Here is a 115,343-nt window from a genome sequence, read left to right as displayed (position 1 = left end):
ATAAGATAGATAAAAAAAACAAATACAATATCGATCAATTTTATATTTTTTATTTCATTTAATATGTTTGTCTTATAGAATTTTCCCATAAAAAGTATTACAAATAATCCAATAAAGATTGAAAAGAGAATTCTAATTACGTTTTTTTGATTTTTTTTCATATTTTCTCACCTAATTTGAAAAAATTTAAGTTTTTAAATGTAATAAAAATTTTCATCAAAATTTAACTTGCAAAGAGATAAAATATTTTTTATCTACAAATAAACTTTTAAGTGATAAAAATTTATAATCAATTTCTAGACTAAAAATGTTATAAACTTGATCATAAGTATTTATTACTGAAGATTCTGGTGTGGGGTTAACATTACCACTCCAGCTGTCCCAAAACCATTTCCATCTAATTTTGCTACTCCTATCATCTATTACCATACCCTTTACCAGAAAATTGTATTCTGTTGAAATTTTAAAATCGTTCTTTGAAAAAGAAAAACCTAAACTAAGCATAGTGGCATCAGGCCCATATTTAAAACCAAGAGGATAGTCCATCAAACTTCTTGATGGGAAAGAATTATTATCTATGTAAAAGTGTCTAACATTAACCCTTAAATATGGCAAATAATTTGTTATGTACATCCATTCACTTGTAAAGTCATACTCAATCCATACATTAAATGTCTTATAGTCTAGAGACATTCCAAAATTATATCCGTAAGCATCTGGTTTATAATTTGACCCAACTTCGGTTGGGCCATTAATATCATCAAGACAAAATTCACCGTAAATTGAAATATTACTAACTTTTACATTAAAGTCAATTGAAGATAATACGTTTGAATAACCTTCACCGTAAGTATTATGGAAAAACATTAAAGGATTTATGTCAATTATGTCAGGAAATTTTCCACCAACTACATTTATTTCACCGATTCCAAATCTAAAATTGTCTATAAAAAAATCAAATCTGTGAGCAGCGATAGTTTTTACAGGCTCAAAGAAATTTGTTGATGGGGTATGTTTTTCAAAATAGTTTCTTTGAACTTCTTGTTCATATGATGATAGTAGTGGATAGGAAGATATCAAGTGGTATGTATATTTGAAAAAATTATTTTTTGTTGAAAAAGTAATGTTATCTTGGAAAGTTGTATTTGATATTGAAATTGGAAATTTTGAATCTCCCCAATGCAATGGGAACCTTCCAATTCCAATGAAAATATTATCAGATATATAACCTAAGAGGAAATTTTCTGGACCATTCATATCAAAAGTAGGCTTTCCATCTACCAAGAAAAAATTGGTAGAAGGATCTTTTACTTTTGAAATGATTTCTTTTTGAAACGGAATATTTGTGTACAATACAAGATTTTGGAAATTGTAGAAAAGACTTATTTCTAAAAATGGCTTTACTTTTTCAAACAAATAAAAAACGTTTTCTGATGGATTTGTTGGATATCCATTTCCATCTCCATGGAAAATAACAAAGTCATTACTCCAATTATAAAATGAGTACATGATATTAATTGAAAATTTATTTTCAAAATTATTTTCAAAATTTTTTGAAGAGTAAAATATAAATTCTGAAAAGTAAATGCTTGAAAGGAGCAATAAAAAGATAATAAATTTTTGTTTTAGCATTTATTTCCTCCATATACTATACAACAATGTTTTTCAGCAAAAAGAAGCCTTACGATTTCAGGGTCAAAATACTCAACAATGAAATCATGTGAATTATAATTTTTTATAATTTCTAATATTTTTCCCTTTTCTTCTTTGAAAATGTTGCTTTTAATATTTTGATAGAATTGTCTCATACCAATGTATGAGGTTGTTTTAGCAATAATTTTGACTGATACATTTTCAACTTGGTTTTCAAACTTTTCAAAATATTTTTTTGCGTTTTCTAATTCTTGGTTATTAAAATAATAAAAACCATAAAATAGATTATATTCTGGAGTTTTTTCAAAGATTTTGAGTTTTGATTCGTCAAATTTTCTATTATTAACTATACTCCACGCAGCTTGTGCAAAATTGGCTTTTATACAATATTCCTTTGGATTTGGAATTGTTCCCTCTTTTATACTGTAGTTAACATTTAGACAGTAGCTTTTCGTATTTTCTGTTTCCAAACTTTTCTGCTTTGTTATGTATAACAAAAGTTCGGTAAATTTTTTATGCATTACTGCGCTTTTAACAATGCCAACATCTTCTAAAGTATTTATATAAACTTGATGAATGATTTTGAAAAAATCATCTATTTTTGAAATTAAAGATAATATTTTAGAAAAATTTGAAGAATTACCTTCTATTAGATAGTATTCTAATAATAGAAGATACGGGTATTTTGAATCAGGAAAATTTTTAACAAATTGTATAATTTCTTTTATTACATCCTCTCGATTATACATTCTAGAGAGAAGATGGTTATACTTGAAAATAACATCATTTTGGTTTTCTAGTAAGGTTTTATTTTTTTCAAATTTACCTTCTAGAATATTTAATAATGCCAAGAATAATGTTCTTTTTTCAGGAGATTTTTCATTTATCAGAAATTTTCTTAATGTTTTTATAACATCCATTACTGAAGAATCATAGTCCTGTGAATTAATATCAAATATTGACAAAGTTTTATCAGTGGCAAGATTTGCTTCTTTTGTAATTTTTTCTTTTAGAATTTTTATTTGTTCCAGATCCTGAACTTTTTTTGATTTTTTTTCTGATTTATTTTTTATTTTCCCTTTTTTTATTAAATCTTTTTCCAATTCTTCTTTTAGTTTTAATATATTCTTTAATTTATCATCATTATTATTCATGCATTAACACCTCACAATAGTTTGTTATGTTTAAAGCTATAAAATCCATTGCCAATTATAACATGATCAAGTAGTTTAATTCCAATTATTTCTCCAGCCTTTTTAATTTTTAAAGTAAGTTCTCTATCTTCTTTGCTAGGCCTAACATCACCTGAAGGGTGATTGTGTACAACCACAACATAGCTAGCAGAGTTTTTAATAGCTTCTCGATATATTTCTCTTGGATGTGCAAGGCTTGTATCTGTAAGGCCAATTGTTATATCTTTGGTAGAGATTTCGTGTAGTTTTGAGTTTAAGGATATAACCCTAACAACTTCTTGTTCAAAATGCTTCATGTCAAGACAATGCTCGTATATAAGCTCTGGGGAATTTAGAAATTTCCCTTTTCTATCTTCCAATAGATATCTTTTTGAAAGTTCCATTGCTGCTAGTATGGTAACTGCTTTAACTGTTCCAAGGCCTTTTACCTTACACAGCTCATCAATTGAAGCGGTACTTATTTTTTTCAAGCTCTTGTCAAAAGTTTCAAAAAGATTTTTTGAAAGTTTTAAAACATCTAAGTCTTTTGTCCCTGTTCTTAAAAGTATAGCCAGTAATTCTTCTGTGCTTAGATTTTCAACACCTTCATTTATTAATTTCTCCCTTGGAAGCATCTATTATCCCCCTATCCCATAAGATATCCCAAACTTTTGAAATGGGAAGACCAACTATATTAAAATAATCACCTTCAATTTTTTCTACTAAAACACTTCCAAGTTCTTGAATTCCATACCCGCCAGCTTTATCAAAAGGTTTTGCAGTATTAATATAAAATTCAATTAATCCTTTTGAAAGATTTTTGAATTTTACATTTGTTTTTTCAGAGAAAGTTATAACTTCATCTTTAAATTTAATTGTAACCCCAGTAATTACAGTATGCCATTTTCCTGATAGACTTTTAAGCATTCTAAAGGCTTCTTTATAATCCCTTGGTTTTCCAAATATTTCTTTGTTGAGTGTTACTACAGTATCTGCAGCAAGAACTACACCATCTTTTTTAATACTCATCGCTTTTAAGTATGATAATTTTTCAGCTAAAAGTTTAGGGTCTCTTTCTTTAATATTTTCATCTAGATTTGAAGGTATAACTTCAAAATCTATTTTTAGTAATTTTAATAACTCAATCCTTCTTGGGGATTTTGAGGCCAAAATTATTTTCATCTATTATTTCCTCCATTTTTTTTGCAAGGTATGCATTAATAATTGCCGAAATTAGTCCTAATCCTATCATCAAAGGTAAAAAAGAAAAAATTGCACTACTTTTTATTAAAAAACTTCCAACCAAAACTTGAACAAAATTATTACTAATCATACCAATGATACTTAAAGTTGTGTAACTAAAAATCTTTGTTTTAGAAAATATCCATTCAAAAGCTGCAGCAGAGATTATTCCAAAAAAGCCCATGAAAAAAGGTGGTGTAAATAAAATTCCTGAAAAGAGTGAGCCGATAATTGTTTTAAGTGTTCCTACAAGAATTCCAGCTCTAAACCCGAGATTTACAACGGTGTAAAGAATAACAAAATTTGAAAACCCCCATTTTCCTCCTGGCACTGGATATGGTATAAAACGTTCAACAACAAACATTACCGAAGAAATGGAAATAAGTAGTGAATAGATTACCAGGTTTGTAGTTCTTGAGTTTGTGATTCGATTACTATCTTGTTGGGAACGCAAATTATTTTTCCTCCTCTTTTTATTTTACCAGTTTTTTCACAAATTTTCAGGGGACATGTTGAATCTGTAACCCAAACATTTTCACCATCATAGTGAACTATAGTTAATATTTTTCCTTCTTTATCTTTTACCGGATAGACTCCAGGTGTTTTTAGTTCAGTATATATTTTACCGTCTAATTTTACCAAAAATAATTCATTTTCTCTATTGGTTGTTTTTAAAGTGAAAAAAACGGTTATTAATATAACCGCAAGAATCAAGAAAATATCAATTTTCTTAAATGTTTTCATATATTGTCACCTTGCCGTTAATTATTATTGCACTTAAAAAATTTTGATCAAACATGTATGGAATATCCAAAAGTTCATTTGTATTCCAAATTGCAATGTCACATTTGTAGCCGGGTTCAATTTTTCCATTTTCTATACCCAAAACATATGAAGAATTTAGAGTATATGCAGTTAATATCTCTTCTGGTTCCATTTTTAAAAATCTAAGTGCAAGATGAAAGATAAATGCAGGATTAAATATAGGGCATGAACCTGGATTGAAATCAGAACCAATACTAATTGCAGCACCATTATCTATTAGTTTTCTTGCTGGTGCAAAATCCTCTCCCAGATAAAAACTTGTTCCAGGCATTAATGTAGCGACAGTATTTGAATTTGCAATTTGAGAAATGTCTTCATCACTTATTTTTAGTAAATGATCAGCTGATATTGCACCAAGCTTAATAGCAAGTTTTGCAGCACCTACGTTTTCAATTTCATCTGCGTGAAATCTAATTTTAAAACCTTTATTTTTGGCAAATTCAAAAAATTCTTCAATATCTTGTGGTAAAAAGACTCCTTTATCGCAGAAAACATCTATTGTATCAGTGAATTCTTTGATGTCATCAAGCCATTTTTTTACTTCATCTATGTAATCTTTTTTATTTACATCAATAGGAATTGCGTGCAAGCCCAAAAAAGTAGGAATTACTTTAACATCTTGTATCTCGTTTAAAATTTTCATAGCTTTTAGTTGTTTTAATTCGGAAATTTTTTCAAGCCCATATCCACTTTTTCCTTCAATTGCTGCGATACCGTGTCTTTTAAATAAGCTTAAATATTTAAGATTTTGCTTTACAATTTCATCTGTTGTTGCATTTCTTAGCATTCTAACACTACTATGTATTCCTCCACCATTTGCAAAGATTTCAGAGTAGGATTTTCCTCTTGCTCTTAAATAAAATTCTTTTGCTCTGCTTCCAAAAAATGGAATATGTGTATGAGCATCTACAAAAGCAGGTGTAACAAGTTTTGCTTTTATGGTAAAATCATCAGTTATTTTGTGCTTTTTTATGTCTACTATTTTCCCCTTATTTAATATGATATCTACATCAAATGCTTCAAAAATTTTTTTCATTTCATTTCCTTTTTTTGGTGCTTGCCCAGAAGGGCTAATAAGATGTTCTGCATGGATTCTTAACATTTATTTCACCCCACAAGAAAAGCTATAATAGCAATTAAAATACAGTAATATGAAAATATTTTTAATTTTTTAGATATAGTTAGCTTTTTTAAAATTAACAGACTTAACAACCCAGAAAGAAATGCTACAAGACCAGAGATTAGGATGTAACTATTTAATTCAATTTTGCTAGTTTCAAGTATTCCAGCTCCAAGTATTACAGGAATTCCCATTAAAAAAGAATATTTTAGTGCTTTTTCTCTCTTTAAACCGACGGTTAATGCTCCAAAAAGTGTTATTCCGCTTCTTGAAATTCCTGGGAAAATTGCTATCATTTGAAATAAACCTATTATAAAAGCATCAATGTATGATATATTAAAAAAGTCTTTTTTCCCTTTTAGCTTGTCTGAAACAAACAATGATGCAGCAGTTACCAGAAAAAAGAAAGAAATAATTTTTAGATTTGAAAAAGAATTTTCTATTGTTGAATTAAAAAGAAATCCAAAAATTGCAGCTGGAATAGTTGAAATAATAATTTTTAAAACTAATGAATAATACTCTTTTTTTAGTGTAAACATCCCTTTTAAAATTTCAACTATTTCTTTCCAAACAAACACTATAATTGCAGCCAAGGTTGCAAGGTGTAAAAATGCAAAATTTGAAATATTAGGTTCAATATTAAATAAATAAGAAAATAAAGTTAAATGTCCAGAACTTGAAATAGGTAAAAATTCTGTTAATCCTTGAATTAGCCCTAACACTATTTGATTCATTTTTTTCCTCCTTAAGGTGTAATTTTTCCCGCGTATGGTCCGTAGGTTACAACTAAACTTCTTAATTTTTCTAAATCAAGTGAATTAAAATATTCTTTTGCTGTAGTTATGTCTGGAAATGCTCCAAGACATAGGGTATAGAAGGTTTTGTTATTTCTTTTAAATCTCATTGAATATGATACGTAACCATTTGCTTTTAAAGTCATCATATCCTGAAAAATTTGTTCCGGGTGTTCTCCTGTTTTAAGAAAAATAGTATACACACTTTTTCCAGGGATAAGTCCAGGGATTTTTACATCTTTTATTGGTAAAACTACAAAATAGGTGTTTTCTGAAAGGATATTTATAAGAAAACTTTTGTATTTTTTAACTATTTTAAGAGCGTTTTCTTTGTCAATTACAAAAGTTGATACTTCGGTTCCTTTGTCCAATATTTCAATGCTATGGGCAATTAACTTGTTATAGTCAAATTCTTCAAAACTTATCATAGTTTCAGTTGAAGGCAAAGAAAATTCTGGAAGCTTTTCACTTCCAGAATTTTCTTTATTTAATTCTAAAGGTTTTGGAATGTAAATTACGTCTACTTTAACAGCTGCTTTTTTTACATACAAAAATATTGTTGAAGTTAAAAAAAGCAAAGTGAGCAATGATAAAACTAATATAATACTGCTTATTATTTTAAACTCAAGTGGTGTGAAGTTTTTTCTAGGCAGCTTATAAGCCCTCCTCAGCGTATTTTAATAACAAGTCGATTGTTGCCTCAACATCTTTTTTATGAACCATTTCATTTGGTGTATGTATATATCTAGTTGCAATTGATACTGTTGCACTTGGTATACCGGCCTTTGTATGTTGATATCCTCTTGCGTCTGTACCACCAAATATTAATACTTCCATTTGATATGGTATGTTGTTTTTTTCTGCTAAATCTTTCAGAGTATCTATTATTTTCTTGTCACTTATTGATGCATTATCTTTAACTTTTATACACGCACCATTTCCAAGCTTCATTGGGACTCTTTTATATCCTTTTGGAGTATCTCCGGCTGCAGTAACATCAATTGCAATAGCAACGTCAGGGTCAATATTATAACCTGCAACGGTTGCTCCAACCAATCCCACTTCTTCCTGAACGGCAAATACACCATATACTGAGTTTTTGGGATTTTTAAGTTTTTTAAATAATTCTATGATTACAGCACAACCTATTCTATCATCTATTGATTTTGAGATGTAATAATCACCTTGTTCGATAAAGTATCCATCGAAAGTTCCAAATGTTCCAATTGGACATAATTTTTCTGCTTCCTCTTTACTTTTTGCACCAATGTCTACGTATAATTTATCAAAAGACAAATTTTTAATGTTTGATACCATATCACTACCTGTTTCACCTTCAACTCCTACAATTCCAATGATATTTCCAAATCTAAGTTTAGATTGTAATATGGTATATGGTGAAACTCCACCAACCATGTCAACTCTTAAAAAACCGTTATCATCGATATTTGTAACAACTACACCTATTTCATCCATATGTGCGTCAAAAAGAACCTTTTTATCAGAAGAACCTTTTTTCCAAACAATGAGATTTCCAAGTTTATCAACTTCGTATCCGTCTATGAAACCTTCAAGTTCAGAGAGAATAACTTCTCTTATTTGATGTTCTCTACCACTTGGACTGTGAGTTTCTGTTAATTTTTTAATTAATTCTTTCATCGAAAAACCTCCTTTTATTTTTTTCAATTTTATTATACACTACTAATATGAAAAATGGCAAATGGAAGAAGGTGAAGAATGTTGACACTATTGGAGAAATTCATACAGAAAATTGAGGAATATAATTTAATAGAAGAAAATGACAGAATATTAGTGGCGGTTTCTGGGGGAGTTGATTCATCAGTTCTTTTAAACTTATTAGAGAAGGTACAAGATTATTTTAAATTTAGTATTTTTTGTGCAACAGTTGATCATGGTATTAGAAAAGAGTCAAAAGAAGAAGTAAAATTTGTTTACAATATGGCGCAATCACTTAATGTTGAATGTTTTATAAAAGAGTTTGATGTTCCATTATACGCAAAAGAGAATAAATTATCAATAGAAGAGGCAGCAAGAAAGTTGAGGTATAAATTTTTGAATGAACTTGCAGAGAAAATTAATGCAAATAAAATAGCAACAGCTCATAATTTGAATGATCTAGCTGAAACTGTACTTTTTAGACTTGCGCGTGGTACTGGTCCATTTGGTATATACGGAATGAAACCTAGAAATGGGAATATAATACGTCCCCTTTTGTTTTTTGAAAGAAAAGAAATCGAGCAATTTGCAACTGAAAACAAAATACCGTTTGTGATTGATAAAACAAATTTTGATACAAAATATACAAGAAATTTTATTAGGCATAAGATTATACCTATTTTTAAAGAAATTAATCCCTTATTTGAACAAGCTGTGTTAAGATTTGTAGAAAATGTATGGGAATTGGACAGTTTTGTGGAAGCAAAATTAAATGTTGAAACATTTGAGTTTGAAGGAAGAATATTTTTTAGAGTACCAAAAGATGAATATGTTCTTGTAGAATTTATAAGAAGAAAAACAATGGAGCACTTTGGAAGAGCCCCTGATAAAGAAAAGCTGGATAGATTGAAAAAGAATCTTTATAAGACATCTTTTAAAATAAGTTTTTGGGGGAATTATGGAGTTGAAATTTCATACGGATATGGAGTTTTAGGAAAATTTATGGAACATATGAACTATGAGTATAGTATGGACTGTCAAAATAATGTTAATTTTGGCCCATTTGTGGTTAAATTTGGAAATAATGGTATAATATTTAAGAAAATGGATATAACCATTAGAAATTATAGATTTGGAGATAAAACAAAGGGAGGTAAGAAATTAAAAGAAATATTTGTAGAAAAAAAGGTTCCTTCATTTATTAGAAGAATTATTCCTGTTTTTGTGGATGAAGATGGTTATGTATTTTATATTCCAAATGTGTTTCTTGATAGGGATTATTTAGCAAAAGAAGAGAATGGAATAGCAATTAAGGTGGAAATGAAAGGAGGTTTTTGGTTTTGAATAGAGGAATTGGTTCGATAATAATTGGGTTGTTGATTATTTTAAGCCTATTTTGGATTTTTGAAAGTGTATTTTTTGGCGGAGCATCGTCAGATGTAACGATGCATTATAGCGATTTTCTTAAGAGATTAAATTCAGATTCAGTGGATATTGCAGAGGTAGTTATTAAAGATGATGGAAACGTGTTGTTAAAAACAATTTCAGGAAGACGATACAATGTCTATGCTCCTTGGGTGAAATATGATATTGATTTGATTAATTCAATGGTTAAAAAGGGAATAAGAGTTACTGCTGAAAAAGGTGTGGACAGCTCATTCTGGGTAAATCTTGTGGGAAATTTACTATTTTTTGTTTTAATGCTTGTAATGTTCGGCTTTTTGATAAGAGGACTTGGTGGTAGAAACAATCAGGCATTTACTTTTACAAAAAGTAGAGCAGAAAAAGTAATGCCTGGTAAAAAGAAAATAACTTTTAAAGATGTAGCAGGTGTTGATGAAGCTGTAGAAGAGCTTCAAGAAATAGTAGAATTTCTAAAAAATCCTGGAAAGTTTAACAAAATAGGTGCAAGAATGCCTAAAGGTGTGCTTTTGGTTGGGCCTCCGGGAACTGGAAAAACCTTACTTGCAAGAGCAGTTGCAGGTGAAGCCAACGTTCCATTTTTCCATATAAGCGGTTCTGATTTTGTTGAGTTATTTGTCGGTGTTGGTGCTGCAAGGGTTAGGGATTTATTCAATAAAGCAAAGGAAAGTGCACCTTGTATAGTATTTATAGATGAAATTGATGCGGTAGGAAGACATAGAGGAGCAGGTCTTGGTGGAGGGCATGATGAAAGAGAGCAAACACTAAACCAGCTGCTCGTTGAAATGGATGGATTTGATGTAAGAGAAGGTATTGTTGTAATGGCTGCAACAAACAGACCCGATATACTTGATCCTGCTCTGTTAAGACCTGGTAGATTTGATAAGAAGGTGATAGTTGATCCACCAGATGTAAAAGGAAGAGAAGAAATATTAAAAATTCATTTGAGAGGGAAACCAATAAGTGAAGATGTTGATGTAAAGGTTTTGGCAAAAAGAACAACAGGATTTGTTGGAGCTGATTTAGAAAACCTTGTAAATGAGGCGGCCCTTCTTGCGGCAAGGGATGGAAGAGATAAGATGAATATGACTGACTTTGAAGAGGCTATAGATAGAGTAATAGCTGGACCAGCAAGAAAATCAAGACTTGTTTCAGAAAAACAAAAGAAAATAGTAGCATATCATGAACTTGGGCATGCTATAGTTGGCACGGAACTTCCAAATTCAGATCCAGTTCACAAAATATCAATAATTCCACGTGGTCATAGAGCATTAGGTTTTACTTTACATTTACCAGCGGAAGACAAGTATTTGATCAGTAAAAATGAGCTTTTGGACAATATAACAGCTCTCTTAGGTGGAAGGGCGGCAGAAGAAATTGTCTTTGGTGATGTGACAAGTGGTGCGGCAAATGATATTGAGCGTGCAACTGAGATGGCAAGAAAAATGGTTTGTGAACTTGGAATGAGTGAAAATTTTGGGCCACTTGCTTGGGGAAAAACTGAACAAGAAGTCTTTCTTGGTAAAGAAATTGCTAGAATGAGAAATTATAGTGAAGAAGTTGCAAAAATGATTGATAGTGAGATACAAAATATTGTTGGAAGATGCTACAATAAGGCAAAAGAGATATTGTTGAAGCATAGAAAAAAGATGGATGAACTTGCTGAAATTTTATTGGAAAGGGAAGAAATAAGCGGTGAAGAATTAAGAGAGCTTCTTGTTAAGGGGGATGAAAGATTTGTGGAGGAAGATAGAGGGGATAAGCAAGACGATTGATTTTACTCCTGATGAAAGTTATCTTTGGGATGAAGATGATGAGATGAGAAATTATCATTTTGTTTCTTCTTCTAGTCTTGCTCGTGTGGCTTTTAAACTTGGTGCGGATATGGTTAAAGATTTTTTACCTGAGGATTTGATATCAGTTGTGTCAGAGTTTACTGTAAAACATTATATGCCGGTAGTTATTGGAGCTAAACTTGTTGTTGGTGTGAGAGTAAAGTCGGTTGATGGAAATTTGATAAATTTTTCCGGTTTGATTACCAAAGACAATAAAAAAGTTGCGGAAGTAGAATTTACTCGAGTTATAGTTTCAAGAAATTATCTTAGGAGGAAAGCAGTTGAGGAGACCACGTAAGAGTGATGATTTTAAAGAGTATTCATATGTAAAAAAATTTAGCGATTCTGAGATAAGATTAAACAGTATTAATGGCAACCGTGGGGTTGCCTTAATTTTTCCAAATAATTATACTGTTGCTGCAAGTTCACTATCTTGGAGTTGGGTTCAGCAGCTATTTTGGGAATACAATACCCCAGTGGAAAGATATTTTTATGAAAGATGGTTTAAAAAATTTTATTCAATAGAATCTTTTACTCCACTTGATGAAAATAAGGTTTTTTTATTTTCTTTTCATTTTGAACCTGATATTGAAAATATAGTGGATATATTAAAAAAACAGGGGATACCAATTTTAAAAAATCAAAGAAATGAAAATCATCCTACTATAATCGTAGGTGGAGCAATAACCTTTTTTAATTTAGAACTTGTAAAGCCTATTGCGGACGTTATAGTAATCGGAGATTTAGAGGATAAAGTTGAGCAAATCTCAGAGGGGATTAATATTTTACTAAAGGATAAAGAAAGTGGATTAGAGTTTTTAGAAAAAATTGAAAATGTAATAGTTAATGAGCAAAAAAATTACACGTTAAGTAATTTTGATATATCAAAAAAGCTTCCCGCTTCACACATTATTACTAGATTTTCAGAATTTGGAGAAAAAAGGCTTATAGAAATTGGACGTGGATGCATAAGAAGATGTAAATTCTGTGTTATGGGAAATACAAAAAAGCCTGTAAAGTTTGTAAAAACAGATCTTATAGAAGAATTATTAAAAGATGAAAAATATCCAATTGGTATAATTAGTGCGACTATAACAGATTATCCATGGCTTGATGAATTACTCGATCTTTTGGAGTACTATAAAATTAAATTTTCGGTATCATCTATGAGGGCAGACGGAATTACAAAAAGACTTTTAAGGCTTTTAAAACAAAGTGGTCAAAATACATATACGATAGCACCAGAAGGTATTTCTCAAAAAATTAGAGACGTTATGTTAAAAGATCTTAATGAAGAAGAATTGTTAACTGCTCTTGAGATGGGAAGAATGGAGAAATTTTCAAGTGTTAAATTGTATTATATCGTTGGTTTTGATGAAGAAGATAATGAAGATTTTAATGAACTTAAATCTTTTATTGACAAGGTAAAAAAGCTTGGATATAAATCTATTACTTTAAGTATTAATCCTTTGATTCCAAAGAAAAACACACCATTTTATGGAAGAAAATTTATAAGTGAGAGAAGGTATAATGAAATAAGGAAGTGGATGTATGAAAATTTAAAGGGAGTAAAACTTCACTTTGAAAGTTATAAAATTTCTAAAAAGCAGAATTTATACAATAATATTAGTTTTGAAGAATTAATAAAACTTTTTAGTAAGTAATTAAAGAGAATATCAAAAAAGATATTGACTAATTAAAAATTTGTGATAGAATAGAAAACGGTGACGCCGGGGTGGCGGAATTGGGAGACGCAGCGGACTTAAAATCCGCTGGGGGTTACACCTCCGTGTCGGTTCGAGTCCGATCCCCGGCACCACTTGAAAAAAATGGAAGTTTTGTTATAATAGATATAGACGGTGCGGGGTGGAGCAGTCTGGCAGCTCGTTGGGCTCATAACCCAAAGGCCGCAGGTTCAAATCCTGCCCCCGCTACCAGATAAGGAAAGCAGACGACAAGTCTGCTTTCTTTTTTTATTTTTTAGTTTTTTGCTAAAATGTATATAGCAAAGTTAAAATCGAAGGGAAAATCTATGAGGAGAGATATCTGTGATTTATGAAATGTTCATTGAAATATTAAAAAGTTTAATGTGCAATAAAATGAGATTTTTCTATGATTAAAATAGTAATTGGAGTGAAGTCCAATTAATGATTTTAATTCTGAAGATAGTTTAAAATTTACAGTGGATATGTAATTATTTGTGAACAAAAAGCTTTTTTCTAGATTAATTTTTTTACTAAGCCAAAAACAATGATGTTATAGAATAAACAAATGTGAATTGGAAACTTTTATCTGTTTCAAATTTAAATGGTAAAGATTAGTATGAAAGTTATGTTTGATAATATAGTTTAAATAATAGAATGCTTAATTTTGTTTTTTAGTTATAACTAGATTTTGTTTCTTGTTGGTAGTGAGTATGAATATTGTATTAGTTTCTGTTACAGAAAGAATGAGTGGATTAAAAGGGTAATAGATATGAAAATTCTAATATTAGCTTTGAATGTTAATTAAGTTTCCTATTTAACTGTAAGTGTTGGAATAATTGAAGTAAATATTGTGATGGTAATATTATATAGCAGAGCTTATTGCGTTATTTTTTAAATTTATTAAGTGTAATTAAATTTTTCAAATTGGTTAACTTGTTGATGTATTAAGACATAAACAAAGCCCTATGGAGTTTCCATAGGGCTTAAAATTCAAATACAAAGACTATTAAAAATTTGTAATCTTTAAATTTGTGAACTTTGTATAGCATTATACCATATATATCTGCAAGTATATCGTAAAAATCACATATGCCATTTTTAGATAAAAGATCATAGACTTCTTTTACAATTCCTATTGAAAAAGTAATAACTTCACTTTTATCTGAGAAGGTTGAGAAAAAAGATTCTAAAATGCTTGATACATTTATATGAAGTAATTTGTCATCTGAAAAGCAAGATATGGCAATCAGAATTATAGCTATTAAAACTAACCTTTTCATTTTGCTTGCATTCTTCTATAAAGTTCTTTTGCAACAAAAGCACCAACATGTTCTGCAAATGTATTTGGGCCAAAGCCTGCATCATATCCAAGTTCTTTTGCAAGTTCGTGTGTAATTCTTGGACCACCAACAACTAATATAACGTTATCGCGAATTCCTTCTGCTTCAAGTAGCTCTACTAATTCTGTTAAGTGTTTTATATGAATATTTTTTTGTGTAACTGTTTGTGAAACAAGCAAAGCATCAGCTTTTACCTCAATAGCTTTTTTAACAAATTCTTCAACAGGAACTTGACTTCCCATATTGTAAACTTCGAACATTTCATATCTTTCTAGTCCATAGTGTCCTGCAAATCCTTTCATGTTTAAAATTGCATCGAGACCGACCGTGTGTGCATCGCTGCCAATTGTTGCACCTACAATCACTATTTTTCTTCCAATTTTTTCTTTTATAAATTGATCGATTTCATACATTGTCATTTCATCAACTTGAACTTTTGGAACATGTATACTTTCATAATCGACTGTGTAGATACAGTCTCCGTAACCTATAAAGAAGGTAAAACCTTTTGTAAGTTCTTTTGAAAACACAACTTGTGGATTTTCAAGCCCCATTTTTTTCATAAGTATTTTTGCTGCCTCTACTGCCTCATCTCCATATGGAACTGGCAAAGTAAAGCTAACTTGTACTTTTCCATCGTTCATTGTATCTCCATATGGTTTTACTGCTTTTAGATTAAGAGTTTTATCTATATTTTTCTTTTCAAGATTGTATCCACTCATATTTTAGCACCTTCCTTCTAACATTTTTTCGATAAATGGGTTAATATAATTTTTTCCTTTTAAGAAAACGCCATCGAGCCCTTTTCCACCATCAATTGGTCTTTTTACATTTGCAAATACACCTTTGCTTAGAGCTTTAAACAACCCATCTTCGGCAATTTTTTCCAACAATTCTATTGCTTCATCAAGTACTTGTTTTGCTCTTTTTTGAATAATTCCGTCTTCTTTAAAGTAAATTTCATCACCAATATTTCTCATGTTGTTGAATATATATTTGGCAGTTTCAATGGCAAGATATCTATCTGACATAAATGGAGTGTGAATAGCTTCTGTAAGCATACCAAGAAGTTGTATTCCTTGCTTGGTCCATATAGATACAACGTTAAACATAGCATCTTGAACGATTCCTTTGAAAATATTTCCAGTCATGTATTTTGTTGGAGGCATGTACTTTAGTGGGGCTTTTGGGAATATTTCTCTGGCCATTTGAGCCTGTGCAAGTTCATATAAAAATCCATTTTCTATATCCGGATTCATTTCAAATGCATGGCCCAGCCCCATTTGTTCTTCAGGAATTCCTGCCATTAATGCAAGTTGTTCGTTTATAAATTGTGAGGCAAGTACAGTGTGTGCCTCTTCATATGCGTCAGCAGTTGTAAGATAATTGTCTTCTCCAGTATTTATTATTATTCCTGCATATCCGTTGATAACTCTTGAAAAGTGTTGATCTATTATTGTTCTTTGCATATTAATATCTCTAAAGAGTATTCCATACAATGCATCATTCAACATCATATCCAATCTTTCAAGTGCACCCATTGCAGCTATTTCTGGCATACATAGTCCGGAAGCATAATTAACCTGACGTATATACCTTTTAACTTCGTATGAAACTTCATCAAGAGCTTTTCTCATTATTCTAAAGTTTTCTTGGGTTGCATAAGTTCCGCCAAATCCTTCAGTTGTTGGACCATATGGAACATAATCAAGCAAGCTTTGTGCCGTAGAACGTATTACAGCTATAATATCTGCTCCTTGTTTTGCAGCTGCTTGAGCTTGAACAACATCTTCGTATATATTTCCAGTTGCAACTATAACGTAAAGATATGGTTGTTTTCCTTCGCCAATTTCTCTTATCATTCTTTCACGCGTTTCTTTGTTTTCTTTTATTTTATTTATTGTCTGATTTACATAAGGTTCTAGTGTGTCAAGAACTTTATCTAAAGAATTCATTTTTAACTTTCCTATATTCAATTTTTCTTCAGCAATTTCTTCGGCAATTTGTTGAGGTGAGAGCCCTGTTTCAATAATTGCGTTGCCAATACAATATGCTGCTCCCATTTCAAGTAATCCATTTTCTTTTAGATGATCAACTACAACGTTTGGAAGAGGCACGCCTTCACCATTTACTCCATCAATTCCCAAGAATCTGCATATTGTTCTTTCGATTGACGTTGTAGAACGTGGCTCAACAAATTCTTTTACTCCATCAGCGATCTTTTTAGAAAGCTTCCTTGCGTATTCAACTTTTTTAAAATCAAGACCTAATTTGCTTTTCATCAGTTAATACCTCCTCAACTTTAGAAACTATATCATTATCTATTTTTAAAATTTTAAGTATCTTTAAAGCTTCTTTTGGTGGGTTATAAAGCTGAACTTCTTCAATTGAATAATCGAAATAGTCCTGAATATCTTTGCTTGTGTCTATTTTTTCAACATCCTTTAGTCCTTTGATCCTTAAATGCCTCATTTTTTTGTCGATAACATTATCAAAATGTGTTGAAATTACGCAGATAACATTTTCTTTGTTGAAAAGATTTGATATGGTTTTTACAATAGCACTACCTTCAGTTGGATTTGTTGTCCTTGCAGGTTCGTCTAAAAGGATAAGTATTTTTTTGCCGCTTTTTATTTCATTATATATGTTATTTATTATTTCCATTTCGGCTGCAAAGGAAGAAAGTCCAAGTTTTATATTTTGAAAATCTCCAGAAACAAAGAAAATTTCATCAAAAATTGGAAGTTTAGAAAATTCGGCTGGAACGTAGAACCCCATTTGAAACATCATCTGGGATAGTGCAATGGTTCTTAAAAGTACAGTTTTGCCTCCCATATTTGCTCCTGTTATTATCTGAGTTCCTGGATTCAAAGTAATATCAATTTTTTGGAATTTTTTTCCTCGCTCATTTAATAAATTTTCAACCTCAGGGTTGAATAATTTTTCATATATTATTTCAAAAGACCTGTTTATCTGTGGCATTTTTAAGTTTATTTTTTTAGATAATTCATACTTAGAAATAGATAAATCAAGAAATGAAATTATTTGAAAATTTTTAAGGAGTTTATTTGAAAATTTATGTAGTTTTTTAGATAGTTGTTCACAAATTTCTCTTTCAATTTCTTTTTCTTTTGAAAGGATTTCAAGTAATTTACTTTCATCATTTTCACTTTCTTTTATTTTTCTTATCTCTTTTAGATTTTTATCGTACTCTTCATATATGTAAAATGTAGGAAGTCTTTCACCGCGTGGATCAAGTATTTTTATAACCTCTTCAATATTTTCCAAATTGAAAATATTGTAAATTTCTAAAATATTAAGTAATTTAAACAAGTCCTGTGAAAATATTGAAAAAACTTTTATTTGGAAAAGCTCAATTTCATCGAGAGTGTATTCAAAATTTAGCTTTTTAATTGTTTCTTCTATATCTTGAATGTGTGAAAGAATTTGTTTGATTTTTTCAATGTTTTTTTCTTCAATGTTATTAAAAACTTCAATTGCTTGAAGACTTTTTTCAATTTCTTCCTTGTTATTCATTATTTTTATGTTTTCAAATGCTTTTTTGCCAAGTGGTGATGAAAAATCTAATTGTTTTCTTATGTAGTCAAAACCTGTATTCATATGTTATCAACCTTTCTGATATTTACTACTGGGATCTCAATTTCTTTTGAAATTTTTTCAATTAAAACTTCCTCATTTATTTGATAACCATATGGTGAAGTTGGATTGACAGTAATAAGGCATAGGTTTGGTTTGTTTAATACAAATATGTTTCCCCCAAGTTTTTTAAAGAGCTTAAGTGTAGAAGATTTTGCGAAAATTTTTGAAAAATCTTTGACAATTATGTCTAATATTATATTTTTGTCTATAAGTTTTTTAACAAAGCTATCTGTTAATGCACCTATGATTATTATTTCTTTTTCCTCTTTTAATTTATCAAAATCTTCAAAATTTAAAGTGCTCTCACCCAGTAATTTAAGATCTTTTAAGTAAATTCCCTTTTCAAGGTTTATATTGTTTAGGTCATTAAATTTGCATCGTGGAAGATTAATTTTGTAGATTAGATCTATTGTTTTTGATGCGATCTTTTCTACATCAAGGCTAACTGCTGCACCTGTTGCAAGAACTATTGCATCACTGATTGAAGAACTGCTTATTCTTGAAAGGGCACCATCTATTAGTATCTTTTTTGCACCAAAATTAAATAATTTGTTTTTAATTTCATTTAACCAATCAATTGTAGTAGGCCCGGCAAGAATTATTTTCCCTCTTTCTCTTGCACGGGCTATTATTATTCTTCCAGTAGATGTCCTCCTGTCTGAGACATAAAGAATTTCTGCTGAAAAATTTTTCATTTTAAAATATTTTTCTGTTGTGGCAAAGATTATATTTTTTTCTACAAAAATATTAGGTTTTTTGGTAAATGTTACCTGATCTTTTTCTTCACCATCAATCCCTATTGAGGTAATTCCCAAAGTATATCTTTTATTCAGATTTTTAAGTAGAAAATTAAATGTTTCAGTTTTTCCTGTGTTTTTTTCAAGCCCAACAATTGCTATAACTTTATATTTGTCAAATGTTTTAATCATAGAAATTTCAATGACACCATAGCCTCCCCTTCTACTGCAAGTTCTCCAGATTCTTTATATATATTTGTTAAAAGTTTTGCTCTCTTTTTATTATCATCCTTTTCTACAATTTTAACTACTATCTTTATTTTTTCACCAATATAAACTGGTTTTAAAAATTTGGCATTTTGAGACATGTAAATTGTTCCAGGACCTGGGAATTCCATTCCAAGAACTGCAGATATATATCCAAGAAGTAAAATTCCATGAGCAATTCTACCACCAAAAACTGAATTTTTTGCGTATTCTTCATCAAGATGTACAGGATTTTTATCTCCAGTTATTTGAGCAAAACTTACAACATGTTGATCTTCAACAACCTGAAATTTTTCATATGTATCCCCGACTTTTAAATCGGAATATTTCACTTTTTTTCACCTCTTTTTTCTTTCCATTTTCTAATTCTTTCATGTCTTTCAAGGTGAGCAGGCTCCATTGAGATTTTTTTGCTATCGTATAATGAAGCAATACCACTTAATTTGTATTTCTTTCTGTATTCACTGTCATCGACGTCACTTTCAGTGTCTTCAGGTTCATGATATGCTACGATAACACCTTCATAGTTTCTAAGGATTGCTGTTTTATCAGAATAAGAAATAAGGTATTCTGGCATAAGGCGGATTTTTCCACCACCTGCGGGAGCATCTACAACGTATGTAGGAACACAAAAACCGGAGGTGTGTCCTATTAAACTTTCAATTATTCTAAGGCCTGTTCCAATAGATGTTCTAAAATGTGAAATTCCCTGTGAAAGATCACACTGGTATAGATAATACGGCCTTACTCTTATTTTTACAAGTTGGTGTACAAGTTCCATCATGATATATGGACTATCGTTTACTCCACGGAGTAAAACAGATTGATTTCCAAGTGGAATACCAGCATCTGCTAGCATTTCACATGCTCTGGAGCTTTCAGGTGTAATTTCTTTTGGATGGTTAAAGTGCGTATTGAGCCATATTGGGTGATATTTTTTTAACATATCAGTTAACTCTTTTGTTACTATTTGTGGAATAACAACGGGAGCTCTCGAGCCAATTCTAATAATTTCAACATGTTTTATTTTCCTTAGTTCCTTTAAAATATATTCGAGCATATCAATTCCAGCAAGTAATGCGTCACCACCAGAGAGTAGAACATCCCTAACCTGTGGCGTTTCTCTTATGTATTCAATTGCTGCATCTATTTCTTTTTTTGTTCTTGCTCTATCGTGTTGACCGGCAAATCTTCTTCTGGTGCAGTGTCTACAGTACATTGCACACATATCAGTTACAAGGAGCAAAACTCTATCGGGATATCTGTGGGTGAGTCCTGGTACAGGAGAATCTTCATCTTCATGCAAAGGATCCACCATATCCCACGGTTTTACTTCGAGCTCTTTTACAGTGGGTACAGCTTGTCTTCTGATAGGACATTTTGGATTATCTGGATCCATTAATGATGCATAATATGGAGTTATTGCCATTCTGAGTGTTTTTAAACTGTTTCTTATTCCATCTTCTTCTTCAGGTGTTAAGTTAATTACTTGTTTTAATGTGTCAACATCGGTAATTCTGTTTCTTATTTGCCATTTCCAATCGTTCCATTCTTCTTCGCTAACGTTTTTCCAAAGTGGAATTTCTTTGTAATTTCTCATGCAGCTTCCCCCTTAACAATATTTTTCTTCAAAGAGTTTTCTTATTTCTTTTGATTCTCTCAGTATATTTAAGCTTAACTCTGCGTGTCCTTTTGTGTAGCCATTTCCTATAATCATAGTTACATCTTTTCCAACGCCTTCTGCACCAAGTGCAGCTCTTGTAAATGATGTAGCCATACTAAAGAAATAGATAATTCCTTCATCTTTTGTGATAAGTATCGATGACATTTCAGTTGTTGGAACATTTACGTTGTTTATGGTTACATCTGCAAGTTTTCCACCTGTAACTTTTAAAAATTCGTTGTAAACTTCTACAGGTTTTGTTGCATCTGTAACAATTACATCATGGGCTAGATTTAATTTTTTAACCTTTTCAGCGTTTTCTTGAGAATATTCAATTGCTATTACCCTGCCACTACTACCAACATTTTTCATTGCTTGATAGCAGCACAATAATCCTGATTTACCACCAGCACCAATTATAGCAACAGTCATACCTTCTTTAACTAGTTTATTTACTTGAGCTGGTGCCCCAGCAACATCTAATACTGCAAGTGCAAGTTTTTCTGGAATATCATCTGGGAGTTTTGCGTATATTCCTGTTTCAAATAAAATTGCTTTTCCTTTTATATCAACCTGATCAGCATCGATCTTAATATTTAGTATTTCGTCAATTTTAAGCGGGGTTAGAGACAATGAAACTAGTGTAGCTATTTTATCACCGACTTTGAGATCTGTTTTTAAATCGCTTCCTATTTCTTCTACTATTCCGATTAGCATTCCTCCGCTACCTGTTACAGGATTTTGCAACTTTCCTCTCTCGTTTACTATAGAAAGAATTGTTTTTTTCATACATTCAATGTCTTTATTACATGATTCCTTTATTTGTGTAAAACTTGCAGAATCAACATTCAATGTTTTTACATCAATTAATATTTCGTTTGTGTATATTTCCATTGTATTATCAATTTTTTTTGCTGCCTGTGGTAAGGTACCTTTTGGTTCTATTACTCTGTGAGTTCCATATGGGCATCCTCTTTTATTTATCATTGCTTCACTCCTTTCTTATTCCTAGTATTTTTCTTGCTTCATCTGGCGTTGCAATTTCCCTTCCCAATTCTTTTGCTATTCTTACAATCCTTTCTACTAATTGAGCATTGGACTTTGCAAGTTCTCCTTTTTTATAATAGATATTATCTTCAAAACCAACTCTAACATGACCACCCATTAAAATTGCATGTACTGCAAGTGGTAATTCACATTTGCCTATTCCAGCAACGCTCCATGTAGAACCGGGCGGTATTTTGGAGACTAGATAGACAAGATCTTCAATTGTTCCTGGTATTGCTCCTGGAACCCCCATTACAAAATCAAAGTGTAAAGGAGGGTTTAGAAGCCCTTTGTCAACAAGTTTTATTGCAGTTTCAATCATACCTCTTTCAAACACTTCAATTTCAGGTTTTATGTTTCTCTTTTTCATTTCAATTGCAAATTTTTCGATATATTCCATTGGATTTAAAAAGACGTCATTTCCAAAGTTGCATGTTCCAGCACTCAATGTTGCCATTTCTGGATTGGTAAGTAATGGCTGCATTCTTTCTTCAAAAGTATGCCAGGTTGCACCACCTGTAGAAGGTTGGAAAATGATATCACACTTTTTTTCAATTTTTTCTTTTATTTTTTTGTATACTTCATACGATTGAGTTGGAGTTCCATCATCTAATCTTGCATGAACATGTGCAATTGATGCACCAGCAAGGTAGCATTCATATACCGCATCTGCAATTTCATCGGGAGTGATCGGTAAATTTGGTTGCTTTTCTCTAGTAACTTCCGCACCGGTAACGGCAACTGTAATTATGAGTTTTTCCATATTCTCACCTTTTCCTTTGCTTTTCTAATGGTACAACACATGTACCACTTGCTTTACATACAATTATAGGTTCTTCTAAAACGTCCGCTGCACTGTCATTAATATCTGGTCTTGCAGTTATAACCTTTTTTGCAACAAAGACCATTTTTCTTGAAGTTCTTCCCACCTCAACTATTTCTCCAGTGACCTCAATAAAGTCACCAGCATATACAGGTGCTAGAAATTCAATGTTATCGTACGCTCTAAAAAGGCCTTCATCACCATCATGCCTGATGAGTAATTCAGTTGCTACATCACCAAAAAGTTGCAATATTTTCGCGCCATCAACAAGATTTCCGCCGTAATGGGCGTCTGCTGTGCTCATTCTTACTCTAATGGTTGCAGTCATGAGTATCCCCCTTTTTTATTGTCAATATTTACATTATGTATATTAACAATTAATTATAAATTTGGCAAAGGTTGTTAATATTTGTTAAAATTGATTAATATTAAATAACTTATTTAACTGTTTTTTTGCGCATTTTTTCGAATGTGCTTTTTTTAACTAAGGTAATTTTATTCTGACTTTTATCAATTTGTATTTTTTGTAGAGTATATGATAAAATAATTTCTGTAAATGGTGAAAGGAGTGTATAAGGTGAATAAAAAAGTTTTAGCAATATTCTTTTTTTTGATAGCTGCAGGTTTATTTGCAAATTATTATATTTTGAATTACTATATTCAACCGGGAGACACTCTTTATTTAATTTCCAAGGAATTTAATGTATCACCTTCGGTTATACTAGATTGGAATGATATTGATCCATATCATCTCAAGGTGGGACAATCAATAAAGATTCCGCAACCAAATGGAATAATTTATGAAGTAAAGCAAGGAGACACTTTGTATGATATTTCCTTGCGTTTTTTCACAACAGTTGATGCTATTAAAAAGGCTAACAATCTACTAAGTAATTTTATCTATGTTGGCCAGAAATTGTTTATACCAATAGATTATGTTGGTGTAGCATTTAATGTATATGATAAAAGTTTTATTTGGCCTGTATATGGAAAGATTTCTTCAACATATGGTTGGCGTGTGCATCCTATATATCATAGAAAATCGTTTCATACTGGTATAGATATAGCAGCCCCAGAGGGGACTCCGATTTTTTCTGCTACAAATGGGGTAGTAACTCATGCAGGAGAGTATGGTGGATATGGACTGGCAGTAATTGTAAAGTACGGAAACTATGAGATAGTTTATGGCCATATGTCTAAGGTTAGTGTTTATAAAGGGCAAACCATAAAGAAAGGGGAACTTCTTGGAAGAGTGGGTTCAACAGGAATTAGTACAGGCCCTCACTTGCATTTTGAAGTAAGAATAAATGGAAAACATACGAATCCTGTTGCATTTTTGCCATCTTATGGCAGAATGTACGTCCTAAAAGATCAAGGGCTATATTTAGGTGGTGAGTAGATTTGAATAAAGTATTTAACGAATTTGTTTACAAAATTTTTCAAGATCAAGTTGAAAAAATTGAAGAGTACTTTTTTGAAAATAATATAAAAAATTATTATTTTTATGAAACAAAAGAAGGTACTTTTTTGGTTTTGGTTTTTGAAGAAAACCAAGAAAATGTTTCTCTACCATTTAACTTAGAATTTGTTGAAAATAGAACAACAACTTCTGAAGATTGGGTGAAAAATTTAATTACAAAGCCTTTTGAATTTATTGAAGGAGTTTATGTTGATCCAGATCATAACAATGTAGATGGAAAGATAGTTATTAGGATCACCCCAGGGCTTGCATTTGGAACAGGGCTTCATGATACAACAAAACTTAGTGCAAAGTTTTTAAAGAAATATTTAAGGCCAGGAATGGATGTTTTGGATTTAGGTTGTGGTAGTGCTATATTGAGTATTTTAGCTAAAAAACTTGGAGCTGGTAGAGTTCTTGGAGTGGATAATGATCCTTTAGCTGTTGAAGCAGCAAAAGAAAACGTTGAAAGAAATAATGTTGATGTTGAAATAAGACAATCAGATTTGTTTTCAAACGTTGATGGGAAATATGATTTGATTGTTTCAAATATAATTGCAGAAATATTAATTGAAGCGTTAAAAGATTTACCAAAATATCTAAAAGAAGATGGGATAGTTATTTTATCTGGAATTATTGACTCCAAATTACCACTTTTTAAAAATTACAACATAGTTGAACATTGGAGGAGCAATGAATGGAATGCTTTAGTGATAAAGATGTAAGAAAAATTGTTGAAAAACAGTTGTCAATTAATGCAACAAATTTTTGTAAAGTTGCAAAATTTTGTTCATATGGTTTCCCTCAGGTTATAAAAAGTCTTCCAATAAAAGATGAAAAGCCATTTCCCACTTTGAATTATCTGGTTTGCCCGTATCTTATAAAGGAAATATCTCGCCTTGAGGAAAAAGGTTACATAAAGAAATTTCAAGATGAGGTAGAAGCTAATAAAGAGCTTAGAGAAAAATTAGTAAATGCTCACACGAAGGTCATAGAAGAACGGGATAAATTTTTTGAAAGAGACGATTTGAAAAAGTATGAGCAGTGGAGAAATGTTTTAAAAAGTGTTGGAAGTGGTGGTATAAAAGATTTTACTAAAATAAAATGTTTACATCTTCATCTTGCGGACTTTCTTGCAGGAATTGAAAATCCAATAGGAGAAAAGGTGGCAAGTTTATTAAAATCGCTTGAATGTGATGATTCATATTGCAAGAGGTTTTTAGAATGAATGTAGAAATAGTAGTTCCTGGAAAGCTTTCTAGTCATTTGCAAAACGCTTTTGATTTTTATTTAAAAAAACTAAAGCGTTTTGCAAATTTAACTGTTACGTTTACAAAGCTTGGTGGAGATGTTAATAGAGAATCAAAGCAGGTAATTTTAAGGCGGGAAAAAGATGAAATTTTAAAAAAGGTTAAAAACAGAAAATTTATTTTAATAGATCTTCATGGAAAACAAATGGATAGTGTTTCATTTTCAAATTTAGTTGAAAATAAGATGTTATCAGGGGAGATATTATTTGTTATAGGAGGACCGCTTGGTATAGATGATGAATTAAGAAAAAAAGCAAGTTTAAAAATCTCTTTGTCTAAAATGACCTTTACTCATGAATTTACACTTGTTATACTTTTAGAGCAACTTTTTAGAGCATTTAAAATCATAAATAATGAAAAATATCATTATTGAGGTGATAATGTGATTTATGTAGCAACAACAAATGAGCATAAAGTTCACGAAATTATGGATATTTTGAGTGATTTTAATGTGGAATTATTAAAATCGCCAAAAAAAGTTGATGTTGAAGAAGATGGGAAATCTTTTTTTGAAAATTCAGTAAAAAAAGCCTACTATTATGGAATGGAGTTAAATAACCCTGTAATTTGTGATGATTCAGGACTTGTTATAAATGCTCTAGGTGGAATGCCTGGAGTTGAAAGTGCTAGATTTATGGAAGGCTACAGCTATGAAGAAAAGATGAAAGAACTTTTAAGACGGTTGCAAAATTTTGATGATAAAAGTGCAAGTTTTGTTTGTGTTGCAACATATTTTAACCCAAATAGTGGGGTTTTAATTTCTGCGCAAGGAATAGTAAACGGAACGATTTCCGATAATATAAGAGGTAAATTTGGATTTGGATATGATCCATTCTTTATACCTGAAGGCTATGATAAAACTTTTGGAGAACTTGGTGAAAGTGTAAAAAGACAAATAAGTCATAGGAGTGGAGCTTTTAGAAAGTTATTTGAATTATTGAAAAAGGTGGGAGAGATTTGAGAATTCTTCTTTCAAATAGTTTTTTAGTGGAGGAATTTGAACCAGACGTATGGGTGACTAGTGATTTTGAAAATTTGCAAATTCCATATACTCTCTTTTATAATGGACAGGCCGTATTTATTTACGACCATTTTAAGTTCGTAGATACTATTTTGAATAATTCAGAAAAGATAATAGACTTTGGGTTTTTCAAAGCTGGCATATTGGTTGGAAGTTCTATATCGGTTGCTGAAAATTACTTGAAAGATGTAGAACTTTTTATAGTTTTTGATAAGACAAACTATACTAGTAAGTTTTTACTTAGAAAAGCTCAGACTATTGTGGCAAGTGATATTTCAGGTAAGACAATTTTATCTTTGTTTATTTACAAAGACAAAACTAACTATATAAAGACTTTACCAAATATTGGAATAGTTGATGACAGTATGTCGCATGTTTTGTGGGAAAAAGAATTTAAAGAAAGTAAAAGAGTGGAGATATAAGGAGATGAAGTAAATGAAGATCTTGTACGTTGCATTTGGTGGAGCTTTGGGTGCTGTTTCAAGATATATGATTTCAAAGTTTATTAATTCATCTTTTTCATTTAGTTTTGTCCCTTGGGGGACAATTTTTGTAAATATAGTTGGATCTTTTTTACTTTCTTTTCTGATGTTTTTGAGTATTTCAAAAACTGATATATCACAATCCTTTATACTATTTTTTGGAACAGGTTTTTTGGGTGCATTTACAACGTTTTCAACTTTTGCATATGAATTTTTATCAATATTTTTGACTCAGCCATTGAGAGCAATTATTTATTTTATTGCAAATATCTTTTTAGGATTTTTTGCGGCAATCTTGGGTATGTTTTTGGGTAGGGGGAGAATATTATGAAGTTGCTTAGAGTTTACCTTGGAGAAAAAGATTTTGAAAAAGGGATTCCAACTGCTGAGTATATAATGAAACTTGCCTATAAAGAGGGGATGAAGGGTGTTACTATATTGAAGGGTATAATGGGATTTGGTAAAAAGAGGCATATTCACAGAAGTGATTTTTTTAGTATTTCAGAAGATTTACCTGTAGTTATTGATATAGTTGATGAAGCTGAAAAGATAGATATGTTTGTTGAAAAGTTAAAAGAATTAAATTTTGATGGCCTTATAGTTGAAATACCTGTGGTAGCTCATTATATGGAGTCAAAAAAATGAAATTAATGATAACTTGCACTGCAGGTCTTGAAGGTGCAACGGTACTAGAATTAAAAAATTTGGGTTATAAAATTGTAGATTCGCAATCAGGAAGAATATACATTAAAGGTGAATTAAAAGATATCCCTAGGCTTAATATGTTTCTTAGAACCGCTGAGAGGGTATATATTGTTTTGGCACAAGATAGAGTTGAAACCTTTGATGAACTTTATAATGTAATTTATTCGGTGAATTGGGAAGAGTTTGTTGATGGAAAAGTTTTAATCTCTGATGTGTCTGTAAGAAATTCTAAACTATCTGCAAAAGGTGCTATTATTTCAGTAAGCTATGCAGCAATTAATAAAAAGATTTCAAGAAAAACTAATAATATTTATCCGATCAGGTTAATTATTAAAAACGATATCCTACAAGTTTTGCTTGATACTACAGGAAAAGATGCATTAAGTAAAAGAGGATATAGGCTAAAGACTTCAAAGGCTCCATTAAGAGAAACTATAGCTGCTGCTTTGGTTCTTCTTTCAAGATGGGATAAAAAATCTAGTTTTATTGATCCATTTTGTGGGAGTGGAACAATTTTAATTGAAGCAGCACTTTATAAAGAAAATATTCCTCCATCTTTTTTGAGGCATTTTGTATCCGAAAAATGGAGTATTTTAAAAGATTATTGGCCTAAGAGAAAAAAGTATAAGGTTAATGCGGACAATTTATTTGGATTTGATATTGATAAAGAAGTATTAAAAGTTGCAAAGGAAAATGAAAAAAGGGCAAATATAAACGGGATAATATTTGAAAATTTGGATTTTAATAATTTAACAAAATTTGAAAATTGTTGGGTTGTAACTAATCCCCCTTATGGTGAAAGATTAAAGAATGATATTGATTTTTCAAAGCTTTGGGATATTTTTATTGATTCAAAAATTTATATACTCTCTCCAGACACAAGCTTTGAAAGGCTTGTTCAAAAAAAGGCAAGAAAAAAAATCAGATTTCAAAATAGTGGTATATGGGTATGGCTTTATATGTTTTATTGAAGAGGAGGAAAATATGATAAATCGATTTTTGCATAATAATCTTTTAAAGGTTCAAAAGCCTGCAAGATACATTGGTGATGAATACAATGTTGTAAAAAAGGATCCAAATGGAAAGCTTAGAATTGCACTTTCGTTTCCCGATGTGTATGAAGTTGGAATGTCCCATTATGGATTAGAGGTTTTATATCATTATTTGAATCAATTTCAAGATTTTTATGCTGAAAGAGTGTTTTTACCTTGGGTTGATATGATTAATTTGATGAAAGAGAATGATATCCCACTTTTTACGTTGGAAACTAAAACTCCAGTAAGAGAAATGGATGTGCTTGGAATTTCCTTAGAATATGAACTTGCATTTACCAATGTTTTAAAACTTTTAGAATTAGCAAAGATTTCAATTGAAGCTGAATATAGAAAGAACGATGATCCAATAGTTGTTGCAGGTGGGCCTGTTGCTTACAATATTGAGCCTATTTCTAAAGCGTTTGATGTTGTATTTATTGGTGACGGAGAGAAAAATTTAAAAGAGTTATTCGAACTACTATATTACACAAGAGGGGAAGATAGAATAAAAAGATTAGAAGAGGTAACAAAGATACAAGGAGTTTATGTTCCAATTTTTTACAAACAAATTGGGAAAAAGATTGTACCAATTGGAAACGTTCCAAAAAAAATAAAAAAGAGTGTTATTGAAGATTTAGATAAAGCAATAGTTCCTATAAAACAAATACTGCCAAATGTTCAGAGCATTCATGATAGAGCAGTTATTGAAATTAGTAGAGGTTGTACAAGGGGATGTAGGTTTTGTCATGCAGGGTATGTTTATAGACCAGTTAGACAAAGAAGTGTTGAAAATATTGTTGAAAACGCGAAAAAAATGTTGAAAGAAACTGGATATGAAGAATTATCTTTTTTATCTCTCTCTGCAATGGATTATACAGCGATAAATCAAATTGTTGATAAAATTATTTCATATTCAATTGAAAATAAAATTTCTATATCTATTCCATCAACACGTGTTGATGCATTAAATATTGAGATTATGTCGAAGATCGCTTCTGTTAGAAAACGTGGAATAACTCTCGCACCAGAAGCAGGTTCTCAAATAATGAGGGATAAGATTAATAAAAATATAAATTTTGAAGAAATTTATAGCAGCGCTAAAAGAGCAAAAGAGGCAGGCTGGAATAGAATAAAATTGTATTTTATGGTAGGTTTTGATGGAGAAAATGATAGTGACATTGAAGATATAGGAAGATTGTTGATGGAGATTAAGAAATTAAAATATAGGGATATTACCGCTTCAATAAATCTTTTAGTTCCAAAACCACATACACCAATGCAATTTGCAAAATTACAACTTCCAGAATATACTGAACATGTATTTTCAATTTTGAGAAAGTATAGAAAATATGCTAAGATTGATGTTAACGATGGTAAAAAAAGTTTTATTGAAGGATTATTGTCTCGTGGTGATAGAAAATTGTTTGAAGTTATAAAGATAAAGTATAAAAAATCCTATTATGATGAGTGGACTGAGTTTTTTAGTTTTGAAGATTGGATGGAATCATTCAAAGAAGCAAAAATAAATTATAATGAATACATAGGTCCGTTTACTTTGAAGGATGAATTTGCTTGGGAGCACATAGATAGTGGAGTAACAAAGCAGTTTTTGTGGAAAGAATATAATAAATATTTAAATGGAGATATAACTAAAGATTGCAGATTTGGTGATTGTAGTTTTTGTGGTGTGTGTCAAATTTTGAAGGTGGAAAATAACCTGAAGGTTTGATTTGATAGATGGTATATGATATAATAAGGCTTAGAAAAAATAATATTTGGAGGTGCAATTGATGGGTACAGTTATGCTTGTTGTTCACGCAATTATTAGTGTAGTTCTTATTTACCTTTCTTTAAAGCAAATGGGAAAATTTGCCGAACTTGGTGGAGCATTTGGTTCAGGTTCAATGAACACTATTTTTGGTAGAGAGAAAGGTCTTGACGCAGAGGGGAAATTAACAGTTTTATTTGGAATATTATTTTTTGTATCAAGTATTTTAACAGCATTTTTTATTTCTAGATAAAAAGTTTTTAGAAGGGGGAAGTATCTTTGGATTTTTCAAAGCAGCTTGAGATATTAAAGAAGAATGTTGTAGATTTTGTAAGCGAAGAAGAATTGATTGAAAGGCTTAAAGAAAATAGACCTTTGAGAGTAAAACTCGGAGTGGATCCTTCCAGACCTGACCTTCATTTAGGACATGCTGTTGTTCTAAAAAAATTAAAACAATTTCAAGAATTAGGTCACCACGTAATATTGATTATTGGTGATTTTACAGCTCGTATTGGAGATCCAACCGGCAGAAATTCTACAAGGCCAATGCTCTCTGAAGAAGAAGTAAGAAAAAATGCTGAAACTTATGCAAATCAGGCGTTTAAGATTTTAGATAAAGAAAAAACTGAGATTAGATTTAATAATGAATGGCTTGGGAAGATGAAGTTTGAAGATGTTGTAAAACTTGCTGGAAAATACACAGTTGCAAGAATGCTTGAAAGAGATGATTTTGCAAAAAGACTTTCTCAGGGACATCCTATTAGCATTGCAGAATTTTTGTATCCTCTAGCTCAAGCGTATGATTCGGTTGCTATTCAGGCAGATGTGGAACTTGGTGGTACGGATCAGTTGTTTAATCTTCTTGTTGGAAGAAAGATCCAAGAAGAATATGGTCAAAAACCACAGATTGTTATGACGATGCCAATTATTGAAGGCACAGATGGGAAATTAAAAATGAGTAAAAGCTATGATAACTACATAGCATTTACAGATGAACCAAATGATATGTATGGAAAAGTTATGTCAATACCTGATGAGTTAATTGTTAAATATATGAGATTGATTACTGATATAGAAGAAAATGAAATAGAAGAATATGAAAAGTTAATGAAAGTAGGAAAGATAAATCCTAGAGATGTTAAGATGAGGCTTGCAAGAGAGATTGTTGCGTTTTTTTACGATAGGGAGAAAGCAAAAATAGCAGAAGAAAATTTTGTAAAAGTATTTAGACAGAAGGAAATACCAGATGAAATGCCAGAAATTCAAGTTGAAGCTGGGGAGTACAATATAGTTGATTTGGTTATAAAAGTCAATGGAAATTATAGCAAAAGTGAAGTAAAAAGGTTAATAAGTCAGGGTGGAGTTTATTTTGATGGAAAAAGAGTTAACGATTTTAAACAAATTGTAAAGCTTGAAAAAGAGCATATTTTAAGGCTTGGCAAGAGAAAGTTCTTTAGATTGATAACAAAAAATTAATTATTTTGAAAAAAACACTTGAAATTTATTAACTTAACATGATATAATATACTTGCATGTTGAATAAAATGTAACACAAAATAGGAAGGGAGGTTATTTTTATGAAGAAATTGTTAGTTATATTGTCAGTAGTTTTAGTTTCAGTTTTTGCATTAGCCGAATTAAAAGATGTGCCAACAAATCACTGGGCTTACGATTCAGTTGTTATGCTTGAAAAAGCGGGGGTTATCACAGGTTATCCAGATGGAACATTTAAGGGTACAAATAACGTTACAAGATATGAACTTGCAGTATTTTTGGCAAGGACTATGAAATTATTAGAGGAGGATATTCAAAAATTATCCGTAACAGTTGATGTACATGAAAATGACATTTCAGCACTTTATGATATTGTTGGACAATTGAAAAAAAGTGTAGCTCTTATGGCAAAATCAGAAGATGTAGAAGCACTTTCAAAAAGAGTAGATGTTTTGGATAAAGACGTTATAAGAATCTACGATAATTTATCTAAAAAAGTGTCTAAAGAAGAAGTCGAGCAAATGCTAAATGATTCTTTAGAGTCAGTAAATGGACAGATAGAATTTTTGTACAAAAAAATTACAGTTTCTGAGGAAAATGGAAAGAAATATACCGATGAAAAGGTTAATGAATTAGTGGGAAAAGTATTAAATATTGAAACAAATGTTAACGATGCAATTCCAATGCTTAGAAATTTAGTTTACCAAAACTCAGAAAATATAAAGAATTTAGAATCAAGATTGATTAGGTATATTAATGTAAAAATAAAATCTTTTGATGCAAAATTAAAATCATTGGATGAATTAAAGCAAATGGCAGAATTTAATACAGACACAATAAATGGTTTTGCAGCAAAATTGGGTGAAGTAGAATATGCTTTAAGAAAACAGATTGAAGCAACAAACAAGCTTGTAGAAGCAAATTCTAAAGAAATAGAAGGATTAAAAACAAATGTTGAAGAAGTTAAAGCAAGTGTTAACGAAAAAGCATCAAAAACAGAGGTTGAGGATTTAAACAAAAAAGTTGACTCAGTAAATACAATGGCAATTATAGGTATTGTAGCAGGATTTGTAGGATTAGGTCTTGCAATTTATGCAGCTTTTGTAAAGCCATAACGTGAAAATATAATGCTTATACTATTATATTAAAGGAGGTAGGAGTTTTATGAAAAAGTTTTTAGTAGTATTATTGTCATTGTTTGTATTGACTGCATTATTTGCAGGTACAGCAACACCAGTAGTTTCTTGGTCAGGTAGTGCATCTTTTACATTGGGTATTGACGAAAAAGGGGTAGATATTGACAGTGCGCTTATAAAACCATCTGTGACAGTTTCTCCTACAAGTGATACAGAATTTGGACTAACATTAGGAATTGATGTTATTGGTAAATCATTAACAATCAAGAGCATTAGTTTTGAGAATGATATTTTCTCACTTGATTACACAAAAGGCACAGCAGGATTCCAATATTTTGTAACACCTGACAAAGATGGCAACTATTTGCTAAATGCTGAGGATAACATTTCTTTAACATTAAAAGCAGTTGATGGATTAACAGTAGTATTCCAAGATGTAGTTTCTGAAGTTGATTATAACACAGGAACACCAACAACACACAAATGGTTTGATGATTTTGTTGGAGTTACATACAGTGTAGCAAATGTAAATCTTGCAGCAGCATTTTATGATGCAGATGAAGCAACAGAAACAAATCTTTACCAATACGGTTTAAATGCAAACACAAGTTTAGATCTTGGATTTGCAACATTGGAACTTGATGGAGTAGCAGGTATTGTTGATGCAAGTAGCACATTTGCATACGGAATTGATGAAAGCTTAAAAGCAGAATTTTCATTCGTAACCTTAACACAAAGCTTTGTATGGAAACAAAACGTAAGCCAATTTGCATTTGCAAGAGACAATGATGCTTCATCAGTTTCCGTAAAAGCAGCTGTTGAATATTCAATGCCATCAACAGTAACAATTTCTGGTGATGTATCATTTAAGATTGCAAGTCTTGCAACACCATCAGAATTTACAGTTCCAGTAAACTTCAAAGTTGCATACACGAATATGTTTGATGCAAGCTTAGCACTTGGTTGGAAAGATGTAGTTAATGCAGCAACATCAATTAAGATGACACTTGCAGCAGGTTATAAGGATGATATGGTTGCAGTTAATGCATCTGCAGAATGGGCAGATCTTGTTGGTGCAGCAACAGCTGTTGATCTTAACGCAGATGTTTCAGTAACACCAATTGATGCATTAACATTAGGTGCAGCAGTTAGATATGCAAGTGAAGAATTAGGTTACAACGTAAATGCAAATTACGCATTCGATGATAATACAACATTTACAGTATTCTATGGAACATTATATGGAGATGCTGACAAGGACGGAAGAACAGACATTCACAAAGATGATGCACAATGGTATGCAAAACTTTCCTGGAGTACAAGCTTCTAATATTGTAATAATTTAAATATTGATTGATCCCTCCGCAATCTGCGGAGGGATTTTTTTGTAATAATTTATAATAATTTTTGAAACATTTATGGTGTATAATATAATTGTGAAATAAAAAACTTGGAGGTGAAAAGATGTACATTGAAATTATCGATGTTTTTGCAAGAGAAGTACTTGATTCCCGCGGAAATCCTACTGTTGAAGTTGAAGTTATGTTAGAAGATGGCTCAACAGGTAGAGCTATTGTACCTTCTGGTGCGTCTACTGGTAAGTTTGAAGCTTTAGAATTAAGAGATGGCGATAAAAAAAGATATCTAGGAAAAGGTGTATTAAAAGCAGTTGAAAATGTAAATGAAGTTATTGCACCAAAACTTTTAGGTCTTAATGCATACGATCAAGTTTATATTGATAACGTTCTTCTTGAACTTGATGGTACAGAAAATAAAAGTAAATTAGGTGCAAATGCAATCTTAGGAGTTTCTATGGCAGTGGCAAGAGCTGCGGCAAATTCATTACAGCTTCCATTGTACAAGTACCTTGGTGGTGTTAATGCAAAAGTTTTACCTGTACCTTTTATGAACGTTATTAATGGTGGAGCACATGCAGATAATAATCTTGATATTCAAGAATTTATGATTGTTCCTGCTGGAGCACCAAGTTTTCGAGAAGCTCTAAGATATGGATCAGAAACTTTTCATGCACTTAAGAAGATATTAAAAGAAGCAGGGCATGTAACAGCAGTAGGTGATGAAGGAGGATTTGCACCAAACTTGAAAAACAATGAAGAAGCAATCCAAGTTTTAATTCAGGCAATTCAAGCAGCAGGTTATGAACCGGGTAAAGATATTTTTATAGCATTGGATGTTGCAGCAAGTGAATTCTATAATGAAGAGACTGGAAAATACTTTATTGACGGTAACGAAAAGACAGTTGATGAATTGATTGAATATTACAAAACTTTGATTGAAAAATATCCTATTATATCGATCGAAGATCCATTCGATCAAGAAGATTGGAAAGCATATCAGAAATTTAATAAAGAAGTTGGAAACAGAGTACAAATCGTTGGCGATGATTTATACGTTACAAATGTTAAAAGATTGCAAAAAGGTATTGAATTAAAAGCAACCAATTCAATATTAATAAAGCTTAATCAAATTGGTTCAGTAACTGAAACACTTAATGCAATAGAACTTGCAAAGACAAATAACATGACAAATGTAATTTCTCATAGATCTGGTGAAACAGAAGACACATTTATAGCAGATCTTGCAGTAGCAACAAATGCTGGTATGATCAAAACAGGATCACTTTCAAGAAGTGAAAGAATTGCAAAATATAATCAACTTCTCAGAATTGAAGAAGAGCTTGGAGACGTTGCTCAATATAAAGGATTGGATGCATTTTATTCAATAAAAAGATAAGGAAAACATAAATTAAAGCCCCCAAACGGGGGCTTATCTTTTACAATTTTTTAACAGCATCAAATTTTTCTTGATCAGCAACGTGTAGATAAATACTTGTAGTGCTTAGATTTGTATGGCCCAATAATTCTTGAACAACTTTTATATTTACCCCTTTTCGTATCAAATGAGTTGCATATGAATGCCTTAGAGTATGTGGATGTACGTCTTTTTTTATATTTGCTCTTTTTACTCCTTCTTTTAGCCATCTAAAAACTGTTGAAGGATGTACATGTTTTTTTCCATTTTCAAAAACAAATATTTTAGGATTTTCAAGATCAATATATTTTTTTAGTATTGGTATCACTTTGTCAGGTAACGGAACTAGCCTGTCCTTTCTACCTTTTCCCATTTCTACCCTTAAGAAAGGTGGAATAAAAGAAATATCTGTGGTTCTAAGGTTACATAACTCGCTAATTCTAAGCCCGGCATAGTAGAGCAATGATATGGCAGTTTTTTGCCTTAGTTCATTTTCTTCACTGAAAGCTTCAATTAAACTTGAAACTTCATCTTCAGTGAGAAAATCAGGAATTTTTCTTCTAATTCTAGGATGTTTTATTCTTTCCATGGGATTTTCAGAAATCATTCCAGAAAGTTCAAGATAATTAAAAAAGGAGTTTAGGCTTGAAATATACCTTGATATAGTTGTTTCTCGGGGACTTTCACCTGTAATATCACCTTTTGAGAGAGCTTTTAAAAATTCTTCTACGTCTTTCCTTTCGATATTATTAACTTGTTTTCCAACATATGTTAAAAATTTTCTAACATCTTTTTTGTAGGCTTTTAATGTGTTTTCTGAATGTCTCCTTACATGTGCAAGATAATCTGAAAACATTTCGATAATTTTATCCATTTTTACCCTCCAAAACCATCTTTATATATTTTCCAGTTAAAGAATTTTTAGAATTTGTAATATCTTCAGGTGTTCCTTCTGCAACTATATATCCACCATTTTTTCCACCTTCAGGGCCAAGATCGATTATATAATCAGCAGATTTTATTACATCAAGGTTGTGTTCAATAACTATTACTGTATTTCCTTTGTCAACAAGTTTATTTAAAACATTTATTAATTTTTTTACATCTTCAAAATGGAGTCCAACTGTTGGCTCGTCTAAAATGTATATAGTCTTTCCTGTTGCCCTTTTCTTTAGTTCAGAAGCTAGTTTAATTCTTTGGGCTTCTCCGCCTGAAAGTGTGGTTGCGGGTTGACCAAGTTTTATATATGAAAGTCCTACATCGTTTAAAACTTTTAAAGTTGAATAAATATTAGGAATATTTTTAAAAAATTCCAAAGCTTCTTCTACAGTCATATCAAGAATATCTGCAATATTTTTACCTTTGTACGTTATCTGTAGGGTTTCACTATTGTACCTTTTTCCATTACAAACATCACACTGTACATAGACATCTGGCAAAAATAACATTTCAACTTTCAGTATTCCCTGCCCCTGACAGTGCTCACACCTTCCCCCTTTAACATTGAAACTAAATCTACCTGGGGTATAACCTCTTGCTTTTGCAAGGGGAGTCATTGCAAATAACTTTCTAATTTCATCAAAAACTTTAGTATATGTTGCTGGATTACTTCTTGGAGTTCTTCCAATTGGAGATTGATCTATAGCAATCACTTTATCAATATTTTCAAGACCTTCTAATCTTTCAAATTCACCAGTACGATGCTTTGTTTTATGAAGAGCGTTCATTAGTGCAGGGTATAGTGTGTCAATTATAAGGGAACTTTTTCCAGAACCTGAAACACCAGTTACACAAATAAATGTTCCAAGTGGAAATGAAACAGTTATATTTTTTAAGTTATTGTGCCGCGCACCATGTAAGGTTAAAAATTTTCCATTTCCTTTTCTTCTTTCTTTTGGTACTTCAATTTTTTTAATTTTTTTCAGATATTGTATAGTTAATGAATTAGTATCTGAATTGATGTTTTCAATTGGCCCTTGATATACAACTTTTCCTCCGTTTATTCCTGCAGCAGGTCCAATATCTATAAGGTAATCAGCACTTCTTATTACATCTTCGTCATGTTCTACTACAATGACAGTATTTCCAAGATCACGCAATCTTTTTAAAGTCGATATAAGTTTTTCATTGTCGCTCTGGTGAAGCCCAACGGTTGGTTCATCTAGGACGTATGTAACACCGGTAAGACCAGAACCAATTTGTGTAGCAAGCCTTATCCTTTGAGCCTCTCCACCTGATAATGTTTTAATATTTCTGGAAAGACTTATATAAGAAAGGCCAACTTCATTTAGAAATTGCAGTCTTTTTTCAAGTTCTTCGAATAGATCTTTTACTATTTCAAGCTTTTTTTCTGGTAATTTTTTCCTTAGTTTTTTTATAAATTCATATTCGTCAGAAATAGGCATTTCAGTAAAGTCAATTATATTAACACCATCAATTAAAATTGATAACGCCTCTTTTCTAAGTCTTTTCCCTCCACATTCATGACAAGTGTTTTCGACAAAAAATTTGTCTAAATACCATTGTCTTGTATCTTCTGAAGTACTATATTCATATCTTTGCCTAACTATTGGTATTAACCCATCAAAAAAAGTTGTACCATACAATATTGCTTCTTGTGTTTCTTCGGGGAGGTTTTTAAAAGGCGTTTTTAGATCGCCTCCATATATTTTTAATATTTTTTTGATTCTTTGTGGAATCCAGCCATCTTCTTTGTGGCCAATATTTATTGCTTCAAGAACAGGCTTTTCAAAATCAATTACCTTTTTTTCATCAACTTCCAGTGTAAAGCCAAGGCCATGACATCTTGGACAGGCCCCGTATGGACTGTTAAATGAAAACAATTTTGGATTTATTTCAGGCATTGAAACACCACAAGTAGGACACATCATCTTTTCAGAATATATTTTTACTTCGTTTGTATCAACATTTTTAACGTATACAAAACCATTTGATTCTCTCAATGCAATTTCAACAGAATCAAAAAGTCTATGTTTAATACTTTCATCATTTTTAATCTTTAATCTATCAACTATTAAAAATATATTATGACGTATATTTTTGTTAAGTTCAGGAGTTTCTTCCAATCTGTAAACTTCACCGTCTATTTCAATGCGTGCATAACCTTTTTCTAGTAAATTTTCAAAGATGTCTTTGAAGGTTCCCTTCTTTTCAATTGCAATTGGTGATTCGACATATATTCTACTATTATCAAAGTTTTCCATTATATCTTTTACAATTTCATCAACACTTAATTTTTCAAGTTTTCTTCCGCATTTGTAACAGTGTGCTTCACCAATTTTTGCATAAAGCACTCTTAAAAGGTCGTATATTTCTGTTACAGTTCCAACTGTAGATCTTGGATTGTGTGAGACACTTTTTTGATCAATAGCAATAGAAGGAGATAGTCCTTCAATACTTTCTACTTCTGGCTTTTTTAAATTTCCGATAAATTGTCTTGCATATGAAGAAAGACTTTCAAGGTATCTTCTTTGACCTTCAACGTAGATTGTATCAAGTGCTAAAGAGCTTTTTCCTGAACCTGATAAACCAGTAATAACTGTAAGTTTATTTTTTGGGATTTTTACAGTCACATTTTTTAGATTATGAACCTTTGCACCACGAACTACAATATAATCCATTTTTCAATCTCCTTGTATATTTTTGTTTACGTAATCTATTATTATTTTAGCACATTCGACTACTTTGTGAAGTGAAGTATCAATGGTAAGATCTGGGTTCAAAGGCTTTTCAAATATTTCATCGACATAAAGTTGAAAATCATCTGATGATTTTATCCTTCTTTTTCTTGTTTTTTCGTTGCAAGTAAGAAATATCTCAAAAAATGGTACAGGTGATATTTTTTTTATCATCTGTCTTATATTCCTTTTTGGAGAAACAGCTGGAACAATAACTATGTAACCCAAGTTAGAAAATAAAAATACAATGTTTGCAAGGATTTTTATTCTCTCTTCTATTTTTATGCTAACATTTTTAAAAACATCTCTCCCCTCAAGTACAATTGAGGGAAGAGAGTTTTCGGTAAAATATTTATTAAGCTCTTTTGCTATAGTTGATTTTCCCGTCTTTCTTTTTCCAACAAGCCAGATTATATAGTTATTCATTTACTATCTCCTCAAGTTTTTTCAAACCATCTTGCAGTGAAATTTTGTTGAATAGCATCAATTTAAGAATATCTGAGACATTTCTATGAAATTTTACATATCTTTTGTCAAACGGAATTGGCTGGGCTACTTTTTGAGTGTTTACAAAGACGTTCTTGAATTTTCCTTCAGGAATATAATCGTCAAAAAATTTGGTGTATTTATCTGCAAAGTACTTTTTAAAATCTGGGTTATTTAAAAGTAGGTAAAGCCAGTAAGTAAAATGTTCATCGCCATCTTTTGTAGAGACAAATGCCTTATAGTCTTTAAAAGGTACTAGTGGTTTTGGAAGGGGCAAAATGTAAAAATCTTCCATTTTTTCGGATATTAATGGAAGCAAAAATGAGCCTTGAAACATTAAAGAAACTTTTTTATTTACAAAAGATGCTATTTGTGCTTGCTTATTTAAAAAATCAAAATAGTTATTTTCATACCATTTTTTGATTACATTGAAAGCATTAATCGTATTTTCATCAGTTAGTATAAAGGTGTCTGAAATTAGTGGTATTTTTCCGTATCCCATTAAAAATGTAGAAAACCAATATGCGCTTATTGGATTTATTGCAATTTTTTTGTTTGTATCCTGCACAATTTTTTCTACAGTTTTTAAGTTCCAACTTTTCGGATCTACATTGATATCTTTTTGCACATAGACTATCTGTGTATCATAGTAAAAATTGTAAAGTTTTCCTTTGATTATATTTAATTCTTTGTATGTTGGATAGTCAAATGCACTTGTCATTATTACATCAGGTAGTTTGACATTTGATTTGCTCATTGTAATAAGTTTGCTTGAAATTTTTGGAACCTCAAGAACTTTTATATTTAAATCATGCATTTTTGAGTATTTTTCTATATATTCTTTTATATCATTTAGTCCTTCCCAAGAAAGCCATACTTCTCTTCTTACGTTTTCCAAAAATTTTGCATTAACTTCCATCTTTGTGAACTTATTTCCTTTAAAATAAAAGTTACCATTTTTTATTTCAATTAAATCGTATAAAGAGATATTTTCTTTTCCATCATTTGAAATTAATGATATAGCCTCAATTTTTTCAAAAGGTGGAATGAGTTCTATAACTCTATATTTTCCATCGATAAAGTTTTTCGGAGTTACAATATAAGAAAATAATAATACTGAAGAAATTATGAATATAATTACAAAAGCCTTTTTCATAGAATCTACCTCCCCTTTTATTAAAGATATTTTATATACGAAATTTTAGAAATCTTTAGTAGGAGAAAAGTTAAAATTAATAAAATTAAAAATGTTGCAAATGATGCGGCACCGAATAAATTCCATTGTGGATATTGTGTGCTTGCAGCTCCAACGTAAGAGTATAACTTTATACTAAGTGTGTATTTATTTTCATCGAATAGAAAAACTAAAGGTGGTAAAAATGCATTAAATGAGTTTAATGTTGAAAGTAAAAATAAGGATGAAACAAGTGGGAAGCTATTTGGAAGTAATATTTTGAAAAAGAAAGTATTTTTGGGTATGTTATCTAACTTTGCAAGTAAGAATAGATCTTCTGGAAAATTTTTGAAATAATGGTATGACAGTAATGACAAAAATGGTAGATTTTTTGCTACTAACATTAAGATAACAGAAGTAAACGTATTTAGTAATCTTAATTTGGAATAGATATAGAAGATAAAGATAATAATATGTAGGCCAGAAAAAATTTTTAGAAAATTAAAAAAGTTTAGTATATTTTCACCGTTTTTAATGTTCAGCAAAAAGTATGCAAAATACATTGAAAGTATAATACTTAATAGTGAGGTTATAAATGCAATTAGCATGGTATTTGAAAAGGATTTGACTATGCCATCATCGAGAATATACTTGAAATTTTTGAGTGTGAAATTGCCATTTAAATAGATGCTTTGAGAATCTGAAAAAGCAAGGGTTAATAGTATGTAGAAAAAGTAAATTATTGAAAAAATCCAAAGGTATGAAAGGGTTTTTGAAAAATATGAAATGTTCATTTTAATCTTTGAATTTAATTTTCTAGAAAGAAGGTAAACAGAGGTTATTATTAATATTGTTAATAGAGAAATGGAAGAAACTTGTGAAATATCACTTTCAAAATTAAAAAGTTTGTAGATTAAAACCTCAAGGTTAGTAGTTGCACCAATTATTCCTTTATCAGTTATTCCAAAGCTTAAAGGTGCACCGCCTTCTACTAAGAGCCATGGAACCTGAAAATCTTTAAATGCCTTTAAAAAATTCAATATAAATGCTGAATAGATAGCACCTTTTATATTTGGAACGACTATTTTTTTGTAATAAATATCTATTTTATTTGATTCTAGTAGAAAACTTTCAAGATATTTTTTATTTTGAGTTTCTGAAAAAGTGTAAAGGAAAAAGCTGGTAAAAGGAATCAAAAACCAGCTTGAAATAAGAATTGCTGAAATAAAAGAAGTTATTGGATTTATATAAATATCTGTATATTTTTCAAAAAAAGTTCGCCAGACAGGGACACCAATATATGGTGGGATTGTCCAACCAATTACGAGGAATATGAAGGCAAATTTGTTAAATTTTATTAATTTAGAAATATATAGAGAAACATATGTTGAAATAAAAGCACTAAAAAGAGCATAAAAAGTAGTAATTAAAAGGCTAATATAAAAATATTTTGCTCCTAGTGTTTGAAAGAGAGCAGAAAATGAAAATGAGTTGTTGATATATATGGAGGAAAAAATACCATAGAAGATAGGGAAAATGTTGAAAATTAGTATAAATAAAATAACAATTATTATCATATCAATAGGAATTATATCATTTTGGAAAGCTAAAACAAAATATGAGGTTAAATTTCGGAGAGATTGTCAAGGCTGTCTAAAATTTCTTTTATGTGCTTTGCAAGTTCATAGTTTTCATTTTTAACAGCTTTTTCTAATTTTTGTTTTAGAAAGTAAATTTTCCTACTTTTTAAGTCTTTTGTAATTCTTTGCTTAGTAAGTTCATCTTGTTTAAACATAACAGATTGAACTGCAAGAGGCATCAATGAGATTATTTCCAAGTTATTTTTTTTGAATTGATATGTTGAAGAATCTGATTGTGTTTCTTCAATGTAATCAACATGTGCTGCCAAAAGTTCAATACCAGCTTTGGTATAATTGGTTGTATCGTATAGAAGAGTTTCTTTAAGACATTTTTTGCATATAGATATACTTTTTGGAACAAAGTTTACAAAGGTTTGTATAACAAGCTCCGCCTCTTTTCCACACCTTTCACATTTACTCACAGTTTCACCTCTTGAGAGTTATACAAACTCATGGCTTTATCAATACCATCTTTAAAAATTGTGTATAAAGCATCTACAGATAAATTAAGGACCTTATCCAAAATTTTCAATTCATTTTCTTGAAATTCTCCAAGCACGAAGTCCACGAGATTTATATCTTTAGGAATAGGCCCAATTCCAACTCTTATTCTTTTAAAATCTTCTCCAAGGTAATTTATTAGAGATTTAATTCCATTATGGCCACCAGATGATCCACTTTTTCTAATTCTTATTTTTCCTAAAGGTAAATTAACGTCATCGTATATAACTATTATATCACTAAAGTCTTCTTTATTTAAATGGTTGAAAATTTCACCACTTAGATTCATATAGGTAAGTGGTTTTACAAATAAAATATCTTTGCCAAAAAGAGTTTTTTGGCAATACTCGTAGTTATTTTGTTTTTTTAAATTATTACAAATTCTGTCAATAAACATAAAGCCCACGTTATGCCTTGTGAAGGCATAACGTGGACCAGGATTTCCAAGGCCTACAACTAGGTAAATATTATTCTTCCTCCTTCTTACCTTTCTCTATAACTTCTGGTTCAGCACTTTCTTCTTCTCCAGTTTCTTCTTCAACTTCAAGACCACTTGGAGCAGATACAATTGCAATAATTTCTTCTCCATCAAGTTCTGCTTCCATACCTTCTGGAAGTTTAAGATCTTTAACGTATAGTGCTTGGCCGAGATCCAAATTACTTACGTCAATTTCAAGTTTTTCAATAATTACACTTGGAAGTGTTTCAACAGGAAGTTCGTGGTGATGAATTTCAAGAACTCCACCTTTTTCTTCACCTTTTGCTTTCCCAACAAACTCGAGTGGTAAGTTAATTTTCATTTTGTGCCCCTTTTCAGGTGCGTAGAAGTCAACATGTTTAACTTCATCTGTTAGTTTGTCATATTGGACATTCTTAATGAATACATCGTGTGAAAATACTTCTTTACCATTTTCGTCTTTAACGGTAAGACTTATAATACTTGCTTCTGTAACCTCGTGAAAGAGTTTAATAAGATTTGATCTTTTAATAGAAATAGAGAGTGGTTCGATATCTGGTCCATATACAACACCTGGAACAAAACCTTGCCTTCTGAGCCTTCTTACTGCCCTTTTCTTTCCAACAACACTTCTTACAAGGGCCTCGAGTACGTGTTTTCCCATACTTTAAAACCTCCTTTTTTTATTTTTATGGGTTATTATTGTCTAAACAATATACTGATTGATAGGTTCTTTCTTACCCTAACAATAGCTTCGCCTAAAAGTGGTGCAAGAGAAACTATACTAAATTTGTCAGGCAAGTTGCTATGGCTAATCGAGTCGGAAATGTATATCTTTTCAATTTCAGAATTTTGAATTCTTTCAATTGCACCACCTGATAAAACAGGGTGTGTTATACATGCAATTACCCTTTTTGCTCCTTTTTCTTTAATAGCTTTTGCAGCATTTACCAATGATCTTGCTGTATCGGCAATATCATCTACAATTATAGCGGTTTTTCCTTTAACTTCACCTATTATATTTAAAATCTCAGCTACATTATCTTTTGGTCTTCTTTTATCTAGAATTGCAAGAGGTCCACCAAGTCTTTCGGCAAATTGTCTTGCACGCTTTACACCGCCAACATCTGGAGAAACAATTACATAATCATCATCTACTATTTTATCCTCTTTTAATTTTTTTGCAAATATTGGAAAGCTCCATAGATTATCAAGTGGAATATCAAAGAATCCTTGAATTTGTTCAGAATGAAGATCTACAGTCATAACCCTTGTTGCTCCAGCAACTGTCAAAAGATTTGCAACAAGTTTTGCAGTGATTGGATCTCTTCCCTTTGCTTTTCTATCTTGTCTTGCATATCCATAGTAAGGTATAACAACTGCTATACTGTTTGCAGAAGCTCTTTTAAGAGCATCTATCATTATGAGTAATTCCATTAAATTTTCATTTACAGGAGGACATGTTGGTTGAATTATAAATGTATCGTGCCCTCTTACAGTTTCTCCTATTTTTACATTTATTTCACCGTCAGCAAATCTTCCAACTTCACAATCAGCAAGTCTTGTTCCTATATATTCTGAAACCTTTATTGCAAGTTCTCTATTTGCATTTCCTGAAAAAATCTTCATTTCATTTTTTGCTATCTGCATTTTGATTTCCCCCTTTTTTTCTTAATACCCAATCTTTAATTACTACTTGTCTTGCACGGCCAAGGCCCAAACTATTTTCTGGTACATCCTCTGTTATTGTTGAACCTGCACCGGTAATTGCATTTTTTCCAATTTTTACAGGTGCAACTAGTGAATTGTTACTTCCAATGAAGGCACCATCTTCGATTACAGTCGGATGTTTCTTTTCTCCGTCATAATTACAAGTAATTGTTCCCGCTCCAATATTTACATTTTCACCTATTGTAGCATCACCAAGATAAGTTAAATGTTGAGCTTTAGTGTTTTTACCTACAATGCTTTTTTTAGTTTCAACAAAATTACCAATTTTTACGTTTGATTTTAAATGTGTTTCTTCTCTAAGTCTAGAAAATGGGCCAACAGATACATTATCTTCGATAATTGTCTTTTCGACTTCTGATCTATTTACATTTACATTATTTCCAATTTTTGAATCTTTTATTCGAGTCATTGGTCCTATAACACAATCTTCTCCAACCTCAGTATCACCTTCTATGAATGTAAATGGATATATTATAGTATCTTTACCAATTTTTACGGTAATATCTATATAAACACTCTCAGGGTCTATAATCCTGACCCCTTCTTTCATTAATTTTTCATTTATTCTTTTTCTCATATTTTTTTCAAGCCTTGAAAGCTGAATTCTATCATTTACTCCAGTAACTTCGTCTATATCATCGGTAATAACTGTTGAAATATTTTCAGTAAACTTAAGAATATCTGTTAAGTAATATTCATTTTGTGCATTATCATTTTTGATTTTCTTTATGTTTTCTTTTAAAAATTTACCTTTAAAAATGTAAATTCCTGTGTTAATTTCTTTTATTTTTTTAATTTTTTCATCAGCATCTTTATCTTCAACAATTTCAATTTTTTTACCTCTAACTATCCTACCATATCCAGCAGGATTTTCCAATATAGCAGTTAATATGGTAACATCACTGTTACTTTCTATATGTTCTTTTTCAAGTCTTTTTAAAGTTTCGTATGAAATAAAAGGAACATCCCCGTATAAAATTAAAAGATTATCGTTTTCCGGTATAAAATCAAATCCACACATTACTGCATGAGCGGTTCCAAGTTGTTCATTTTGAAGAAAAATTTTAACATCTTGTGGAATTATCTTTTCTACCATTTCATGCTTATGTCCTAAGATAACTCCCACTTCTCCAAAATTTTTAGCAGTATCAATTACCCAGTTTATCATAGGCTTTCCAAGAATTTTGTGAATAACTTTCGGATATTTTGAATTCATCCTTTTTCCAAGCCCTGCAGCTAAAATTAGGGTTTTCAATCTTGTTCACCCCTTTTTTTAAATTCTTTTAAAAATATTGGAATAATTAAAAATCCAAAAAAATAGCCGATTGTTCCATATTTTATACTTCCAATTAATGAAATACTTATTCCAAGTAGTAGGTACAATGGAAAACTCCAAATTGGAGATTTAAATATATCATACAAAATTGATACAAAACAAGAAATTAAAAGGAAAATGAGTCCTTTTGGTTCATAACCACGAATTGTGGAAAAAAATGAAAGTGCGATCATTAGAACGTATGTAAGACTCAATAAACTTTGAAGTTTTATATTATTTCTAATAAGATAGTAAATTCCAATAGCAATTACACTAAAAAATAAATATGATTTTGTAAAATAAAAAAGAATTATAGAAGTTGCTATAGAAAACAACAGGAAGCTCATCAACACACCTCCGAATAAGAAAGGGCCCAAAAAGGGCCCTATTTAATGTATAAAGTTTTATTTTCTGTTTTTAATTGTTGCTTGTGCAGCAGCTATTCTTGCTACTGGAACTCTATATGGGGAACAGCTTACATAGTCAAGTCCTGCTGCATCGAAGAATAGAATGGATCTTGGATCTCCACCGTGCTCACCACAAACACCAACTTTAAGATCTTTTCTTGTTGCCTTACCTTTTTCGGTTCCCATCTTGACTAGTTGCCCTACGCCGTCCCAATCAAGACTCTTGAATGGATCATGTTCAAGTATACCTTTTTCAAGGTATTCTGGTAAGAATTTTCCAACATCGTCACGGCTGAATCCAAATGTCATTTGTGTAAGGTCATTTGTTCCAAAACTGAAAAACTCTGCTTCTTGAGCGATTTGATCTGCTGTTACAGCTGCTCTTGGAATTTCAATCATTGTACCAACTTTGTATGTTAACTCAATTCCTGATTCTTTAATTAATGCATCTGCTGTTTCTTTAACTACTTTTTTAACGTATTTGAGTTCGTTAATGTGACCAACAAGTGGGATCATGATCTCTGGAATTACATCAATATTTTCTTCTTTCTTAAGTTCAATAGCAGCACCAATTATAGCTTTTGTTTGCATTACTGCAATTTCTGGGTATGTTATTGTAAGCCTACAACCTCTGTGACCAAGCATTGGGTTTAATTCGTGAAGTTGTTCAACAACTGATTTTAATTCTTCAACAGTAATACCTACTTGCTCTGCTACTTCTTTCATTTGATCTTCTTCATGTGGTAAGAATTCATGTAGTGGAGGATCTATCAACCTGATTGTAACTGGTAAGCCTTTCATTGTTCTAAATAATCCTTTGAAGTCTTCTTTTTGAAGTGGAAGAAGTTCTGCAAGTGCTGCTTCTCTTTGTTCTTTCGTTTTTGCAACAATCATTCTTCTTACCTTTGGAATTCTGTCTTTTTCAAAGAACATGTGTTCTGTTCTACAGAGACCTATACCTTCTGCACCAAATTCCCTTGCAACTTTAGCATCCCTTGGGACATCAGCGTTTGTTCTAACGCCGAGTCTTCTGATTTCATCAGCCCATGTGAGAAGTTCAGCAACTTCACCTTCAAGGCCTTGGGGTTTAACTGTAGTTATTTTTCCAAAGTATACGTTTCCGGTAGTACCATCTATTGAAATCCATTCTCCTTCTTTTACTACAACATCTCCGACTTTGAATTCTAATTTTTCTTCATCAACAACAATTTCTTCTGCACCAACAACTGCTGGTTTTCCCATACCTCTTGCAACAACTGCAGCGTGTGATGTCATTCCACCACGTGCGGTTAATATACCTTCTGCTGCGTTCATACCACCGACATCTTCTGGGCTTGTTTCAGGTCTTACCAAGATAACGACTTCACCATTTTTGTGCATTTCTTCTGCTTTTTTAGCGTCAAAATATACTTTACCAGTAGCTGCACCTGGTGATGCTGGAAGACCTTTTGCAATTACTTTTGCATTTTTGACTTCTTCATCGTCAAATTTTGGGTGTAGTACTCTTTCGACATCTTCTGGTTTTACTCTCATAACAGCTGTTTCTTTATCAATAAGTCCTTCGTGAACAAGATCAACTGCTATTTTAATTGCAGCTTGGCTTGTTCTTTTACCATTTCTTGTTTGTAAGATGTAGAGCTTTCCTTTTTCGATTGTAAATTCTATATCTTGCATATCTCTGTAGTGTTTTTCTAGATTTTCCATAATGGAGAGAAGTTCATTATATACAGCTTCATTTATCTTCTTGAGTTCTTCAAGTGGAACTGGTGTTCTTATACCTGCAACAACATCTTCACCTTGTGCATTTTGTAAGAATTCGCCGTATGGCTTCTTTTCACCAGTATTTGGATTTCTTGTGAAACAAACTCCTGTACCACTGTCATCACCCATGTTACCGAATACCATTGTAACGATATTAACAGCTGTTCCAAGAAGTTCTCCTTCTTTTATGTTGTTAATTTGTCTATATTTGATTGCTCTTTCATTCATCCATGAACCAAATACTGCATCGATAGCTGCCCAAAGTTGTTTGTATGTGTCTTGTGGGAATTCTTTTCCATGTTTTTTGTATATTTCTTTATAGTCTTCAACAAGTGCTTTAAGGTCATCAGCATCAAGTTCGACGTCAAGTTTTACTCCCTTTTCTTCTTTCTTTTTTTCGAGTGCTTTTTCAAATTCTGCATGAGGAATTCCAAGCGCTGTATCACCAAACATTTGTAAAAATCTTCTGTATGCATCATATGCAAATCTTTCATTATTTGTTAATTTTGCAAGGCCAACAACTGTTTCATCGTTTAAGCCGAGGTTTAAAATGGTATCCATCATTCCAGGCATGGATACTGCAGCACCTGATCTTACAGAAACAAGTAATGGCCTTTCTGGGTCACCAAGCTTTTTTCCAGTTACTTCTTCTAATCTTTTTAAAGCTTCATCAACTTGTTGTTTCAAATCTTCCGGATATGTTTTTCCGTGATCGTAGTAATATTTACAAACTTCTGTTGAGATAGTAAATCCTGGTGGGACAGGAATTCCAAGGTTAGTCATTTCGGCGAGATTTGCGCCTTTTCCGCCAAGTATGTCTTTCATATCTGCGCGGCCTTCAGCTTTCTTGTTAGCAAAAAAATAAACCCATTTTTTTGACATTCTTACACCTCCTTGATCATTTTGAGACTAATTTTATTTTATCATATCATTGTGGTTAAAACGGTTACTATTTTATAATTAAATTTTTCTTTTTTGTAACAAATAAAGATTTTTGTGAACAAAGATATTTATGATATAATTTATTATACTAACAAAGTTAGACAATGTTAATCTTGGAGGGTATACAATGACCAAAAAGGAAATGATGGATATTATTGTTGAGCGTATAAAAAATTGTAAAGCTTGTCCCTTACATGAGAATAGGACAAATGTAGTTCCAGGAGAAGGAAATCTAAATTCTCCAATTATGTTTGTTGGAGAAGGTCCGGGAGGGGATGAGGATCTTTCTGGAAGACCATTTGTGGGAAGAGCGGGGCAACTTCTAACCAAGATTTTGGAATCTGTTAACATAAAGCGTGAAGATGTTTATATTACTAACATTGTTAAGTGTAGACCTCCAAACAATAGAACCCCTACAAAGGAAGAAGCAAGTATTTGCTCTCATTTTCTATTTGCACAAATTGAATTGATAAATCCTAGAATGATAGTAACTCTTGGGAAACCTGCTCTTGAGTTATTTTTGGGGAAAAGTGTTGCGATAACTAAAGTTAGAGGTAATGAGTTTGAATGGAAGGGAGGAATAATAATTTTTCCCATGTTCCATCCAAGTTACCTTTTAAGAAATCCATCAAAAGCAAAGGGATCTCCAAAAGACCTTACTTGGCAGGATATTAAAAGAGTTAGAAAGTATTATGATCAATTTTTAAAGGAGAGAGAAAATGGCTGATAAAAGGTTAACACCAGCACTAGAAAATTATTTGGTAACTATTTATAAATTATCAAAGAATGATGGTGTTACAAGAGTTTCTGAAATTGCAAAGGTTAAGAATGTTAGTTATCCGAGTGTAACTACAGCTGTAAAAAAGTTAGCTGAACTAGGTTATGTAGAACATCAAAGGTATGGATTTGTTAAATTGACTAGAAAAGGCAAAAGAGTTGCTGTGACCATTCACAATGGAGAGCTTAGAGTAAAATACTTTTTTATGTACGTAATAGGATTTCCGGAAAAATGGGCGCAGCAAGCTGCTGAACTATTAATTTATGGACTTGATAGTGAAACAAGGAGGCAGCTAAGGAGATTTTATGCTATAATGATAGATTTTGACGAGACAAAAACAGAAAAGTTAATTAAATTTTTAAAAGAGCAAAGAGAAAAATTAGGAATAAAAAATGTTCCAAAGGAGGCACTCAAACTTAAAATAAGGTTGAAGGAGGATGACTAATGAAAGCACTAGTAACTGGAGGCGCAGGATTTATTGGTTCACATGTCGTAGATAAATTAATAGAAAATGGTTATGAAGTCGTTGTTGTTGATAATTTATCAAGAGGAAAAAAAGAAAATGTAAATAAAGATGCAACCTTAGTTGTTGCAGATATTAGAGATGAAAAAACTATTGAGGAGTTATTTAAAGAACATAATTTTTCCTATGTTTTTCACCTTGCAGCGCAGGCAAGTGTTTCGGTGTCTGTTAAGGATCCAGTAGAAGATGCAAATGTGAATATAATTGGAAGTCTTGTGTTATTAAAGAATTCCATAAAGTATGGAGTGAAAAAGTTTATTTTTTCTTCGACTGGTGGTGCAATTTACGGAGATGATGTTGATATTTTTCCAACACCGGAATCTGTGTTTCCAAAGCCAATTTCTCCATATGGAATAGCAAAATTTTCATTTGAAAATTATTTAAGATTTGCAAAAAAAGAATTTGGATTAAACTATACAGTTTTAAGGTACGCTAATGTATATGGTCCAAGGCAAGACCCTTTTGGAGAGGCTGGAGTAGTGGCTATATTTACTATGCGAATGTTAAATGGTGAAGATGTGATTATCAATGGTGATGGAGAATATATTCGTGATTATGTCTACGTGGAAGATGTTGCAGATGCAAATTTAAGAGCACTTAAGGCTGGAGATGGAATGGAGATAAACATAGGAACTTCTCAGGGAACAAGTGTTAATCAATTATTTGATTATTTGAAGAAGATAACAGGTTACACAAAAGATCCAGTTTATGGCCCTCCAAGAAAGGGAGATATAAGAAAAAGTCTTTTGTGTTATACAAGGGCACTTGAAGAGTTAAGATGGAAACCAAAGGTGGATATAGAGAAGGGATTGAGGTTGACGGTTGAGTGGTTTAAGCGAAATTTTAAGGCCTAAGAATTTTGAAGATGTTGTTGGACAAGAGCATATATTAGGTGAAAAGGGAATCTTGAAGCTTGCAATAGAGAAAGATTCCCTGTTTTCTGCTATTTTTTACGGCCCACCAGGTTGTGGAAAAACTTCCACACTAGAAGTTATCAAACAAAACACAAGCTATGAAGTTTATCATTTTAACGCGGCTATAACCTCAACTGCAGAAGTAAAAAAGATTTTAGAATATGCAGCTAAAGTCAAGGGTGTAAAAAAGATCCTGATTTTTATAGATGAATTTCACAGGTTTAATAAAAAGCAACAGGATATATTTTTACCTGGGGTTGAAGCTTTTGATTATGTATTGATAGGTGCAACAACAGAAAATCCATATAAAATGGTAAATCCTGCACTACTTTCTCGTGTAAGACTCGTTGCTTTTAAAAAGTTGCAAAAAGGGCATATATTTAAATTACTTGAAAAAGCTGTCAATGTAAAAAAAGTGGATATTAATGAGGATGCAAAAGATTTTATTGCAAGGGTTTCAAATGGAGATGGAAGATTTGCAATTAATTTATATGAGATATTGAGCGATATAGCAATTTCCATTGATAAAAAGATAATAGATGAAGAGATTTTAAAAATATATTCTTTGGATGAAAATAGAGTTTATACTGAAAAAGAGCATTACAATTTGGCATCTGCCTTTATAAAAAGTATTCGTGGAAGTGATCCTGATGCTGCACTTTACTATATGGCTAGGATGATAGAAGTTGGGGAAGATCCAAGATTTATTGCAAGGAGACTTGTAATTCTTGCAAGTGAAGATATTGGTCTTGCTGATCCAATGGCACTTTTAGTTGCAACTTCAACAGCTCAGGCAGTTGAACTTGTGGGACTTCCAGAATGTATGCTTAATTTATCTCAATGTGTTATATATTTATCACTTGCTCCAAAAAGCGATTCATCAACCCTTGCTATACAAAAAGCCTTAAAGGTTGCAAAAGAGACTATGAATCTTGATGTTCCTCGTAATTTATTGAATATTCCGGATAGTGGATATAAAAATCCACACAAATTTGGAGGATTTTTGAAAAAGTCTTACCTTCCAAAGGAGATTTCAGATAAGGTTTTTTACACTCCAAAATCAATAGGAAAAGAAAAGAAAAATTTAGAAATTTTAGAAACTTTGTGGAGGGGGGTAAAACAATATGATGATAAACCTTAATGGTAGGAAGGTACTTTTGATAAATGATGACATAACAATACAAGATACAGATGCGATAGTTAATGCTGCAAACAGCCATTTAAAACATGGTGGAGGGGTTGCAGGTGCAATATTGAAAAAAGGTGGACACATTATTCAACTTGAAAGTGATGAATATATTGAAAAATATGGACCAGTGAAAACAGGTACTGTTGCAGTTACCTCAGGAGGTAATTTGAAGGCAAAGTATGTTATTCATGCAGTTGGTCCAATCTGGCGTGGGGGGAATAATAGTGAAGAAAAGCTTTTAAAGGATGCGGTTTTAAATTCTTTGAAAAAGGCAGATGAATTAAAGATAAAATCCATTTCTTTTCCTGCGATAAGCAGTGGTATTTTTGGTTTTCCGGTGAGAAGATGTGCACAAATTTTTGCTGAAGCAATTGATGAATTTTTAAAAGATAATACAACCATTGAAGAAATTAGAATAGTAAATATAGATAAAGATACCCACCAAATTTTTGAAAAAGAATTTAAAGAGTATTTTAAATTGCAAGGATGAGTTTATATGAAAATATTAATGCTTACTAAGTCTTTATTTTTAGAGTATTTTAGAAATAAAATAGCCTTCTTTTTCAATATTTTATTTCCACTGATATTATTTATTTTATTTTCGCTAGTTTTTTTTAGCGAAGGTACTACTAATTTTGCCTATTTTTCTGATATTGATCTAGATATTTACGGAAAATCATACAATAATGAAAAAAAATTATTAAGTGACAGAGAAAAATACGATGCAGTTGCAGTAATTAAAGATAATGAAGTAATAGTTTATAAAAACAGTAATAGCGCAATGGTTGACGTATGGATTGATACGTTAGTAAATAGGGTTAAATCTTTTGGATTAAAAAACGTGGTAAATATAAAAGAGACAAAGTTAAATTATAAAATTTTTTCGCAAAGGGAAAATATTTATATAGGCACATTTGCACTTTCGATTATGTCCATAGGAATGTTTTCTGTTGTGAATTTATTTGATAGGTATAAAAGAGTAGGTACACTAAAAAGGCTAAAACTGCTTCCTATGTCTTCCTTTTCATTTGTCTTTTCCTTTTCAATTTCCCAGTTTTTTATAAGTTTTATTTCTTTAATTATAATAAGGTTAATTGGAGCATTTTTGTTTTCAATATCTTTAAATATTAATATTTTTTATTTTTCAATTTCCCTTATTTCCTCCGTACTTGGGATGCTTGGAATTGGTACATTGATTAGTGTTCTTTTCAAAAAAAGTGCGGCTAATGTATCTCAGTTTTTGTATATTGTATTTATATTTTTTTCTGGGATTTATTTTCCATTAGAATTTCTTCCAAGATTTTTAAAAAATTTAAGCTTTTTTGTGCCAGTAAGATATATTGTTGATATCTTCAAATTTTCAATGGGAATGCAAGTAATTAATATTTCTCAGTTTTTTATTTATTCATTTATATTAATTGTATTTGGATTATTTTTACTTTTAATTGGTGGCAAGATGCTTTTTGAAACCGAAAAAGTAGGTGGTTAGATGGTAGTAAAGGTGGAAAATTTAAGAAAGTTATATGGAAAATTTGAAGCGTTAAAAGGTATTAGTTTTGAGGTTGAGGAAGGGGAAGTTTTTTCTCTTCTTGGACCAAATGGTGCTGGAAAAACAACTACTGTTGAAATTTTAATTGGCCTTAGAGAAAAGAGCGAAGGAAAAATTTATTATTTTAATAAAGAAATGGAAAAAATAGATAAGAAAATAAAATCAGTTATAGGAATTTCTCTTCAAAAAACTGAGCTTTTTAGAGAGCTTACAGTTATTGAAACTCTAAAACTTTTTAGAAGTTTTTACAAAGATGGATATGATCCTTATGAGGTGTTAGAAAAGATAGAACTAGTTGAGAAAGAAAAGGAAAGAGTAAAAAATCTTTCTGGAGGTCAATTTCAAAGACTTGTTGTAGGACTATCTTTTATAAACGATCCAAAAATTATCTTTTTGGACGAGCCAACAACAGGTCTTGATCCTCAATCAAGAAGAAAGATCTGGGATATTATACTTGAATTAAAAAATAAAGGAAAAACGATATTTTTGACAACACATTATATGGAAGAAGCCCAATTTTTATCGGATAGAGTTTGTATAATTGATAATGGAGAAATTATCGCTCTTGATACTCCGCAAAAATTAATAGAAAATTCTAATTTAGAGACAATAATAGAAATAGATGGCGTGTATGAAAACTTTGGAAAGGTTATTGGAACTAGAACACTCGTTGAAACAAATGATCCAAATGGTTTAATACAAAAGCTTATAGAAAACAAAATAGAAAATTTTACAGTCAGACATCCAACACTTGAAGATGTGTTTTTGAAATTAACTGGTAAAGAATTGAGGGATTGATATGTTTCAGGCACTATTTAAGATAGAATTTTTAAGGTCTAAAGAGGCAACATTTTGGTTTATAATCTTTCCAATACTTTTGACTATTCTACTTACATCAATTTTTGGCGATATTGAAAAAAATGCAAAATTTAGGATAGGATATATCGGTGAAAATAGATTTGTAAAAAACTTGGAAGATTACTTTGAAGTTTTAAAGATTGAAAAAGTTGAAGAGATTGTTGGGAAAAATCTTGATGCAGTAGTTGTTTTTGAAGATAATTTTGATACAAAACTTCAAAGAGCTTTGTTCTTGTCAAAAACAAAGTTGTTTAAACCTGTAAATGTTGAAATTTTTTATACAGATAAAGAATATTCAAAGGTTGTTAAAGATATTTTAGTAAATATATTTTCTTCTTTGAATGCTTTAAATTCAGATAAAGAGGTAAAATTAAAGGTAATTAAAAGGGAAAAAAGTATATCATATTCTCAATTTTTATATGCTTCAATTTTGGTAATGAATATTATGTCAGTAACCTTCTTTGGTTTTAGTTCACAGATTTCTTTTTACAAAAGACAGGGACTTTTGAGAAGGATAAATTGTACACCATATAGTCTTGGAAAATTTTATTTTGTATATGCTCTTGTTTCGTTGTTGCAAATTGTTTTTGCAAATATAATATTTACTTTATTTGATTTTTTTGTATACGGAGTAAAAGCTGATTTCTTAAATATCTCAATTTATACACTATTTGGTAGTGTAGTATTTTTGTCATTAGGTTATATGATGGCAAGTCTAATAGAAAATCCGGAGACTATAGTAGTACTTGGAAATATTTTATTTCAAGTGTTTATGTTTGCAGGAGGTTTTTATTTTGACGTAAAAAATGCTGGAATAATAGGAATTTTATCAAAAATTATTCCATCGACGTATCTTGTTGATGGAATAAGAAAATCTTTTGGCTATTATGCGTATAAAAATCATTTTTTAATACCATTAATCTGGGTTGTCTTTTCGATATCTTTTGTAGCTTTATCTAACATTATTAAAAGAAAAAAGGCCTCATCAAACATATGATGAGGCCTGTACTACCTATATTACCCATTTTCCATTTTTCATAAGTGTTATTTTTTCATCTGCTTTTATTCCATATACATTCATATTTTCATTTCCAATCATAAAGTCTACATGTGTAAGACTTGTATTTATACCATTTTTCTTTAATTGTTCCTCGTTCATTTTTGTGCCATCTTTTATACAGTTTGGATACGCTCTTCCAAATGCAAAGTGTGATGCTGCGTTTTCATCAAATAATGTGTTGTAAAATATAGTTTTCATTTGGTAAATTGGTGAATCTACAGGAACTAAAGCAACTTCTCCTAATCTTTTTGCGCCTTCGTCTGTATTAAGTATTGTTTCTAGAATCTTTTCTCCTACTTCTGCTTTGTAATTTACGATTTTACCGTCTTTAAATTCAAGTATAAATTTATCTATTATATTTCCTCCATATACAAGAGGTAGACTGTTTGTTACCACACCATTAATTTTGTCTTTGTGTGGTGCTGTAAAGATTTCTTCAGTTGGAATATTTGGAACAAATGTTATACCGCTCATATTTTCTTGAGTTGCAGAAAGCCATATATGATTTTTTGGAAGACCAACGGTTAGGTCAGTGCCAGGGCCTTCGTACTTTAGATAGTCGAATTGTTTTTCATTTAAAAATTTGGTTATTCTCTTAAGATTAGCTATATGTTTTTGCCAATTTTTTACAGGATCTCCTTCAATTCTACTTGCTTTTAATATATATTCTAGTAATTTTTCAATGTTTTCTTCTCCTAAAACCTTTTTAGCCCATTTTCTTGTAGGATATGCAACAACACACCAGCTTATTTCATTTGACATCATTCTTCTCATTATATCTTTGTTGGCCGTATTGGCTGTTTTTGTAAAAGTTCCAATTCTTTCAGGTGGAACATCTTTTAGTGCATCTGGATCTCCACCAGTAATACTTAATACTGCACCTTTTTTGTCTAAGAGATATTCGGATGCTTTTATTTCCCATTCTGGAAATTTTTTTAAAGCATCAATTGGTGCATTTTTAAGTCTAGTTTTTGTAATAACTTCATCGGACCATTTTACATAAACATCGTATGCTCCTATTTCAAAAGCTGTTTCAACTACCTGTTCTACAAATTTTCTTGCATCAATTGGTGCTTTTATGAATAGTATTTGATCTTTTTGTAGGTTTAATCCAATTTTTAACGCAACTTCTGCATACTTTTTTAACATATTATTCCTCCTCGAGAATTTCTTTAATTTGTTTTTCTATATCTTCGGTTATTTTTTCCTTAATTTCTATTGCTTTTAAGTTTTCGTATAATTGTTCTTTACTTGAAACACCTAATATAACACTACTTACATTGTCGTTTAATAGACACCATGCAATTGCAAGTTGAGACATTTTTGCATTCAATTCATCTGCAATTTTTTGTAACTTTTGAAGTTTTTTAAATACTTTCTCACCTAAAAGTCCGTTTTCTTCGAGGTGCTTTCTAAGGTGTGGGAATCTTGCAAGTCTTGAATTTTCTGGAATTCCGTTATTGTATTTTCCTGTTAATATTCCTGATGCAAGAGGACTCCAAATAGTAAGTCCCATACCGTACTTTTCATATATTGGTTTGTATTCTTCTTCAACTCTTTTTCTTACGAGCATGTTGTATTGTGGCTGTTCAACTATAGGTGGTATACAATTTAACGCTTTACATGTTTTGTGAGCAGCTTCTAGTTGCTCTGCGCTCCATTCGGATGTTCCCCAATATAGTGCAAGCCCATTTCTTACAATGTAGTCCATTGCAAGAACTGTCTCTTCAATTGGTGTTTCTGGATCTGGCCTATGACAGTAAATGATATCAACATAGTCAAGTTGTAATCTTTTTAATGAAGCCCATGTTCCCTCCAAAAGATGTTTTCTTGAAAGGCCTTTATCGTTTGGACCATTTCCTCCCCAAAATATTTTTGTTGAAACTACAATGTCACTCCTTCTAAATTCTTTAAGAACTTCTCCAAGCATTGATTCTGCCATTCCATTTGCATATGCTTCTGCTGTATCAAAGAAATTGATACCGTTTTTAAAAGATTCTCTAACAATTTCTTTTGCACCAGCTATATCAAGTTGATTTCCAAAAGTGAGCCATGAACCAAGCGATAGTTCACTAATTTTTAATCCCCATTTTCCAACTTTTCTGTAATTCATTTAAGTCACCTCCTAAAAAATATTATATCACAATTATTAGTTTGGCGAACTATTTTAGTGTATAGATTCTAAAATTTTGTTTACTATTATAGAAAGTTGTTTGTATCTACCAGTTGTAATCTTACTACCTTTTTATGGGGAAAATCCAAATTGAAAGTGATTTTTACTGTCAATTTCGTAAAATACAGTATTCTATGGAAAAGTTGAATCTTTATCTTGTTACAAGTGCATATATTTTGTAATATACAAGCATACTGGCATGAAAATATTTTTGGCAAGAAAAGTATCTTTACCAATATGTTTAATTTTCATGTTTTTATCTAATTTTTAATTTTGTTTGGTAACTTAAAAGAATTAATATTTCGTATTAAAAATATAACAATAAATGCTAAAATAATAGTTGTTAACATAAAAAGATACTTTTTACAAATAGGACATCCGAGATAAATTTTTTCTTGTTTTTACTTTATGATTTTTTAAAATATGATATAATTAGTAATACGAATCATTATTTGGGGGGATAGTTTTGGAAAATAAACATAGAGTGGATATATTTAATCAAGGTATTTTTTTGTCACTGTTTTTACTGAGTTGGCCGCTAATAATTTCAAATCTTATGCAGACATTTTATAACGCTGTAGATGGTTATTTTCTGGGAAAGCTTGGAAAGATAGAATTTTCCGCTCCGACAATTGTTTGGCCAATTATTTTTGTATTTATTTCACTTTCTATAGGTTTTTCGCAGGCTGGCGTTACCTTGGTTGCACAATTTACTGGTGCAAAAAATAAAAAACTTGCACAAAAATCTGCAGGTCAAAGTTTACTAACTTCTACGTTAATCGGTGTAATTTTTTCAATTTTTTCAATAGTTATATCAAGGCCTATAATAATGGCTGTTGCTGGAAAAGAAAGTGCAGAAGTTGTAGATTATGCTGTAAAGTACTTCAATATAATAATGTTAGGTCTTCCATTTGGCTTTATTTTTAATACAGTAAGTTCCATTATTAGAGGTTGGGGAGATTCAAAATTTACGATGAATCTTATGTTAATTTCAACGATAATTAATATTATTCTTGATCCACTTCTTATTTTTGGAATAGGTATTTTTCCAAAAATGGGCGTAGTTGGAGCTGCACTTGCAACTACAATTGCAAGGATTATAGCTGCTCTTATGGCTATTGAAAGTTTGTTTAAAGGAAAAAGGGGGTTTAAGATACATTTAAGGGATTTATACCCAGATTGGCAGTTAATTAAGAAAGTTTTTAGAATAGCACTTCCAAGTTCTTTAAGTTTGAGTATTACGTCACTTGGTTTTGTTTTTATTATGAGATTTGTTTCAAGTTTTGGACCGACAGTTATTAGTGCTTACGGTGTTGGAAATAGAATAATAAATTTTATTACAATGATTACTTTCGGGATTGCGAATTCTGTTACTGCCATGGTTGGGCAATTTTTGGGAGCTGGTGATATAAAAAGTACTGAAAAAACTTTAAAAGTGGCATTTTGGACGAATTTTACTATTGTGTTTTTCCTCAGTACTCTTACCTTCTTTTTTGGAGGACAACTTACAAAGTTTTTTATAAACGAAAAAGATGTTATAGAAGTTGGTTATATCTTCTTTAGATATGTTTCTTTTTCTTTGCCATTTTTTACTTCTATGTCAGTGTTTATACATGCACTTATTGGAGCTGGTAGAACGGAGCTTTCAATGATAGTTGATATAACAAGACTATGGGGAATTAGAGTGCCTCTAGTTGCATTTTTTTCCACAAAGTACGGCTTTACGGGGTTGTTTTTTGCTATGATAATAAGTAATGTAAGTGCGCTACTTCTTGCGTATCTTTTTATAAAATTTTCTAATTGGAAAAAGCCGATTACAAAAGATTTAAGAAGGGGGAATTTAGATGATATTTACGGACAAGAAGATTGAAAGAAAACCTAGAAAATATTTTAAAGATTTATCATCAACAGATGGTGAAAAGATACTAGAGAGTATAAAACAGTTGTTGTCGGAGAAAATTAATAGTGAAAACGAACTTATATCACTTGTAGAAAAATTTACTGAATTAAGTGATATTGTTTCCGAGGAAATGGGAAGAAGATACATTGATATGACAAGGTTTGCAGACAAACCCGAGTATTCAGAGAAGTTTAACGATTATTTCCAAAATGTTGTCTCAAAACTAAAACCATATTCAATTGAAGTTGAAAAAAAGATTTATAATTCAGAATTTTCTAAAAGGTTACCAAATGAATACCAGCATATGTTGAAAATTATATCTAACAATATTGAACTATTTAGAGAGGAAAATATTCCACTCCAAGTTGAAGAAAGAAAACTTTCCAATAAGTATGGTTCAATTTACGGCTCTATTGTGGTAGATTTTAGAGGTGAAGAAAAAACTTTGCAACAGTTATTACCATATTTGAAATCTCCAGACAGAACAACAAGAGAAGAAGCTTGGAGAAAAAGATTTGAAGGTCTTTTGTCAAGAAAAGAAGAATTGGATAAACTTTTTGACGAACTTAAAGAGATTAGAAGAAAGCAAGCAAAAAATGCTGGATTTGAAAATTACAGAGATTACATGCATAATTTGAAAGGAAGGTTTGAATATTCTGTTGAAGATGTTATGCAGTTTCATGAGTCAGTTGAAAAGAAGGTTATGCCATTTTTTGAAAAGAGGATGCAAAAAAGAGCTGAAAAGCTCGGTATTGAAAGTGTAAGGCCATGGGATACAAGTGTTGATGTTGATGGAAAGGTATTAAAACCATATAACACAATTGATGAGTTTGTAGATAAAGCAATTAGAGTGTTGGGAAAAGTAAAGAGAATTTTTGGAGAAAGACTTGAAATGATGAAAAATTCTGAACTGTTAGACCTTGAAAATAGAAAAGGAAAGGCTCCTGGTGGATACAATTATCCATTGCCAGAGACAGGGGCACCATTTATATTTATGAATGCAACAGGACAAAGTAGCGATGTTAGAACGCTTCTTCATGAATCAGGACATGCAATGCATACATTTGAAACTGTTAATATTCCTATTGAGTACTATAGACCACATAGGATGGAAATTGCAGAACTTGCTTCGATGAGTATGGAGCTTCTCACGATGCATTATTGGAGAGAATACTATAAGGATGAGAATGATTTTAGAAAAGCAATGATAGAAGAACTTGAAAGTGCACTACTATTTTTGCCATGGTGTATGACGGTTGATGCTTTCCAACAATGGATTTACACTAATCCAGATCATACAGCAAAAGAAAGAGAAGAATATTTTGGCAAATTGATGGATAGGTTTAATAGAGGAATTGATTGGAGTGGACTTGATTTTGAAAAGAAGAATAGGTGGATGTTCCAGCTTCACATTTTTGAAGTTCCATTCTATTACATAGAATATGGTATTGCTCAACTTGGGGCATTGTCTATTTATAAAAACTATATTGAAAATCCTGAAAAAACAGTTGAAGATTACCATAACTTCTTAAAGGTTGGATATAAGATGCCAATTAATAAAGTATATGAGGTAGCTGGAATAAAGCTTGATTTTTCTGAAGAACATATTGGAGAAATCGTAGAATTTGTTGAAGAAAGGTTAAATGAGTTGGAAGGAGAGTAAAGATGTTTTTTGAGGATTTTGATGAGGAATTTGAAAGTTTAGATGAGATGGTAGAAAAATTAAGGAATGAAAATAGCTGCCCTGAGTGTGTTCAATGTGGTTACTGTTGTAAGGTAACTCCTTGCTATTATGGAAAATGGAATGAAGAAAAAAATCAATGTGAATATTTAACTGAAGATAACAAATGTGGTATTTATGACAAAATAGTAGAAATGGAAAAGGATCAAGAAATAAAAATGTTTGGAAGTGGTTGCTGTTTAAATTACATGAATCCAGAAAGGTTGAAAAAGTTGTCTAGTAAATAAGTTTTAAATAATATACAAAATTTTGCTTTTTAAAAAGAGCTGGAGTTTATTTCCAGCTCTTTTGTTTTAACCTTTTTTAACATTGCAAATTCTTTTTAATAAGTTAATAATATATTTCTTTGATTTCATTGTTTATTATTTTCAATTTAATAATGTTGATATTTAATTGGGATAATAAATCATAGTAGTTTATCAAAGTGTATGATTTTTGTATCAATAGATCAAACTTGTTTTCTGTGTTAACATTTTTATTCATAACTTCGTCAATTAATTTTATAGTTTTACTTATGTTTTCTATTTGTCGGATTAAATTTTCAATTTGGAAAAAGGTATTTTTAATATCAAGAATAAGTGACTTTTTTGTGTTTTCTAGTATATAATTGTCAAAAGATTTTCTTTCATAGTTGCTTTGATTTGAGAATGAAAAATTAAAATTTACATTCCAGTTTTCGTTTGAATAGTTTAATAGATTACTATTTTCAAAATTTAACGATAAAATGAAATTATTAAATGAGTATTCCATTCTAAAATTAAAACCTAATTTTATTTTTTCGCTGTAGTTATTGTTATACGATAAAGAAAGAGAAGGTAAAAATTTTGGGATTTTCATATTTATAAAATCATATTTTTCGTTCAGTTTATTTTCGGCAATTTGTATATTTATGGCCTTTATTGAAGGAGAATTTTTTAATATTTCGTTTAAATCAAGATTTTTGAGTATTTCAGAAGCTGTTTTAGTGTCAAAGAAAAAATCGTCTTCAAATTCAACAATCGTATTACTTGATAATCCAAGATGATCTGTTATTTGATTTAAGTAATAATTCAAATCATTTTTTATTGAATAATAATTTATTAGAAATTTGTTATAATTTATTTCATAATTCATCTTTGTAATATAATCTATATTATTATTGGAAATTATCAAATTGTAGATTTTATCAATTTTACTTTTAAAATTTTTTAGGGTTTCTGTAATTTTTAATCTTGCCAACGTGTTAAAATAAAGCGATGTTAAATCAATGGCATTTTTTGCTTTGTATTCAATTAGTTCCATATTAAGTCTTTCTTTTGTTGTTTTTTGAATATTTGTGAATAACAGAGAAATTAATTGATTGAGGTCGTATTCAAGGCTAATTGTGCTATTGCTAAAATCTGAAAAGACATTTATATTTGGTAGAAAAATACTAGTTAAGTTTGAATTATATTCTTGTATTTCTTCCATTTTAGAAAGGACATCATAGGAATTGTTTATAGAAACTTTTATAAAATCAGTATAATTGATTTTGTAAATATTATTCTCGTTTGAAAAAAGTAATGTATTAAATATTATTATAAGCATCATCATTGATGAAATCAATATAAATTTCTTTTTGAAGATAGAAATCCCTCCTTTGATTTTTAGCACAAAAAACATGGTTGTAAGAATTTATATAATATCTTTATATAGCATCTAACGTGATTCAGTTTTATATTCTAAATGGTATGAAATTTCAGCATTCCATTTTTCTTGATTTACTACCATTCCCAATCTCCAAATTCTTACGATGCCACAATATACTTTTAAAGACCATCTAATATAGAGGTCTGTAGTTAATATGGTTTGACATATACTTTTACATTAATAGATTTACTGACTATTGTGTTAGGTTGAATTCATAGGTTTTCGGATATTTATTTTATTCCAAATTGTGAATTTATGATTACTTTTGAACTTTCAAAGATATTTTTTGTAAGATATAATGTACTATTAGTATTGTTAAAAAATGAATCGATGTACTTCCGTGAAGTGAAATTAAGGTACCAGTCATTGTTAATAACTTGAATTCCCCAAAATTTTGCAAAAGAAGTTATAGATAAGATTTTCTTTTTCATAATAAAATCTCTAACCAACTTTTTTTGAAAAATATATATTTATTATTTTTTATTGCTTATAAGGTTTTCAAAATCAAAAAAATTTTATTTTGTGTATTTTTTAGGTGTAAAAATTTAGAGAAATTAATTGCGGCTTTTAGTCTGGTCATTTTTCAAATCAACAATTTATTAGCAAAATTAAGAGGGGGAGGGATTTTATTAGATAAATTTAGCTTAAAAATTAATAAGTAACCAATTTGTATTGGAGATAATCTGGGACTTTTGCGGTCCAAGAAACTTGCCTTGTTATTCTTCCAAATTTCCAAATTTTTACAAGACCATGATATACTTTTAAAGCCCATCTAGTTTTAATGTCTAAAGTTTTATTTGGCCTAACAATTGCTTTAATTGAAAGAGATTTAGTAATTGCATGACTTGCTTCAAATCCAATGCTTGCGCCTATTTCTTTAATACCTACGCTAGAATTTATACTTACTTTAAGAGTTTGAGAAACAGTTCTTGTAACTGTAATGTTATCATCTGTATTATTAATTACAGAATAAACAGTTTTCCATGATGTATAATCTCTATACCAGCCGTTATTAACAACCTGAGTACCCCAGAATTTAGCAAAAGAACTTACTGAAAAAAGTAAAATCATTAGAGCAATTAAATAAATTTTTTTACCCATGAATAACCCCCCTATTTGAATATTTTCCCTCCCCCTATTTTAAATGTTTATTTAACTAAATCCAAAACAGAAAAGACTTTGTATCCATCTTTCTTAATTACACATAAAAAGCCTTTGTTAATTAAAATTCCTAAGAAATCACTTACTTTTTCATTATCTATTACTATAACGACTTGCTCTTTAAGATCGAGGTAGCCAATTGACATATCTTGATCGTTATTTGTGAAGGATATAAATATAGAATTTGTATATGGTTCAACTGCAATATTTTTAATTCTTCCATTATTAAATTCTTTTAATATAATTTCCCCCATTTTTGTTAAAGGATTATAAGATATAATACTGTTTTTGTCTGTAATAAAGTAAAGGTCATAATCAGATGTTGCAAAATTTACTATGTTGGTAGGTTTTATAATAAATTCGGAAGTTTTTATATTAACAAAAGAGTCTAAAACAGTTCCAGAAGAAGAAACAGTATAGAATTTTTTATCCACTATAAAATATTTATCTTCGTCAATTTTCTTAATTAATGGAAGTTTTCCAAGATCAATATTTATCTTATTTGTTGAGATTACATTACCAGAATCTGAGATTTTAAATATTTTATTGCCTGAATACAAAGTAAAACTCTTATGTTCAAAGTCAATAATTTTAAAGTTTTCAATATTGAAATCTATATTTTTTAAATACTCTTCTATGTAGATTTCCTCTGGGTTGAAAGCTGAAAGTATGTTAATTTTTACTGATAAAAGAGTTTTTTTAGATTCAGAATATAGAAAAAATTGATTTGAAGAGTTTAAAAAACTAGTAAAGTTCAAATTTGAAAAATAATTTTCTCTTAATGTTTCAAAACTAACTTTTTCGATCTTAAAACCTTTTCCATAAATCATTGAAATAGACAAAATAGTAAGTAAGAGTATTGTAAAAAACTTTTTCATAATCCCCCTCCTCCTTTGTTGAAGTTCGAAAATATTCTATCAAAAAAATATATAGTATAATTTACATTTATTATAATTTTCTTTTACATTAATCTTAAAACCACCAATATATGGTAATTAATAAATAATACACGTGCCTTTAAAAATTTATTTTTTAATTATAGACAAAAAACTAACAAATAATTTTTTTATTATTCAAATAAAAATGTTCATTTCGTGAAAAAATTAACGAAAAGTTCAAATGGTTTTAATTTAAAAGGATTTTCAAAGTGTTATAATAATTGTGAAAATGTTCACAGGAGGTGAAATTATGTGGGAAAGTAAAATGGATGTTTATAATGTATTTGAATTAAGATGTAAAACAACATGTTATTTTGGTGTAGGCGCTATAAAAAAGATTTCTGATATTCTTGATAACTTAAAAGCACAAGGTATTGATAATGTGATTTTTGTCACAGATAAAATAGCATACAAAGTAACCGGTGCCTGGGATGCGATTGAACCGGAATTAAAAGCAAGAGGATTTAAATATGTAATTTACGAAGATGTTTCTCCAAATCCAACGACCATACAGATTAATGAGGCAACAAAGTTAGGTTTGCAAAATGGTGCACAAGCAGTAATTGGAATTGGTGGAGGAAGTCCAATTGATACGGCAAAAAGTGTTGCTATTTTGCTCGAATATCCTGAAAAAACTGCTGAGGAACTTTATGAAGGTTTGTTTAGTCCAGAGAAAGCAAAACCAATAATTGCAATAAATACAACACATGGAACAGGAACTGAAGTAGATAGATTTGCTGTTGCTTCAATTCTTGAAAAAGAGTACAAACCAGCAATTGCATACGATTGTATTTATCCGTTTTATGCAATTGATGATCCACAATTAATGGTTACACTACCAAAGAGTCAAACAATATTTACCTCAATAGATGCAGTAAACCATGTTACAGAGGCAGCAACAACTTTATTGGCAAGCCCATACTCAATATTGCTTGCAAAAGAAACAATAAGGCTTATTGCTAGATATCTTCCTCAAACAGTTGCACATCCGGATGATTTAACAGCAAGATATTATCTTTTGTATGCATCAGCAATAGCTGGTATATCGTTTGATAATGGAATGCTTCATTTTACACATGCACTTGAACATCCATTGAGCGCTGTAAAACCCGATTTAGCACATGGACTTGGCCTTGCAATGCTACTTCCAGCAGTTGTTAAACATATATATGTTGCAAAACCAGAAGTTTTAGCAGATATATATGAACCAATTGTGCCAGGACTAAAGGGTGTTCCAGGAGAAGCGGAAAAAATTGCTGCTGGAATTGAAAAATGGTTGTTTAATTTGGGTGTGACTGAAAAATTAGAGGATATGGGCTTTACAGAAAATGATGTAAAAAAGTTAACAAAACTTGCACTTGAAACTCCTTCTCTTGATTTGTTACTAAGCATGGCTCCTATAAAAGCGGATGAAAAGACAATTGCTTCCATATATAGAGATTCTTTAAAGCCTATTTCAAGATAATCTTTTAAGCTATTACTTTTTAGTGCCGGTACAATCCGGCACTTTTTTTATTGACAAAATAAATAGTTTGATATAAAATAGTTTTATGTAAAACTATCGGAGGTGGAAAGTGGTGGATAATTTTGAATTTTCTTCTACTTTTTTACTTTTTTCTGATATAGAAAGATTAAAATTTCAAATTTTGAAAAGCGAGATGGATAAATACAAGATTCATCCAGGTCAGATTCCAATATTATTTATTGTTAAAAAAAATCCAGGAATTTCGCAGAAAGATTTAGCAGAAAAAGTTATGCTTTCAACTTCTACAGTTGCAATTATGCTTAGAAGAATGGAGAAGTCTGGGTTTGTGAAAAAAATTCAAGATGAAAATGATAGAAGATTTTATCATGTTTATTTAACCGAAAAAGCACTAAAAATAGTTGAGAAAATTTTTAAAAAATTAAAGGAATTTGAAAGACAAAGTTTTGAAAATTTCACAAATGAGGAGATGGAACTTTTGGAAAGATTATTGAAAAAGATACTTTTGAATTTGGAGGCGATGAAGGATGAAAAGCATTTTTAAGTATCTTAGAAAGTATACATTTTTGATAATTTTAGCAGTCATTTTTGTCGTTGTTCAAGCTATTTTAAATCTTTACTTACCAGATTTGATGGGAGATATTGTTAACAAAGGTGTAAGTCGTGGGAATGTGGATTACATTTTAAGTGTTGGATGGAAAATGCTATTTGTAACTCTTTTAAACATTACTGCGGCAATTATTTCAGCGTACTTTGCTTCAAAAGTTGCTATGGGATTTGGAAGAGATTTAAGAAGTCATGTCTACAGAAAAGTTATGAATTTTTCGTTGAACGAAGTTGACAAATATGGTGTTGCGACACTTATTAATAGAAATACAAATGATATTACACAGATACAGACTGTAGTGTTTATGATGCTTCGTATGTTTACATTAGCCCCTGTTATGGCTATTGGTGGAACAATAATGGCAATTTCAAAAAGTCCTAAATTGACTATGGTTTTATTAGTTTCCCTTCCTATCATGTTTGTTGTTATGTATTTTATAGTGAAATATAGTATGCCACTTTTTAAATCTATGCAAAAAAAATTAGATAATTTAAACAGAGTTTTGAGAGAAAATTTAACCGGTGTTAGGGTTATAAGGGCATTTGCAAAAACAGAGTATGAAAAAAAGAGGTTTGAGGTAGCAAATGAAGACTTAACAAGTACAGCATTGAAGGTAAATAGAATTTTTGCGTTGGTTTTTCCACTAATTCTTTTAATAATGAATTTTACTATTATCTTTTTGATTTGGATTGGTGCAATTCAGATAGATAAAGGAACTCTTGAAGTTGGAACTATGATGGCTGTAATGCAATATATTATGCAGATTATGTTTTCATTTATAATGATTTCTGTTGTGTTTATATTCTTGCCAAGGGCGTCAGCATCTGCTGAAAGGGTAGCCCAAGTTTTAAATGAAAAAGAAAGGATAAAAGATATAGAAACTCCAAAAAAATTAGAAGGTATGGGAAAGGTAGAATTTAAAAATGTTACTTTTTATTATGAAGGTGGAAAAGAACCTGCTATTGAAAATGTTAATTTTGAAATTAATCCTGGAGAGGTTGTAGGAATTATTGGTAGTTCAGGTTCTGGAAAAAGTACATTAGTAAAGCTTTTAATGAGATTTTATGATGTAACAAGTGGTGAAATTTTAATCGATGATGTGAATATAAAAGAGCTATCTCAAAAAGATTTACGTGATATGATTTCATTTACCCCTTCAAGGCCTGTGATATTTTCAGGTACTATAGAGGAAAATGTAAGGATTGGAAAAGAAGATGCAACTGAAGAAGAAATAATCGAGGCTTTAAAGACTGCGCAGGCTTGGGATTTTGTATCAAAGCTTCCTGATGGTATTAAAACTCAAGTTTCTCAAGGTGGAACAAATCTTTCTGGAGGGCAAAAGCAAAGACTTGCAATTGCTCGCGGAATTGTTGGTAAGAGAAAAATTTATATATTTGATGATAGTTTTTCGGCACTTGACTTTAAAACCGATGCAAAGCTTAGAAGAGAACTTAGAGAAAAGTTAAAAGATGCTACTAAAATAATTGTATCTTTGAGGGTAGCAACTGTTATGAATGCAGATAAAATAATAGTGCTTGATAAAGGAAAAGTTGTTGGAATAGGAACGCACAAGGAATTAATGAAATCATGTGAAGTGTATAGAGAAATAGTTTCTTCTCAACTTTCAGAGGAGGAGATAGCATGAGCGAAAAAATTCAGAGACCTGCAAGAGGACATAGAGGAGGGCCAGGTGGACCAATTAGAGCAGCCGTAGAAAAACCAAAAGATTTTAAAAAGGCGTTGAAAAGATTAATGGTCTATTTAAAACCTTACATGGTGCCAATAATTATCGTTTTAGCAATGGCGATTGCTGGTACTATATTTAGTATTATTGCCCCAAAAGTTCTTGGAAAAGCTACTACAAAGCTATTTCAAGGATACATGGCAAAAAGGATATTTCCTAAAGCAAAGATTGATCTTGATGGAATACTGAAAATATTAATTAATGTTGGAATATTATATGGTCTTTTTGCATTATTTATGTATATCCAGCAATATGTGATGGCTGGAGTCTCACAAAAAGTAGTTAAAAAGCTTAGAACAGATGTTATGGAGAAACTTTCAAAGCTTCCATTAAAATTTTATGATTCAAGAACGCATGGAGAGATTCTAAGTAGGGTAACAAACGATGTTGATTTAATTAGTAATACTTTAAATCAGAGTTTAACTCAACTTATAACTTCAATTGTTACTATCGTTGGTGTAATTGTTATGATGCTTACTATAAGTCCTTTACTTACACTTGTTACAGTGGTTACTTTACCTATTAGTGTTGGATTTATAGTCTTTATTGTTAAGAAATCTCAGAAATACTTTAAAAGTCAACAAGTTTATCTTGGAAATGTAAATGGTCATGTTGAAGAAATGTTTAGTGGGCTTGTTGTTGTTAAAGCATACAACAAAGAAGAGGAGAGTATTAAAAAGTTTGAAGAGTACAATGAAAAGTTATATGATGTTGCATGGAAGGCACAATTTGTCTCTGGTATTACAATGCCTGTTATGAGATTTGTTGGAAATTTAGGATACGTAATTGTTTCGGTTGTTGGAGGGATAATGGTAACTAAAAAGGCTATACATCTTGGCGATGTTCAAGCATTTATTCAGTATGCACAACAATTTAATCAACCAATTTCACAGGTTGCAAATATAATGAATATGATTCAATCTACACTTGCAGCAGCAGAAAGGGTTTTTGAAATACTGGATGAAGAAGAGGAACTTCCTGATCCAGAGGATGCAATTGAACTTGAAAAAGTTGACGGAAACGTAAAATTTGAGCATGTATATTTTAGTTATAGAGAAGATAAAAAACTTATTGAAGATCTAAATATCGATGTTAAGAGTGGACAGACTGTGGCAATAGTTGGACCTACAGGTGCAGGAAAAACGACTCTTGTAAACTTGTTGATGAGATTTTATGAAATTCAAGGTGGAAGGATTACAGTTGATGGAATTGATATTAGAAAGATTAGAAGAGATAACCTTAGAAGGACATTTGGTATGGTACTTCAGGATACATGGTTGTTTAATGGAACAATAAGGGAAAATATTGCTTATGGAAAGGAAAGTGCTACTGAAGAGGAAATAATTAATGCTGCAAAGCTTGCGCATGCACACCACTTTATTATGGCACTGCCTGGTGGATATGATGCAGTTATAAATGAAGATGCTAATAATATCTCTCAAGGTGAAAAACAGTTGATTACTATAGCAAGAGCGTTTATTGCAGACCCGGAAATATTGATTTTAGATGAGGCAACAAGTAATGTTGATACTTTAACTGAAAAATTAATTCAAAGAGCTATGAAAAGATTAATGCATAGTAGAACAAATTTTGTTATTGCACACAGACTTTCAACAATTAGAGATGCAGATATTATATTGGTAATGAATGAAGGCCAGATAATAGAAAAAGGAACACATGATGAATTGATGAAGAAAAATGGATTTTATGCAGAACTTTACAAGAGTCAATTTTTAGGAGCGTACGCTTAAAATTTAATTTTCTTACATTTTTAAGTGCCCTGAATGTTTCTTTCAGGGCATTTTTTATTTGACATAATTAAATTTATGTATTATAATTAAGTCAGACCGTACCGATAGGGGGAGGGTATAGTATGAAACATAAAGATGCATTAAGAACGTTAAAAAATGCAAGAGGGCAAATTGATGCGGTAATAAAGATGATTGAAGAAAACAGGTATTGTATTGATATTTCAAAGCAGATCCTTGCTGCTATTTCGCTTTTAAAGAAAGCAAATGTTCAAGTTTTAAATTCGCATCTTGAAACTTGTGTAAAAAGTGCAGCTTTTTCGGATGATCCACAAGAGATCGAGGAAAAAATAAAAGAATTAGAGGATGTTATCTCTTATCTGAATAAAATTGTATAAGGTGGTGATTTAATGTCTGAAAAAAAGATAACTTTTTCGGTTACAGGTATGACCTGTGCAAATTGTGCCAGAACTGTTGAGAAAGTACTTTCAAAAGATGAAAATATTAAATTTGCATCAGTTAATTTAGCAACAAATACAGCATTTGTTGTCGGCAATGATAATATTGATCTTGAAAAAGTAAAGAAGTTGGTTGAGAGTGTAGGATATGGAGTATCAACTGAAAAGCCAGAACAAATTGAAGAAAAAAGATTTAGACAGATAAAGAAAAATTTAATAATGGCTTTAGCTGTTACTATTCCTATATCAATTTTGATGATAATTAACATGTTTTTTGTAAAAATTCCTTATTTTGTGTTGCTTGAAGTAGTTGGTGGAGCATTTGTAACATTTGTTGCAGGGAAAAATACTATAAAAGGTGCGTGGATTGCACTTACCCACAAGCATACTAATATGGATACACTGATATTTTTTGGAGCATTAACCTCATGGCTTACTTCAGTTTTAGCACTTTTTGGTTTTGAGATTGCTTCTTTTGGTGCAATTGGCACAATGATAATTTCTTTTCATCTTTTAGGAAGGTTTATTGAATCTTATCTTAGAGACAGAGCAACAAAAGAAATAAAAAAATTGCTTAGTCTTCAAGCTAGAGAAGCAAGGGTTGTTTTAAATGGTGAAGAATTATTTTTACCAATCGAGGCAGTAAAAGAAAACATGGTAGTTGTTGTAAAACCTGGTGAGAGAATACCGGTCGATGGCATAGTTATTGAAGGTTCTTCAGGTGTTGATGAGTCAGTAGTTACTGGAGAATCAATGCCAGTTGAGAAGAAGGAAAACGATGAAGTAGTCGGCGGAGCACTCAATTTGACTGGGATTTTAAAGATTAAAGTTACTAAGACGGGTGAAGATACATTCCTTTCTAAAATGATCCAGTTAATTCAAGAAGCACAAGGTGCTAAAGTTCCTATTCAAGCACTGGCTGATAGAATCACAAATTGGTTCGTACCTACAATTATTACTCTTGCTGTTTTAAGTGGTATTTTCTGGTATTTTGGGTTTGATAAATTTTATTCGCTAGTTGAGAGTGCTAGAAAAATATTACCTTGGATTTTAAGTACAAATGATCCTCTTTCGTTTGCTATATTTGCATTTGTTGCAACAGTTGTAATTGCCTGTCCTTGTGCTCTTGGCCTTGCAACACCTATGGCCTTAATAACAGGAACTTCACTTTCAGCTAAAAAAGGTCTTTTGATAAGAAATGCCGAGGCAATACAAACGATGAAAGATGTAAAAGTTGTATTGATGGATAAAACTGGAACTATTACTCAGGGTAATCCTGCTGTTGTTGATACAAATTTAGAGGAAGAAGTAAAAAAAATAGTTGCATCGATTGAAAAAAATTCTAATCATCCGCTTGCAAAAGCGATATCAAAGATTTCAGATAAATATGTAGAAATCAAAGATATAAAAGAAATAAGTGGAAAAGGAGTTGTTGCAAAATATGATGAAAAAGAATACTTTGTTGGAAAGCCTGAAGATTATTCAAGGTACGAAACTCTTTTAAAAGAAGGTTATACTGTTGTTGAAGTAAGACAAGATTCAGAGATTGTTGGTTATATTGCAATAGAGGATCCAATAAGGCAGGACTCAAAAATTGCAATTGAAAATTTAAAGAGCATGAATGTAATTCCAGTTATGGTAACAGGTGATAATGAAAAGACTGCAAAAATAGTAGCAGAAAAGGTAGGTATTGAAAAAGTTCATTCTCAAGTAAAACCGGATGAAAAGCTTGAGATAGTTAGAAAATACCAAGTAGAAGGTAATAAAGTTTTAATGGTTGGAGATGGAATGAACGATGCAGCGGCTTTAAAAGGTGCAGATGTAGGAATTGCTATAGGTAGTGGAACGGATCTTGCAATAGATAATGCGGATATTATTATAACTAAAGAAGGGATTTCAAAGATAGTTGATGCAATTTATATTTCAAACTTGACTTTTAAAGTTATAAAGCAAAATCTTTTCTGGGCATTTTTTTACAATATTATAGCTATTCCAATGGCAATGCTTGGACTTCTTCATCCAGCAATTGCAGAGGCTGCAATGGCCTTTAGCTCTATTACAGTAATATTGAATTCTTCAAAGATTAATGAAAGAAGATATGCAAAAGTATTTTCTAGTAAGTATTCTTGTTGTATTTAGGAGGTGATTTTAATGTGCTACTTATGGAACCCATTTTTGAGATTTTATCCGGGAGGAGGTTTTATTATGATGCTTTTTGGACTGATTCTTTTAGCAGTAATACTATATATTATATTTAAAACTTTTAAACCATCTTTTAAAGGTGAATTTGAAGATTCAGCTTTAAAAATATTAAATGAAAAACTTGCAAAAGGTGAAATAACAGAAGAAGAGTACGAAAGAAAAAAAGGATTAATCATGAAAGGAAGATTTTAAAAAGGAGTGATTTTTATGGGTAAATTTATTTTGAAAGTACCAGATATGTCTTGTAAACATTGTGTTATGAGAATAACTAAAGCATTAGAAGAGCTAGGTGAAAAAAACTTTGAGGTTAAATTAGAAAGTAAAACTGTTGAAATTGAAACCGAAAACCTAGAAAATGTAAAAGCAAAATTATCTGAAATTGATTATCCAGTTGAAAGTGTGGAAAGTATTTAGCTGGGTAATTATAAAAATTATTTAAAAAGGAAAAAGCTCCATTCTTGTCTAGACAAGAATGGAGCTTTCTTTTTATTAGAAATTTTTAATGAAACTTTTCTATGAGAATCAATACATAAATTTTCATAACTATATTTTAAAAGAAAAAAGTGAGAATAGTTTGAAAAATTTGGACTATGCATTTTTCATTCCTCATAGCTAGATTCTAAACACTTAAATGCAATGCCACTGAATGTATTTTATGAATTCTAGTTTTCATTCCTCATAGGTAGATTTTAAACGCAATTGAAAGATTGTTTAATAACTTAAGGACGGGTGGTTTTCATTCCTCATAGGTAGATTCTAAACTTTGAAAGGAGATGATAAACAATATGAGTCATATTTTTTGTTTTTCATTCCTCATAGGTAGATTCTAAACCATCCAACCGTATTGTTAGGCGATACAGAATATGAATGTTTTCATTCCTCATAGGTAGATTCTAAACGAAAACAATGACTTTGAAGATATTTTAATCATTGTTGATGTTGTTTTCATTCCTCATAGGTAGATTCTAAACAGAAAACCTGGTGGGTGGGATGGGAACTGTAGAAGAGTTTTCATTCCTCATAGGTAGATTCTAAACTGCTATTATGTCTCGGCCTGGTTGGAGGTCTGAATTACTAAAGGTTTTCATTCCTCATAGGTAGATTCTAAACCAGAAAAATAAAAACATGGTATGGAGGTGTGATTATGGTAAGAGTTTTCATTCCTCATAGGTAGATTCTAAACAAAAGAATACATGATCAGACCCGAAACGGACTACCTGTTTTCATTCCTCATAGGTAGATTCTAAACAGTAATGAAAAATTACGATGGCATCGTGGATGTCATTTAGTTTTCATTCCTCATAGGTAGATTCTAAACCTATAACTATCCTCATAAATAAATATAACAAGAAAAAGTAACAAAACCTTTGAGTGAAAGTGAACGATAAGTTAAATGTAGTATTTATGAGCTTTTGTTTAAATTCATAGTTGGAAACATCACTTAAAAATTGTGAGGATTTTAATTCATTAACATGAACTTTACAATATCAAAAATGAGAAGCTAGTAAAAAAGAGTTCTTTTGAAATTAGTTACAAAAGTATTAAGACGACATTCTAGAAAAAATAAAGCAACGTAAATTTTTATTATTAATATTTGATTATATTTTAGTTACAGTTAATGATTTTAAATTTCCTATAGTAAATGTGCGTTGATTGAGTAAATTATGTATTTATTTGTGATGTATTATATTTTAATAAATGGCTTTGGTGTAACACCAAAGCCATTTTACTTTAATTAATAATTTTTTTATCAATTAGTATTATTTTTTATTTCTTTTTTTCTAAAAGCAAGAAACATAGAAGGTATAAGATAAGTCCAGTATGCAATAAATTCAATTAGTGATGGGTTTCCATTGTATCCAAAGAGTGTTTTTAAAAATCCGCCAAATGTACCTTTTTCATTTATGAATGAATTAATATCATAAATATGCTCTATGATTATAGGAAACCAGCCTGCTTCCTGAAGTTCATGAATACCATAAGCAATTAGTCCTGCTGCAAATAAAATTAAAAGGACATTTGTAACTGTAAAGAAAATAGAAATATTTACTTTTAGTATTCCGATATAGAGAAGATATCCAAGTACTAAAGCTACTACTATACCTAATATTGCATAAATAATATATGCATCACCAGGTATTGCAGATAGAAAAATAACAGTTTCAAAACCTTCTCTAAGGATGTTTACGGTAACAAGTAGTATTAAAGTTATTCCAAAATTTTTATTTAATGAATTATTAAGCTTATTTTGGATTTCTTTGCCAAAATTTTTATTTTTATGAAGCCACAGTATTAGTGTTGTTATAAGAAAAGCACCGATTAAAGAGAATATACCTTCGAATGCTTCAGCAAAGTGTTCTTCAAGTGTACCTAATATCATACCGAATATAATGCTTGATACAATTCCGAGTGTTATCCCTAAATAGACATGTTTTTTGTAGCTGAGGAGTTTGTTTTTGTTTAAAAATGCAAAAATAATACTGACTATAAGTACTGCTTCAAGAGCTTCCCTGAAAGTGATTATAAAGCTTGCCATATGTACACCTCCATTTTTTATTATTGATAATGATTATCAATTTCAATAATATTATATTATTTTTAATTAGGTTTGTCAATGTTGGTTAGTTTAGTCTAAGTTGGTAAAACATATAACTATTATAATATTTGTGGTAAAATATTATCTGAGGGAAAGGAGGAAAAAGATGGAATCAGTTGTTGTAGTAAGGTATTCAGAAATTGGACTGAAAGGTAAAAATAGAGGCTATTTTGAGAAAAAATTAATAGATAATATTAGAAAGATTGCAAGACCGCCTGAAATAAATAAAAGGTATGGAAGAATAATTATAAGACTTAAAGACATGGATTTTGATGAAATTAAAGAAAGGTTAAAGTATGTGTTTGGTATCCAAAATTTTAGCTTTGCATATGCCGTTTCGCATGATTTAAATGAAATTAAAGAAGCTGTTTTAAAGCTTTTGAAATTAAAATTAAAGAACGAAAAAACTTTTAAAGTACAAACAAAGAGATCATATAAACAATTTCCTATGAACTCTCAAGAACTTAGCGCTCACATTGGTGCCTTTGTTTTGGAAAATTTTAAAGAATTATCAGTGGATGTTCACAATCCAGATATAATTGTTGGTATTGAAGTTAAAGAAAAGGAAGTATTTGTTTTTGTTGGAAAAGAAAAATTGAATGGAGGTCTTCCGGTCGGAAGCTCTGGAAAGGCAATTTTGCTTTTAAGTGGTGGGATTGATAGCCCAGTTGCCGGTTGGTATATGATGAAAAGAGGAATTTTAATTGAAACTTTAAGCTTTTTGAGTCCACCATTTACTAGTGAAAAGTCAAAAAATAAGATTCTAGAGTTGTCGAATATTTTGTCTAAATATATCCCAGATAATTTAAAAACTTGGATTGTTCCATTTACCCCTGTTCAGCAATATATAAAAGCAAATGCGCCAGATAGATATTCACTTATAATACAAAGACGGAGTATGATGAGAATAGCAAATAAACTGGCAAAAAAAATTAAAGCAAAAGCAATTATAACAGGAGAAAATGTAGGTCAGGTTGCAAGTCAAACGTTAGAAAACTTACATACTATAGAGGCTGCTTCTAACTTACCGATTCTGAGACCTTTAATTGGTTTTGAAAAAATGGATATCGTAGAAAAAGCAAAGGAAATAGGAAGCTACGAAATTTCCATACAACCGTATCTTGATAGTTGTGTTGTTTTCGCACCTAAAAATCCAGCAACAAAATCTTCTATAAAAGAGATAGAAGATTTAGAAAGTAAATTAACTGAACTTTCAAATTTAGAAGAAAAAGCATTTGAAAATATTGAAAAGCATGTTATAGGGAGGAAGCTATGAGAAAAATAGGGAGTTTCTTGTATACTTTATATTTTCTTATAGGTGCAGTAATATATATTGTTTTTTACGGTGCAATTGTATTGTTAATAGGTTTTTTAATAGGTCTTTTTAATAAAAACTTATCGAGACGTTTTGTGGTAGGGCAAATTGAAACTTTTGGAAGAATGGCTTTTAAACTGTTAGGAATTAAGGTACACGTGTATGGTGAAAAACCTGAGATAGGGGAAAATTATTTGGTTGTAGCCAATCATCAAAGTGCTCTTGATATTCCACTCATTATAGGGTATGTGGACCCTGTTGCGTTTATTGCAAAAAAAGAACTTGGAAAGGTACCTGGAATAAATTGGTTTTTAAAATATTTAGGTAGCGTGTTAATTGAGCGCGGAAATATTAGAAAAACGGCGATGGCATTAAAAGAAGTTGTAAAAAAATTAAATGAAGGAGTTCACTTTATTTTATTTCCTGAAGGTACAAGAAGTCCAGATGGAAGTATTTTGCCTTTTAAAAATAGAAGTTTAGAGATTTCATATAAGTACAAAGTAAAAATTTTACCAGTTTCTATATGGGGCGCGCATGAGGTTTTGCCTAAGAAAAGCTTAATTATTAGAAGGAAACCTATTTATATAAAAATCCATGAGCTAGTTGATCCAAATCAATTTGATAGTGAAGAGGAATTAAGGGAGTATGTAAGGAATGTTATTATAGAAGGTGTGAAATTTTTGGAGGGGAGGAATTTAAGTGAAAAAAGCAACAGTTAAAGCGGTTGTTCTTGATAAATTAAACAACGCACCTGTTGTTATTTTGGGGATAGAGGGGACAAATAAGATATTACCAATTTGGATAGGAGCTTGTGAGGCAAGTATATTGGCATTGATGCTTGAAAATACAGAATTTGAAAGACCGCTTACACACGATTTGATGATTAATATAATTGAAGGCCTTGAAGCAAAAGTAGAGAGAGTTTACATAAATAGAATTGAGAATAATACGTTTTTTGCAAGAGTTGTATTGAAAGATTTAACAATTCCTGAAGAAGAAGAGGAAGGACATTACATAGAGTTTGATGCAAGGCCATCTGATGCAATAATTTTAGCTCTAAAGACATCAAGTCCAATATATGTTTCCAATGAACTTGTAAACACACATACAGTAAATTTTGAAGGTGAAAAATTTGATGATGAAGATGAAGAATTTAAAAAATTTGTTGAAAATTTAGACATTGAAGAATTTAAAAGAAGATTTAAAAAAGGTTCACAGGGGGATAATTAATGGGATTTTTAAAAAAAATACTTGAAAAAATTTCTCCATTTTTTACAATGTTAAAAGAAAAATTAAAATTAAATAAAGTAATTGAGTTTTTAAAATCGTTTTATAGAAGAAAAGTTTTGTTTATTTTAACTATTTCAATAGTTATAATTGCTGTTGCTTTGTCTATCTTGCTTTCTAGAATATTAAGCAAGAATGCAATAGAAATTAAACCAAACCAGGAAATAACTATTATAGAGAATTTACATGTAAATATTCCAAAGGGAGCGTTTCCATATGAAAAAAAATTCAACCTTATTCCTTTAACTAAGGATTCAAACCCCGAAATTTTTTCCTCGGCTCCCTTTATAGATGTAGTTTACGATGTTAAACCAGCTGACGGGAAAACTGATTTTTCGTATGTTCCCATGACTTTTAGATATTATTTTCCAGCAAAATATTTTCTGGGTATTGATTATAACAATGTTGCACTTGCCTACATTCCAGATGATGGGAATGCATTTAGAATTTTTCCTGGATGCTACATTGGCTATGATGAGAAAGGATATTTTGTTGAAGCTAAGTCTTTTCACAGCTCTAAGATTGGAGTTGTAGCTTTAACTCCAAAAAAACAAGAACTAGGTATTAAAGTTTTAGTTGAAAAGTTGAGCCCAGAACCTGCAATATTAATAGTTCCTGGAACAGATAGAAACTTTAAAGGATATTTTAAATCTGATGAAAGTTCTGATTTAAATTTCTGGTCTGTTGCATTTTCAAATAGAACGATAATGCTTTACAATTATCCATTATATGAAGTGCGCTCAAAGTTATATCAAGATATGGTTACAGATTACTTTAAAAGATCCGAACTAAAAAGCTACATAGAATTTGAAGCAGAAAGGCTAGCTACTGAATTAAAGAGATTTAAGAACTTTAAATTTGATATTGTAGCACAAGACATAGGTGGATTAATAGTTGCTTATACATTACTTTTACATCCAGAGATAGATAATATAAGAAGAATTGCATTTGTATCTGTCCCATTTAAGGGAACTAATATTTCAAACCCTGTGTATTTTGCATCACTTTTATATGGTAAAAACCCAAGTGCACTTTCAAAAGTCTATAATTTGGATGAAAATATAGTATCTTCGGTTCAAACTCATATTTTTACATATTTAGAAACCGTAAATACGTATTGGAATGAGATATTACCTAACTCTCAGTTACTAAAAAAGTTTGAAAATTTCAAGTTTCCAGACTCTGTAAAAGTGGTTTCATTTATGGGTACAAGACCTCCGCTTGGGATAGATATTACAGGAAGTGGTCTTGCAAAATTCTATCCGGAATTGATTAAGGGCCAAGGCGATGGAATAGTTTCTGTTGATTCTGCAGCACTTGATGGGGTTCAACTTGTTCAAATAGACGGCGATGCTTATACATTTTATTCAAAAAGTGAGTTTATAGAAAAGTTAAAAGAATTCTTTACTTTTGATGAGATTAAAGTTCCTGAATATAAGGATGATACGTATAGAGAATATGTTTCTCAAACTGAAAAGGAAAAAGAAGTATATCTTTCTAAATTAATTCCTTATAGGTTTTCTGGTGCAACTATTTCAGATTCAATTGTTGTAGAACCTGAAGAAAAGTTAGATTATCCTGGAAACCAAATAGCAATTTACAAGTCTGTGGTTTATACAGGTGGGCCTGATGGACTATTTGCAAATGGAACTAAATTAATGGATGGACCAATTTTAAACTTAAAAGAAACTTTTGATGGAGTTTCATTTAGAACTGCTAACGAGATATATTTCTATAGTCCAGCAATTAAAAAGAAATATAATATTGTATATGTTTCGGATTTTCTTGCAACAGCTGAAGGGGTTTATACTGCTGTTCAAGCAGGAGAGATGATAAGTTTCTGGGATCCACGTGGTAATAAAATTGTGGATTTGAAAGGACAATATGGAAGGATTAAAGTTGATAACAACTATTTGATTTTTTATACAAACAAGCAGATTTATGTTCCAAAATTAGAACTTCTTTTAAATGTTCCTCAGCTTGAAAACAAAAGTATAGATATTTCTGATGCTATTATTTACAAAAATGAAGTATTGTCAGTTACACGTAGTTATGGATTTTTGTTCTTTGATATAGGTACTACAGAAGGAAATTATGTAGGAGAAGGTTGGATAGGAAATATTAAAATTCATCATGTTGCAAATTACTTTTTGACAATTGGAAAGAATTTTATTACCATAATAGATATTCCTGAAAGAAGAGTATTAAAGATAATTGAGAAACTTGATTTTGATGTAATAAATTCTGCTACAGATGGTAAATACTTATATTTAGTATCAAAAGATGGTATATATAAATATAAAGTTAGGGAATATTAGAGGAGGTATAGAATGATACATCTATTTTTGGGGCATTATGTTGCAGATCACGGTTTTACTCACAATAGTAAATTGAGGCATTTAAAAGGTTGGAAATTAATTGAACACCTTATATGGTCTGTTTTTGCGATACTTGCATTTACCTTTGATACATTACTCAAAAATGCACCAGTTATTTTATTTACTTTTATTGCAATCCACCTTGTTCTTGACTATTTAAGGGTAAAGGTTAAAAAGGAGAGTTTTTATCATTTAATAGAAATTTCAGGCATAATTTTGGCCCTTATTTTTAATTATAGTGTTTATAAATATTTTTATACTTCTTACCTTTCAAAAGAATTTGTTTTGTACATTTTGGGAATGGCTCTTGTAACTACAGCTTTGTCTTACTTTTTTAGAAATTTTTACACAAAGGATGAAATGTTTGAAGATTTAGAGGGAATTTCTGAAAGACTTGCATTTTTTGTTTTCTTTTTAGCTAACAAGCCTTTCTTTGCATTTCTATCGTTGTTGTTAGGGTTTTTGTATAGACTGTGGAAAATAAAAAAATTTGATCATGTCTGGTGGATAAGCCCTGCATTTGCTGTTGTATTTTCTATGATTTGGAAGGTGATAGTTTTTTAGGGGGAGATATGATTGGATAATAAAAAGAGATTACTAATTTATCTTATTTTTGTTTTTTTCACTATATTTTCGTTAATATTAATAGTTAAAATTTCAAAAAAAGATGTTCCTTCAATTGTTTTAAAATCACCAGGTGCAAGCGAAATTGTAAAACAAAGAAAAGTAAAATTTTCTTGGGATGTTGATTATAAAAGACAGATTACTTTGTTTTCCCATGTCTTTCTTGGAAATAGCAAAGAATCTATGCAAGAGATTTATTCAGGTATAGATAATAACTTTGAAAAAGTACTTAAACCTGGAACTTACTATTGGAAAGTACAATCTAAGTTTGGAAATAAATTAATTGAAAGTAGTATTGCTACATTTACAATAGTTAATAATTTTCCAATTTTGGAAGATGTAAAAGCAAGTGTTGATAAAAATGTGGTAAGTTTTGAGTGGAATGCCAAAGATCCAGATAATGATCCACTAAGTTATTCTTTATTTTTGTATGATTCTTCAAACAATGTAAACAAGATAGATTTAAAAAATAATTTTTACAGGTTAAATCTTCCAGCTGGTAGATACAGTTGGAAGATTGTTTGTTTTGATGAATTTGGTGGAGCGACAGAATCGAAATTAAATTATTTTGAAATTAAAAGTGAAGAAGAAAAGGTAGATTTTATACCAACCTTTGATATAGCAAAGAAGAAAGATGGATTTTTGATTTCATTTAAAAGATTGGATGGCTATAAATATTATTTGCAAATATTATCAGATAAAGAAAGAGAAATAAAATTGGATAAAGATTTTTATCTTTTTACTGATTTTAAAGAAGGGGTTAGGTATAAGGTAAGATTGAAGGTTGAAAATGAATCGGGGCAAAAGATATATAGTCCCTACAAGGAAATTTTTGTTGAAAGTAAAGATAATGTCCCACCAAATTTTGAAGTTCTTTTTCCAAAGGATGGATTTAGTGGAATTTCAGACAAGATAGTGTTTAGGTGGAATATTAAAGATGATAAAACTGAACCTTCTGTAACTTTGTACCTTGGAACAGGGAAAGATAAATTAAAAAAGATTGTATCTAATTACAAAGCAAAAAGTTATGAGTATAAGGGACTTTTACCCGACACTACTTATTTTTGGAAACTGGTTGTTTCAGATGGCGTAAATAGTGTGGAAAGTCCTATTTTCGAGTTTAAAACGGGTCCTTTAGTTGAAATAATTGATGTAATTGGCACAGAAAATGATGACTATGTAAATGATGTTTTGCAAATAAATGATGATATATTTATTTTAATGACTAGTGGAGAAAACGTCATACTACGCGATGTTAGCGGGAAATATAACTTAGATCTAAACATTAAAGGTGAAGGTGTTGATGTTGAAGAAAAAGATGGTGTTTTTTATATTTTGGCAAATACCAAAGATGGAGATTACATCCTTTCTGCATTGAAAAATGGTATTTTTCTTTTTAAAAAGAGATATGGAGGAAAATATAAAGATACTGCTAAAAAGCTAATGTTAAGTGATGATGGTATTTACATTTTGGGCGATACATGGTCCGATGATTTTGTACATTTGTATGGTTGGAATGATGTTTTTTTACAAAAACTTGATTATAACGGAAAAGTAATTTGGACTAGAAATTACGGTGGAAGTAAGCTTGATGAAGCTGTAAGCTTTGCAAAGACAAGTAAGGGTTATGTAATTGTTGGAAATACTATGTCAAAAGATATGGATATACCTAAAAGCTATGGTATGAAAGATATATTTGTTATGTACTTGGATAAAAATTTCAAACCGAAAGTTACAAGGGTGTTTGGTGGGGAAAATAACGATACAGCAAGTGCATTAAATATTACAGACGGTTTTGTCTATGTTGTTTCAAAGGTATACTTTAATAAAGATCGAGAAACAGAAGATGCAAATATTTACTATTTAAAACTTAATGAGGATGGAGTGCGTTTAGAGGAAAAATTGCTTGGTGGTAGTGGTAATGATATTTGCAATGACATAAAAATTTATAAAGATAATGTATATTTATTTGGAAGTACTAATTCAAGAGATGGTGATTTTTACACATATTATACGGCAAAAGGCTTTGGAGATTTGTTTATTTCAAATTTAGGAAAATGGACTATAGTAAATGGTGGATATGAAGAAGATGAAGTAAAGTATGGATTAATTACAAAAAATGGTATAATATTTATCGGAAATACTAGTTCGCAAAGCGGATTATTTGACAAGCATATAGGAAATGTGGACGTATTCATAGGAAAAGTTGAGAGGTGAAAACACTTGATCAAAGACTTTGTAAAGAAAAGATTTTGGTTTTACCTTGCTGGGGTATTTACACTCATTGTGGTTGATACGCTTCAACTTGTTGTTCCAAAGTTTATTTCCCGTGCGGTTGATAGTCTAAATGTAAAAACTCCCGATGTTAATGTTGCAAAAGTTATGGCGCTTGGAATAATTGGGGTAGCAATTGGAATGTTTATTACTAGGTTTTTCTGGAGATTTTTCATAATTGGAAGTGCCAGAAAGTTTACATATGAGGCAAGAAAAATTTTGTACGACAAAATTCTCTCACTTGATATGTCGTTTTTTGATAAACATAGAAGTGGAGACTTAATGGCACATTTTACAAATGATATGAACAATATTGAAAGAATGATGGGACCTGGAATAGTGATGATGGTTGATGCATCATTTATGTCTGTAATTACGATCTTTTTTATGGCAACTAGTGTTGGATGGAAATTAACACTTATAGCTTTGATACCACTTCCGCTTATAGTACTTATTTCCCTTGTATTTGGAAAATTTATTTACAGGCGTTCAAAAAAGGTTCAAGATACATTTTCTGATTTAAGTGGTTTTACTGAAGAATCAATAGATGGTGTAAGAATTTTAAAAACGTTTTCTATTTTGCCAAAATTTGAAGAAATATTTCAAGTTAAGGCAAAGAATAATTTTAAAGCAACGCTTTCTCTAATAAAAGTTTGGGGAATTATGTGGCCACTAATACATTTTATCAGTTCTATGGCTTACTTTATAACTATTGCATATGGTGGCCCGATGGTTATAAACCAAAAAATTACATTAGGAGAATTTTTTGCATTTAATAACTATATTGGTATGATAGTCTGGCCTTTGACAGCAATTGGTTGGGTTATCAATATAATTCAAAATGGTAGGGCATCGTATAACAGAGTATTGAATATTTTAAATACACAATCAAAGGTTGTCGAACCTGAAAATCAAGATATAAAAATAGAAAGTATTGACAACATTGAAATTAAAGGTCTAAATTTTGCATATCCAGAATCCGATAGACTAGTTTTGAAAAACGTAAACATGAAAATTTCAAAAGGCCAATTGGTTGGAATCGTTGGAACAGTAGGGAGTGGAAAGTCTACAATAGTAAAGATAATAAGTAAGCTCTATCCTGTTCAAAGAGGTCACGTATTTATTAATGGTTATGATATCAATGATATTCCATCAAAAATTGTTAGAACGAAAATATCCTATGTTCCACAAGAAACGTTTCTGTTTTCAACAAGTTTAAAGAATAATATTGCATTTGGAATGGAAGATTTTGAAGAATGGCAGGTAAAAGAATATGCAATGCTTTCTGCTGTTCATAGTGATATAGAAAGGTTTCCAAAAAGTTATGACACAGTTGTGGGTGAAAGAGGAGTTACACTTTCGGGTGGACAAAAGCAAAGAGTTACAATTGCAAGAGCTTTAATTAGGAATAGTGATGTATATATATTTGATGATTGTTTATCGGCAGTAGATCCTGAAACTGAAGAAAAAATTATTAAAACTTTGAGAGAAAGTATGAAAAATAAAACCATGGTTATTATTACCCATAGGTTGAAGGTTTTGACTAATGCAGATATGATTTATGTTTTTGATAACGGAGAAATAATTGAAAGTGGAAAACATGATGAACTAATGAATTTAAATGGGCTTTATGCGAAAATGTATAGGAAACAATTGATTGAGGAGGAACTTAATTAATTTTAACCCTAAAAGGAGGTGTTTGTATGAGGAATTTGAAGTTTTTAGTTGTTTTGATGGTAGTTTTGGCATTAAGTGTATTTGCAGTTAAAATAAGCATTTTCCATGTAAACGATACACATGGTCATGCATGGACTTTCAGTGAATATCACAATCCAGATATTGGTGGATTTGCAGTAATAGCATCCATAATTGATGAAGAACGCGCTAAGAATCCAAATGTGTTGTTCTTGCATGCAGGCGATATTAACACAGGTGTTCCAGAATCAGATTTATTAAATGCATTACCAGATATTTTTGCACTTAATAGAATGAAGTTAGATGCTATGGCAGTTGGAAATCATGAATTTGATAAACCTCGCGATGTTTTAAAGTATCAGATGAGCATTGCAAAGTTTCCATTTTTATCAGCAAATATATATAAAGATGGAAAACCATTCTTTACACCATATATAATCAAAAATGTTGGTGGAGTTAAAGTAGCAATTTTTGGTTTAACAACTGAAGAAACAAGTATTCTTGAACCACTATACAGCCAAGATTTAGAATTTAGAAATGCTATAGAGGTTGCAAAAGAACTTGTTCCAATGTTAAGAGAAAAAGCAGATGTAGTTATTGCATTAACACACCTTGGAATGGGTCAAGAATATGAAGGAAACTATACAACATCTGAAGAACTTGCACAAAATGTTGATGGAATTGATGTAATTATTGATGGTCATAGCCACACAAAGCTTGAAGAAGCTAAAGTTATTAATAATACAATAATTGTTCAAGCATGGGAATGGGGAAAAATTGTTGGGAAACTTGATTTAGATGTTGAAAACGGAAAAATAAAAGAATGGAATTGGACCCCAATTCCAGTAAATCTAAAAGTTTATAAAGGAAAAGATGAAAACGGAAATGCTATCTATGAATACGTTGGAAAACCATATGAGCCGGCAATGTATGTAAAAGTTCCACTTGATTACTTTGCAAAACTTGGATCAAAGAAACTTGATACAGTAATTGGTGAAACAAAAGTATTACTTGACGGTGAAAGAGCACATGTAAGATCAGGAGATACAAATCTAGGACACCTTATAACTGATGCAATGCTTTGGAAGACAGGTGCAGATATTGCTTTCCAAAACGGTGGAGGAATTAGAGCATCTATTGAACCTGGAAAAATTACAATTAGAGATATCTTAACAGTTCTTCCATTTGGAAACACAGTATACGTTATGAAGATGAAAGGTTCAGACATAATGAAAGTATTAGAATACGCAGCAAATATACCAGAAGGAAAAGGTGCATTTTTACATGTTGCAGGTCTTACATTTGAAAGCAAAAATGGAAAGGTAACAAAAGTAATGGTAAATGGAAAACCATTAGAAATGGATAAAGTATATAAAGTTGTAACAAATAATTATATGGCTGGTGGTGGAGATGGCTATTCAATGCTTAAAGAAGCAAAAGCAACAGGATATGACACAGGCTTTGTACTAGCTGACGTTGTAGTAGAATACATTCAAAAAGGATTAGGTGGCAAAATTGATAGCTATGATGACACACCAAGATATATCAGAATAAATGAATAAGATAATTAAAAAGATAAAAGCCCGGTCAAAAAGACCGGGCTTTTTTCATATTATAAATTAAGTTATTCTCTTGGAAAAACAATAAATTTAAGAGCAGTTCTTGATTCATTTTCAATATTAACATCGGTAAATGCAGGAACACAGACAAGATCAATTCCACTTGGAGCCAAATAACCTCTTGCAATTGCAATAGCTTTAACTGCTTGATTTACAGCACCTGCACCAATTGCTTGAACTTCAGCCTTCCCTTTTTCCCTAATTACACCTGCGAGAGCACCTGCAACTTTGTTTGGATTTGAACCTGATGCAACTTTAAGGACTTCCATACTAATACCTCCTTTACAATGTTGTTAAGTAAAATTTTGCTAAGTCTGTGTGGTGGGACTGTCCCGTATGGCGCGCCTGGCAGGATTTGAACCCGCAACCATCGGATCCGAAGTCCGACGCTCTATCCAGTTGAGCTACAGGCGCGTTATACAATAAAAAATGGGGTGGCTAGCGGGATTTGAACCCGCGACCACCTGATCCACAGTCAGGCGCTCTACCAGCTGAGCTATAGCCACCATCAATAGTTATATATTAAATTTTGGCGCGCCCGGCGGGAGTCGAACCCACAACCCCCGGATTAGAAGTCCGGTGCTCTATCCTATTGAGCTACGGGCGCGCAAATTCTTTTTGGAGCGGGCGACGGGACTCGAACCCGCAACCCTCGGCTTGGAAGGCCGATGCTCTACCAATTGAGCTACACCCGCATATGGTCGGGGCGACTGGACTCGAACCAGCGGCCTCCTGTTCCCAAGACAGGCGCGCTAGCCAACTGCGCTACGCCCCGAATTTCAGAGACCGATATTCATTATAGCATAACAAAGAACCTATGTCAATATACTATAAATGTAAATTTTTTTAGATTTTTGTTTTAATATTATAGCACACCACTTATTGCTTTGACAGGACATCTACTTTCACAAAGACCACAGCCAAAACACTTTGAATTATCTACGTTAACTTTTTCGTCAATTTTTATTGCAAAGTATGGACATACTCTCTCACAAATTCTGCATAAGGTACATTTTTGATAATCTACAATTGGATGATTTGGAGAATATTTTACTTGATAATCAGTAACTCTTTGAGATTTAACATCTTCAATACTTTTAAAGTTATATTTTTCAAGCTTTTTAGGTAGATCATTAATTATCTTTTCATATATATCTTTTCCATAGATAAGTGCAGAAGACAATAGTTGAACTGCATCAGCACCAGCTAGAAGAAATTCTATTACATCATCTGCGCTTTTTATACCGCCTACTCCTATTATTGTAATATCTTTAAAAGCATCACGGATAGTTTTAACAATAGAAAGTGCTATCGGTTTGATTGCAGGCCCAGACATCCAAACTTGTCCTTTTTCATTTCCAATTAAAATTTTTCTACTTTTAATATCTATTTTTATAGTTGGGCCAAGAGAATTTATTGCTACAATCCCATTTGCACCATTTTCTATGGCAACTTTTGTAAATTCAACTGGATCAGGAATATGTGGGCTTATTTTCATAAAGATTGGTTTATTTGTGTTTTTTCTAATAGCTTTAACTATTTCAGCTATTGTGTTGTAATCTTTTCCTACATAATGTGTTGAAATTTCAAATGCATCTGCAAATGGGTCTAATTGCGGTATTAATTTTTCCATATCTTCTTTTGAGTAGCCTGCACTAACAATAAGAGGTTTTTTTAGGTCTTTTTTGACTTTTGGAAGTATTTCATCAATCCATTTTTCAGGAGGTAATTCTGACCATAGTTCAGCATTCATTGCAAAATTGTTTTCACCATATATGCACGGTCTTGGTACTTGAGCTGCTTTTGTCGATATAGTTTTTGTAACAATTGCTCCAACACCCATAGAATCAATAAACTTTATTTTTTCATAGTCTCCGACTAAAGGTCCAGAAGCTGGCATAACTGGGTTATCAATTTTTATTCCCGATATATTAGTTGATAGATCCATCTAATTTCCCCCCTTGGTTTATTTGTTTAACTTTTTCCAAAGATTTTCGGCAACTTTTTTTGCTTGTTTGTATATTTCATCTACTTGCAATTTTATTTCATAATTTTGCATTAAAATTTTTCCGTTAACTATAACATGAGAAGGTCTAAAATTATCAAATAATCCATATATTACATGCCCAAAAGCATTTTCGCTATTTAAAGGAGTTGGAGGAGTGTATGGAACAATAATTAAATCTGCAGCGTATCCTGGTTTAATTTTTCCTAATTTAATGTTTAAATGTTTGCTTGCAATTTCATAAGTATTTGATATTATACTTTTTAAGTCGTCAAAGGAAAAAGAAAGTGGTGAATTTCCTTTTAATTTCATTGAAAAATAGAGATTTAAGAGTTCTCTTGCAAAATTAAATCCCAAACCATCATTTCCTGTTATAACCTTAACGTTGTGTTTTTTCATTAATCTGTAATTTGGTAATCCAACAGCGTTGTTCATATTTGATGTAACATTTAATGCGATAAAGCAGTTCTTTTTTGATATTAATTCAAGTTCCTCTACTGAAGCATGAACACAATGGGCAAGTATTGAATTTTCCCTCAACAAACCAAACTTTTCTAATCGAGTAATTACACGAAGTCCATATTTTGAAAGGGAATCTTCTACATCGTCTATGCTTTCAGCAGTGTGAATATGGATTGGGCCTTTATAAAGCTTAGACACTTTTTCAAGAGTGTTATCAGATAAACTTAGTGAAGCATGAAGCCCAAATAATCCAGCATGCATTTCAGAACGCGTCTTTAAAAACTCTAAATTTTCGTTTATGCATTCATCTACATTAAATCTGTCACTGGTTTCAAAACAAAAGATTCCTCTTAATCCAATTTCATCACAAAGAGCCGTTTTTAATGTGTTTAAACTTCCTTTTATTTGTAGTCCACTTGCATGATGATCAATTACTGTTGTTACACCGTTTTTGATGAATTCAATTCCTGCAACAAGCGCGCTGTAATAGTTTTCCTCTTTTGCAAGTTGTGAATCGAGTTTCCACCAAAGTTGAGTAAGTATATCTTTGAAATTCAAAGGATTAAATGGCAAGTTTAAACCTCTTGCAAAAGTTGAATAAATGTGGGTATGCCCTATTACAAAACCGGGCAAAACAAAATTTCCTTTTGCATCAATTATTTGTGGTGCACCTTTAAAATTTTCCATAGGACCAATATCATTTATTTTTTTATCGAAAATTATATAGTAATTTTCATGAAAGTTTTCATAGTCAAAAATTTTTGCATTGATTATTGCTTTCATATAATTACCTCCTGATAAAGCTGCCTTTGGCTTTATTGACCAATTTATCTTGATCAATTGTTATAACGCCGTTTTTAATTACTTTTTCAACCTTCCCTCTAATTTGAGTTCCTAAGTAAAGATCGTAATCTGCTTTTGTATGTGACATACTTATTTTCCCTTTATACTTTGAATCGAAAATTACTATGTCAGCATCTGCACCGGGAAGCAAAGTTCCTTTTCTGGGATAAAGTCCGAAAAATTTTGCAGGATTTATGGTAAATTTATCTATTATTTTCTCACCAAATAATGAATACATTAGTACAAAGGAATGTTCTATTCCGCCGATTCCCATTGGAAGTTTTCCGGTTCTTCTTTTACGTTTTTCTTTGCTGTTAAATGAACAATGATCTGTACCAATTGAGAAAATGTTATCAATATTATTTTTTAATTTTTCATTTTCATTTTTACTCCTTAGAGGAGGAGTCATAGTGTAAAGATGACCTTTTTTAGATTCATATACACTATCATCAAAGTAAAAATAATGAGGGCAGCTTTCAAAAAAGATGTTTTTGTTTAGAATATCGTTAAATCTATTATATATTTCTTCAATTGAGCTTCCGCAAGTTGTATGGACAATGTAAACAGATGCTTTTGTTTGATTTAAAAATTCGGCAATTTTAATTATTTCAGAGATTTCAGAGATTTCGGGTCTTGCTTTAGAATGAAAGTTTATTGGTACATTTTCAATAATCATATCTTCATTTTCTGCATGAATTAAAATTGGGATGTTATAATTTTTTGAAGTTTTGAACAATTCAAACATCTTTTTGTCATTAGTTCTTCTATTACTAGAAGAATAAGCAGTAAAGATTTTTATAGAAGTTGTTCCAAGTTCTTTTATTTTATTTATTAGAGTATCGAAGTCCCCTTCAAAATTTCCTAAAGTTGCATGAAATGAGTAATCTACAAAGGACTTTTTTGCAGTGGATAAACGAATTTTAAAAGCATTTTCTAATTCTTCAGTGTTTGATATTGGATCTAAAAAATCAATAATAGTTGTAACACCACCAAATAATGCAGATATACTTCCGCTTTCAAAGTCATCAACGGAAGTATACTTTCCAAGGTTTAGTTCAAAGTGAACATGTGGGTCAATAAAGCCGGGAAGAACAACCTTCCCGGCTGCATTAATTTCTTCTTTGCTTTTTTGAAAGGTTGTTGATATGTCAACTATTTTTCCTGATTTTATATATAAATTTGCGTTAATATATTGCCCATCAAGGTATAATTTTCCGTTGATTATACCCAAATCAAACATTATTAAAATCTTCCTCCCATGAGTAAAGTCATTACAGCTTTTGCTGTATGTAGCCTATTTTCAGCTTCATCGTAAACAACGGAATGAGGACCATCTATTACACTATCGACAACTTCTTTTCCTCTGTCGGCTGGAAGTGCATGCATATAAATCGAATGTTTTTTAGTAAGCTTCATTAATTCTTCCGTACATATCCAATTTTTGTGTTTGGCTTGTTCTGCTCTAATTTCATCGGGATTATCTGAAACAAAGAAGCCACCCCAATTTTTTGGAATTACTATATCTGCATCTACAAATGCATCCTCCATCTTATGAGAAATTTCCAGCTTTCCGCCGTACATTTCAGCATTTTTCTTTGCCTGTTCAACAATTTCTGGCATTAGATCAAATCCTTCAGGGTATGCCAGAGTTACATCCATGCCGAACCTAGTAAATAACAATATTTGAGATTGAGGTACCGACAATGGTTTTAAATGACTTTCAGCATATGCCCAACTAATACCTACTTTTAATCCTCTTAAGTTTTTTCCAAACCTTTCTTGAATTGTCATAAGGTCAGCCATAACTTGGAAAGGGTGGTAAATATCATCCTGTAGATTCATGACGGGAGCTTTTGAGTGTTTTGCCATCTCATTTAAATATTTATTTCCTTCACCGAATTTGCAGAATCTAATTCCAATACCATCACCGAATCTTGAAAGGATTATTCCAGTATCTTTTGCAACTTCACCATGGGCAATTTGCATTTTATCTGGTGTTAAGAAAATTCCGGTACCACCCAATTGTGCAATCCCAGCTTGCATACTGTTTCTTGTTCTTGTGCTTTCATCAAAGAATATTAAAAACAAAGTTTTGTATAAAAGGTATGGAGTTGGTTCTCCATGGCTGAACTTAATTTTTAAATCTCTTGCAAGATCTAACATAAGTTCTATTTCTTCATTTGTAAAATCCTGTGTGGTTATAAAATGCCTTCCTCTAAAAAATGTGGACATCTTACCCCCTCCTCGTTTTCAAAAGTTCAACAATTGTCTTTGGAAAAGTCGCATAGAATGCAGCAGCTTTTACAAGATGTTCTATTTCTACTTTTTCATTTGGTGCATGTGCAAACCTTTCTTCTCCAGGACCGAAACCAACAGTTGGTATTCCATATACTCCTGCTGTTACAGTACCATTTGTTGAAAATGTCCATTTGTCTATGAAAGGTTCTTTGCCAAAAACATTGATGTAATTCTTTTTTGCTGCTTGCACTATGAAACTATCTTCTGGGAAAGTCCAAACTGGAAAGTATTTTTCAGTTGGAAAAATTTCACCTGTATAGGATGGCTTTTTGTATTCAAGTTCAATAATTTCAGCATCTTCTACACCAGCTCTTTTGAATACATCTTTTATTTCTTCAAAAACTGTCTCTTTTGTTTCGCCTTCAGTTATTCTTCTATCAATCTGTATTTCGCACTCATCTGGAACAGCGTTATGAGAAGGAGATTTAAAGAAAATTTGAGAAACAACAATTGTACCCTTTCCAAGGAAAGAATTGCTTTTTAAACGGTCATTTAATTTTTCAATTTCATTTATTATTTTTGCCATTTTATAAATAGCATTTACACCTCTTTCAGGCGCGCTTGCATGGGCTGACAGCCCTGTAGTTCTAATTCTAAATTCGATTCTTCCTCTATGACCTCTGTATATATTTAACGATGTAGGTTCAGTAATTACAACAAAATCAGGTTTTAGATGTTCTTTTTCTACAATATATCTCCAGCAAAGTCCATCGCAATCTTCTTCCATTACTGTACCGGTTATGTAAAGTGTAAAGTCATCAAAAAGTCCCAATTCTTTTAAAATTTTTGCACCATATACCATGGAGCACATTCCGGCTTTTTGATCGGAAGCTCCACGACCATACACCCATTTTTCATCATAATCTCCGCTGAAAGGGGCTTTTTCCCAAAGTTTTTCATTTCCCACGTCTACGGTATCAATGTGTGCATCCATTGCAATTTTGTATTTTCCATTTCCGATCTTTCCAATAATGTTTCCTAATCCATCAATTTTAATTTCATCAAAACCTACTTTTTCCATTTCCTCTTTTATTACTTGAACAACTTCTTTTTCTTGTCCAGAGTAGCTTTTTGCTTTTATGAGTTTGCTCATGAAGTTAACGATTTCATTTTTGTATTTATAAGCAAGTTCTAATGCTTTATTCATCAAAACACCTCCCATATCTTTTTTTTGTATTATAGTTTGAATTAAAGTTATAAAAAATATATGAAAAACAGAAAAAATGGAAAGAAAATTGTATTTTTAAGGGATATTTGTGAAAAACAAAAATACTAGGAAGATAAAAACTTTTGTTGACAAAAGAAAATAATGTGCTAAATTATTAGTTGTGATGGGGCCGTAGCTCAGTTGGGAGAGCGCTACCTTCGCACGGTAGAGGCCGTGGGTTCAAATCCCATCGGCTCCACCAAAAAAATAAACCTCCACGCAATTTAGCGTGGAGGTTTTGTTTTATACTCTTTGAGATTACAACTTTTTAACTTCTTCAAGAATCTTATCAACTATTATTTGGCCAACTCTCAGTTGTGCCTCAACTGTTGAAGCACCAATATGAGGTGTCGCAACAACATTTGGAAGTTCAAGAAGTTTTTTTCTTAGTTCATCTGTTGGAGGTTCAACTTCAAATACATCAAGGCCAGCAGCATAAACTTTTCCAGAGGCAAGAGCGTTGTAAAGTGCTTCTTCATCAACTACGCCACCGCGTGCTGCATTGATTAATATGACTCCATCTTTCATCTTTTCAAATGCCTCTTTTGATACTAGATGCTTAGTTTCATTTGTTAGAGGAACGTGGATTGTAATAAAATCTGATTCCTTAAATATTGTGTCAAGATCAACTATTTCAACATTCATATCTGTTTCTTTAACAAAAGGATCATATGCAAGTACTCTCATGTCAAAAGCAAGTAATCTTTTTGCGACTTCTCTTCCAATGTTTCCAAAGCCAATAATTCCAACCGTTCTTTTGTAAAGTTCGTGGCCTTTTAGTTGTTTTTTTGTCCACTCACCATTTTTTAGATCCATTGTTCCTTTTGCAATATGCCTTGCACAAGAGATCATTAACCCAATTGCAAGTTCTGCAACAGAAATTCCATTTGCTCCAGGAGTGTTTATAACCTTAATACCTTTTTCTTTTGCCTTTTCAACATCAACGTTATCAAGTCCAGTTCCTGCCCTTGCAATTATTTTTAAATTCTTTCCAGCTTCAATGATGTCAGCAGTTACTTTTGTTGCACTTCTTACAACTAATACGTCTATATTTGGAATTTCCTTTATTAGCTCATCTTTTTCAAGGTGCTCTGAAGTCACATTGTATCCAGAGTTCATGAGCCTTTCCATGGCGCTCTTGTCAAGAGGATCATTTACATGTATTCTCATTATTTGTTTACCTCCTTGAAGAGAACCTCTTGAGCTGCCTTGACTCCTGTACCAAACTCTACTTTGTATCCAAGTTCATTCAAAACAAACTCAAGTGCAGATATACCAACAATTGTGTCAAAAATGCTCAAATATCCGAGCGTTGAAATTCTAAAGATTTTACCTTTTACGTGTTCTTGTCCGCCTGCAATTGTTACACCATATTTATCTCTCATTATTTTTGTTAATTTATTTCCATCTACACCTTCAGGAACTTTAACAGCGGTTGCAACGTTTCCCGGGCGTTTGGAGAATAGTTCTAACCCCATAGCTTTTACTGCAGCTCTTGTTGCATCTGCAAGTATTCTGTGCCTTTCCCAAACATTTTCTATTCCTTCTTCTTTAACCATTTGAATTGCTTTTCTTAACATGTATATTAGGTTAACACCTGGAGTCCATGGATTGTCTGGGTATTTTTTTGCGTATGCTTTGAGGTTAAAGTAGTAATTAGAATTTTTACTATTTTCTACTAATTTCCATGCTTTATCATTTAATGCAATAAATGCAAGTCCTGGAGGAAGCATAACGCCTTTTTGAGAACCACTTACAACAACGTCTACTCCCCATTCATCCATCTTTAATGGTTCTGCAAGAAGTGCACTAACAGCATCAGTTACGAGGACTACATCTGTATCTCTTGTAACTTTTGCGATACCTTCAAGATCAATAACGGTACCAGTTGATGTTTCACTATATGTTGTAAATACAGCTTTTGCATCTGGATGTTTTTCAATAGCTTCTTTAATTTGTTCTGGTGTAACAGCTTCTCCCCATTCTAATTTAATGGATACAACGTTTACGTTAAATCTTTCGGCAATTTCTCTCCATCTTTCTCCAAATTTACCTGCTTCGACAATAATTGCTTTGTCTCCAGGGTTTAAAAGGTTTGTTACAGCAGCTTCTAGAGCACCTGTTCCCGAAGAAAGGAGTGTGTAAACTCTATGTTCTGTTTGAAAGAGATATTTTAACTCATTCAAAGTTTCCTCTAGTATTTTTACAAATTGTGGGGTTCTGTGGTGAATAGTTTCACGAGCGCCTTCAAGTAAAATCTCAGATGGGACTGGAGTTGGCCCAGGAGCCAAAAGATAATTCTTTTTGATCATTTAATAACACCTCCTAGTTTTTTGTAGTTACCACTTACAATTTTAAATTAAATAAATGAATTGTAAATAGAGTTTATTGTTAGTATTTTTCAATAAACTAGAGAAAATTGCTGATTTTGAAGTAAAACTTGCTTATTTAGAGTTTTACTATTTTGTATTTCTATTGTACACTTATTATAGAATTATTTCAATTGTTAAAAAATGCAAAATTTTGCATGCAAAAAATTGCAAACAATGAGAAATAAGATTCATATATTTGGAGGTGAAACTATGGATTATAGTTCAAAGTATTCGAAATTAGGTGACAACCTTCGATCCTCCTTGATAAGAGAACTCTTAAAATATGCAAGTGTTGAAGGTGCTATTTCCTTTGGAGGTGGAGTTCCAGACCCAGAAACCTTCCCAAGACACGAACTTTCCAAAATTGCATCCGAAGTTATAGAAAATGAATATGGCTACGTGCTTCAATATAGTACAACCGAAGGTGATCCAGAACTTGCAAAGCAAATGTTGAGATTGTTGGAAAAATTATTTGGAATTAGTGGCCTTGATGAATCGAATATTATGTTTACAACGGGTTCACAGCAGGCACTTGAGCTTGCTGGAAAGGTATTTTTGGATGAAGATAGCATAGCAATTGTTGAAAATCCATTTTATCTTGGAGCGGCAAGTGCATTTAGAATGAGATTTGCAAACTTTGTTTCGGTACCTGTTGAAGATGATGGAATGAATGTGGATGTTTTAGAAAAAAAGTTAAAAGAGCTCGATGAGAAAGGTCAGATAAAGAAAGTAAAGTTTATTTATGTAATTCCAAACTTCCACAACCCTGCTGGTGCAACACTTTCTTTGGAAAAGAGAAAGAGAATTATAGAGCTTGCTGAAAAATATGATTTGTTAATATTAGAAGACGATCCATATGGATTGCTCAGATTTGAGGGAGAACATCTTCCATCATTATTTAAACTTGCAGGAAAAGAAAGAGTTATACTTCTTAATACTTTTAGTAAGATACTTGCTCCTGGACTTAGAATAGGTGCAGTTATTGGTGAAAAAGAACTAGTTAGAAAATTTGTTCTTGCAAAACAAGGTACAGATTTGTGTAGCCCAGCTTTAACACAAAGAATTGCAGCAAGATACCTTGAAAGATACGATTTGGTTGAACAAATTACACCGACACTAAAGCTTTATAAATCAAAGAGAGATACCATGATGAAGGCTTTTGAAGAAAACTTTTCAGATATTAATGGTATTAAATGGATTTATCCATCAGGTGGTTTGTTTACTTGGGTTACATTACCTGAAGGTTTTGATACTCTTGAAATGTTTGAAATTGCAAAGAAAAGATTAGTATTTTATATCCCAGGTCAAGCATTTACTCCAGATGACAGTGTTTCAAGTTCAATGAGGCTTTCATTCTGTTTGCCACCACATGAAAAAATAATAGAAGGGGTTAAAAGATTAAAAGATGTAATTGTTGAGTATGGAAAGAGTAAGGGGTTGATATAGTGTTGATTTTAGTTATTAACCCTGGCTCTACAAGTACAAAGGTAGCAATTTTTGAAGATGATGTAAAGAAAGTTCAGGAAACTTTGAGACATGATGTAGAAGAACTTGAAAAATTTAGTGATTTGATGGAACAAGAAGATTTTAGAAAAGAAGCAATTTTAAAATTTGTAGAATCTAATGGCTACAAATTGGAAGATTTTGATGCAATAGCATGTAGAGGGGGAATTTTACCACCACTTGAAAGTGGAACATACATAGTAAATGAAGAGATGGTTGATTATTTAAAAAATAAGACTAGGGTAAAGCATGCATCTAATCTTGCAGCGGTAATTGGGTATTCATTATCTGCTGGAAAGATTCCTGTTTATATAACTGACCCGGTTTCGGTTGATGAAATGATTGATGAAGCTAGACTTTCTGGGATTCCTGAGATAGAAAGACTTAGTCTTGCGCATGCGTTGAATATAAAGGCAGTAGCAAGAGAAGTTGCAAATCAACTAGGAAAAAGGTATGAAGAATTAAATATGGTTGTGGCACATCTTGGTGGAGGAATATCTGTAACAGCTCATGAAAAAGGTAGAATGATAGATGTAAATAATGCAAATGACGAAGGTCCGTTTAGCCCAGAAAGAACTGGAGAACTTCCAGTAGGTGATGTGGCAAAATTATGCTTTTCAGGAAAATATACAAAAGAAGAGTTAAAAAAGATGTTTATAGGAAAAGGTGGGGTTGTAGCTTATTTAGGAACAAATGATGTAAAAAAGGTCATGGAAGAAGGAACTGAAGAGGAAAAATTCATAATAGATGCAATGGTATACCAAATTGCAAAAGAAATTGGCGGAATGTGTGCAGTTTTAAAAGGAAAGGTTGATGCAATTGTCATAACAGGTGGAATTGCAAATAATGTGGAAGTCGTGGAAAAGATAAAATCTTATGTATTTAAATTTGCTCCTGTCTTTTCTGTACCCGGAGAATTTGAAATGGAAGCTTTAGCAAAAGGAGCTTTAAGAGTTTTAAAAGGCGAGGAAGAGGCAAAGATATGGGGTGAGAAAAAATGAAAAAACTAAATGAAATTTTAGGAAAAGCTAAAAAGTTTGGACCAAAAACCGTTGCAGTTGCAGCAAGTGAAGACGAAGTTGTTCTTAAAGCAATTGATAAAGCAAAAAAAGAAGGAATAATAAATGCAATACTCGTTGGAGATGTAGAAAAAACTAAAAAATTAGCAAATGAAAACAACATTGACTTAAGCGAGCATAAACTAGTGGATGCAAAGGATTACAATGATGCTGCGGAAAAAGCTGTAAAATTGGTTGCAGAAAAGCAGGCGGATTTTGTAATGAAGGGAAAGATCAAAACTGGAGATTTGATGAGAGTTGTTTTAAAAGAGGAATATGGCCTTAGAACCGGAAAAACATTATCGTTAGTTAGTATTTTTGAAACTCCTTTGTATCATAAACTTTTGGTTGTTTCTGATGCAGGAATGACAATTGCCCCAACTTTAGAACAGAAAGTTGACCTTATAAATAATGCAGTTTTTGTGGCAAAGAAAGCCGTTGGTGTTGAAACTCCTAAAGTTGCTATTTTAGGTGCTGTTGAAATAGTTAATCCAAAAATGCCAGCAACAATTGAAGCAGCTATTCTTTCACAAATGAATAAAAGAGGTCAAATTAAGGGTTGTATTGTTGATGGGCCTTTTGCTTTGGATAATGCAGTTTCAAAAGAAGCAGCAGAGCATAAAGGGATCGTAAGTGATGTTGCTGGTGATGCAGATATTTTAATCATGCCAGATATAGAAGCAGGAAATATTTTCTATAAATCGATGGTATTTTTGGGTGGAGCAAAGGTTGCATCTGCAATAGTTGGTGCAAAAGTTCCAGTTGCATTAACTTCAAGGGCAGATTCTGATGAAACAAAGTTACTTTCCCTTGCTCTTACAACGCTTTTGGCAGGTGATCTTAATGTATAGAATATTAGTTATAAACCCAGGTTCAACCAGTACAAAATTGGCTATTTTTGAAGACGAAAAGCAAGTTGCTTCTAAAACCTTAAGACATACCCCTGAGGAGCTTTCTCAATTTAAGAGATTAATAGATCAATATGAATTTAGGGTAAATGCAATTGAAGATTTTTTAAAAACACTTGGATTTGAATACAAAGACTTTAATGCTGTTGTTGGCCGCGGAGGTCTTGTAAGGCCTATTCCAAGTGGCACTTATTTAGTTGATGAGTTGATGGTTGAAGAATTAAAACAAGCAAAATATGGGGAACATGCATCAAATCTTGGAGCAGTAATAGCCTTTGAAATTTCAAATAAATATAATATTCCTGCATATATTGTTGATCCAGTTGTTGTGGATGAAATGGAGAAGATTGCAAAAATTTCTGGACATCCAATGTTTGAAAGAAAATCAATTTTCCATGCTCTAAATCAAAAGGCTGTAGCAAGAAGAGCTGCTGAAGAGCTTGGGAAAAAATATGAAGAAATAAATCTTATTGTTGTTCATATGGGTGGAGGTATTTCAATAGGTGCTCACAGAAATGGAAAAGTTATTGATGTAAACAACGCACTTGATGGTGATGGACCATTTACTCCTGAAAGAAGTGGTACACTTCCACTGACTCAATTGATTGATTTGTGTTATTCAGGAAAGTACGATTATGATTTTATAAAAAAGAGAATAAAAGGAAAAGGTGGACTTGTGGCATACCTTGGTACAAATGACGCAATGAAGGTACAGGAAATGATCTCAAATGGTGATAAAAAGGCAGAACTTGTTTACAAAGCAATGGCATATCAAATTGCAAAATGGGTTGGAAAAATGGCAGCAGCCTTAAAAGGAGAAGTTGATGCAATAGTTTTGACCGGGGGACTTGCATATGATGAAAATTACATGGTCAAATGGTTAAAAGAATATACTAGCTTTATTGCTAAAGTACTTGTTTATCCGGGTGGAGATGAAGAAAAAGCGCTTGCAATGGGTGCACTAAGGGTCCTAAGAGGAGAAGAGAGGGCAAGGAGCTATAAGGAAGAGGTGCAAATGCGTGGCTAAAAACTTTGTTTTTGTAGGTTTATTTGGTAGTGGTAAGACGGAAGTTGCAATAAATTATGCGTTAAAGTTAAAGAATGAGTATGAAAATGTTGCGATTGCAGATGTTGATATTATTTCTCCATACTTTAGAACAAGAGATGCAATTGATGAACTTGAGGCAGAAGGAATTAAAGTAGTAACACCTCCAGGTGCTTTAAAGCATGCAGATTTACCAATAGTTACTGGTGCAGTAGCAGGTTATTTGAATAATCCTCAGTATAAAACGGTGTTAGATGTTGGTGGAGAGGAAAATGGTATAGTTGTTGTGGGGTATTTAAAACCACACTTGAAAGATACAGAGATTTATATGGTTGTTAATACAAGAAGGCCTTTTACTTCTACAGTTGAGGGAATTGTAAAGACTTATGAACAATTGACCAAAGTAACCAAAATAAAAATTGATTATTTGATTAATAATTCTAATTTATCTTCAGAGACAACAAAAGAGGTAATTTTAGAAGGTGAAAGAATATTAAAAGAAGCTTCCCAAGTATTAGAAGTTCCAGTGAAGTATACAGTCATACCAGACTTTTTAGAAGATTTTGAAACAGAGTTTCCAAAATTTAGGTTAAAAAGGTTCATGAAAATGGATTTTTAAGGAGGTTGTGAAAATGCCTAAGGTAAAAGGATATATTGAAATCGATCAGGAAAGATGTAAAGGTTGTGGATTATGTATCGATGCTTGTCCGACGAAAGTTATAGAATTTTCTGAGTCTTTTAATTCAAAAGGTTATCATCCCGCTGAACCAAAACATCTAGAAAAATGTATTGCTTGTGGATTTTGTTATAGAATGTGCCCTGATGTTTGTATAACAGTATACAGGGAAGAGTGAGGAGGGAAAGAGTATGGCAAAAGTAATGGTTAAAGGGACGGAAGCAATTGGTGAAGCCGCGATAAGAGCAGGATGTAGGCATTTCTTTGGATATCCTATAACTCCTCAGAGTGAGCTTCCAGAATATATGTCAAAGAGATTACCAGAAGTTGGAGGAGTTTTTTTACAAACTGAAAGTGAAGTTGCAACTGTTAACATGTTATACGGTGCAGCATGTACTGGAAAAAGAGTTATGACATCTACATCCTCGCCAGGATTCAGTTTGATGATGGAAGGCGTTTCTTATATGGCGTGTGCAAAACTTCCTGCAGTGTTTGTCAATGTTGTACGTGGTGGACCAGGACTTGGTGATATTCAACCAGCACAAGGAGATTATTGGCAAGCAACAAAGGGTGGAGGACACGGAGATTATAGATTAATTGTACTTGCACCATCAACTGTTCAAGAAGCAGTTGATCTTACGGTTCTTGCATTTGATTTGGCAGATAAGTACAGAACACCTGCTCTTATTCTTGCAGATGGTATGTTGGGACAGATGATGGAACCAGTTGAATTTCCAGAATTCAGAGATCTTTCAACTTTACCTGATCATAGTGACTGGGCATTAACCGGAGCAAAGGGAAGAGAGCCTCATATAGTTACTTCATTCGATATAGATCCATACGTCCTTGAAAAAATGAATTTGGAACTAGTTGAAATATACAAAGAAATAGAAAAGAATGAAGTACGATGGGAAGAGTATAAAACAGAGGATGCAGACATTGTAATAACAGCATTTGGAACCGTAGCAAGAATTGCAAAGAGTGTTGTTGACATGGCAAGGGAAGATGGATTAAAGGTAGGTTTGTTTAGACCAATTACGGTCTGGCCATATCCATATGAGCCACTTGAAAAACTAGCAGATAAGGTAGAAATGTTCTTTGACGTAGAAATGAATATGGGACAAATGCTTGAAGATGTAAAACTGGCTGTTAAAGGTAAAAAGCCAATTAAGTTCTATTCAAGAATGGGTGGAGTAGTTCCAACACCTAATGAGATTTACGATGCATTGAAAAAGGAAATTGGGAGGTGAATTTAATGAGAAAAGTTTTATATAAAATGCCTGAGTCATTAACTGGAAAGGAATTTACATATTGTCCTGGATGTCATCATGGAATTATTCATAGATTAGTAGCAGAAGTTATCGATGAACTTGGTATTAGGGAAAAGACATTGGTTGTAGCTCCAATAGGTTGTTCTGTTTTTGCATACCAATTTTTTAACATGGATGGAACAATAGCACCACACGGTAGAGCACCAGCAGTTGCAACTGGAATGAAAAGGGCAAGACCAGATTTATATGTATTCACATATCAAGGTGACGGAGACTTGGCAGCAATTGGTACGGCAGAGATTATGCACGCTGCAAATAGAGGAGAAAAGATTACAACAATTTTTGTTAATAACGCAATATATGGAATGACTGGTGGACAGATGGCTCCAACAACACTTTTGGGAATGAAGTCAACAACGACACCATATGGAAGAAAAGCAGAAAATGATGGTTATCCAATGCATATGTGTGAATTTTTAAAAGAAGCAAGGGGAGTAGCATATCTTGCAAGGACAAAGGTAAATACTCCTCAAGATGTAGAAAAAACTAAAAAGGCAATCAAGAAAGCATTTTTAGCACAAGTAAAGGGAATAGGGTTTGGAATGGTTGAAGTATTATCTACATGTCCAACAAACTGGGGAATTGATCCTATATCTGCAAACAAATGGCTTGAAGAAAATATGATCCCTGAATATCCATTGGGTGTATTTGTAGATAAGGTTGGTGATGAGAAATGAGATTTGTGTTTGCAGGATTTGGTGGTCAAGGTGTAATGCTTATGGGTCAGATCCTTGCTTATGCAGGAATGATTGAGGGAAAAAGTGTAACTTGGATGCCATCGTACGGTCCTGAAATGCGTGGTGGAACTGCAAATTGTACCGTTGTAGTTGAAGACAAAGAAGTCGCATCACCAGTAGTAGATAAAGCAGAAGTTGTAGTAGCAATGAATATTCCTTCAATGATAAAATTTCAAAGCTTTGTAACTGATGGTGGATACTTGTTCTTAAATGAGTCAGTTATAGACAGAGAACCTGATAGAAAAGATGGAATAAATATATACAAAGTTAATTGTAATGAAATAGCAGATGAACTTGGGAATTTAAAAGTTGCAAATATGGTAATGCTTGGAGCAGTAATTGGGGCTACAAATATAGTTTCAAAAGAAAGTGTAATAAAGGCGCTTGAACAAAAGTTAACTGGAAAGAAAGCAAACCTTATAGATATTAATATTAAAGCTATTGAAAGAGGAATGCAGGAAGCTAGCAAGCAGTAGGCGGATGAGATAAAGCCCTCATTATGGGACCCTTCGGGTCCCGTCTTTTTAATTAAGATAAAATAAGTTGAAAATGCGAAAAAAGTTTTGAAAAAATTAAAAAATCGTGTATAATTATTAATAGGAGTGATTAATTTGCTAAAAAGTATGACTGGCTATGCCAAAGTGGAAAAGTTTTCAGAAAAATTTAGAGTAAGTTGTGAAGTAAAAAGTCTCAATTCAAAGGGATTAGATATTAGTGTATCCCTTCCTTATTATTTATCTTCAAAAGAAATTGAAATTACTAAGATAATTTCAAATTTTTTGACCCGTGGTAAGGTTAATGTAAGAATAAATGTTAAGTTTTTAACACCGGTAAATCTTTCAATCGATTATGTTATGGCCAAATCGTACTATGATACATTAGAAAGTGTAAGGGAAAGTCTTGGAATACAAAATTCGATAGTTTTGGGTGATTTATTGAATTTTAGAGAAATTTTCCGTGGTGATATAGAAGATGAAGTGGTTGAAGAATTGTGGGATTTTACAAAAGAAGTTTTATCATCGTCTTTAGAGATGTTGGTTGAGGAAAGAAAAAAGGAAGGTCAAAAGATATGTAAGGACATAGAAAATATGGTGAAAAAAATAGAAGAAATAACATTTAATATAGAAAAAATTGCTAGTGATATGAAAGAAGAAATTGCAAAGAAATTAAGAGAAAGTGTTGAAGAAATTTTACCTGAAAATGTTGAGATAGATACAAACCAATTTGAAACAGCGGTAGCTTTGATAGCAGATAAAGCAGATATAAGGGAAGAAATAGAAAGATTAAAAAGTCATATAGATAGGATGAAAGAACTTTTATTAAGGGATGAGCCAGTTGGAATGTTATTTAATTTTCTAACACAAGAGGTTCACAGAGAATTTAATACAATACTTTCTAAAAGCAGAATGCTTGAAATTAGCAATTTAGCCCTTGAAGGCAAATATATTAATTCACAATTGAAAGAGCAAATTCAAAACGTTGAATAATTTGGGAGGTGTATTTTATGTTTGGTTTAATTAATATTGGTTTTGGAAACGTAATTGCAGGTGACAGGATTGTAGCAATTGTTAATCCTGAAAGTGCACCACTTAAAAGACTAAAAGAAGATGCAAAGGAAGAAGGAAAGCTTATAGATGCAACATACGGTAGAAAAACAAGAGCTATCCTAATTTCCGATAGTAACCATATAATTTTAAGTGCAATTCAACCAGAAACTATTGCCCAAAGGTTTATGCAATCATTCTTTGAAATAGAAGAACAACTTGACAAGATTAGAAGAAAGGGATAATATGAAGGGGACTTTGTTTGTAGTTAGTGGACCATCAGGAGTTGGAAAAACAAGTATTATTAGTGCCCTTATGAATAAATTAGAGAATATAGTTTTTTCTGTTTCGTGTACTACACGCCCACCACGTCCAGGAGAAGTTGATGGTGTAGATTATTTTTTTGTAAGTAGAGATAAGTTTATTGAAATGAGAGAAAAAGGCGAATTTTTAGAATGGGCTGAAGTGCATGGAAATTTGTATGGAACACCAAAAAAATTTGTACTTGAAAATATTGAAAAAGGTAATAGAATAATATTGGATATAGATGTACAAGGAGCGTTGCAGGTAAAGAGAAATTTTGATGATGCGGTTTTTATCTTTGTTGCACCACCAAGTTATGAAGTTTTAAAGGAGAGACTTTTAAAAAGAGGAACTGAAAATAGCCAGTCAATGTTAAAAAGGCTTGAAAATGCAAAGTGGGAAATGTCAAAAATTGTGGAATTTGATTATTTAATAGTCAATAGCGATCTTGAAAAGTCTATACTTGCAATGAAATCTATTATTACAGCTGAATCGTACAGAACAAGGAGAATTTTAGACGAAGCATTGATAAAACGGCTTTTTAAAGGGGTGAGTGAAAGTGAGACCGGTAATTAACTATGATGAACTACTAAAGAGAATTCCCTACAAATTTGCTATCCCAATTGCAGCGGCAAAACGTGCAGAAAATTTAAAGGAATTCGCAAAACCATATGTTGAGACATGGGATAACAACTATGTAAGTATTGCATTAAAGGAATTGAGTGAAGGTTATATAAGGATTAAGAACGAAGAGATTTTGAAAGTTTTAATTCCAAATGTAAAGTAAAAAAAAGAAAACATGACCCTGAATTTTTCAGGGTCATGTTTTTTAGTGCGATATTAATTTAGGGTTTTATTTTACCACTGGAGCACTTTCGAGAAATTTTTTAACTAGTAAAACACTGTTTTTATAATCATCAAGGCTTATTACTATTATAGGGCTGTGAATGTATCTTGAAGGAATTGAAATTACTGCAGCAGGAACACCGTATGTACTTCTTGCATACCTTGCAGCATTTGTTCCACCGGCGGTTCTTCTTTTATACTGAAATGGAATGTTATTTTTCTTTGCAGTATCAACAAGTGCATCAAATAAGTCTTTATCGATGACATAGCCTGAATGTAAAAATGTCAAAGCTGGTCCATCACCAATATGAGTTGCCCATTGGGACTTATCTAACTCAGGATTATCACCAGCTGTAGTTGTTTCAAGTGCAATTGCAAAATCTGGTTTTATTTGTTCGCTAATAACTGCTGCACCACGAAGACCTGTTTCTTCTTGAACGCTAAATACAAAATAGAGGTCATAGTCACTTTTTATATTACTTTCAATTAAATCTATTAAAATGCTACAGCCGCCTCTATCGTCAAATGCTTTACCAGTTGCAAAGTTGCCAATTTCTTTGTATTTTGTTGTAAATGCAACGTAATCACCTATTTTAACCTTTTTTTCTGCTTCTGCCTTTGAAGAAAATCCTGCATCAATTTTTAATTGTGAAAATTCAGGAGCTTTATATGGATCATCTTGCAAGTGAATTGCTTTAAAACCAATAACACCTATTATTTCATCGTTAATAATAACTTTTTTACCGATTACTACCCTTGGATCTACTCCGCCAACTGGCATAAAAGAAAGTGATCCATCTTCTTCAATATTTGTAACCATGAAGCCAACTTCGTCCATGTGTGCATCCAAAACAACTTTTGCCTTTCCATTTCCTTTCTTAAAAGCAATTAAATTTCCCATTCTATCTACCCAAAATTTATCAACTTTATCTTTTATCTTTCCTATGATAAAGTCTCTTACTTTCTTTTCATTTCCTGAGACTCCATTTATTTCAGAGAGTTCTTTTAAATACATTTATTGCACCTCCAATTCTGAAATGGTGAATGCCATAAGCTTTGCTGTATTTTCAATATCATTTACATGAACCTTTTCATATGGTGTATGCATGTACTTTAATGGAATTGATATCAATTGAGTTTTTACACCAGCCTTTACAAGTTGGACTGCGTCTGTATCTGTACCACTTCTTCTTGGAATAGGCTCGTATTGTATCTTTATGTTATATTGACTTGATACATTTTGTACTTTTTCGTTAAATTCTTTATCTACAACAGGTCCAACGGCCACAACAGGACCCTTATTGATTTCTATTTTTCTAAATCCTGGAATTGATTCATCTCCATGTGTAACATCTATTACAAATGCATAGTCAAGGTCTGCAAAGTATGCTGCTGTAGGAGCACCTGGACCACCTATTTCTTCTTGAGTGGAAAAAATAAAGTAAACATCAAATTGATGTTTTATTTTTTTAAGTATTTCAGCAGTTTTAATTAGTGAAACACAACTTGCTCTATTGTCAAGTGCAGGTGCGTATACGATGTTGTTTTTTTCAAATCCTTCAATTTCATCTAACATTACAATATCTCCAACTTGAATTTCTTTCCAATTTTCGTTCATACTTATATCAAGGAACAAATAATTAAAAGTTGGTATTTTTTTTCTATCTTCTGCTTTTTGAAGGTGTGGTGCTAAAAATCCAAAAACTCCGTAAAACTCTCTATTTTTTGAATAGATTTTTGCTCTTTGACCAATTACAGTTTTTGGATCCCATCCACCTATACCAGCAACATATGCAAAACCATCATCTGTTATCTTCGAAATTACAAAACCAAGTTGGTCAACGTGTGCAAAAAGGCCTATTTTACCTTTACCTTCCCCTTTTTTTACACAAACTAAACTTCCAACTTTCGTATAATGACATTCATCTACTAAGTCTTTCATAATATTTTCAATTTCTTTTGTTGCCTTGTACTCATATCCCGATGGTCCATGAATTGATGATAACTTTAGTAACAAATCTTTAGTGTTCACTGTATCCCTCCTTCTTATTTTCTAACAAGATTTTATCATAATTTTAAAGAATATGGTATATACTAATATAGGTAAAAACTTAAGAAAAGGGGGAGAGATATGCGGTATCCAAAGATAATCGAGTTTGAACTCACGACTGCTTGCAATTATTCATGTAAACATTGCTATTGTAATGCAGGTAAAAAGTCATCTAATGAGCTTTCTTTTGATGAAGTGAAAAAGGTATTACATGATTTAAAAGATGCAAATGTTGAAATTGTTGATCTAATTGGTGGGGAGCCTTTAATAAGGCAGGATATTATTGATATCATTTCTTATGCTGCAAGTATTGGACTCGATGTTATGTTAAATACCAATGCATCACTTGCAAGCAAAGAGATTGTTAAAAAGATTAAGGATGTTTATCCACAATTAAAGGTAGGAATTTCATTTGATGGGCATATTCCAGAAATTCATGATTTTGTTAGAGGACCTGGTGCATTTGAAAAAACATATAAAGGATTTATAAATTTTCTGGAAGAAGGATTTGATGTTACAGTATTACATGTTGTAAATAAGATTAATTATGAACATTTTGAAGAGATGGTTAAATTTGCAATAGAACATAATGTTTCACTTTATGTAGATAGATTTGTTCCTGTAGGCAGAGGAGAGTTTTATAAGGATTTACTTTTGCCGTCTAAAGATGAGATAGAATATGTCAGAGGGATTATTAAAAAGTATAAAGGTAAAATAACATTTTATGTTGAGGAAAGTATTTCTGGTGGACTTTGTACTGCGGGAAGAGAACATGCTTCCGTGTTGGTTGATGGGACGGTTGTCCCTTGTGGCCATTTTAGATATGACAAAGAATATTATATGGGAAATTTGAAGGAGGTACCATTTAAGCAAATTTGGGAAAGTTATAATCCTGATGATTTGATCGCAAGTTGCAAAAGTTGCCCTTATTTTAACAGTTGCTTTGGTGGTTGTAGAGCATTTGCAAAGAAGTTGGGACTAGATTATGATCCAATATTTTGTGAGGTGCATGTAAATGATAAAAAAGGATAAACAGTTTAGGAAATTTCAAATGTATGGTTTTTTTAAAAATTTGCGTTTTTTTGAACCTTTTTTAATACTGTTTTTTCTTTCTTCTGGTCTTAGCTATCTTCAAATTGGAGTTCTTTATTCAATTAAAAGCATTGCAACTAACATTTTAGAAATTCCAACTGGTGTGGTTGCAGATTTGTATGGGCGAAAAAAATCTATGATTTTTTCTATGATATCATATATCGTTTCCTTTTTGATTTTTTATTTTTCAAGATCATTTTATTTGTTCATACTTGCAATGATCTTTTTTTCTTTTGGAGACGCTTTTAGGACAGGAACTCACAAAGCCATGATTTTTCAATATTTAAAACTTAATGGTATGTATGATTTAAAGGTTCAATATTATGGTGCAACAAGAGCAGCTTCCCAACTTGGCTCAGCACTTAATTCTCTTATTGCTGCGTCAATTGTTTTTGTAAGTGGAAATTATAGAACAGTGTTTTTTATTGCAATTCTTCCTTATGTATTGAATTTGATCAACCTTGCAACTTATCCTAATGAACTTGATAAAGCTGAGAAAAAAAAGACAAAAAAACAAACTTTAAAAGACTTTATAGATGCTGTTGCAAGCTGGAGGGTTTTAAAAATACTTTTAAATACATCTAGTTATTCTGCTATCTTCAAAAGTCTGAAAGATTATTTGCAACCTATTTTGGAATCATTTGCATTGTCAATTCCAATATTTGTGTGGTTAGATGATAAAAAGAGATCTTCCATTGTAATTGGTATTGTGTACTTTTTCCTTTACCTTTTAACTTCATATGCCTCTAAAAATTCATGGAAGATTGGAAAGAAAAGTTCTTCATTTGCTTTAAATTTGACATTATTTGTAGGTGCATTATCAGTAATTTTTGCGGGAGTAAGTTATATTTTTAATTTCTATATAATTTCTATTTTGATTTTCATTGTTTTGTACGTGCTAGAGAATTTAAGACGTCCAATAGCAGTTTCTTATGTAGGAGACAATGTTGAATCTGATGCTCTTGCCTCAGTTTTGTCGGTTGAATCACAAACTAAAACATTACTAACGGCAGTTTTTTCGATTGTCTTAGGTTTTTTTGCAGATAAATTTGGAGTTGGACAAGCAATATCAATTTTAGGGGTAATCCTGCTTTTGATGAGTTTGTTTTTTAAGATAAAAGATTAAATTTGTGTTTTTTTCTATATAGTGTATAATGGAATTGTATTAAATTTTGTGAGGTGATATTCATGGGTATTAAAAGTGGAGACAAAGTTAAAGTCCATTATGTCGGAAAATTTGAGGACGGAGAAGTTTTTGACAGTTCAGTTGGGAAAGAGCCATTAGAATTTGTAGTTGGTATGAACCAAGTTATTCCAGGATTTGAAGAAGGTTTGATGGGTATGGAAGTTGGAGAAAAAAAGACAATCAATGTTCCTTTTGAAAAGGCATATGGGCCTTATAGAGAAGATCTTATTTTTCCAGTTGAAAAGTCAAAGCTTCCAGAAGATGTTGCGGTGGATCATTTGTTGGAAGTTCATCAACCAGATGGTAGTAGCTTTGTTGTTAGAGTAAGTGATATAAAAGATGACATGGCTTATTTAGATGCAAATCATCCACTTGCAGGGAAAAACTTAGTGTTTGAAGTAGAGATAGTTTCTATAGGTTAATGATTGTCTATATTAAGACAATAAAGAAATGTGTTATTGTATACCCCATCCAGGATGAAAAAGGATGGGGTATTTTTAAATTAATTAGATGCTTAGTTTTTAAGAAATATTGAAGTTATCTTGGATGACTTGAAAGTTGTGTAGTAACAATTCATTTGATAATATTAATGTTTTTAACTTGTGTTTTAAAGTTAGCCATTATAACTCAAAATATATTTTTTATTTGTTTTTAAACGAAAAATTACTACAAAAGTTTTTGTTCTTTTAATTAAATTGAATCTAGGCAAAGTAAAAATAAGTTAAATTAGAATGTAAATAGCAAATAATGTATACTAGTGACTGGATTTGTTGAAATGTAAAAAAAGTTGAAAGTATATTTGAAATCAAGGGTAAGAATTTATGAGAAGATGATAAATCACAGTTACCTACATGTTCTAGGGAGCAGTTAGCAGTGTTAATAGAAACAATTACAACTTATCCTATTTGAAGTTGTCCACCCTGGCCAATGTAAAAATTATTTGTCAATCAGTCTAATCATTTTAGGATGAGCAGAGAGTGTCTCTATTAACATTGTTAACTGCTGCCCCAGTAACATATATGTAATCTGTGCCTTTAGCGTTCTTGAGACCATAAAAAATTATGTGTAAATGAAAAATATAGGAAATAGGTACCCCTCTTCTTGGTATGGTAAAATAAAACCAAGAAGGGGGTATTTTAAATGGTAAAGAAGAAGAAAAAGGAAGAAAGTAACATTGAAAAATTAGCAAAGTTAATAGCAAGGGATCCAGAAGTAAATACAATGAAAGACGTATATGACAAGATTAAAGAATTGATGGGACCAATAATACAAGAAATGTTAGAAACGGAATTAGAAGATGAATTAGGATATGAGAAATACGATAAGGAAAATAAAGAGACGGATAACTCCAGAAATGGATACAGCTCAAAAAAGGTAAGATCAAGCATGGGTGAGATAGAATTGAAAATTCCCAGAGATAGAAAAGGGGTATATGAACCGAAAATAATACCAAAGTATAAAAGGGATATCTCAGATATTGAAAGTAGAATAATAGAGATGTATGGTTTAGGATTAAGTACGAAAGATATAACTAAGAATGTTGAAGATATATATGGTGTAGAATTATCAGCTGAAATGATAAGTAAAATTACTAATAAGATATTACCAGAGATTAGAGAATGGCAAAGCAGACCATTAGAAGAGATATACACTTTTGTTTTCATGGATGGGATAGTATTTAAAGTAAAAGATGATGGTGAGATAATTAAAAAGACAGCATATGTTGTAATAGGTGTAAATATTGATGGATTTAAAGAAGTGCTTGGTATATACATAGGTGAAATAGAATCATCAAAATTCTGGTTAAGAGTATTAAATGATTTAAAAAATAGAGGAGTTAAAGATATATTAATAGCTTCAGTAGATGGATTAACAGGATTTCCTCAAGCAATTAAAGCAGCATTCCCTGATACTGTAGTACAAAGGTGTATAATACATCAAATAAGAAATACTTTAAAATATGTTAATTACAAGGATAGAAAAGAACTTGTAAATGATTTAAAAAAGTATATAAAGCACCCAATAAAGATATAGCCTACTCAAATCTACAGGATTTAAAAGAAAATAAATGGACAAAGTATAAATTGGCATTAGAAAGTTGGGAAAAACATTGGGAAACAATATCGCCATATTTTGAATATGGTGATGAAGTAAGAAAAATAATGTACACAACAAATGTAATAGAATCATTGAATAGGCAATATAGAAAAGTGACTAAAAATAAAACATCTTTTCCAAATGATGATGCGTTATTAAAAATATTATATTTAGCAACAATAGATGCAACAAAAAGATGGACAGCTCGATATAGAAACTGGAGCAAAGTCCTAAACGAACTATCCATCTTTTTCAAAGAAAAAATCACAAAATACGTCTATAATTCTTAATGCAACTAAATTCCAAAACCTGTAATAATCAATAATAAACCAAATACTAAAAACTAACGCTAAAAATATATTCTTAATTTAATAATGTTAAATCTTGCAGTAAAAATTGCAAAAAGGTGTTTTTTTCAAAAACTCACATTAAAAACTTTTAGAAATTACTATTAAAGCATATTACAATATAGACGATAAATCACATGAAGATAATTTAAGAATTATAATCCAATTTAATTAATTTATTACCATCCAAGAAGAGGTATTTACACAAAAAATTACATGCTACTGCGTTCTTTCATTCATTCCTCTCATCTTTATCCTCTGCTTCAGCCTTTCTATATACCATTCTATCTCCCATCTTTTGCTATATATCAACCTATCTATTTCTCTTTCCATGAATTCTTTTCCTTTTCTTCCCCTAGGTCTTACATATAACTTCATCTTTTCTTTCATTTCTTCAATAAACTCCCATTGCCAGTACCCCCTATCTGCTAAGAGTATCGAACCTTCTATATCTTCTAACATAATTTCTGCATGTTCTACTTCTCTATTATTTCCTATCTCAAAATCTAATAACACTTTTTTCTTTGCTTCATATAATAGATGGAGTCTCTTCTTCTTTCCTCTAATTTCTTTATCTTCAATAACTAGCAGTGTGCTAAAAAGTCTTTTTAATTTCTTACTTACTTTCTTTTTTGATAATCTTTTCAATCTATAGTGTATTGTTTGTCTTGAAGG

113 protein-coding genes, 8 tRNA genes, 1 pseudogene and 1 CRISPR repeat array (1 of these 123 running past the window's edge) are annotated in these 115,343 nt (G+C 31.4%); of the genes and pseudogenes, 66 read left to right on the top strand and 56 right to left on the bottom strand.

Features of this window, described 5'->3' with window-relative positions:
- The 11 genes from HNP65_RS04485 to HNP65_RS04435 all read right to left on the bottom strand — a co-directional run.
- Positions 1–161 carry the 5' portion of a lysylphosphatidylglycerol synthase transmembrane domain-containing protein gene (locus HNP65_RS04485; protein ID WP_184619132.1) on the bottom strand. Its footprint begins 859 nt before the window's first position, so only the first 161 of its 1,020 coding nucleotides appear in the window; the start codon lies at positions 159–161; its stop codon lies beyond the left edge, outside the window.
- A gap of 55 nt (positions 162–216) precedes the next feature.
- Complete coding sequence (locus HNP65_RS04480) at positions 217–1,632, bottom strand: hypothetical protein (RefSeq protein WP_184619131.1); 1,416 nt, start codon at positions 1,630–1,632, stop codon at positions 217–219.
- Positions 1,626–2,807 (bottom strand): hypothetical protein, encoded by a 1,182-nt coding sequence (locus tag HNP65_RS04475; protein WP_184619130.1) that lies wholly within the window; start codon positions 2,805–2,807, stop codon positions 1,626–1,628. The genes HNP65_RS04480 and HNP65_RS04475 overlap by 7 nt, the downstream gene beginning before the upstream one ends.
- A gap of 11 nt (positions 2,808–2,818) precedes the next feature.
- A complete protein-coding gene (gene radC, locus HNP65_RS04470; protein ID WP_184619129.1) occupies positions 2,819–3,460 on the bottom strand; it encodes a RadC family protein in 642 nt (213 codons plus the stop codon).
- A complete protein-coding gene (locus tag HNP65_RS04465) occupies positions 3,432–4,007 on the bottom strand; it encodes a Maf family protein (protein WP_184619128.1) in 576 nt (191 codons plus the stop codon). Before HNP65_RS04465 ends, radC begins: the two co-directional genes overlap by 29 nt.
- Entirely contained in the window at positions 3,967–4,521 is a 555-nt protein-coding gene (locus HNP65_RS04460; RefSeq protein ID WP_246348190.1) for a Gx transporter family protein, read from the bottom strand. The genes HNP65_RS04465 and HNP65_RS04460 overlap by 41 nt, the downstream gene beginning before the upstream one ends.
- Positions 4,464–4,811, bottom strand: coding sequence for a NusG domain II-containing protein (locus HNP65_RS04455; protein WP_184619127.1), 348 nt, complete (start codon positions 4,809–4,811; stop codon positions 4,464–4,466). Before HNP65_RS04455 ends, HNP65_RS04460 begins: the two co-directional genes overlap by 58 nt.
- On the bottom strand, positions 4,798–5,994 hold the full coding sequence (hutI, locus tag HNP65_RS04450; RefSeq protein WP_184619126.1) for an imidazolonepropionase: 1,197 nt from the start codon (positions 5,992–5,994) through the stop codon (positions 4,798–4,800). The genes HNP65_RS04455 and hutI overlap by 14 nt, the downstream gene beginning before the upstream one ends.
- Positions 5,995–5,999: 5 nt before the next feature.
- Complete coding sequence (locus HNP65_RS04445; protein WP_184619125.1) at positions 6,000–6,746, bottom strand: undecaprenyl-diphosphate phosphatase; 747 nt, start codon at positions 6,744–6,746, stop codon at positions 6,000–6,002.
- Positions 6,747–6,757: 11 nt separating this feature from the next.
- Positions 6,758–7,393 (bottom strand): hypothetical protein, encoded by a 636-nt coding sequence (locus HNP65_RS04440; RefSeq protein ID WP_184619124.1) that lies wholly within the window; start codon positions 7,391–7,393, stop codon positions 6,758–6,760.
- A 67-nt stretch (positions 7,394–7,460) separates the two neighbouring features.
- Positions 7,461–8,465, bottom strand: coding sequence for a M42 family metallopeptidase (locus tag HNP65_RS04435; protein ID WP_184619123.1), 1,005 nt, complete (start codon positions 8,463–8,465; stop codon positions 7,461–7,463).
- Positions 8,466–8,543: 78 nt separating this feature from the next.
- On the opposite strand from HNP65_RS04435, the gene tilS reads away from it, so the two are divergent.
- From tilS to HNP65_RS04405, 6 genes are all read left to right on the top strand, one after another.
- On the top strand, positions 8,544–9,827 hold the full coding sequence (tilS, locus tag HNP65_RS04430; RefSeq protein ID WP_184619122.1) for a tRNA lysidine(34) synthetase TilS: 1,284 nt from the start codon (positions 8,544–8,546) through the stop codon (positions 9,825–9,827).
- Positions 9,824–11,680, top strand: coding sequence for an ATP-dependent zinc metalloprotease FtsH (gene ftsH / locus HNP65_RS04425; protein ID WP_184619121.1), 1,857 nt, complete (start codon positions 9,824–9,826; stop codon positions 11,678–11,680). The genes tilS and ftsH overlap by 4 nt, the downstream gene beginning before the upstream one ends.
- Positions 11,643–12,038, top strand: a complete 396-nt coding sequence (locus tag HNP65_RS04420; protein WP_184619120.1) for a thioesterase family protein — start codon at positions 11,643–11,645, stop codon at positions 12,036–12,038. The genes ftsH and HNP65_RS04420 overlap by 38 nt, the downstream gene beginning before the upstream one ends.
- The gene (locus HNP65_RS04415; RefSeq protein WP_184619119.1) at positions 12,022–13,404 is read left to right on the top strand and encodes a B12-binding domain-containing radical SAM protein; all 1,383 of its coding nucleotides are present in this window, start codon (positions 12,022–12,024) and stop codon (positions 13,402–13,404) included. Before HNP65_RS04420 ends, HNP65_RS04415 begins: the two co-directional genes overlap by 17 nt.
- Positions 13,405–13,469: 65 nt before the next feature.
- A tRNA-Leu gene (locus tag HNP65_RS04410) sits at positions 13,470–13,559 on the top strand.
- 41 nt (positions 13,560–13,600) lie between these two features.
- Positions 13,601–13,677: transfer RNA gene (locus tag HNP65_RS04405), tRNA-Met, on the top strand.
- Between the two features lie 752 nt (positions 13,678–14,429).
- Here HNP65_RS04405 and HNP65_RS04400 read toward each other — a convergent pair.
- The 10 genes from HNP65_RS04400 to kal are packed head-to-tail and all read right to left on the bottom strand — an operon-like array spanning position 14,430 to position 23,311.
- A complete protein-coding gene (locus HNP65_RS04400; RefSeq protein ID WP_184619118.1) occupies positions 14,430–14,726 on the bottom strand; it encodes a hypothetical protein in 297 nt (98 codons plus the stop codon).
- Complete coding sequence (kamE, locus tag HNP65_RS04395; protein WP_184619117.1) at positions 14,723–15,508, bottom strand: lysine 5,6-aminomutase subunit beta; 786 nt, start codon at positions 15,506–15,508, stop codon at positions 14,723–14,725. Before kamE ends, HNP65_RS04400 begins: the two co-directional genes overlap by 4 nt.
- Positions 15,509–15,511: 3 nt before the next feature.
- A complete protein-coding gene (gene kamD, locus HNP65_RS04390; RefSeq protein ID WP_184619116.1) occupies positions 15,512–17,068 on the bottom strand; it encodes a lysine 5,6-aminomutase subunit alpha in 1,557 nt (518 codons plus the stop codon).
- Entirely contained in the window at positions 17,046–18,407 is a 1,362-nt protein-coding gene (gene kamC / locus HNP65_RS04385) for a lysine 5,6-aminomutase reactivase ATPase KamC (RefSeq protein WP_184619115.1), read from the bottom strand. The genes kamD and kamC overlap by 23 nt, the downstream gene beginning before the upstream one ends.
- Positions 18,404–19,375 (bottom strand): lysine 5,6-aminomutase reactivase subunit KamB, encoded by a 972-nt coding sequence (gene kamB, locus HNP65_RS04380; protein ID WP_184619114.1) that lies wholly within the window; start codon positions 19,373–19,375, stop codon positions 18,404–18,406. The genes kamC and kamB overlap by 4 nt, the downstream gene beginning before the upstream one ends.
- Positions 19,372–19,782: a MaoC/PaaZ C-terminal domain-containing protein gene (locus HNP65_RS04375; protein ID WP_184619113.1), complete on the bottom strand. Its 411-nt coding sequence runs from the start codon at positions 19,780–19,782 to the stop codon at positions 19,372–19,374. Before HNP65_RS04375 ends, kamB begins: the two co-directional genes overlap by 4 nt.
- Positions 19,779–21,050: a lysine 2,3-aminomutase gene (gene kamA / locus HNP65_RS04370; protein WP_184619112.1), complete on the bottom strand. Its 1,272-nt coding sequence runs from the start codon at positions 21,048–21,050 to the stop codon at positions 19,779–19,781. The genes HNP65_RS04375 and kamA overlap by 4 nt, the downstream gene beginning before the upstream one ends.
- 12 nt (positions 21,051–21,062) lie before the next feature.
- Entirely contained in the window at positions 21,063–22,100 is a 1,038-nt protein-coding gene (kdd, locus tag HNP65_RS04365; RefSeq protein ID WP_184619111.1) for an L-erythro-3,5-diaminohexanoate dehydrogenase, read from the bottom strand.
- A 4-nt stretch (positions 22,101–22,104) separates the two neighbouring features.
- On the bottom strand, positions 22,105–22,923 hold the full coding sequence (kce, locus tag HNP65_RS04360) for a 3-keto-5-aminohexanoate cleavage enzyme (protein ID WP_184619110.1): 819 nt from the start codon (positions 22,921–22,923) through the stop codon (positions 22,105–22,107).
- Between the two features lie 4 nt (positions 22,924–22,927).
- Complete coding sequence (gene kal / locus HNP65_RS04355; protein ID WP_012579568.1) at positions 22,928–23,311, bottom strand: 3-aminobutyryl-CoA ammonia lyase; 384 nt, start codon at positions 23,309–23,311, stop codon at positions 22,928–22,930.
- A gap of 249 nt (positions 23,312–23,560) precedes the next feature.
- On the opposite strand from kal, the gene HNP65_RS04350 reads away from it, so the two are divergent.
- The 15 genes from HNP65_RS04350 (at position 23,561) to eno (ending at position 36,146) form a co-directional block, all read left to right on the top strand.
- The gene (locus HNP65_RS04350) at positions 23,561–24,382 is read left to right on the top strand and encodes a peptidoglycan DD-metalloendopeptidase family protein (protein ID WP_184619109.1); all 822 of its coding nucleotides are present in this window, start codon (positions 23,561–23,563) and stop codon (positions 24,380–24,382) included.
- Between the two features lie 2 nt (positions 24,383–24,384).
- Positions 24,385–25,167 carry a 50S ribosomal protein L11 methyltransferase gene (locus tag HNP65_RS04345; RefSeq protein ID WP_184619108.1) on the top strand — a complete coding sequence of 261 codons (783 nt, stop codon included), beginning with the start codon at positions 24,385–24,387 and terminating at the stop codon, positions 25,165–25,167.
- Complete coding sequence (locus tag HNP65_RS04340) at positions 25,140–25,670, top strand: DUF501 domain-containing protein (RefSeq protein WP_184619107.1); 531 nt, start codon at positions 25,140–25,142, stop codon at positions 25,668–25,670. The genes HNP65_RS04345 and HNP65_RS04340 overlap by 28 nt, the downstream gene beginning before the upstream one ends.
- On the top strand, positions 25,667–26,125 hold the full coding sequence (locus HNP65_RS04335; protein ID WP_184619106.1) for a 23S rRNA (pseudouridine(1915)-N(3))-methyltransferase RlmH: 459 nt from the start codon (positions 25,667–25,669) through the stop codon (positions 26,123–26,125). Before HNP65_RS04340 ends, HNP65_RS04335 begins: the two co-directional genes overlap by 4 nt.
- 9 nt (positions 26,126–26,134) lie before the next feature.
- On the top strand, positions 26,135–26,713 hold the full coding sequence (gene rdgB / locus HNP65_RS04330; protein WP_184619105.1) for an RdgB/HAM1 family non-canonical purine NTP pyrophosphatase: 579 nt from the start codon (positions 26,135–26,137) through the stop codon (positions 26,711–26,713).
- Positions 26,710–27,195, top strand: a complete 486-nt coding sequence (locus tag HNP65_RS04325) for a hypothetical protein (protein WP_184619104.1) — start codon at positions 26,710–26,712, stop codon at positions 27,193–27,195. Before rdgB ends, HNP65_RS04325 begins: the two co-directional genes overlap by 4 nt.
- Positions 27,196–27,208: 13 nt before the next feature.
- Positions 27,209–27,586, top strand: coding sequence for a fluoride efflux transporter CrcB (crcB, locus tag HNP65_RS04320; RefSeq protein ID WP_184619103.1), 378 nt, complete (start codon positions 27,209–27,211; stop codon positions 27,584–27,586).
- On the top strand, positions 27,583–27,900 hold the full coding sequence (locus HNP65_RS04315) for a DUF190 domain-containing protein (protein ID WP_184619102.1): 318 nt from the start codon (positions 27,583–27,585) through the stop codon (positions 27,898–27,900). Before crcB ends, HNP65_RS04315 begins: the two co-directional genes overlap by 4 nt.
- Complete coding sequence (locus HNP65_RS04310; protein WP_184619101.1) at positions 27,897–28,931, top strand: THUMP domain-containing class I SAM-dependent RNA methyltransferase; 1,035 nt, start codon at positions 27,897–27,899, stop codon at positions 28,929–28,931. The genes HNP65_RS04315 and HNP65_RS04310 overlap by 4 nt, the downstream gene beginning before the upstream one ends.
- A gap of 13 nt (positions 28,932–28,944) precedes the next feature.
- Positions 28,945–30,723: a TIGR03960 family B12-binding radical SAM protein gene (locus tag HNP65_RS04305; protein WP_184619100.1), complete on the top strand. Its 1,779-nt coding sequence runs from the start codon at positions 28,945–28,947 to the stop codon at positions 30,721–30,723.
- Positions 30,724–30,784: 61 nt separating this feature from the next.
- Positions 30,785–31,015 carry a preprotein translocase subunit SecG gene (gene secG / locus HNP65_RS04300; RefSeq protein WP_184619099.1) on the top strand — a complete coding sequence of 77 codons (231 nt, stop codon included), beginning with the start codon at positions 30,785–30,787 and terminating at the stop codon, positions 31,013–31,015.
- Positions 31,016–31,041: 26 nt separating this feature from the next.
- Positions 31,042–32,238 (top strand): tyrosine--tRNA ligase, encoded by a 1,197-nt coding sequence (gene tyrS / locus HNP65_RS04295; protein WP_184619098.1) that lies wholly within the window; start codon positions 31,042–31,044, stop codon positions 32,236–32,238.
- A 101-nt stretch (positions 32,239–32,339) separates the two neighbouring features.
- Positions 32,340–33,371, top strand: a complete 1,032-nt coding sequence (locus HNP65_RS04290) for an S-layer homology domain-containing protein (RefSeq protein ID WP_184619097.1) — start codon at positions 32,340–32,342, stop codon at positions 33,369–33,371.
- A 49-nt stretch (positions 33,372–33,420) separates the two neighbouring features.
- Positions 33,421–34,722: a hypothetical protein gene (locus HNP65_RS04285; protein ID WP_184619096.1), complete on the top strand. Its 1,302-nt coding sequence runs from the start codon at positions 33,421–33,423 to the stop codon at positions 34,720–34,722.
- A gap of 134 nt (positions 34,723–34,856) precedes the next feature.
- Positions 34,857–36,146, top strand: coding sequence for a phosphopyruvate hydratase (gene eno, locus HNP65_RS04280; protein ID WP_184619095.1), 1,290 nt, complete (start codon positions 34,857–34,859; stop codon positions 36,144–36,146).
- Positions 36,147–36,186: 40 nt separating this feature from the next.
- Here eno and xerA read toward each other — a convergent pair whose 3' ends face one another.
- From xerA to ppdK, 12 genes are read right to left on the bottom strand one after another with little or no spacing between them, the layout of a single operon-like run.
- Complete coding sequence (gene xerA / locus HNP65_RS04275) at positions 36,187–37,038, bottom strand: site-specific tyrosine recombinase/integron integrase (RefSeq protein WP_184619094.1); 852 nt, start codon at positions 37,036–37,038, stop codon at positions 36,187–36,189.
- Positions 37,031–39,805, bottom strand: coding sequence for an excinuclease ABC subunit UvrA (uvrA, locus tag HNP65_RS04270; RefSeq protein ID WP_184619093.1), 2,775 nt, complete (start codon positions 39,803–39,805; stop codon positions 37,031–37,033). Before uvrA ends, xerA begins: the two co-directional genes overlap by 8 nt.
- 3 nt (positions 39,806–39,808) lie before the next feature.
- Positions 39,809–40,288 (bottom strand): adenylyl-sulfate kinase, encoded by a 480-nt coding sequence (locus HNP65_RS04265; RefSeq protein WP_184619092.1) that lies wholly within the window; start codon positions 40,286–40,288, stop codon positions 39,809–39,811.
- A complete protein-coding gene (locus HNP65_RS04260; protein ID WP_184619091.1) occupies positions 40,281–41,504 on the bottom strand; it encodes a hypothetical protein in 1,224 nt (407 codons plus the stop codon). Before HNP65_RS04260 ends, HNP65_RS04265 begins: the two co-directional genes overlap by 8 nt.
- 20 nt (positions 41,505–41,524) lie before the next feature.
- Positions 41,525–43,099, bottom strand: coding sequence for an ABC transporter permease subunit (locus HNP65_RS04255; RefSeq protein ID WP_184619090.1), 1,575 nt, complete (start codon positions 43,097–43,099; stop codon positions 41,525–41,527).
- Positions 43,100–43,146: 47 nt separating this feature from the next.
- A complete protein-coding gene (locus HNP65_RS04250) occupies positions 43,147–43,584 on the bottom strand; it encodes a UvrB/UvrC motif-containing protein (RefSeq protein ID WP_126993066.1) in 438 nt (145 codons plus the stop codon).
- Entirely contained in the window at positions 43,581–44,129 is a 549-nt protein-coding gene (gene pth, locus HNP65_RS04245) for an aminoacyl-tRNA hydrolase (RefSeq protein WP_184619350.1), read from the bottom strand. The genes HNP65_RS04250 and pth overlap by 4 nt, the downstream gene beginning before the upstream one ends.
- A gap of 1 nt (position 44,130) precedes the next feature.
- On the bottom strand, positions 44,131–44,784 hold the full coding sequence (locus tag HNP65_RS04240) for a 50S ribosomal protein L25 (protein ID WP_184619089.1): 654 nt from the start codon (positions 44,782–44,784) through the stop codon (positions 44,131–44,133).
- Between the two features lie 35 nt (positions 44,785–44,819).
- Entirely contained in the window at positions 44,820–45,770 is a 951-nt protein-coding gene (locus HNP65_RS04235) for a ribose-phosphate pyrophosphokinase (protein WP_184619088.1), read from the bottom strand.
- The gene (gene glmU / locus HNP65_RS04230; RefSeq protein ID WP_184619087.1) at positions 45,751–47,106 is read right to left on the bottom strand and encodes a bifunctional UDP-N-acetylglucosamine diphosphorylase/glucosamine-1-phosphate N-acetyltransferase GlmU; all 1,356 of its coding nucleotides are present in this window, start codon (positions 47,104–47,106) and stop codon (positions 45,751–45,753) included. Before glmU ends, HNP65_RS04235 begins: the two co-directional genes overlap by 20 nt.
- A complete protein-coding gene (locus HNP65_RS04225) occupies positions 47,103–47,513 on the bottom strand; it encodes a hypothetical protein (protein ID WP_184619086.1) in 411 nt (136 codons plus the stop codon). The genes glmU and HNP65_RS04225 overlap by 4 nt, the downstream gene beginning before the upstream one ends.
- A 57-nt stretch (positions 47,514–47,570) precedes the next feature.
- Positions 47,571–50,216 carry a pyruvate, phosphate dikinase gene (ppdK, locus tag HNP65_RS04220; protein WP_184619085.1) on the bottom strand — a complete coding sequence of 882 codons (2,646 nt, stop codon included), beginning with the start codon at positions 50,214–50,216 and terminating at the stop codon, positions 47,571–47,573.
- A gap of 187 nt (positions 50,217–50,403) precedes the next feature.
- On the opposite strand from ppdK, the gene HNP65_RS04215 reads away from it, so the two are divergent.
- Genes HNP65_RS04215 through HNP65_RS04180 form a run of 8 tightly spaced genes read left to right on the top strand, consistent with a single transcriptional unit; the run spans position 50,404 to position 57,084 of the window.
- Positions 50,404–51,003, top strand: a complete 600-nt coding sequence (locus HNP65_RS04215) for a uracil-DNA glycosylase (RefSeq protein ID WP_184619084.1) — start codon at positions 50,404–50,406, stop codon at positions 51,001–51,003.
- Positions 50,996–51,499 carry a metal-dependent transcriptional regulator gene (locus HNP65_RS04210; RefSeq protein WP_184619083.1) on the top strand — a complete coding sequence of 168 codons (504 nt, stop codon included), beginning with the start codon at positions 50,996–50,998 and terminating at the stop codon, positions 51,497–51,499. Before HNP65_RS04215 ends, HNP65_RS04210 begins: the two co-directional genes overlap by 8 nt.
- The gene (locus HNP65_RS04205; protein ID WP_184619082.1) at positions 51,499–52,431 is read left to right on the top strand and encodes an SDR family NAD(P)-dependent oxidoreductase; all 933 of its coding nucleotides are present in this window, start codon (positions 51,499–51,501) and stop codon (positions 52,429–52,431) included. Before HNP65_RS04210 ends, HNP65_RS04205 begins: the two co-directional genes overlap by 1 nt.
- Positions 52,400–53,632 (top strand): replication-associated recombination protein A, encoded by a 1,233-nt coding sequence (locus HNP65_RS04200; RefSeq protein WP_184619081.1) that lies wholly within the window; start codon positions 52,400–52,402, stop codon positions 53,630–53,632. The genes HNP65_RS04205 and HNP65_RS04200 overlap by 32 nt, the downstream gene beginning before the upstream one ends.
- The gene (locus tag HNP65_RS04195) at positions 53,616–54,170 is read left to right on the top strand and encodes a macro domain-containing protein (protein WP_184619080.1); all 555 of its coding nucleotides are present in this window, start codon (positions 53,616–53,618) and stop codon (positions 54,168–54,170) included. The genes HNP65_RS04200 and HNP65_RS04195 overlap by 17 nt, the downstream gene beginning before the upstream one ends.
- Before the next feature lie 6 nt (positions 54,171–54,176).
- On the top strand, positions 54,177–55,169 hold the full coding sequence (locus HNP65_RS04190) for an ABC transporter permease (RefSeq protein WP_184619079.1): 993 nt from the start codon (positions 54,177–54,179) through the stop codon (positions 55,167–55,169).
- Positions 55,170–56,027 carry an ABC transporter ATP-binding protein gene (locus HNP65_RS04185; protein WP_184619078.1) on the top strand — a complete coding sequence of 286 codons (858 nt, stop codon included), beginning with the start codon at positions 55,170–55,172 and terminating at the stop codon, positions 56,025–56,027.
- A gap of 1 nt (position 56,028) precedes the next feature.
- Positions 56,029–57,084 (top strand): ABC transporter permease, encoded by a 1,056-nt coding sequence (locus HNP65_RS04180; protein ID WP_184619077.1) that lies wholly within the window; start codon positions 56,029–56,031, stop codon positions 57,082–57,084.
- A 15-nt stretch (positions 57,085–57,099) separates the two neighbouring features.
- Here the strand turns inward: HNP65_RS04180 and HNP65_RS04175 are convergent, their stop codons facing one another.
- The gene (locus HNP65_RS04175) at positions 57,100–58,296 is read right to left on the bottom strand and encodes an aminopeptidase (RefSeq protein WP_184619076.1); all 1,197 of its coding nucleotides are present in this window, start codon (positions 58,294–58,296) and stop codon (positions 57,100–57,102) included.
- Position 58,297: 1 nt separating this feature from the next.
- Positions 58,298–59,260: a potassium channel beta subunit family protein gene (locus HNP65_RS04170; protein ID WP_184619075.1), complete on the bottom strand. Its 963-nt coding sequence runs from the start codon at positions 59,258–59,260 to the stop codon at positions 58,298–58,300.
- 526 nt (positions 59,261–59,786) lie between these two features.
- Between HNP65_RS04170 and HNP65_RS04165 the strand changes: the two genes are divergently transcribed.
- The 3 genes from HNP65_RS04165 to HNP65_RS04155 are packed head-to-tail and all read left to right on the top strand — an operon-like array spanning position 59,787 to position 63,188.
- Positions 59,787–61,190: an MATE family efflux transporter gene (locus tag HNP65_RS04165; RefSeq protein WP_184619074.1), complete on the top strand. Its 1,404-nt coding sequence runs from the start codon at positions 59,787–59,789 to the stop codon at positions 61,188–61,190.
- On the top strand, positions 61,165–62,883 hold the full coding sequence (locus HNP65_RS04160) for a M3 family oligoendopeptidase (RefSeq protein ID WP_184619073.1): 1,719 nt from the start codon (positions 61,165–61,167) through the stop codon (positions 62,881–62,883). Before HNP65_RS04165 ends, HNP65_RS04160 begins: the two co-directional genes overlap by 26 nt.
- A gap of 2 nt (positions 62,884–62,885) precedes the next feature.
- Positions 62,886–63,188 carry a hypothetical protein gene (locus tag HNP65_RS04155; RefSeq protein WP_184619072.1) on the top strand — a complete coding sequence of 101 codons (303 nt, stop codon included), beginning with the start codon at positions 62,886–62,888 and terminating at the stop codon, positions 63,186–63,188.
- Positions 63,189–63,291: 103 nt separating this feature from the next.
- Here HNP65_RS04155 and HNP65_RS04150 read toward each other — a convergent pair whose 3' ends face one another.
- From HNP65_RS04150 to HNP65_RS09770, 4 genes are all read right to left on the bottom strand, one after another.
- Positions 63,292–64,593 carry a TolC family protein gene (locus HNP65_RS04150; protein ID WP_184619071.1) on the bottom strand — a complete coding sequence of 434 codons (1,302 nt, stop codon included), beginning with the start codon at positions 64,591–64,593 and terminating at the stop codon, positions 63,292–63,294.
- Positions 64,594–64,859: 266 nt separating this feature from the next.
- The gene (locus HNP65_RS04145) at positions 64,860–65,060 is read right to left on the bottom strand and encodes a hypothetical protein (protein ID WP_184619070.1); all 201 of its coding nucleotides are present in this window, start codon (positions 65,058–65,060) and stop codon (positions 64,860–64,862) included.
- Positions 65,061–65,280: 220 nt separating this feature from the next.
- Positions 65,281–65,730, bottom strand: a complete 450-nt coding sequence (locus HNP65_RS04140; RefSeq protein ID WP_184619069.1) for a hypothetical protein — start codon at positions 65,728–65,730, stop codon at positions 65,281–65,283.
- 47 nt (positions 65,731–65,777) lie between these two features.
- Positions 65,778–66,668 carry a hypothetical protein gene (locus HNP65_RS09770; protein WP_246348189.1) on the bottom strand — a complete coding sequence of 297 codons (891 nt, stop codon included), beginning with the start codon at positions 66,666–66,668 and terminating at the stop codon, positions 65,778–65,780.
- 310 nt (positions 66,669–66,978) lie between these two features.
- Between HNP65_RS09770 and HNP65_RS04130 the strand changes: the two genes are divergently transcribed.
- The 8 genes from HNP65_RS04130 (at position 66,979) to HNP65_RS04095 (ending at position 75,384) form a co-directional block, all read left to right on the top strand.
- Positions 66,979–68,193 carry an iron-containing alcohol dehydrogenase gene (locus HNP65_RS04130; RefSeq protein WP_184619068.1) on the top strand — a complete coding sequence of 405 codons (1,215 nt, stop codon included), beginning with the start codon at positions 66,979–66,981 and terminating at the stop codon, positions 68,191–68,193.
- A gap of 112 nt (positions 68,194–68,305) precedes the next feature.
- Positions 68,306–68,755, top strand: a complete 450-nt coding sequence (locus HNP65_RS04125) for a MarR family winged helix-turn-helix transcriptional regulator (RefSeq protein WP_343043463.1) — start codon at positions 68,306–68,308, stop codon at positions 68,753–68,755.
- Positions 68,739–70,463: an ABC transporter ATP-binding protein gene (locus tag HNP65_RS04120; protein WP_184619066.1), complete on the top strand. Its 1,725-nt coding sequence runs from the start codon at positions 68,739–68,741 to the stop codon at positions 70,461–70,463. Before HNP65_RS04125 ends, HNP65_RS04120 begins: the two co-directional genes overlap by 17 nt.
- Positions 70,460–72,313 carry an ABC transporter ATP-binding protein gene (locus HNP65_RS04115; RefSeq protein WP_184619065.1) on the top strand — a complete coding sequence of 618 codons (1,854 nt, stop codon included), beginning with the start codon at positions 70,460–70,462 and terminating at the stop codon, positions 72,311–72,313. The genes HNP65_RS04120 and HNP65_RS04115 overlap by 4 nt, the downstream gene beginning before the upstream one ends.
- A gap of 122 nt (positions 72,314–72,435) precedes the next feature.
- Positions 72,436–72,708: a metal-sensing transcriptional repressor gene (locus HNP65_RS04110; RefSeq protein WP_184619064.1), complete on the top strand. Its 273-nt coding sequence runs from the start codon at positions 72,436–72,438 to the stop codon at positions 72,706–72,708.
- Between the two features lie 12 nt (positions 72,709–72,720).
- The gene (locus tag HNP65_RS04105; protein ID WP_184619063.1) at positions 72,721–74,907 is read left to right on the top strand and encodes a heavy metal translocating P-type ATPase; all 2,187 of its coding nucleotides are present in this window, start codon (positions 72,721–72,723) and stop codon (positions 74,905–74,907) included.
- 66 nt (positions 74,908–74,973) lie between these two features.
- Positions 74,974–75,162 carry an SHOCT domain-containing protein gene (locus HNP65_RS04100; protein WP_246348188.1) on the top strand — a complete coding sequence of 63 codons (189 nt, stop codon included), beginning with the start codon at positions 74,974–74,976 and terminating at the stop codon, positions 75,160–75,162.
- Between the two features lie 15 nt (positions 75,163–75,177).
- Entirely contained in the window at positions 75,178–75,384 is a 207-nt protein-coding gene (locus HNP65_RS04095; RefSeq protein WP_184619061.1) for a heavy-metal-associated domain-containing protein, read from the top strand.
- A 181-nt stretch (positions 75,385–75,565) separates the two neighbouring features.
- Positions 75,566–76,288: direct repeats of the CRISPR family, unit length 30 nt; unit sequence GTTTTCATTCCTCATAGGTAGATTCTAAAC.
- Between the two features lie 432 nt (positions 76,289–76,720).
- Here the strand turns inward: HNP65_RS04095 and HNP65_RS04090 are convergent.
- Entirely contained in the window at positions 76,721–77,506 is a 786-nt protein-coding gene (locus tag HNP65_RS04090; protein ID WP_184619060.1) for an FTR1 family iron permease, read from the bottom strand.
- A gap of 166 nt (positions 77,507–77,672) precedes the next feature.
- Between HNP65_RS04090 and thiI the strand changes: the two genes are divergently transcribed.
- The 8 genes from thiI to HNP65_RS04050 are packed head-to-tail and all read left to right on the top strand — an operon-like array spanning position 77,673 to position 88,701.
- Positions 77,673–78,842 carry a tRNA uracil 4-sulfurtransferase ThiI gene (thiI, locus tag HNP65_RS04085; RefSeq protein ID WP_184619059.1) on the top strand — a complete coding sequence of 390 codons (1,170 nt, stop codon included), beginning with the start codon at positions 77,673–77,675 and terminating at the stop codon, positions 78,840–78,842.
- A complete protein-coding gene (locus HNP65_RS04080) occupies positions 78,839–79,600 on the top strand; it encodes a lysophospholipid acyltransferase family protein (protein ID WP_184619058.1) in 762 nt (253 codons plus the stop codon). Before thiI ends, HNP65_RS04080 begins: the two co-directional genes overlap by 4 nt.
- Positions 79,581–80,111 (top strand): bifunctional nuclease domain-containing protein, encoded by a 531-nt coding sequence (locus tag HNP65_RS04075; RefSeq protein ID WP_184619057.1) that lies wholly within the window; start codon positions 79,581–79,583, stop codon positions 80,109–80,111. The genes HNP65_RS04080 and HNP65_RS04075 overlap by 20 nt, the downstream gene beginning before the upstream one ends.
- Positions 80,111–82,486 (top strand): hypothetical protein, encoded by a 2,376-nt coding sequence (locus HNP65_RS04070; protein WP_184619056.1) that lies wholly within the window; start codon positions 80,111–80,113, stop codon positions 82,484–82,486. The genes HNP65_RS04075 and HNP65_RS04070 overlap by 1 nt, the downstream gene beginning before the upstream one ends.
- A 12-nt stretch (positions 82,487–82,498) precedes the next feature.
- Positions 82,499–83,110 (top strand): hypothetical protein, encoded by a 612-nt coding sequence (locus HNP65_RS04065; RefSeq protein WP_184619055.1) that lies wholly within the window; start codon positions 82,499–82,501, stop codon positions 83,108–83,110.
- Positions 83,111–83,122: 12 nt separating this feature from the next.
- The gene (locus HNP65_RS04060) at positions 83,123–85,387 is read left to right on the top strand and encodes a fibronectin type III domain-containing protein (RefSeq protein WP_184619054.1); all 2,265 of its coding nucleotides are present in this window, start codon (positions 83,123–83,125) and stop codon (positions 85,385–85,387) included.
- Positions 85,388–85,393: 6 nt separating this feature from the next.
- Entirely contained in the window at positions 85,394–87,121 is a 1,728-nt protein-coding gene (locus HNP65_RS04055) for an ABC transporter ATP-binding protein (protein WP_184619053.1), read from the top strand.
- A 26-nt stretch (positions 87,122–87,147) separates the two neighbouring features.
- Positions 87,148–88,701 carry a bifunctional UDP-sugar hydrolase/5'-nucleotidase gene (locus HNP65_RS04050; protein ID WP_184619052.1) on the top strand — a complete coding sequence of 518 codons (1,554 nt, stop codon included), beginning with the start codon at positions 87,148–87,150 and terminating at the stop codon, positions 88,699–88,701.
- 62 nt (positions 88,702–88,763) lie between these two features.
- Here the strand turns inward: HNP65_RS04050 and HNP65_RS04045 are convergent, their stop codons facing one another.
- From HNP65_RS04045 to HNP65_RS03995, 11 genes are all read right to left on the bottom strand, one after another.
- Entirely contained in the window at positions 88,764–89,027 is a 264-nt protein-coding gene (locus HNP65_RS04045; protein WP_004104037.1) for a stage V sporulation protein S, read from the bottom strand.
- A 68-nt stretch (positions 89,028–89,095) separates the two neighbouring features.
- Positions 89,096–89,172, bottom strand: a tRNA-Arg gene (locus tag HNP65_RS04040).
- A 16-nt stretch (positions 89,173–89,188) separates the two neighbouring features.
- Positions 89,189–89,264: transfer RNA gene (locus HNP65_RS04035), tRNA-His, on the bottom strand.
- Positions 89,265–89,288: 24 nt separating this feature from the next.
- Positions 89,289–89,365, bottom strand: a tRNA-Arg gene (locus HNP65_RS04030).
- A gap of 12 nt (positions 89,366–89,377) precedes the next feature.
- Positions 89,378–89,453 (bottom strand) — tRNA-Gly (locus HNP65_RS04025).
- 3 nt (positions 89,454–89,456) lie between these two features.
- Positions 89,457–89,533, bottom strand: a tRNA-Pro gene (locus HNP65_RS04020).
- A gap of 90 nt (positions 89,534–89,623) precedes the next feature.
- On the bottom strand, positions 89,624–90,706 hold the full coding sequence (locus HNP65_RS04015; protein WP_184619051.1) for a 4Fe-4S binding protein: 1,083 nt from the start codon (positions 90,704–90,706) through the stop codon (positions 89,624–89,626).
- 18 nt (positions 90,707–90,724) lie between these two features.
- Positions 90,725–92,008, bottom strand: a complete 1,284-nt coding sequence (locus tag HNP65_RS04010; RefSeq protein WP_184619050.1) for an amidohydrolase family protein — start codon at positions 92,006–92,008, stop codon at positions 90,725–90,727.
- A 4-nt stretch (positions 92,009–92,012) separates the two neighbouring features.
- Positions 92,013–93,308: a dihydroorotase gene (locus HNP65_RS04005; RefSeq protein ID WP_184619049.1), complete on the bottom strand. Its 1,296-nt coding sequence runs from the start codon at positions 93,306–93,308 to the stop codon at positions 92,013–92,015.
- Positions 93,309–93,310: 2 nt separating this feature from the next.
- Positions 93,311–94,300 carry an ornithine carbamoyltransferase gene (locus HNP65_RS04000; RefSeq protein WP_184619048.1) on the bottom strand — a complete coding sequence of 330 codons (990 nt, stop codon included), beginning with the start codon at positions 94,298–94,300 and terminating at the stop codon, positions 93,311–93,313.
- A 1-nt stretch (position 94,301) separates the two neighbouring features.
- Positions 94,302–95,513: a YgeY family selenium metabolism-linked hydrolase gene (locus HNP65_RS03995; protein ID WP_184619047.1), complete on the bottom strand. Its 1,212-nt coding sequence runs from the start codon at positions 95,511–95,513 to the stop codon at positions 94,302–94,304.
- Between the two features lie 186 nt (positions 95,514–95,699).
- Between HNP65_RS03995 and HNP65_RS03990 the strand changes: the two genes are divergently transcribed.
- Positions 95,700–95,775 (top strand) — tRNA-Ala (locus HNP65_RS03990).
- Between the two features lie 56 nt (positions 95,776–95,831).
- Here the strand turns inward: HNP65_RS03990 and HNP65_RS03985 are convergent.
- Both HNP65_RS03985 and HNP65_RS03980 read right to left on the bottom strand, forming a co-directional pair.
- On the bottom strand, positions 95,832–96,743 hold the full coding sequence (locus tag HNP65_RS03985) for a hydroxyacid dehydrogenase (protein WP_184619046.1): 912 nt from the start codon (positions 96,741–96,743) through the stop codon (positions 95,832–95,834).
- Positions 96,743–97,885 (bottom strand): pyridoxal-phosphate-dependent aminotransferase family protein, encoded by a 1,143-nt coding sequence (locus tag HNP65_RS03980; protein ID WP_126993817.1) that lies wholly within the window; start codon positions 97,883–97,885, stop codon positions 96,743–96,745. The genes HNP65_RS03985 and HNP65_RS03980 overlap by 1 nt, the downstream gene beginning before the upstream one ends.
- 270 nt (positions 97,886–98,155) lie before the next feature.
- Here HNP65_RS03980 and HNP65_RS03975 point away from each other — a divergent pair, with 270 nt between their 5' ends.
- From HNP65_RS03975 to rpoZ, 13 genes are all read left to right on the top strand, one after another.
- Positions 98,156–99,391: an aminotransferase-like domain-containing protein gene (locus HNP65_RS03975; protein WP_184619045.1), complete on the top strand. Its 1,236-nt coding sequence runs from the start codon at positions 98,156–98,158 to the stop codon at positions 99,389–99,391.
- On the top strand, positions 99,388–100,449 hold the full coding sequence (gene buk, locus HNP65_RS03970) for a butyrate kinase (RefSeq protein WP_425506710.1): 1,062 nt from the start codon (positions 99,388–99,390) through the stop codon (positions 100,447–100,449). Before HNP65_RS03975 ends, buk (HNP65_RS03970) begins: the two co-directional genes overlap by 4 nt.
- Positions 100,446–101,357 carry a phosphate butyryltransferase gene (locus HNP65_RS03965; protein WP_184619043.1) on the top strand — a complete coding sequence of 304 codons (912 nt, stop codon included), beginning with the start codon at positions 100,446–100,448 and terminating at the stop codon, positions 101,355–101,357. The genes buk (HNP65_RS03970) and HNP65_RS03965 overlap by 4 nt, the downstream gene beginning before the upstream one ends.
- Complete coding sequence (gene buk / locus HNP65_RS03960; protein WP_184619042.1) at positions 101,350–102,441, top strand: butyrate kinase; 1,092 nt, start codon at positions 101,350–101,352, stop codon at positions 102,439–102,441. Before HNP65_RS03965 ends, buk (HNP65_RS03960) begins: the two co-directional genes overlap by 8 nt.
- Complete coding sequence (locus HNP65_RS03955) at positions 102,434–103,078, top strand: cobalamin biosynthesis protein CobQ (RefSeq protein WP_184619041.1); 645 nt, start codon at positions 102,434–102,436, stop codon at positions 103,076–103,078. The genes buk (HNP65_RS03960) and HNP65_RS03955 overlap by 8 nt, the downstream gene beginning before the upstream one ends.
- A gap of 13 nt (positions 103,079–103,091) precedes the next feature.
- The gene (locus HNP65_RS03950) at positions 103,092–103,313 is read left to right on the top strand and encodes a 4Fe-4S dicluster domain-containing protein (RefSeq protein ID WP_184619040.1); all 222 of its coding nucleotides are present in this window, start codon (positions 103,092–103,094) and stop codon (positions 103,311–103,313) included.
- A 13-nt stretch (positions 103,314–103,326) separates the two neighbouring features.
- A complete protein-coding gene (locus HNP65_RS03945; RefSeq protein WP_184619039.1) occupies positions 103,327–104,385 on the top strand; it encodes a 3-methyl-2-oxobutanoate dehydrogenase subunit VorB in 1,059 nt (352 codons plus the stop codon).
- 5 nt (positions 104,386–104,390) lie between these two features.
- Positions 104,391–105,143 (top strand): thiamine pyrophosphate-dependent enzyme, encoded by a 753-nt coding sequence (locus tag HNP65_RS03940; protein WP_184619038.1) that lies wholly within the window; start codon positions 104,391–104,393, stop codon positions 105,141–105,143.
- Positions 105,140–105,679, top strand: a complete 540-nt coding sequence (locus HNP65_RS03935; RefSeq protein WP_184619037.1) for a 2-oxoacid:ferredoxin oxidoreductase subunit gamma family protein — start codon at positions 105,140–105,142, stop codon at positions 105,677–105,679. Before HNP65_RS03940 ends, HNP65_RS03935 begins: the two co-directional genes overlap by 4 nt.
- A 135-nt stretch (positions 105,680–105,814) precedes the next feature.
- Positions 105,815–106,690, top strand: coding sequence for a YicC/YloC family endoribonuclease (locus HNP65_RS03930; protein WP_184619036.1), 876 nt, complete (start codon positions 105,815–105,817; stop codon positions 106,688–106,690).
- A gap of 17 nt (positions 106,691–106,707) precedes the next feature.
- A complete protein-coding gene (locus HNP65_RS03925) occupies positions 106,708–106,992 on the top strand; it encodes a DUF370 domain-containing protein (RefSeq protein WP_004103981.1) in 285 nt (94 codons plus the stop codon).
- A 1-nt stretch (position 106,993) separates the two neighbouring features.
- The gene (gene gmk / locus HNP65_RS03920; RefSeq protein WP_184619035.1) at positions 106,994–107,626 is read left to right on the top strand and encodes a guanylate kinase; all 633 of its coding nucleotides are present in this window, start codon (positions 106,994–106,996) and stop codon (positions 107,624–107,626) included.
- Positions 107,610–107,837, top strand: a complete 228-nt coding sequence (rpoZ, locus tag HNP65_RS03915; RefSeq protein ID WP_126993839.1) for a DNA-directed RNA polymerase subunit omega — start codon at positions 107,610–107,612, stop codon at positions 107,835–107,837. The genes gmk and rpoZ overlap by 17 nt, the downstream gene beginning before the upstream one ends.
- A 66-nt stretch (positions 107,838–107,903) precedes the next feature.
- On the opposite strand, the gene HNP65_RS03910 is transcribed toward rpoZ, so the two are convergent.
- Complete coding sequence (locus HNP65_RS03910) at positions 107,904–108,911, bottom strand: M42 family metallopeptidase (RefSeq protein WP_184619034.1); 1,008 nt, start codon at positions 108,909–108,911, stop codon at positions 107,904–107,906.
- Entirely contained in the window at positions 108,912–109,928 is a 1,017-nt protein-coding gene (locus HNP65_RS03905) for a M20/M25/M40 family metallo-hydrolase (RefSeq protein WP_184619033.1), read from the bottom strand.
- 99 nt (positions 109,929–110,027) lie between these two features.
- Between HNP65_RS03905 and HNP65_RS03900 the strand changes: the two genes are divergently transcribed.
- From HNP65_RS03900 to HNP65_RS03885, 4 genes and pseudogenes are all read left to right on the top strand, one after another.
- Positions 110,028–110,978, top strand: coding sequence for a radical SAM/SPASM domain-containing protein (locus HNP65_RS03900; protein WP_184619032.1), 951 nt, complete (start codon positions 110,028–110,030; stop codon positions 110,976–110,978).
- Entirely contained in the window at positions 110,962–112,164 is a 1,203-nt protein-coding gene (locus HNP65_RS03895; RefSeq protein WP_184619031.1) for an MFS transporter, read from the top strand. Before HNP65_RS03900 ends, HNP65_RS03895 begins: the two co-directional genes overlap by 17 nt.
- Positions 112,165–112,226: 62 nt before the next feature.
- Positions 112,227–112,646, top strand: a complete 420-nt coding sequence (locus HNP65_RS03890; protein ID WP_184619030.1) for an FKBP-type peptidyl-prolyl cis-trans isomerase — start codon at positions 112,227–112,229, stop codon at positions 112,644–112,646.
- Positions 112,647–113,364: 718 nt separating this feature from the next.
- Positions 113,365–114,611, top strand: a pseudogene (locus HNP65_RS03885) (IS256 family transposase).
- Between the two features lie 276 nt (positions 114,612–114,887).
- Here the strand turns inward: HNP65_RS03885 and HNP65_RS03880 are convergent.
- On the bottom strand, positions 114,888–115,343 hold a 456-nt coding region (locus HNP65_RS03880), incomplete at its 5' end, for a transposase (protein WP_246348187.1).

The sequence above is a fragment of the Thermosipho japonicus genome (assembly GCF_014201655.1).
Lineage (GTDB): Bacteria > Thermotogota > Thermotogae > Thermotogales > Fervidobacteriaceae > Thermosipho > Thermosipho japonicus.
Note: the sequence above shows the minus strand (reverse complement) of the source record. Positions and strands in the feature narration are given on the sequence as shown.

Excerpts from the sequence above, each read along its gene's own strand:
- HNP65_RS04480 (WP_184619131.1), bottom strand. The coding sequence starts at position 1,632 with ATGCTAAAACAAAAATTTATTATCTTTTTATTGCTCCTTTCAAGCATT.
- HNP65_RS04475 (WP_184619130.1), bottom strand. The coding sequence starts at position 2,807 with ATGAATAATAATGATGATAAATTAAAGAATATATTAAAACTAAAAGAA.
- radC (WP_184619129.1), bottom strand. The coding sequence starts at position 3,460 with ATGCTTCCAAGGGAGAAATTAATAAATGAAGGTGTTGAAAATCTAAGC.
- HNP65_RS04465 (WP_184619128.1), bottom strand. The coding sequence starts at position 4,007 with ATGAAAATAATTTTGGCCTCAAAATCCCCAAGAAGGATTGAGTTATTA.
- HNP65_RS04455 (WP_184619127.1), bottom strand. The coding sequence starts at position 4,811 with ATGAAAACATTTAAGAAAATTGATATTTTCTTGATTCTTGCGGTTATA.
- hutI (WP_184619126.1), bottom strand. The coding sequence starts at position 5,994 with ATGTTAAGAATCCATGCAGAACATCTTATTAGCCCTTCTGGGCAAGCA.
- HNP65_RS04445 (WP_184619125.1), bottom strand. The coding sequence starts at position 6,746 with ATGAATCAAATAGTGTTAGGGCTAATTCAAGGATTAACAGAATTTTTA.
- HNP65_RS04435 (WP_184619123.1), bottom strand. The coding sequence starts at position 8,465 with ATGAAAGAATTAATTAAAAAATTAACAGAAACTCACAGTCCAAGTGGT.
- tilS (WP_184619122.1), top strand. The coding sequence starts at position 8,544 with ATGTTGACACTATTGGAGAAATTCATACAGAAAATTGAGGAATATAAT.
- HNP65_RS04400 (WP_184619118.1), bottom strand. The coding sequence starts at position 14,726 with ATGAAAAGGTTAGTTTTAATAGCTATAATTCTGATTGCCATATCTTGC.
- kamE (WP_184619117.1), bottom strand. The coding sequence starts at position 15,508 with ATGAGTGGATACAATCTTGAAAAGAAAAATATAGATAAAACTCTTAAT.
- kamD (WP_184619116.1), bottom strand. The coding sequence starts at position 17,068 with ATGAAAAGCAAATTAGGTCTTGATTTTAAAAAAGTTGAATACGCAAGG.
- kamC (WP_184619115.1), bottom strand. The coding sequence starts at position 18,407 with ATGAATACAGGTTTTGACTACATAAGAAAACAATTAGATTTTTCATCA.
- kamB (WP_184619114.1), bottom strand. The coding sequence starts at position 19,375 with ATGATTAAAACATTTGACAAATATAAAGTTATAGCAATTGTTGGGCTT.
- kamA (WP_184619112.1), bottom strand. The coding sequence starts at position 21,050 with ATGAGAAATTACAAAGAAATTCCACTTTGGAAAAACGTTAGCGAAGAA.
- kdd (WP_184619111.1), bottom strand. The coding sequence starts at position 22,100 with ATGATAAATAAAAGAGGATGCCCATATGGAACTCACAGAGTAATAGAA.
- kce (WP_184619110.1), bottom strand. The coding sequence starts at position 22,923 with ATGGAAAAACTCATAATTACAGTTGCCGTTACCGGTGCGGAAGTTACT.
- kal (WP_012579568.1), bottom strand. The coding sequence starts at position 23,311 with ATGACTGCAACCATTAGAGTAAGAATGAGCACAGCAGACGCCCATTAC.
- HNP65_RS04340 (WP_184619107.1), top strand. The coding sequence starts at position 25,140 with ATGGAATGCTTTAGTGATAAAGATGTAAGAAAAATTGTTGAAAAACAG.
- HNP65_RS04335 (WP_184619106.1), top strand. The coding sequence starts at position 25,667 with ATGAATGTAGAAATAGTAGTTCCTGGAAAGCTTTCTAGTCATTTGCAA.
- crcB (WP_184619103.1), top strand. The coding sequence starts at position 27,209 with ATGAAGATCTTGTACGTTGCATTTGGTGGAGCTTTGGGTGCTGTTTCA.
- HNP65_RS04315 (WP_184619102.1), top strand. The coding sequence starts at position 27,583 with ATGAAGTTGCTTAGAGTTTACCTTGGAGAAAAAGATTTTGAAAAAGGG.
- HNP65_RS04310 (WP_184619101.1), top strand. The coding sequence starts at position 27,897 with ATGAAATTAATGATAACTTGCACTGCAGGTCTTGAAGGTGCAACGGTA.
- HNP65_RS04305 (WP_184619100.1), top strand. The coding sequence starts at position 28,945 with ATGATAAATCGATTTTTGCATAATAATCTTTTAAAGGTTCAAAAGCCT.
- secG (WP_184619099.1), top strand. The coding sequence starts at position 30,785 with ATGGGTACAGTTATGCTTGTTGTTCACGCAATTATTAGTGTAGTTCTT.
- HNP65_RS04290 (WP_184619097.1), top strand. The coding sequence starts at position 32,340 with ATGAAGAAATTGTTAGTTATATTGTCAGTAGTTTTAGTTTCAGTTTTT.
- HNP65_RS04285 (WP_184619096.1), top strand. The coding sequence starts at position 33,421 with ATGAAAAAGTTTTTAGTAGTATTATTGTCATTGTTTGTATTGACTGCA.
- eno (WP_184619095.1), top strand. The coding sequence starts at position 34,857 with ATGTACATTGAAATTATCGATGTTTTTGCAAGAGAAGTACTTGATTCC.
- xerA (WP_184619094.1), bottom strand. The coding sequence starts at position 37,038 with ATGGATAAAATTATCGAAATGTTTTCAGATTATCTTGCACATGTAAGG.
- uvrA (WP_184619093.1), bottom strand. The coding sequence starts at position 39,805 with ATGGATTATATTGTAGTTCGTGGTGCAAAGGTTCATAATCTAAAAAAT.
- HNP65_RS04265 (WP_184619092.1), bottom strand. The coding sequence starts at position 40,288 with ATGAATAACTATATAATCTGGCTTGTTGGAAAAAGAAAGACGGGAAAA.
- HNP65_RS04260 (WP_184619091.1), bottom strand. The coding sequence starts at position 41,504 with ATGAAAAAGGCTTTTGTAATTATATTCATAATTTCTTCAGTATTATTA.
- HNP65_RS04255 (WP_184619090.1), bottom strand. The coding sequence starts at position 43,099 with ATGATAATAATTGTTATTTTATTTATACTAATTTTCAACATTTTCCCT.
- HNP65_RS04240 (WP_184619089.1), bottom strand. The coding sequence starts at position 44,784 with ATGGGAAAACACGTACTCGAGGCCCTTGTAAGAAGTGTTGTTGGAAAG.
- HNP65_RS04235 (WP_184619088.1), bottom strand. The coding sequence starts at position 45,770 with ATGCAGATAGCAAAAAATGAAATGAAGATTTTTTCAGGAAATGCAAAT.
- HNP65_RS04225 (WP_184619086.1), bottom strand. The coding sequence starts at position 47,513 with ATGAGCTTCCTGTTGTTTTCTATAGCAACTTCTATAATTCTTTTTTAT.
- ppdK (WP_184619085.1), bottom strand. The coding sequence starts at position 50,216 with ATGTCAAAAAAATGGGTTTATTTTTTTGCTAACAAGAAAGCTGAAGGC.
- HNP65_RS04215 (WP_184619084.1), top strand. The coding sequence starts at position 50,404 with ATGACCAAAAAGGAAATGATGGATATTATTGTTGAGCGTATAAAAAAT.
- HNP65_RS04210 (WP_184619083.1), top strand. The coding sequence starts at position 50,996 with ATGGCTGATAAAAGGTTAACACCAGCACTAGAAAATTATTTGGTAACT.
- HNP65_RS04205 (WP_184619082.1), top strand. The coding sequence starts at position 51,499 with ATGAAAGCACTAGTAACTGGAGGCGCAGGATTTATTGGTTCACATGTC.
- HNP65_RS04195 (WP_184619080.1), top strand. The coding sequence starts at position 53,616 with ATGATGATAAACCTTAATGGTAGGAAGGTACTTTTGATAAATGATGAC.
- HNP65_RS04190 (WP_184619079.1), top strand. The coding sequence starts at position 54,177 with ATGAAAATATTAATGCTTACTAAGTCTTTATTTTTAGAGTATTTTAGA.
- HNP65_RS04185 (WP_184619078.1), top strand. The coding sequence starts at position 55,170 with ATGGTAGTAAAGGTGGAAAATTTAAGAAAGTTATATGGAAAATTTGAA.
- HNP65_RS04180 (WP_184619077.1), top strand. The coding sequence starts at position 56,029 with ATGTTTCAGGCACTATTTAAGATAGAATTTTTAAGGTCTAAAGAGGCA.
- HNP65_RS04175 (WP_184619076.1), bottom strand. The coding sequence starts at position 58,296 with ATGTTAAAAAAGTATGCAGAAGTTGCGTTAAAAATTGGATTAAACCTA.
- HNP65_RS04170 (WP_184619075.1), bottom strand. The coding sequence starts at position 59,260 with ATGAATTACAGAAAAGTTGGAAAATGGGGATTAAAAATTAGTGAACTA.
- HNP65_RS04160 (WP_184619073.1), top strand. The coding sequence starts at position 61,165 with ATGATATTTACGGACAAGAAGATTGAAAGAAAACCTAGAAAATATTTT.
- HNP65_RS04155 (WP_184619072.1), top strand. The coding sequence starts at position 62,886 with ATGTTTTTTGAGGATTTTGATGAGGAATTTGAAAGTTTAGATGAGATG.
- HNP65_RS04145 (WP_184619070.1), bottom strand. The coding sequence starts at position 65,060 with ATGAAAAAGAAAATCTTATCTATAACTTCTTTTGCAAAATTTTGGGGA.
- HNP65_RS04140 (WP_184619069.1), bottom strand. The coding sequence starts at position 65,730 with ATGGGTAAAAAAATTTATTTAATTGCTCTAATGATTTTACTTTTTTCA.
- HNP65_RS09770 (WP_246348189.1), bottom strand. The coding sequence starts at position 66,668 with ATGAAAAAGTTTTTTACAATACTCTTACTTACTATTTTGTCTATTTCA.
- HNP65_RS04130 (WP_184619068.1), top strand. The coding sequence starts at position 66,979 with ATGTGGGAAAGTAAAATGGATGTTTATAATGTATTTGAATTAAGATGT.
- HNP65_RS04120 (WP_184619066.1), top strand. The coding sequence starts at position 68,739 with ATGAAAAGCATTTTTAAGTATCTTAGAAAGTATACATTTTTGATAATT.
- HNP65_RS04115 (WP_184619065.1), top strand. The coding sequence starts at position 70,460 with ATGAGCGAAAAAATTCAGAGACCTGCAAGAGGACATAGAGGAGGGCCA.
- HNP65_RS04110 (WP_184619064.1), top strand. The coding sequence starts at position 72,436 with ATGAAACATAAAGATGCATTAAGAACGTTAAAAAATGCAAGAGGGCAA.
- HNP65_RS04105 (WP_184619063.1), top strand. The coding sequence starts at position 72,721 with ATGTCTGAAAAAAAGATAACTTTTTCGGTTACAGGTATGACCTGTGCA.
- HNP65_RS04100 (WP_246348188.1), top strand. The coding sequence starts at position 74,974 with ATGATGCTTTTTGGACTGATTCTTTTAGCAGTAATACTATATATTATA.
- HNP65_RS04095 (WP_184619061.1), top strand. The coding sequence starts at position 75,178 with ATGGGTAAATTTATTTTGAAAGTACCAGATATGTCTTGTAAACATTGT.
- HNP65_RS04090 (WP_184619060.1), bottom strand. The coding sequence starts at position 77,506 with ATGGCAAGCTTTATAATCACTTTCAGGGAAGCTCTTGAAGCAGTACTT.
- thiI (WP_184619059.1), top strand. The coding sequence starts at position 77,673 with ATGGAATCAGTTGTTGTAGTAAGGTATTCAGAAATTGGACTGAAAGGT.
- HNP65_RS04080 (WP_184619058.1), top strand. The coding sequence starts at position 78,839 with ATGAGAAAAATAGGGAGTTTCTTGTATACTTTATATTTTCTTATAGGT.
- HNP65_RS04070 (WP_184619056.1), top strand. The coding sequence starts at position 80,111 with ATGGGATTTTTAAAAAAAATACTTGAAAAAATTTCTCCATTTTTTACA.
- HNP65_RS04065 (WP_184619055.1), top strand. The coding sequence starts at position 82,499 with ATGATACATCTATTTTTGGGGCATTATGTTGCAGATCACGGTTTTACT.
- HNP65_RS04050 (WP_184619052.1), top strand. The coding sequence starts at position 87,148 with ATGAGGAATTTGAAGTTTTTAGTTGTTTTGATGGTAGTTTTGGCATTA.
- HNP65_RS04045 (WP_004104037.1), bottom strand. The coding sequence starts at position 89,027 with ATGGAAGTCCTTAAAGTTGCATCAGGTTCAAATCCAAACAAAGTTGCA.
- HNP65_RS04015 (WP_184619051.1), bottom strand. The coding sequence starts at position 90,706 with ATGGATCTATCAACTAATATATCGGGAATAAAAATTGATAACCCAGTT.
- HNP65_RS04010 (WP_184619050.1), bottom strand. The coding sequence starts at position 92,008 with ATGAAAGCAATAATCAATGCAAAAATTTTTGACTATGAAAACTTTCAT.
- HNP65_RS04005 (WP_184619049.1), bottom strand. The coding sequence starts at position 93,308 with ATGTTTGATTTGGGTATAATCAACGGAAAATTATACCTTGATGGGCAA.
- HNP65_RS04000 (WP_184619048.1), bottom strand. The coding sequence starts at position 94,300 with ATGTCCACATTTTTTAGAGGAAGGCATTTTATAACCACACAGGATTTT.
- HNP65_RS03995 (WP_184619047.1), bottom strand. The coding sequence starts at position 95,513 with ATGAATAAAGCATTAGAACTTGCTTATAAATACAAAAATGAAATCGTT.
- HNP65_RS03985 (WP_184619046.1), bottom strand. The coding sequence starts at position 96,743 with ATGAGAATACATGTAAATGATCCTCTTGACAAGAGCGCCATGGAAAGG.
- HNP65_RS03980 (WP_126993817.1), bottom strand. The coding sequence starts at position 97,885 with ATGATCAAAAAGAATTATCTTTTGGCTCCTGGGCCAACTCCAGTCCCA.
- HNP65_RS03975 (WP_184619045.1), top strand. The coding sequence starts at position 98,156 with ATGGATTATAGTTCAAAGTATTCGAAATTAGGTGACAACCTTCGATCC.
- HNP65_RS03965 (WP_184619043.1), top strand. The coding sequence starts at position 100,446 with ATGAAAAAACTAAATGAAATTTTAGGAAAAGCTAAAAAGTTTGGACCA.
- buk (WP_184619042.1), top strand. The coding sequence starts at position 101,350 with ATGTATAGAATATTAGTTATAAACCCAGGTTCAACCAGTACAAAATTG.
- HNP65_RS03950 (WP_184619040.1), top strand. The coding sequence starts at position 103,092 with ATGCCTAAGGTAAAAGGATATATTGAAATCGATCAGGAAAGATGTAAA.
- HNP65_RS03945 (WP_184619039.1), top strand. The coding sequence starts at position 103,327 with ATGGCAAAAGTAATGGTTAAAGGGACGGAAGCAATTGGTGAAGCCGCG.
- HNP65_RS03940 (WP_184619038.1), top strand. The coding sequence starts at position 104,391 with ATGAGAAAAGTTTTATATAAAATGCCTGAGTCATTAACTGGAAAGGAA.
- HNP65_RS03935 (WP_184619037.1), top strand. The coding sequence starts at position 105,140 with ATGAGATTTGTGTTTGCAGGATTTGGTGGTCAAGGTGTAATGCTTATG.
- HNP65_RS03925 (WP_004103981.1), top strand. The coding sequence starts at position 106,708 with ATGTTTGGTTTAATTAATATTGGTTTTGGAAACGTAATTGCAGGTGAC.
- gmk (WP_184619035.1), top strand. The coding sequence starts at position 106,994 with ATGAAGGGGACTTTGTTTGTAGTTAGTGGACCATCAGGAGTTGGAAAA.
- HNP65_RS03910 (WP_184619034.1), bottom strand. The coding sequence starts at position 108,911 with ATGTATTTAAAAGAACTCTCTGAAATAAATGGAGTCTCAGGAAATGAA.
- HNP65_RS03900 (WP_184619032.1), top strand. The coding sequence starts at position 110,028 with ATGCGGTATCCAAAGATAATCGAGTTTGAACTCACGACTGCTTGCAAT.
- HNP65_RS03895 (WP_184619031.1), top strand. The coding sequence starts at position 110,962 with ATGATAAAAAAGGATAAACAGTTTAGGAAATTTCAAATGTATGGTTTT.
- HNP65_RS03890 (WP_184619030.1), top strand. The coding sequence starts at position 112,227 with ATGGGTATTAAAAGTGGAGACAAAGTTAAAGTCCATTATGTCGGAAAA.